This window comes from Caballeronia sp. GAWG1-5s-s (assembly GCF_023631445.1).
Taxonomy (GTDB): Bacteria; Pseudomonadota; Gammaproteobacteria; order Burkholderiales; family Burkholderiaceae; genus Caballeronia.
This window is the reverse complement of record NZ_JALQDC010000024.1, coordinates 1-115063: the sequence shown is the minus strand read 5'-3', so window position 1 is coordinate 115063 and position 115063 is coordinate 1. Positions and strand designations below refer to the sequence as shown.

The window sequence follows — 115063 nt, the reverse complement described above, 5'->3', positions numbered from 1 at the left end:
GAACGTCGGCATTCCAATGGCTTACCGCGCGCTGCAAATGCTGTGGAACGGCATCTCGCCCGATGGCTCGGCGCAAGGCGTGAGCGGCGCGGCTTCGCTGCGATGGGACTTCACGACCTATCACTGGTACGAAAGCTCCGGCGACATTCAATGCGGCGGCCGCTATCACGCGTGCGTCGACGTGCTGCAAGTGCTGAAAGACTCGTTCAATGTGCCTATCTGGCTCACGGAGTGGGGCTGGGCCGGCGCGAAGGACACGCCGCAGCAAGCCGCCGCCTATACCGGCCGTGCACTGGCGCAATATCGTTCGATCAAGGACAAGTACAACATTCAGTCCATCATGATGTACGCAGTGATCGATCCGGAGTTCGGTCTCATTCAGGACGACGGCGTGACGAGGAATCCGGCTTACTCGGTCTTCAAGGATTTCGTCGCGGCCAACCCCGTGTGACGCGTCCCGTTTTGCATCGGGAAACTAACTAATGCTGCCAGGCCGAATCCGAATAGAAATACTGTCCCAGCCCAACGGTGAACACCAGACAGCCATACAACGCATGTTCGAAGCAAGCGAGCGCGAGGGATCGGCGGTCTCGATACGTGGCGGCGAATAACGCGCCGCCGACAGCCGTCATCGCGGGCGCGACCCAGTTCAGGAAGATCAGATGCGCATAGCCGAAAGCCAAGGCGGACGCGGCGATATAGCCTCGATTCGCGCCGAATAGCGGCTTATAGCGGTGCAGCACGAAGCTCCGGAAGATCAACTCCTGGGGCCATACAGACAACACGGGGTAGAGCAGTATCACGAGCAGCCACATACCGGGATGTTCTCGCGGCAAAGACAGCAATGCATGTGGCTTGAAGTGCCACACGGCCAAAACGACGAGACAGGCAAGGACGGCGAAGCGCACCACTACGGCCCGTAATCCGGCCCGAAAGCCGCGCCAGTTCCAATCGTTTTCATAGACCGACGGTCTTCTACGTCGCTCAAAGTAGTGAATGAAAAGAAGCGCGAGCCAGATCACGGCGATAAGCACGGCGGTTCGTCGCGTGATCAGGATGAAGATGGGCAAGCCGGCATAAAGCGCGACGAATTCGGCCCACAAGGCGAGCGGCCTCGAAGCGGGCTTCTTATCGTCGGCGTGGCGATGCATGGGTGAGCGAGGGTCCGCTATAGGCGACGACTACCGCGCTCACCCACACTGAACTGACTCACGGCGTAGGCGGCGTGCCGAGATCCGCGGCGGTCTTGCGCTCCGCATCGAAGACGATACGCCGCGCTTCCCGATCGTACGCGCAGCGCACGCGCGCGCCTTCGACGATATCGCCCTTGAGCATCTCTTTCGCCAGTTCGTTTTCAATGAGTTGACGAATCTGCCGACGCAATTCCCGCGCGCCGAATTCCGGCCGGTATCCGGCTTCGCCAAGGTATTCGACGACCGATTCGTCGAACTCCAGGTCGATGTCCTGACTGTGCGCCATGCGCTTGACGTGCTCCAGTTGCAACTGCACGATCTGTCGGATTTCCTCGCGTCCGAGCGACTTGAACAAGATGATGTCGTCGATGCGATTCAGGAACTCGGGCCGGAAGTGCTGACGCAGTACGTTCATCACGCCGCTTCTCACGGAGTTGTCCGCATCGCTGTCCGAACTCGTGAAGCCGAGGGTCGCGCGCCTTTGTCCCGCGATCACGTCCGACGCGAGGTTGCTGGTCGCGATGATGAGCGTGTTGCTGAAATCGACCACCCGGCCTTTTCCGTCAGTGAGGCGTCCGTCGTCGAAGACTTGCAGCAGCACGTTGTACACATCGGCGTGCGCCTTCTCTATCTCGTCGAGAAGAATCACGCTATACGGGCGCCGGCGCACGCGCTCGGTCAGTTGCCCGCCTTCTTCATAGCCGACGTAGCCCGGCGGCGCGCCGATCAGCCGCGACACGGCATGACGTTCCATGTACTCGCTCATGTCGACACGTAGCATGGCGTCTTCATCGCCGAACACGACTTCGGCCAATGCCTTCGCGAGTTCGGTCTTGCCCACGCCCGTCGAGCCGAGAAAGAGGAAGACGGCAATGGGCCGGTTGCGTCCCTGAAGGCCCGTTCGCGCGCGGCGCACCGCATCGCTTACCGCGCGCACCGCTTCCTCCTGGCCGATCACGCGCTCGTGCAGGCGCGCCTCCATGTTCAGCAGCCGCTCGCGCTCCTGCTCGGTCAACTGAGTGACCGGAATGCCCGTGAGCGTCGCGACGATCTCGGCGATCTGCGTCACCGTCACATTCGACGTATTCGTGCCGATGCGCTTCTTCCATTCGTCCGTCGCATCGTTGAAGGCTTTCTGCTTGCCGGCGATCTCGGCATCGAGCGCGTGCGCCCGATCGTACTGCTTGCGCGACGCCGCGTAGTCCTGTTCGCGGCGCAGTTGCGCGAGTTCGGACTCGAGTTCGAGAATGGCCGCGGGCCGAGACGTGGCCGAGAGATTGACGCGCGCCGCCGCCTGATCGACGAGATCGATTGCCTTGTCCGGCAGAAAGCGCCCGCTGATATAGCGATCCGACAACTCAGCAGCGGCGACAATGGCGTCGTCCTGAATCGTCACCTTGTGATGCGCTTCGAGGCGGTCGCGCAAGCCGCGAAGAATGTTGATGGTTTGCGCGACGCTCGGCTCGGGAATCAGCACGGGTTGAAAGCGTCGTTCGAGCGCCGCGTCTTTCTCGATGTGCTTCTGATACTCAGCGAGCGTCGTCGCCCCGATCAGGTTCAGTTCGCCACGCGCCATCGCGGGCTTGAACACGTTGGCGATATCGAGTCCGCCTTCGCCGCCGCCTTGTCCCGCGCCGACGATCGTATGCACTTCGTCCACGAAAAGCAGCAGCGTCTCTCGGTTAGCCGTGATTTCGTCGATGACCTGCTTCACGCGCTCTTCGAACTCGCCGCGATACTTGGCGCCCGCGACCATCGAATTCACATTCAACTCGATCAGTCGCTTATCGCGCACCGACTCGGGTACGTCGCCGCCGATCATGCGTTGCGCGAGACCTTCGACGACCGCGGTCTTTCCGACGCCCGGCTCGCCGATCAACACTGGGTTGTTCTTGCGCCGACGCGCGAGAACTTCCACCATGGTTTCGATTTCGCTTGCCCTGCCGATCACGGGATCGAGATGACCTTCGCGTGCGAGCGCGGTCAGGTCGCGGCTGAACTTGTCGAGGTTCGGCGTGCGCGAAGGCGGGCCATCTCGGTTCGGCGGGCCGCCCGCGCCGACCGTTTGCGTGGTCAGCCGCCGCAGCGCCTGCGCGTCGACGCTCATCTTGCCGAGCAACTGCCCGGCGAAGCTATCCGGCACTTCGGACAGGCCGATCAACAAGTGTTCAGGCCCGATGTAGCTGTGCCGTAATTGGCGCGAGGCCACGAACGCGCGGTCCAGCGCGCTTTTCAAACGAGGCGACACGCCAATAGCGCCGCCTGCGGGCGGCGGCACGCCTTCGCGGCGTTGCACGTTCGCGTCGATGAATCGGCGCACTTCGTTCGCGTCGATGCCGATGTTTTTCAGCATCGATTGCACGACGGCGTTATCGGCAAGCTCGTATAGAAGGTGCTCGGTATCGACTTCCGGACGTCCGAATTGCACGGCGCGCTCGGCGGCCCGCATGAGCATCTCTTTCGCGCTGTCGCTGAGATAGCGCTCCAGGCCGACGCCTTCGGCACTCGTCTCGCGTTCGGGCGACAGGCGCTGCGCCGCCTCCGGTTGGCCGGGCGTGTCGCTCATGAAGAGCGCTTCGAAGGGAGATAGCGCGCGTTGATGTCGCGTCAACTGTGCATAGTGAAAGTCGCAGACATTCAGGACGTGCCGGCGACCATCGCGCAGGACCGCCAATCGAACGGTCGCCGGTCGGGCGCCGCATACATCGCACATATGAGGCATGGTTCGTTTCCCTGTCTCTGAACAAGTGAAGGACGCGCATGCGCGCAGACTCCGGGGGCGCGCAACGTTCGTACCCGCTGACAACGCGGTGATAGTGGCAACGCCAACGCGGTCCGTCGATTGCTCGACGAAGCAATTCATGCGGGAGTAGTCCGATGAAGCGTTTCAATGCTCGTTTTCTAAGGTTCGCTGGCGGCTTGTCGATCGCAGTGTCCATGACCGTCTTCGCGCAAACGTCGACTCAGCAAGTACCCATGACTCGCGCGCGTGCGCAGTGCGAGCTTCGGGAACTGGAGAGCGTCGGCTATCAGCCGTGGCAGGAAGACTTCTATTACCCGCGAAACTTGCAACTCGAGCAGGCGCGGCTTGCAGCGAAGAAGCGCGCGCAAGGTTTGGAAGGCGTAGACACATGCGCGGGTAGTGACGCTGCAAAGACGCATTAAGAGACTTACGCGAGAACGTGCGAGTGACCTATCGTGCGTCTCGCGCCGCTGCGACCGACTATGCCTGTCCCTGCTTATTGCTGCTGCCATCGCCGAGCGTGTTGCCGCTTCCGCTTCTATCCGACGCCCCGTCCACTTCGCTCTGCTGTCGTTCTTCGCGAGCCCGTTCGCGTTCCGTCTCGCTTGGCTGCTTTTTTTGCTCGCCAGAAGTTTGCTCGTTCATCGTCACGCTCCGTTGATTGAGAGTGATAACGCCGCATGCGGCATGCCCGTCGAAGCCGAGATCGCCGGAAGCTGGGCATAGGCTTTGCAAAGAATGCGGGTAGCCTGTGCGATACCACTTGAAATAGGAAGGAGGGCGCTTTGCCAGGCGGCGGCCCTGCCATCAACCAAACGGAGTCAGTCATGGCCAGACACGCGAATAGCCCGTCGGGACCCGGCAACCCGAGAGCCGTCGAGACGTCGGACATTAAAGAGGAAGAAGGGCTCGTCGAATTGTCCAGCGAGGAAGACACGATAGGCGGGACCGAAGGTGCCGGCGCGCAGCGTCGGGAAGGCGGCAGTAACGAAGACGGCGCGGCGTCCGTGAAAGGCGAATGACGCGTGTTAGAGCGCGTGTGGCCGCTCTTCGACGTGGTCACACGCACGCGAGCGCGACGCATTGCCGTCTAATTATGGATGCGCACCGCGCTCGCATCGCGCAATGTGTTGAAAGTCCGAAGCGAATTGCAAGCGATGCCCTTGTGTCGCGAAGCGCCCCAGTTCCACCGTTTCGCCCGCGCTCCGAACGAACAGTCGTACGCCTGCGCGGTTCTGCGCGACAAGCAACGTGACCCACTGCGTATTGAATTGATGCGTGCGCTTGCGCCTGCCATATATCGACTCGACGACGAGGACATCGTCCTGCAAGGTCACGAGTTCGCCATCCACGGCATGCCGCGCATAAACGAAGAAGCAGCACCAGATCGCGCAAGCGTGCACGAGCGCGGCAGCGTAAAAGAAGACGCAGCCGTTCAATGCATGCATGGTCGAAGCGAAGCCGACCGGAATGACAGAAAGGCCCGCGCATGCGATAGCGAACGACGCCGGGCTGCACGACGAACGGCGGTAAAGAAGCCATTGCCGCGGGGACTGGGTGTCGGCCATACGCGCTCCACGAGATGTCGGCATATCGGCGATTGAAAAGCAATCGGCAGTCCCATGCAGTGGAATAAATCGCGATGCAACGGCATGCCGAATGCTCGTTCTGAGCGCCACTGGAGAGCGCCATGACCGACATTCACCACTCGATAGCAGATCCCGCAGTTCCGCATGCCGACTCGCACCACGTCCCACATGGCCTGCGGCGATGGCTGTTCACGACGAATCACAAGGACATCGGCACGCTCTACCTCGCGTTCTCGTTCTTTATGTTTCTGGTGGGCGGAACCATGGCGCTCGCCATTCGCGCCGAGCTCTTTCAGCCCGGCTTGCAATTTTTCCGGCCCGAGTTCTTCAATCAGCTGGTCAGCTCGCACGGTCTCGTGATGATCTTCGGCGCGATCATGCCCGCGTTCGTCGGCTTCGCGAACTGGATGATTCCGCTCCAGATCGGCGCAAGCGACATGGCTTTCGCCCGCATGAACAACTTTTCGTTCTGGCTGCTGCCGGTGGCGGCGGTGCTGCTGATCGGGCAGTACTTTTTGCCGGGCGGCGCGATGCAGGCGGGATGGACCATGTATGCGCCCTTGTCGGTGCAACAGAGCGCGGGCATGGACCTGACCATCTTCGCGATTCACATCATGGGCGCGTCGTCGATCATGGGCGCGATCAACATCATCGTCACTATCCTGAACATGCGCGCGCCGGGCATGACGTTGATGAAGATGCCGCTTTTCGCATGGATGTGGCTCATCACTGCCTATCTGCTGATCGCGGTGATGCCGGTGCTCGCGGGCGTCATCACGATGGTGCTGTTCGACCGGCACTTCGGGACCACGTTCTTCAATGCAGCAGGCGGCGGCGATCCTGTCATGTACATCCACCTGTTCTGGTTCTTCGGGCATCCGGAGGTGTACATCATGATCTTGCCGGCCTTCGGCATCATCTCGCAAGTCGTGCCGGCGTTCTCGCGCAAGCCGCTCTTCGGCTATAGCTCGATGGTCTATGCGGGGTCGTCCATCGCGGTGTTGTCGTTTCTCGTCTGGGCGCATCACATGTTCACGACAGGCATGCCGGTGTCCGGTCAGCTGTTCTTCATGTACGCGACGATGATCATTGCGGTTCCAACAGGCGTGAAGGTGTTCAACTGGACCGCCACCATGTGGCGCGGCTCGCTTACGTTCGAGACGCCGATGCTCTTCGCCATCGGATTCATTTTCGTCTTTACGATTGGCGGATTCACCGGTGTGATTCTGTCCATGGCACCGCTCGACATTCCGCTGCACGGCACGTATTACGTCGTCGCGCACTTCCACTACGTATTGGTAGCGGGGTCGCTATTCGCGCTCTTTGCCGGCTGGTATTACTGGTCGAGCAAATGGACCGGCCGTCTTTACAACGAGACGCGCGGAAAGATTCACTTCTGGGTCACGATGATCTCGTTCAACGTGACCTTCTTCCCGATGCATTTTCTCGGATTGGCCGGCATGCCGCGTCGCTATGCCGATTATCCGGCGCAATTCACCGACTTCAATCAGATCGCGACCATCGGCGCGTTCACGTTCGGACTGGCGCAGGTGTACTTCCTGTTCTTCGTCGCGTTGCCGACCTATATGCGAAGCAGTAGTACCCGGCCCGTCGCGGAGTCGCCCTGGGATGGGGCGCAGGGCCTCGAATGGACGGTGCCGAGTCCCGCGCCGTATCACACGTTCGAGACGCCGCCCACCGTGGTGTGATGCGGGGCGCGAAAGCGCAGTTGTAAACGAAAGCGGCGAACCCATGAACCATCATGAGTTCGCCGCAATGACGTCAGAGGTAGATCAGACGATCTGTTCCAGCGCGCGGGCCACTCGGGCCACCGCAGCATCGACATCGTGCAGTTTGTCGAGCCCGAATAGCCCGATGCGGAAAGTCTTGAAATCGTCCGGCTCGTCGCACATGAGCGGAACGCCCGCCGCCACTTGCAAGCCGGCATCGGCGAACTTCTGGCCGGAGCGGATGCCGTCGTCGTCCGTGTAGCTGACGACGACCCCCGGAGCCTCGAAACCTTCCGGCGCCACGCTCTTGAAGCCCTTCTCGGCCAATAGCGCGCGCACGCGCTGGCCCAGTTCGAGTTGCTCCGCCCGTACTTTGTCGAAGCCGTACGACTCCGCTTCCTTCATCGCCTCGCGCAGCGTTTCGAGACTGTCCGTGGGCATCGTGGCGTGATAGGCGAAGCCACCTTTTTCGTACGCTTCCATGATCTGCAGCCACTTGCGCAGGTCGCAGGCGAAGCTGGTGCTCGTCGTCGCTTCGATCCTTTCGCGCGCGAGGGGACTGAGCATCACGAGCGCGCAGCACGGCGATGCGCTCCATCCTTTCTGCGGCGCGCTGAGCAGGACGTCGATGCCGCTTGCCTGCATATCGACCCACACGGTGCCGGAGGCGATGCAATCCAGCACGAACATGCCTCCGACCGCATGCACCGCGTCCGACACGGCGCGCAAGTAGCTGTCGGGAAGCATCACGCCCGATGCCGTTTCGACATGCGGCGCAAAGACCAGATCCGGCTTGTGCTCGGCGATCGCCGCGACGACTTCATCCACCGGAGGCGGTGCATAGGGGACCTGCCTGCCTTGCTGCACCGGACGCGCCTTCAGCACCACGGACTCGGACGGAATGCTGCCCATGTCGAATATCTGCGTCCAGCGGTAACTGAACCAGCCGTTGCGAATGACGAGACACTTTTTATTCGTCGCGAATTGACGCGCGACGGCTTCCATGCCGAACGTCCCGCTACCGGGAACCACGACGGCCGAATGCGCGTGATAGACCTGTTTGAGCAAGGCCGAGATGTCGCGCATGACGCCCTGAAAGCGCTGCGACATGTGATTGAGTGACCGGTCGGTGAAAACGACTGAATATTCGAGGAGTCCCTCGGGGTCCACATCGGGGAGTAAACCTGACACGCTTGCCTCCTGCACTGGCAGAAATAGGGGATTCAATTCATTCTAACGAAAGCCGCGTGCGTCATGCACGGCGGTTAATGGCGCTGCTCGCGGGCATGATCGCAAGACGGATGCCTCAGCGCAAAGCCGTAAGTTCGACCTGTCGAGCATACATCTATCGAAGACTTCGTTCAGGTTCCATGCGAGCGATCGACCGATCGCATATAGATAGACGTACTAACTATCAAGGAGGCGGACGACATTCCGCCCGGCACGATCCCTGCGACAAACCGCGACCGCCGCTAGAATGAATTCGGCTCTTACCCGACATGCGCGGCGATGAACTTTCGTCGCATGCTCGACTCTTCTGCTGTCGCCACGAACGCTTCCATCGAAACTTTCCATCTGAAAGGAGTCTGGACATGATGAACCGGGACAATCCCGTCTGGCTGATTACCGGCTGTTCAACGGGCTTCGGCCGCGAATTGGCGAACGCGGTGCTCGAACGCGGCTGGCGCGCGGTCGTGACGGCCCGCGATCCGTCGAAGGTGCAGGACATCGTCGAGGGACACGAAGATCGCGCGATCGTCCTGACGCTCGACGTACAGAACCGCGAACAGATCAAGAACGCCGTCGAGCAGACGATGCAACGCTTCGGCCGCATCGACGCTCTGGTAAATAACGCGGGTTACGGCTACCTTGCGGCGATCGAAGAAGGCGAAGACGACGTGGTGCGCGACATGTTCGAAACCAACGTGTTCGGTCTCGTCGATATGACCAAAGCGGTTCTGCCCGTCATGCGGGCGCAGAAGAGCGGCATCGTCATTAACGTATCGTCCATCGGCGGGCTCGCCAGCTTCGCCGCGACAGGCTACTACCACGGCACGAAGTACGCGGTGGAAGGCATATCCGAATCGCTCGCGACGGAACTGAAGCCGCTCGGCATCGACGTGATGATCGTCGAACCCGGCCCGTTCCGAACCAACTGGGCGGGGCCGTCGATCAAGTCCTCGGCGACCGAAATCGCCGACTATGCGGCGACCGCGGGCGAGCGCCGCAAGCAGACAGCGGCTCGTAGCGGCAATCAGGCGGGCGATCCGGTGCGCGCGGCGCACGCCATCATCGAAGCCGCGACTGCCGATACGCCGCCGCTGCGTCTGCTGCTCGGCAAGACCGCGCTGGAACTGGCGCGCAAGAAGCTCGACATGCTCAAGCGCGACTTCGATACGTGGGAAAAGACGACCGTGGGCGCGGATTTCCCCGAGAACGAAGCGTAACGAGCGCGAGCGCGTCAGTCGATGACGCGCAGCGCCTCCGCGAGATCCATGAGCGGCACCGGCTTCACGAAGTGACGCTCGAAGCCGGCGTCCGCCGAGCGCTTGCGGTCTTCTGGCTGGCCATAGCCTGTCAACGCGAAGAGCCGGGGCGCGTCAGCCCCATATTGACGTTGCAGCGCCCTGGCGAGCTCGTAGCCGTCCATGCCCGGCAAGCCGATATCGAGCACGGCGAACGCCGGGCGAAACTCCGCCGCGACTCGGAGTCCGGTCTCCGGCAGGCTCGCCGTCGCCACGTCGAATCCGAGTTCGGTGAGAAACGCTTCCATCGCGAGAAGACCGTCCTCGTTGTCGTCGACGAGCAGCACGCGCACGCCGTTGCCGTCGGGAAGCGAATGCCCATACGGCAACGCGTCCACCGGCGCGAGCGCATGCGGTGCGGTCGGTAGCGTCACGGTGAAAGTGGAACCCTTGCCCGGCCCTTCGCTCGTCGCGGTTACCGTGCCGCCGTGCAGCTCGACGAGATTCTTCACGAGCGCGAGGCCGATGCCCAACCCGCCTTTCGCGCGGTCGATGGTGGTTCGCCCCTGCTCGAAGATGGTGAAAAGGCGGGGCATCAGTTCGTCGCTGATGCCGGCGCCGTTATCGGAAACCGACACGACGATCTCCGTCGCGCGCGTCACGGCTTCGACGCGGATGGCGCCGCCCGCATCCGTGTATTTAGCCGCGTTGTTGAGCAGATTGGCGAAGACCTGCGTGAGCCGCGTGAGGTCCGCGGAGATCAATGCGCCGTCGTCCGTCACGGAGAGCGACAACGTTTGGCCGCGCTGCTCGATCAGCGGGCTCGCGGCCTCGATCGCCCGCGTCAGCACCGACCCGATTCGCACGGGTTCCAGATGCAGCTCGATGGACCCGCGCGTGATGCGGCTTACGTCCAGCAGATCCTCGACGAGCCGCGACAGATGCGATACCTGCCGCTCGATGATGTCGTGGTACTTGTCCGGCGTGCCGCCGCGATGTTTGCGGATGAGGCCGAGCGCGGTCGTGATCGGCGCGAGCGGATTGCGTAGCTCGTGGCCGAGCATGGCGAGGAATTCGTCTTTTGCGCGGCTTGCCGTCTCGCGTTCATGAGCGGCGCGCGCCGCCTGCAAACCCGTGGCCGCGAGCGAGGTCGCCGCGCGGAGAAACGCGAGGTCCGTCACGGAGGGAAACGACGGATCGGCCGAGCCGAACCAGACGCTGCCCTGCGCGGCCGTGTAGCCCATGCTCATGCGCACGAGCCGTTGCGGGCCCGCCGGCGTCGCCTGAAGCACGGCGCGCGGGCTGATGGGCATGCGCCGCCACGCTTCGATCGCGGGCTCCCAGGCAAGACGCGTATCGGCGGTGGCGTCGGCTTCGGACAGACGCAGGCTGTCGAAGGCAGGAGCGTCGGGCAGCAACGGCACGTGCGCGTAGCAAATGTCCAGACGCACGATTCGCTCGACGGCCTCCGTCATCAACTCGATGACCGTGCGGCCGTCGCGCCCGGCCCATAGCGCGGGCAGCGCCAGCAGGCCCATGAGATCGCGCAGGCTGCGCTCCGCGGCTTCCCGCGACAGCGCCTCGATAGCCGCGTCAGCGGTCATGCTCTTCGAGAGAGGCATCCGGACGGACGGGCCGCGCGGATTCGGCGGACCGACGCCGTGCGAGTTCGAGAATCATCTGCGACGGCGGCGTGAAGAAGGGATTCTCCTGCACCACGCCGTTGATGAGCGTCATCGGGTGCGTGCGCAGCAGGTCCATCAGCATCGCGCCGGAGAGCTTCGCCATGTCGTAGACGCAGATGGCGGGCTGGCGGTTGCGAGCGAGCACCTCGTTGACCTCGGCTTCGTATTCGATCAGCTTGGGCGCGGTTTCGATACCCGAGAATATCCAGTCCATGTTCCCCATGATGCGCAGACGCGAGAAGCCCGCGTCGCGGCCGGTCCCCGTCAGATGCTCGACGGCCGCCAGCATCTGGTCTTTGTCGAACACGCCTTCGTCATTCAGATACGCGTCGCCCCAGGGCACGAGTTCGAGCTGGCCGCATGCCTCGCAGTGCGCCACATCGATGCCCGATGCCGTGAGCCGCGCGCGATGGTCAGCGAACAAGGCGGGATCGATGATATGCATGACCTTCTCGCCATTTTCGACCGCCTCCTTGAAGAAGGGATTGAGCGTTGCGTACTCTTCGTCGCGGCTGTCGAAGAACGCGCAGACGTGATACGCGTCGAGCGGCGTACCGGCCAATGTTGGCGGATGCATGAAGTCCTTCTGGTGGGGAATAGGAGGGGGGCGCGGCAATGATACGCTAGACAAGCGGCACCAGTCCGGTTATTCGTCGCGCGCTTGCGACCGTTGTAACGGCGCAAACGCCGGCAATGACGCTTGCCATGCGCGGGTTTGCCCCTAGCGCGCGATAAACAAATGGAATCGGTTCCCGAGGAATTGTGATTGGATTTCTGACGGAGGCCGACTTATCGTGCCTCAGTCCAATGCCGCCTTGCGCGCGTCGGAATCGACACACGGCTTCGCCGACAAAACAAATATCCAGGAGACATACCCATGGAGCAATCCTCCACCGCGCCGCGCGTGCCGGAAACGGACGCGAGCGGCGCCCAGTACGTCGCGTCCGACGACCGCGCTTCGCCGCGAGTCCGGCGCATCCAGCGTACCGCGCTTGCCTTGCTCCTCTTGAGCGGCGTCATCAACTATATCGACCGCGCCACGCTGTCCATCGCGAATCCGTTGATCCGCCACGACCTCGGGCTGTCGGTCGCCGAAATGGGCCTGCTGCTTTCGGCGTTCCTGTGGGCGTATGCGTTCGCGCAACTGCCGGCCGGCGCGCTCGTCGACCGCTTCGGCGCGCGCATCATGCTGGCCGTCAGTCTCGCGACGTGGTCGGTGGCGCAAGCGTTCGGCGGCGTGGTGACGAGCTTCGGCCAGTTCTTCGCCGCGCGCATGGTGCTCGGCATCGGCGAGGCGCCGCAGTTTCCGACGAGCGCGAAGGTCGTGCGCGACTGGTTCGGCAAAAAGGAGCGGGGCGCGGCAACCGGCATCTGGAACAGTTCGTCCACGCTCGGCACCGCGATATCCGCGCCTTTGCTGACGGTGGTGATGTTGGCCGTGGGATGGCGCTGGATGTTCGGCATCATGGGCATTGCCGGACTCGTCGTGGCGCTGTGCTTCTTCCTCGTGCATCGCGATCCGCGTCAAGTCGAACTGACGCAACGCGAACGCGCCTACCTCACGGATGTCGATGGCGAAGTGCAGAGCCGTCCGACGTGGCGCGAATGGCGGCGCCTCTTCGAATTCGGCACGACGTGGGGCATGCTGCTCGGCTTCTTCGGCACGATCTACGTCTTGTGGCTCTACAACGCCTGGTTGCCGACGTATCTGCAGATGGAGTTCCATCTGACCATCTCGAAGTCCGGATGGGTGGCGGCGGTGCCGTATCTCTTCGGCGTGATCGGCTCGCTCTCCGGCGGCAAGATCTGCGACGTGCTCGCCCGGCGCGGCGTATCGGCGGTCAATAGCCGCAAATATCCGATGGCGGCTTCGCTCTTCGGCGTCGCCGTGTTCACGGTGCTGACCGGCCTCACGCACAGCGCGACGCTGGCGGTCGTGTTCATCTCCATCTCGATGCTGCTGCTGTACGTGTCGAGCAGCGCGGCCTGGGCGACGGCTTCGGTGGCCGCGCCTGCGAACTGCACGGCGTCGATCGGCGCGATGCAGAACTTCGGCGGCTACTTCGGCGGCGCGCTGGCGCCGGTGGTGACGGGTTTCATCGTGCAGCAGTCGCACTCGTTCCAGCCCGCGCTTTTCGTTGGAGCCGGCGTGGCGGCCGTCGCGGTGATCGGCTATTGGGTGCTGGTGCGCGGCCCGATTCCGCCGGCCGCGCTGGACGAGCTCGCGTAACGGCAAACCGACAGCAAACCGCCGCGACGCCCGCTCTCGTTGATTCGTTAGCCGGCGAGCGCGGCGGGAAACGCAATCTCATAGCGCCCGGCGCAGGCTTCCAGCGCCGGCGCGATGGTCGGATGCAGCACCACGCCGTCGCGCAACTGGTCGCGCTTCAGACTCAATCCGCGATCGCCCGGCATCCGCACGCTCGACGTTCCCGGGCGCGGCGGATTCTCCCGGCACGCGTCGCCGATCCAGTCCATTTGCCGCTCGAATGCGGCCGGACCGCCGAAAGCCGCGGGATCGTACAGCGAAAGAAACACGGTCGCGCCCCAGCCATCCGGCGGATCGGCCCGGCCGTGACCGGCGAGACCGCCCGTCAGCGCCTCGATCATGAGCGCCAGCCCGAAGCCCTTATGTCCCCACGTCATGCCGCCGACCGGCAGGATGGACCCCGGCGGCTCGGCTGAGAGCACGGCGGGATCGCGGCTCGGGTGTCCTTGCGCATCGAGAAAGCAGGCTTCGTCGAACAGTTCGCCTGCTTTATGGCGGCGCGCGGTCATGCCGTTCGTCACGGTGGATGCCGAAATGTCGATCAGAAACGGCGTGCCCGACGTGGGGATGCCCGCTGCGATCGGGTTCGGCGTGAAGACCGAGCGCGTGCCGCCGTGAGGCGCGACGCTCTGCACCGCCGGATCGGAACTCGCGAGCACGATCATGAATCCGTCCGCCGTGGCTTTCTCCAGATAGCTCGCAAGACAGGCGATGTGGTGGCTGCGCCGGATCACGAGCGTCGCGCCGCCATATTCCTTCGCTCTCGGCGCGAGCGTGTCGATGCCGCTCAGAACCAGCCACGGGCCGGGAAGACGCCGGCCATCCCACAACACGCTGGCGCCGCGGTCCGACACGACCTCCGGTTCGCCGGCGCAGGTCATCGCGCCGTTTTCGATCTCGCGGATATAGCCGGGCAGCAACGCGAGGCCGTGCGTGTCGTGTCCCATCAAGTCGCCGTCGACGAGCGTGCGGGCCACGGCCTGCGCTTTCACGTCTTCCATGCCGGCTTTCGTGAGGAGACGCCGGGCGAAGGCTTGCAGTTCATCTGCGGAGTATCGGACTGGTGTGTTCATCGTGATGGGTCGGGTAAGGGTAAGAGTTCGTGGACTGCGAAGAGCCTCGAATTTTCCGATGCGCTTTCGATAAGCGTCCAATCGCGAATTGAGTAGAATCAATTCCATTCGGTTATGAGTCGGCGCACGTTTACCCTATGTCGCAAGATTCCACGCTCTCCGCTGCCCAGGTGCTCACGAAGCTGCGCTTCCGGCATCTCCAGTTGCTCGAACTGCTAGGGCGCACGCGCAACCTGCGCATTGCGGCCGAACAGATGCACATCACGCAACCGGCGGCGACGAAGATCCTGAGCGACCTCGAAGCGATGTTCGATGCGCCGCTCTTCGAACGCCTGCCGCGCGAAATGCGGCCGACCGATCTCGGCACGCTCTCCGTGCGCTATGCCAGCACGACGCTCTCGAACCTCGGCAAGTTCTCGGGCGAGTTCGCGACGTTGAAGAACGGCGGCTATGGCCATCTCACGGTCGGGTTCATTCCGGCTTCGGCCGCGCAACTCGTCACCGCGGCGATCAAGGAGATCCAGCGCCGACGCCCGCGGCTCATCATCAAGCTGGTGGAGCAAAGCAGCGATCAGCTCGCGGCATGGCTCGAAGAAAGGCGCATCGATGTCATGGTCGGACGCCCCACCGAGGCGCGGCACGAAGCCCTGTTCCATGTGGTCGATCTATTGGCGGAACCGGTGCGCGCGGTCGTCGGGCAGCATCATCCGTTGTTGAAAGATCGGCGCGTGGAGATGACGAGCCTCGGCCAATGGCCGTGGATTCTGTATCCGCAAGGCACCGCGATGCGGCAGCTATTCGAGGAGACGTTCGCGGCGGCCGGCATGGTCGCGCCGGTGGGCATCGTGGAAACGCCTTCCATTTTTTCGACGCTGGAGTTGCTGCAAGCCACCGACATGATCTCGCTTCAGCCGCAGGCCGCGATGGACAAGTACGTGAAGCACGGCCTCCTTGGTTATCTCGATGTGCCGATACGGCGCACCATGTCGAACTACAGCGTCATCACGCGAAAAGACGAGACGACTTCGCAAGCGATGGACGAGTTCGTCGGCATCTTGCTGGGGATCGCCGCGCAGCACTCGCGTTGACATGCCGCGTCATGCGTCGCTTCGCGTCTGCATGGCGAGCCCCGGCTCGCGCTCGCGCACCTGCGCGCGCCAGTGCTCGATGCAGCGTCGAAGCGCATCCTGAAGCGTCGGCAGCACGGCGGCCCTTCGGCTTGCAAGCGCGCGATAAAGAGGCTGCGGCGCGGGCGGATGCATCGACTCGACGTTGCGCGCCTTGATGAGGCTCGTATCGAGACCGGCCAGGCTCGCTGCCTGAACCGCAAATTCGAAGCACGTCACGGCGCCGCGGCTGCTCAAATGCACGATGCCCGACTCGCGATCGATCAACAAATCGAGGCACGCGTGCACGAGGTCGGGCGCATAGGTCGGCGATATCGTCACGTCCTTTATGGCGACGAACGCGCGGTCTTCAGCGAGTGCGTGCAAGGTCGGGGCGAGAAAGTCTTCGCTGTCCCATAGACCGAAGATCGGACCCGTGCGAACGACGAGCGCCTCCGGAAAACGCCTCAACACCTCTCGTTCGGTCTCGACCATGCAACGGCCGAGACGGTCGAGCGGGCTCACGTCGTCCGTTTCGACGTACGGGTGCGTGGCGCGGCCGTCGAACACGCGATCGGACGAGAAGGCGAGATATTCGATTCCCGCCGCGGCGCAAGCGTCGGCCAGCGCGGCGGCTGTCGTCGTCATCGCGCGAAGACGATCGCCCGGACTGCCTCCGGCATCATCGGCATCGGGAGGATCGATTGCATTGACGACGGCCCAAGGCTCGAACGTGCCGATCGCATCGTTGCCGAGCACGTCGTCCGCTGACACGGCGGCGTATCGCAAGTCGCGTTGTGCGCACGTGGTGGCGAAAAGTTGCGCCAGCGCGCCGTCGCCGACGATGAGAATCGGCGCAGGCAAGTGCGTCAGATGACTTTGACGCGCCGGTGCGGCCAGCGTGCCGGATACGTCGAGCACGACCGGCTCGCAGAGAAAGCGGCCCGGACGGCGCCACCATCCTGTGCCATGCAGAACGGGATGATCGTGCGGACGGCCTGCGGCGAGATCGCGCATCAGCGCGGCAACGGCCGTTTCGCGCGGCTCGTGTCCGCGCACGTCGAATGCGCCCGATTCGTAGTAGCCGCGTTCTTCCGTGACGAGGCAGTTCCAGTCGTACGAGCCGAGCAGCGCCCACACCGTTACGGCGCGCACGTCAGCGCCTTCTTCGCGTGCTTCGCTCGCGGCGGTCCATATCTCGTGCAGCCAGCGCAACTGGTCCTGACGCGTCGAGTCGATATGCGCTTCCGTGACCGCGAGCGGCAAGCGATACCGCTGCCACGCTTCGTCGATCACCGTCCGTATGCCCTGCGGCGGATGCGCGAGCGCGCGCGCCGCTTCGATGTCGGCGAGGCGCTGGCCGTACCATTCGCACCGGTACGCCTGCGGATACTGATGCGTCCGGTGATCGAGCCAGCGCTCGCTCGTGATGTAGTAGTTGATGCCGACGATATCCGGTGGGCACGGATTGTCGACGAACCACAGCACGTCTTCTTCCGCGACGCCCGCATCCATGAAGTATCGCCACAGCGCATGTTGCGGCGTCACCTTGCCGCACAGCAGGTCCCACGAAAGCCAGCGCCGCTCGTTGTAAAAGTTGACGAGCCCGGCCATGGCCGGCGTGCCTTGCGTCTTGCCGAGATCGTCGGTTTGCACGAGCTTCGCGTGCGGGTTGACCTTGCGCACTTCGCGCATCGCATGCACCGTCGCCTTGCACTGATTGATCAGCGCCTCGAGATAGGTCCGGTCACTCGTGCCGTGCGGATGCCACACGCCGTACAGCCCGCTGAATCGCGCGGTGGTGTTGGGCTCGTTGACCGGCGTGTAGTACGAAAGCCACGGATAGCGCTCAGCGACCGCTCGTGCGAATTCTGCGAGTCTGCTCGCGAAGTGCGGGTCGAGCAATCCGCCGGGCAGCGGCCCGCTTCCATGATGCAGGAGGCCCGCTATCGGCTCGACGCCCAATGCGCGAAGCGTCGGCAAGCGAGCATCGAGCCATGACCAGTCGGCTTCGTCGATACTCGACGGCGCCGTTCTTTCCCACAGCACCGGATAGCGCAGCGCCCGTATGCCCAGCGACGCGAAGCGCTGGAGATCGTCTTCCCGCGTCGCATGTCCGTTACGGTCTAACTGGCTGAAGAACGTATCCCGCACCCGGTTGACCGTGCATTCCAGTCCTCCCCACAGCACCAGCCGATCATCCATGTCCAGCATCCTGAAAATTAGTACGACGTGAGAGCGTTCCACGACGCATTCAAGCACTCGGTATGCCGTCGCCCTGCGCGCTCAGTGTTTGCCCCGAGCACGCTCGCGCTGGAACAACGATTGCCGCTCATGTCACAGATTTGTCAGCAAGCGCGACGACACGCGCATGAGTGCCTTGCCGGACTCTGCGTGCGGGCCGCCGCGTGCGCGATGCGTAGCGTCACCCGGCTTCAACGCGAGGCGAAAACAGCCGAGCTTCGGATCTCACCGACGCAATGGATGAATGTCCGGGCGGATTTCCGTCCGGCAGTGACTATCGGAGGCGCTCCCTTGCGCGAGACCCAAGCCCGATCAGAACCCGCAGCCGCCAGCGCGGCCGGGTCCGCAGACAGTCCGTCGACGCAAGCTCGCCCGCGCATCTCCATCGCGCGCTCGGGCCTGCCGCGGACGTTTCTTTGCCTCTCGCACCTTCGCTGGAACTTCGTGTATCAGCGACCGCAGCACTTGCTCTCGCGCATCGCGAAGCAGGCGGAAGTGCTCTTCTTCGAAGAGCCTCGACGAACAGATACCGCCACGCCGTTCCTCGACGTTCGGACTACTGATGAAGGCATTCGCGTGCTGACGCCATGCCTTCCGTCCGGATTCACGCAGGAAGAGGACGAGCGCGCGCAACGCGCGCTGCTCGACGCGTATCTGGCGGACACGGGCACATGGGATCTCGGTCTCTGGTACTACTCGCCGATGACGCTCGCTTTTACCGATCATCTCGACGCGAGACTTATCGTCTATGACTGCATGGACGAGCTCTCGGCGTTCAAAAATGCGCCGCCGCAACTCACGGAGCGCGAAACGCGGCTCATGCGCAAGACCGATGTCGTCTTCACGGGTGGCCAGAGCCTCTATGAGTCGAAGCGGCGTTTTCACCATAACGTGCATGCGTTTCCGAGCAGTGTCGATGTCGCGCACTTCGAAAAGGCGCGCGCGCCGCTGTCCGAGCCTGATGACCAGATCCCGATACCGCGCCCGCGTCTCGGCTTCTATGGCGTGCTCGACGAGCGCTTCGACGCTGCGCTGATCGGCGCGCTCGCTGCTGCGAGACCGGACTGGCAGTTCGTCATGCTCGGTCCCGTGGCGAAGATCCAGCCCGCTGATCTACCGCAAGCACCGAACATTCACTATCTCGGCCAGAAGTCCTACGACGACCTGCCGCGCTATCTCGCCGGCTGGGACGTCGCGCTGATGCCTTTTGCGATCAACGAGGCCACGCGCTTTATCAGCCCGACGAAGACGCCGGAATATCTCGCGGCAGGCCGCCCCGTGGTGTCGACGCCGATTGCGGACGTGGTGTCGCGCTACGGCGAGAGCGGCGTGGTTCGCATCGCCGATGACGCGGTCTCGTTCGAGCGCGCGATCGAAAGCGCGCTCAAGGACGGACAGGACCGCGCAGCATTCATCGGCCGCGTCGAAGCGGTGCTGGCCGGAACTTCGTGGGACAACACGTGCGCCGCAATGGTCGCCGAGGTGAAAAAATGCGCATCGTAGAAACGACAGCAAACGGATCGTCAAACTCCGGATCGAGCGGTCATCCGTCACAGACCGATGCGCGCCCGCAGCAACGCAAAGGCTTCGATTATCTGATCGTCGGCGCGGGTTTCGCGGGCAGCGTGATGGCCGAGCGGCTCGCGAGCGAGTACGGCCAGCGCGTGCTGCTCATCGACCGGCGCCCGCATATCGCAGGCAATGCCTATGACGAGTACAACGCCGACGGCATTCTGATTCATCGTTACGGGCCGCATATCTTTCACACGAACGCACGGCGCGTACTGGATTATCTATCGCGATTCACGGCATGGCGCCCGTACCGGCATCGCGTGCTCGCGTCCGTCGACGGCATGCTCGTGCCGGTGCCGATCAACCTGACCACGCTCAATCGCCTCTATTCGCTCGACCTTTCGCCCCAGCAGGCCGAGGCGTTTCTCGCAGCGCGCGCGGAGCCGCTGGCAGAAATAAGGACATCTGAAGATGTGGTAGTGAGCAAGATCGGCCGCGAACTGTACGAGAAGTTTTTTCGCGGATACACCCGCAAGCAATGGGGCATGGACCCGTCGGAACTGGATCGATCGGTGACTTCGCGCGTGCCGGTGCGCACGACGGCCGACGACGGTTACTTCAACGACGAGTATCAGTGCATGCCTCTCGAAGGATATACACGGATGTTCCAGAAGATGCTGGCGCATCCGAACATCAAGGTCATGCTCAATACGGACTATCGCGAGGTCCGCGACGAGGTCTCTTATCGCAAGCTCGTTTATACGGGGCCTATTGACGAGTACTTCGATCATTGTCTCGGGAAACTGCCTTATCGTTCGCTCGCATTCCGGCATGAGACGCTCAATCAGGAGCACTTTCAGTCGCTCGCCGTGGTGAACTATCCGGCCGAGAAAGTGCCTTTCACGCGCATCACGGAGTACAAGTATCTGACGGGCCAACAGCACGCGAAAACGAGCATCACGTACGAGTACCCGAGCGACGAAGGCGACCCTTATTATCCGATTCCACGTCCCGCGAATGCGGAGTTGTTCAAGCGCTACGAGGCACTCGCGGAGGCGCATCCGGAAGTCATCTTCGCGGGCCGGCTCGGAAGCTACCGCTACTACAACATGGATCAGGTGGTGGCTCAGGCGTTGAGCCTCGTCGAGCGCATCGCGACGGCGGAAGGATTCCGGACTCGCGCCGAGGTCGCTACCGTCTGATTCTTGCACGCACTAGGAAGGTATGTTTTACCGTGGTTTTTAGGGTGGTTTTGTCTTGCAGGTAAGCGTCGATTAACACTACACTTTCGCCGCGATGGAATTTCCGGGTATGGCCATCGCGATGGAAGTGAAATCGGCATTCCTTACCGAGGACGATCGAATCGTCGCCTCGAACAGCGACGATGCACCGAGCATCACTGTCTGGCCCGGTGCCAGTCCCACACTGCAATGCGCGGTGCCGGGCATCGATCATTTAACGCAAGACCATGTCGAAGCACGAGCAGGAAATGCTCCTCTTTGTCTCCCTGCAAGGAGCAATCGGGACGCTGGCCGGTTTTATCGGCTATTTCGTCGTCGGGGTCGATGACACCGACGCCATGTTTCGTTTTACCGCCTACATGCTGTGCGACGCGAGCGGCGCAGCACTCTTCGTCTATTTGCTCGGCCCGCGCCTGGGACTCACCGGGCGGCGGCTGATGCGCCTGAGCTTTCTCGTGCCCGGAGCGCTTCTGCTCTGCGGCGGCGACTCCATTCCGGTAATGGCAGCCGTGTACGGCTTCTTTCTCGGACTCACGTGGAGCGCGCGCTACTGGCTCGAAATGAGCGTGCTGACCGACTCCGAACGCGATAGCTATGCCTCGCGCTCCGGCGCGCTCGCCGTTGCGGGCGGCATCATCGCGACGCTCATCGCCACGCTCTGCCTCGCGAAGACGGACAACAGCAGTCACGTGCTGTACGTGGCCTATGGCGTCGTGTGCGTGGTCGCGGGCCTTGCGCTCGGGCGTCACGTGTCCGAAGCGCCGATGGTCCCCGCGACGAATCCGCTCGGCGTCATCGCGCAACCGGAATTCCGCGCGTGTTTGCCGCTCTTTTTCGTCGAGTCGGGGCTGCTCGGCGTCGGCGGCGCGGTCGGGTCGGTCGGCGCGGCCATGTCGCTCGGTTCGGCGAGCGACCTCGGCTGGGTGTCCACCGTCGCGGGACTGGCGGGCGCGGTCGCGTTGTATATGACGCGCAAAAGCCGCGGCGTGCATAACCGCGCGGGCTGGCTCGGCTGGTCGTGCCTCGCCGTCGCCATTTCGTTCGTGCTGCTCGGGTTCAGCGCGTGGCTTCCGGCGCTGTTCGTCGCCCATTCGATCCTTCGCGCGGCTGCGGGGCCGTTCCTCAACGCGAGCGAGCATGTGCTCAATCAACGCGCGCTCGACATTCGCGGCGAACTCGTGGACCGCATCGTCGCGCGAGATCTCGTGATGCTCGTCATGCGCATGGGCTCGCTGCTCGCGTTCTGGTGGCTGTCGAGCGCGATGTCTCCGGCGCATCTGCTCGAACTCGGCTCGGCCGTGCTCGCGCTCGGCGCGATCGCCGAATACCGCGTCGGACAAACGTGGTTCGGCGCCGCCACGCGCGGCCGGACCGCCGGGGCGCTGGACGGCTCGCTCAATTAACGCGCCTTCACGCCTATTGCACGATGCGCGCCGCCAGCCGGTAGCGGTTCCTGCCTTCGCGCTTTGCGTCGTACATGGCGCTGTCGGCGGCGGCGAGCAGCGCATCGGGCGTCGTTCGCGCCCGCGCGTTGCAGACGACGACGCCCACGCTCGTCGCGATCCTCACCTCGATCCCTGCCAGCATGAACGGGCGGTTCATGGCGCTGCAAAGGGCATCGGCGATGCGCGCCGCGGTGGCTTCATCCGCCACGCCGTGACTGACGATCACGAACTCGTCGCCCGCCAGACGGCTCGTGAAATCGCTATGCCGTACCGTCTCCGTGAGCCGGGCGCCGACGAGCCGCAACAACTCGTCGCCCGCTTCGTGACCGTACGCGTCGTTCACCGGCTTGAACTCGTCGAGGTCGAGGAAGAACACCGCGAGCGCCTGCCGCGTGGCGCTGTCGGACGCGATGTTCTGCGAGAGATGCAGCAGCAGCGCGCGCCGGTTCGGCAGGCCGGTAAGCGCGTCGCGCATTGCCTGCGCGCGTAGCTTTCGCTCGGCCTGCCTGCGCGACGTCACGTCCTGCGCCATCATGTAGAAACCGATCACTTCGCGCCCGCGCATGTCGGGCACGAGCGACACGCTCCACGTGCGAGGATCGGCTTCCTGATCCTCCACGTCGTGTTGCAGCCGCTCGCCCGCGAGCGCGCGCTGAAACGAAGGCGCGAGCGTTCGATACATCGCAGCGGGCATCGCCGATTCGACCGGCATGCCGCGCATGGACGCGGTGTCGCGCCCGAGTAGCCGCCGGTAGCCGTCGTTGTTGAACTGATAGCGCAGATCCCGGTCGACGTATGCGATCAGCACGGGCAAGCTGTCCGTGACCTTCTGGATCGCTTCGCGGCTTTCGATAATCTCCGCCTCCACGCGCTTGCGCTCGCTGACGTCCGTGATGAATGCGAAGAGCGTCTCGCCGTCCGGCGTCGCGGCGGTCGAAATGCGCAGCTCGGCCGGGAAGGACTCTCCCGAGCGGCGCTGCGCGGTGACTTCCGTCGCTTTGGACAGGATCGTGGCCACGCCGGTGCGAATGAAGCGGCGCATGCCCGCGTCGTGCGCGGTGCGCCACGCGGGCGGAACGATGGTCTCGGCCATCGGCAGGCCCATGACCTCGTGGCGGCCCCAGCCGAACATGTGCTCGGCCGCGTCGTTCCACTCGGTGATGTTGCCTTCGCGGTCTATCGCGACATACGCGTCCTGCGCGTTGTCGATGACCGCCTGAAGATGCTCGTTCTGCGTGCGCAGCGTCGCTTCGATGGTCTCGCGCCGCGCCACTTCGCCGCGCAGCCGCATGTTGGTCGCGCGCAGTTCGGCCGTGCGCTCGTTCACTTGCTCTTCCAGTGCCGCGCGATGCTCGCGCTGCAGCCGCTCGTTTTGCTTGCGCGCCGCGATGTCCTCGACGATCGCGATGAAATGAAGCGGCTCGCCATTGGCCTGCCGCACGAGCGCGACGTGAAGCTGAACCCACAGGTGGGAGCCGTCGCTGCGCAGATACCGCTTTTCCATCGCGTACGTCGGAATGTGTCCTGCGAGCAGCTCACGCAGGTTCTGCAGATCGCTTTCGAGATCTTCGACGAACGTGATCTCTTGGAACGTCAGCGTCACGAGTTCGTCGGCGCTGTAGCCGAGCATGTCGCAGAGGCGCGCGTTCACTTCGACGAAGCGTCCATCGGGCGCGACGATCGCGGCGCCCGTCGGCGTCTGTTCGAAGATCGTGCGGAATCGCGTTTCCGAGAGGCGTATGGCCTGCGTGTCCGCGTGATGCAGCACGCGCGCCGAATACGTGCTTTCGCGCGACAGCAGTTCGCGCTCGACGATGGCAGCAAGGTCGCGCATGACCGCGGCATCTTCGGGCGACAGCGCGCGCGGCGCCGTATCGATTGCGCACAGCGTGCCGATGGCATGGCCGTCGCTCGAACGCAGCGGCACGCCCGCGTAAAAACGCACGGACGGCGGACCCGCGACGAACGGGTTGTCGGCGAAACGCGGATCGTTGCGCGCATCCTCTACGACCAACATGTCCACTTCGTGCAGCGCGTGCGAGCAGAAAGACACATCGCGCGATGTTTCGCACGCTTCGATGCCGAGCCGCGACTTGAACCATTGCCGATGCTCGTCGACGAGCGACACGAGCGCGATCGGCACGCCGAGCACGCGCGCCAGCACGCGCGTCACGCGATCGAATGCTTCTTCGGCGGGCGTGTCCAGAATGTGCAGACTGTGCAAAACGCGTACGCGTTCGTTTTCGTCGTCGGGCAGGGGAGCTACTTGCATGAAGGGCGCTTTTGAAGCATGAACGCGTACAGTACGGTTCATTCTAACGGGTGCTGCGGGGCGCGCTGTCCGGCCGAAGGACAGCCCAGGGACAGCCCAAGGACAGCACAGGCTGCCCGGGCCAACGGGAACCTTCACTCCTGCCGCTGCCGCGACGCGATTTCGCCAAGCAGCGAGAACAGCTTGCCCACGTCGAGCGGTTTGACGAAGTGGTGATCGAACCCGGCCGACAGCGCCTTTTCTCTGTCTTGCTGCAAGCCGTATCCGGTCACGGCCACGAGAACGGCATCTGCCGTGCGCGGCTGATTCCTCAATAGCGATGCCAGCTGATAGCCGTCCATGTCCGGCAAGCCGATATCGAGAAGACACACGTGCGGTATCCACTGCCCGGTTTCCTGCAAGGCGGTGATGCCGTTCGCGGCCACGCGCACCTCGTTGCCGAGCGTCTCCATCAACATGGCGAGCGTCTCCGAGGCGTCGACATTGTCGTCGACGATCAGCACTCGCAGCCGCGTCAGGAAGGGCGCTTCCCGCGTGTCGTCGGGTTCGATCTTTCTTAGCGTCGTCATCATCTCGGCATGAGGAATACACACGACGAACGTGCTGCCCTTGCCGGGTCCGGCGCTATACGCCCTGACCGTGCCGCCATGCAGCGCGACGAGGCTTCGGACCAGCGCGAGCCCTATGCCGAGTCCTCCTTGCGTGCGGTCGGAACTGCGCTCGGCTTGCGTGAAGAGATCGAACGCGTGCGCGGCAACGTCGGGCGTCATGCCGATGCCGTTGTCCGTGACCGTCACCTTGATGAACTTGCCTTCGATCGCGACGGAGAACTGGATGTCGCCCTTTTCGGGCGTATATTTCGCGGCGTTGTTGAGCAGGTTGACGAAGATCTGCGTCAGCCGCTTCTCGTCGGCGCGAACCAGCGCAGCGGAAGATAGCGTGAGCAGCGACAGCCGATGCCTTTTCCGATCGATGATCGGCCTCACCTGTTCGATGGCGTCGGCCGCTATGCGGTTGGCATCGAGCACTTCCATGTCGAGCTTGATGAGCCCCTGCGTCACGCGCGACACGTCGAGCAGATCGTCGATCAGGCCGGTCATGTGCTTCACTTGCCGCGAGATGATCTCGCACGATTTGCTGACGCGCCGCGCGTCGCTGGGCGCGGCGCGCATCAGTTGCGCGGCGCTTGCTATCGGCGAAAGCGGATTGCGCAGTTCATGCGACAGCATCGCGAGGAACTCATCCTTGCGCTTGTCTGCAAGGCGCAGTTCCTCTTCCGCCTTGATACGGTCCGTGATGTCGAGTTGAGCGACGACCGCGCCGACCACGGCGCCATGCTCGTCGCGGATCGGCGCGCCGGTGCTCAGTAGCGTGCGCCGATTCGGTGGATCATCGAAGCTCTCGATCGACACGATGTCCGTCGTCGGTCCGATGCCCTTGAGCACGCGCGCAATCGTCCAGTCGTGCGCGTTCAGCATCTGCCCGTGCTTGTCGGAATGATCGGCCCAGCGTCCTTTCCATTGCGCGAAATCGTCGATAGTCGCGGGACGCGGATGTGCTTCGCCCCATAGCTGCACGAAAGAGCGATTCACGCGCTCGATGCCGCCATGCTGATCGCATACGACGATGCCGATAGGCGCCGCTTCCAGCACGGCGTCGAGGCGGCGCGTCGCGTCCAGTGCCTCGCGCGCCGCGGCGCGCGCGCTTTGCTCGCTCGCGAGAAGACGCTCCTCGCTCTTGCGCTGCTCGGTGATATTGGAGAAGAGCACCCCGACCTGATTCGGCATCGACGCGTCGGGGCGGAACGCATAGATGTCGAACCAGCGGTCCAGCTTCGACGCCCTCACCTGAACGTGAATCGGCACGCCGTTCTTCGCAACCGAGCCGTAGATTTCGAAGAAATGCCGGTCGTGTCCGGGCACGAGTTCCGACATGTTCCTGCCCACGGCGTTCACCACGCTGGTCTGCGCTTCGAACGCGGGGTTCGTCGCGAGGAACCGGTAGTCGACGGGTTCGCCTCGATCATCGAATGCCATCTCCACGACGCAAAAGCCCTGATTGATCGCGTCGAACAGAGTGCGGAACCGTTGTTCGCTTGCGGCCAGCGCTCTTTGTGTCAGATGCGCGGCCGTGACATCCGTGGTCGTGTGCGAGACGCAGATCAGCGTGCCTTCCGCGTTGAAGATCGGCGTGTTGACCGCGCTCCAGAAGCGTTCCTCGTAGCGCATGCTGCCGTCTTCGGCGCTCACCCACAGCGGAAAGCGCTGTAGCGGCATGTGATCGGCGCGGCAGCTTTCTCTCGCCCGCGCGATGGATTGGCGCAACGCTTCGACACCCGTATCGTTCGGATCGGATTCGTTATGAGGAAAGATGTCGAAGAGACTCTTGCCCACCATGTCCTCGCGACGCAGCGTCGAGACCTTCAGGAAGGCATCGTTGACCGCGAGGACGATAGCCTCGGGCGTGGGAGAGAGCAGGTAGCTGCCGACAGGGGCGGTGTTGAATATTTCTTCGAATAATGATGGCGAAGCCATAGGCAGGGTGACGCACGATAGGCTGCGTCGTTTTTTGCTTGGACGAACCTTAGTCCTCGCAACGTCCGTGCCGGCCCCTGATATGCGCGGCCGCGGGCGGAGCGGCCGCGCATGCGATCAATGCTGCGGCGCGCCCTCCCATGCCGGCAGTGTCGCCCCGTGATACACGGCGAGAATGGTCGACGCGACATTCGCCTGCTGATAGCTCTCGACGAGCGTCTTGGCCCACGGCGCCTGAGCGTCCTTCGCATTCACCGCGATGAAGTTGCGATACGGATTGCCCGGCACTTTCTCCTGCGCAATGCGCTCCTTCGGAATCTGAATGCCCGCCTTGATCGCCCAGTCGGTGTTGACGACCGCGGCATCCAGATCGCCGATGGCGCGCCCGACGATGCCCGCATCGAGTTCCTTGATCTGTACGTGCTTCGGGTTGTCCGCAATGTCGCGAGCGGTCGGCAAGAGACCGACGTTATCGCGCAGCTTGATGACGCCGTTCGCCTGCAACAGCAGAAGCGCGCGGCCTTCGTTGCTCGGATCGTTGGGTACGCCGATCGCCGCGTTCTGCGGCAAGTCCGCGACTGACTTCACCTTGCGCGAATAGAGACCAATGGGCTGCACATACGTGAAACCGACAGGCACGATCGCATAGTGACGTGCCTGAATCTGCGCGTCGAGATACGGCTTGTGCTGGAATGAGTTGGCGTCGAGATCGTGTTGCGCGAGCGCCTCGTTGGGCTGCGTGTAGTCGGAGAAGGTCGTGACCTTCACCGTGATGCCGTGCTTCGCTGCGTTGGCCGCGACCGTGCGCCAGACATCCTCGTCCTCGCCCGACATGATGCCGACGCGGACCGTCTGGCCAGCAGCCTGAACCGGTTGCAAACCTGCCACGCCCCATGCGAGCAGAACCGAGAAGAGAGCGGATTTGAATGGCGTGAAAGTCTTCATATAAGCGACGTCGTCAGTGGAAAGAGACGTGATGCTAGGGGCGCGCATACGTCGCCGCAAACAATATCGAACGCTATGCATATTGCGCGCGCACGCTGCAATGCTTATCACGATTTCTCGCTTAGGCCGCGCGGCGAGCGTTGTTACGATGACCGGGAATGCGGCATCGACGATGCCATCGCTCATCGCCCGAGGAACCCCGAATGTCATATGAAAACGCGCCGCCGTCATCGACTCGCAGACGCGCGCTCGTCACGCTTGCCGCGCTGGGCGCGAGCGCGCTTGCACCAAATGCCGCCCGTGCCGACGATGCCGGCAAGACCCTGCGAATCGGCTATCAGAAATACGGCAACTTCGTCGTGCTTAGAGCGCGCGGCACGCTAGAAAAGCGCCTCGCGCCGCAAGGCGTCACGGTGCAATGGCTCGAGTTTCCGGCCGGGCCGCAACTGCTGGAAGGACTCAATGCCGGCGCCGTCGATATCGGCACGGTCGGCGAGACGCCGCCCATCTTCGCGCAGGCCGCAGGCGTCGATTTCGTCTATGTCGGCAGCGAGCCGCCCGCGCCGCGCGCCGAAGCTATCGTCGTGCCGAAAGATTCGAACATCCGCTCGGTCGCGCAAATGCGCGGCAAGAAAATCGCGCTGAACAAGGGCTCGAATGTGCATTACCTCTTCGTCGAGGCGCTCAAGAAAGCGGGGCTCTCATACGCGGACGTTCAGCCGGTCTATCTCGCGCCCGCCGATGCGCGCGCGGCCTTCGTGCAGGGCAGCGTCGATGCGTGGGTGATCTGGGACCCGTATCTCGCCGCTATCGAGCGCCAGGCGAACGCGCGGCAACTCGCAGACGGCACCGGGCTCGTGCGCAACATCCAGTACTACGTCGCGACGCGCAAGCTCGCCGCCGGCCAGCCGCAGATCGTGCGCGCAGTGCTGGAAGAACTCGATCATGTCGATCGCTGGGCGCGCGACAACGTACCGGCCGTCGCGGCGCAACTGTCGCCGCTTGTCGGGCTGGACGCAGCGACGATCGAGCACGCGTTGCAGCGCACGGCGTACGGCATCGAAGCCATATCGCCCGCCACGCTCGCGTATCAGCAGCAGATTGCCGATACGTTCACCAATCTTCGGCTGATCCCGAAGAAGCTCGACGTGACCGAGGCGCGCTGGAACGTCGCGTAATACGATTCGCGGTACTAACGAACCTCCAATACGAGAAACGCCCTAGCATGAATGTCTTCTGGTTCATTCCGACTCACGGCGACAGCCGCTATCTGGGCACGTCGCAAGGCGCGCGTGCCGCCGACTACGATTACTTCCGCCAGATCGCCGTCGCCGCCGACACGCTCGGCTACGAAGGCGTGCTGCTGCCGACGGGCCGCTCGTGCGAGGACGCGTGGGTGGTCGCATCGAGCCTCATTCCCGCGACGCGCCGCCTCAAGTTCCTGGTCGCGATCCGGCCGGGCCTCAGTTCACCGGGACTCTCCGCGCGCATGGCGTCCACGTTCGACCGGCTTTCGAACGGGCGCCTGCTCATCAACGTCGTCACAGGCGGCGATCCGAACGAACTCGCCGGCGACGGCGTCTTCGAAAGCCACGACACGCGCTATGAAATCACCGATGAGTTTCTGAGCATCTGGCGCGGCCTGCTGGAAAGCTCGCACGAGAAGGGCAGTTTCGACTTCGCGGGCAAGCATCTGCGCACGGAAGGCGGCAAGGTGCTGTATCCGCCTGTGCAGCGACCGCATCCGCCGTTGTGGTTCGGCGGATCGTCGGCGGCGGCGCACGAAATCGCGGCGAAGCATATCGACACGTATCTCACGTGGGGCGAACCGCCCGCCGAAGTCGAGAAGAAGCTCGCCGACATTCGCCGCCGCGCCGAGGCGCAGGGGCGCAGCATCCGCTTCGGCATTCGCCTGCATGTGATCGTGCGCGAAACGGAAGCCGAAGCCTGGGCCGATGCGGACAAGCTCATCAGCAAGCTCGACGACGAGACCATCCAGCGCGCGCAGGCGCAGTTCTCGAAGATGGACTCCGAAGGGCAGCGGCGCATGGCCGCGCTGCATGGCGGCAAGCGCGACAAGCTGGAGGTCTATCCGCATCTGTGGGCGGGCGTCGGGCTCGTGCGCGGCGGCGCGGGCACCGCGCTTGTCGGCAATCCGCAGCAGGTCGCCGGGCTGATGAAGCAATACGCCGAACTCGGGATCGAGACGTTCATCCTGTCCGGTTACCCGCATCTGGAGGAGTCGTATCGCTTCGCGGAGCTCGTGTTCCCGCTGCTGCCGCGCACGCAGAAGGCGTCCGCATCAGGGCCGCTGTCGGGGCCGTTCGGCGAAGTGATCGGCACGTCGGAGTTGCCGAAGGCCGCGCAGGGGTGAGGTCCGCAATGAAGCGAAACGAAACGCTGCGACGTGCCGGCGCGCGCGTCTTGCCCTGGATCGTCCCGTTGCTGATTCTGCTCGCGTGGGAGGCGGCCGCGCGCTCGGGCGGCCTGTCGGCGCGCGTGTTGCCCGAACCGCTCGCGGTCGCGAAGGCCGCGTGGTCGGTGTGGCAGTCGGGCGAATTGTGGGCCGACGTGAAAATCAGCGCGTGGCGCGCGTTCGCCGGCTTCGCGGTCGGCGGCGGCATCGGCTTCGTGCTCGGGCTCGCGACGGGCCTCTTTCGACCCGCCGAGATTCTGCTCGATTCGACCGTGCAAATGATCCGCAACATCCCCGCGCTCGCGATGATCCCGCTCCTGATTCTCTGGTTCGGCATCGGTGAAGAGGCGAAGCTCGTGCTCGTCGCGCTCGGCGTGTTTTTCCCGGTGTACGTGAACACGTATCACGGCATTCGTTCCGTGGACCGCGATCTGATCGAGATGTCTCGCAGCTATGGCCTCTCGGGCTTCGCGCTGTATCGACATGTGATTTTGCCCGGCGCGTTGCCGTCCATTCTCGTCGGCGTGCGCTTCGCGCTCGGCCTGATGTGGGTGATGCTGATCGTCGCGGAGACCATCTCGGCGCAATCGGGCATCGGCTACATGACGATGAACGCGCGCGAGTTCATGCAAACGGACGTGGTCGTGCTCGGCATTCTGCTGTACGCAGCGCTCGGCAAGCTCGCGGACATGGCCGCCCGCGCCATCGAACGCGCCAGCCTGCGCTGGCATCCCGCTTATCAACACGAGGCGCAGTCGTGACTCTGATTTCTCTCGATACCCTGGATCTTCAAAGGCCCGCATCGCGCGCCGCGGAGCCGCTCGCCCGAACGCCTGCGAGCCGCGATGTCGCCGTGTCGCTGCGCGGCGTCGAGAAGCGCTTCGGCGAGCGTCGCGTGCTGGCTGACCTCGACTTCTCGATCGAGCGCGGCAGTTTCGTGTCGATCGTCGGTCGGAGCGGCTGCGGCAAGTCCACCTTGCTGCGGCTCATTGCAGGGCTCGACGAAGCCTCGGGCGGCGTGGTCGAGCGCCATGCCGCGACGCCCGGCGGCGAGTTGCAGATTCGCATCATGTTTCAGGATGCGCGACTCTTGCCGTGGAAAAGCGTGCTCGACAACGTGATGATCGGCCTGCCGCGTGACAGACGCAATCGGCGCGAAGAAGCTCGCGCGACGCTCGCCGAAGTGGGTTTGTCCGAACGCGAGAAGGAGTGGCCGACGCGACTCTCGGGTGGTCAGCGGCAGCGGGTGGCGCTGGCGCGCGCGCTGGTGCATCGCCCGGATTTGCTGTTGCTCGATGAACCGCTCGGCGCGCTCGACGCGTTGACGCGCATCGAGATGCAGGGCTTGATCGAGCGGTTGCGGCGCGAGCACGGATTCACCGCGCTGCTCGTCACGCATGACGTGCAGGAAGCCGTCTCGCTCGGCGATCGCATCGTGCTGATCGAAGAGGGGCGTATCACGCTGGATACGCCAGTGTCGTTGCCGCGGCCGCGTTCGCGCACCGCGAAAGAGTTCGCCGAACTCGAAGAACGCGTGCTGTCGCGCGTGCTGCGTCCGACTTGAGTCCCATCGTGGCGCTAGCTCTGCGCCACCGCCACCTTGTTCTCCACGACATGCCACGCGTCCGGCCGATGCGCGCCGAACGCGTGCGCGAAACTCGCGGCCTGCTGACCGACCGTGCGAAGCTGCGCGACGACCTTCGGGTCCGAGCAGGTATCGGCCGACTCGAAGCGCGTCTCCAGCGTGTTGACCGCCGCGCCGAACGGCGTCGGCCAGCCGCGCAGCGCATGCACGATGGAGCGCAACGACGTCAGCACGGTGCCCGCGGCCTGCCAGCCATACGCGGTGACGATGCTGCCGACCGCGCGGCCGTCGAGATACGGACGCTCGTCGGAGCGCAGTTCTTCGAGCGTATCGAGCGCGTTCTTCACGAGACCCGAAATGCCGCCGTGATAGCCGGGCGTGGCGATGACGAGCGCATCGGCGGCGCGCACGGCTTCGATGAGTTCGTGCTGCTCGTCGGTGAGCACGCGCGATTCGGGCGCATAGTGCGGCAAGCTATGCAGGAACGCGCCGCCGAACAACTGCACGCTCGCGCCGGATTCTTGCGCGCCCTTGAGCGCGAAAGCGAGGGCGCGTTCTGTCGATGACGCAGGCCGCGTCGTGCCGCCGATTCCGACCACGAGCGGACGGCGCGATGTTTCGGTTCGGGTCAAGTTCGATGCTCCTTCAATGTGAACGGTGCGAACCGTCGGACCGATCATCATAGCCAGCGGTCGGGCGCTCTGGAACGCATCATTTTCGCTAAGGATATGCACGGTTGTGCGAGGCTTGGGGGCGCTGTTCCCGAGCGCTGGGCGAGCGGCTGCCGCGCGCGGGATGCGGGCTGCGCGGCGTAAGCGCGTAGACTGTACCGAATGGACGTAATGGTCGACGTCTCGTCGCAACCGCGACGGCCGCCGATCCTGTCACAGGGGACAACAATGGACGCGCGAATTCAGCGGGACATCGTGGTCATCGGGGCGTCCGCGGGTGGCGTGCCCGCGCTCGGCGGACTGCTCGCCCGTCTGCCGGCACAGTTGCCCGCGACGCTCCTCATCGTCATGCATCTGTCGCCCTACGGACCGAGCGCGCTGCACACCATTCTGGCGCGCACGACGAACCTTCGGGTCGTCGCGGCGACCGACAACGCGCCTCTCGCGCACGGCACCGTCTTCGTCGCGACCACGGACCGGCATCTCATGCTCTCGAAAGAGGGCGTGCGAATCACGCGCGGCCCGAAGGAGTGCCGCGCGCGCCCGGCCGTGGACGTGCTGTTCCGCTCGGCGGCGGTGACATACGGCGAGCGCGTGATCGGCGTGATACTGACCGGCGCGCTCGACGACGGCACCGCCGGGCTCTGGGCGGTCAAGGACCACGGCGGACTCGCGTTCGTGCAGGACCCGCTGACAGCCGACCATCCGTCGATGCCCGAAAGCGCGATCGCGCACGTCGAGGTGGATTTCGTCGGCGACCTCGACGCACTGGCGGACAAGATCCTGAGTACGGTGGTCACGCCCGCTGGCAGCCCGACGCATCGCGTGTCCGCGCGCGCGTACGCTGCCATCGAGAACAAAATTTCGGAGACCGGAGATGGCGGGGAGGCGAGTTTCATGAAGCTCGGCAACATTTCGCGATACACATGTCCGGACTGCAACGGCGTGCTCATGCAGATAGAAGAAGGTCCGATTGTCCGGTTCAGATGCCACACGGGCCACGCGTTCTCGATCCAGACGCTGATCGCGGAAATCGACGAGGCCATCGACGGCGGTTTATGGACCACGCTGCGCGCCATCGAAGAGAGAATCATGCTGCTGCGCCAGATGGCCGATCTCGCTGAACGGGCCGGCTCCGCGCTCGACGCCGCCGCGTATCGCGAGCAGGCCGACGAAGCCGAGAAGCGCCTCGCGCCGCTGCGTCAACTCGTGCTGGACCCCGATTCGCTCGGGCATGCGCCAGCCGGGTGATCGCGGCGGCTGTGCGCTTGCGTTCGGCCATCGCGGGATGCAGGTCACTCGGCTTGCTGCGGGTTCCTAAGGCAGTCCGCCCGGAACCAGATATCCACCTGACGCTGCGCCGCTTGCAGATCCTCCGGATAGTACGGGTCGTACCATCTCGACGGATCGTAGCCCGCTTGCCTCAACGCCGTCAGTTCGCTTGCGTTGCGCTGTCGGTTCGGAGGCGCATTGCTCCGAAGCGCGGCGAGGTCGCGGCATTGTGTCGGACTTAAGTGCGTTGCGTTAGTCGGCGGCCCGCTGGCGGCGCAGCCCGCGAGCAGGCAGGCCAGTGCCGGGAGCATCGGCCATTTTGGCGGCAGGAATTTCATGGCGGTCGTTCCTTGGTTGAGTGCGCTGACAGGCATGAGCAAGGCAGATGCCTCAAGTCAGCCATCGCGGCCATACGAGTGTCTGCGCGACCAATGGATGCCTTTCGGAAAATATAATTAGGACCTTTGACGAAGCGCGTAAGACCTCGACCGACATATGATGACAAGCACCGGCGCCGCGCAATCGACACACGCGAAATATCTCGCGTCCTGCGCACGGTGACCGGTGCATCTCAATCGAAAGAGGATAGCCAACATGTACACAATCGACCGCGACGCACTCGCTCGCGCACAGCTTGCCGGCGGCGCCGCAAAAACCACCGGCGGCAGCGGCGCAACCTGCCCGGCCGGCGGCTCGACGCTGCCGTCCGGCGGCACCAGCACGCAGACCGGCACGGCCACGTCCGTCATCACGGTGAACGGCCAGCAAGTCATCAATCAGACCGTCACGTTCTGATTGCACGAAGCACGAAGGCGCGCCGTGCGTTCGCCTTCGTGCTTTCACGGCGTTGCGGAGTCAGGATGGCTCCATCGCTTTGCCGGCGTTTCTCGCGCGCTTCTGCAATGCTTCGGTCGTTTCCCCTTCGCCGTCGGGACGCCAGCCGGGCGGGCGAAGCAGAAAGCCGATCGCCTGAGAGACGCTCTTCGCGTGAAACACGTCTTTCGCGAGGCTCACCCAGTGCTCCATCTGAACGACGACCGGATTGCGCGACGTGGTCGGCGTCGTGAGACCGTAGCGGCACGGCTCGTCGGCGCGTTCCTCGACATACGTGCCGAACAGCCGGTCGAAGATGACCAGCACGCCTCCGAAGTTCGCATCGAGATACGCCGCGTTCGATGCATGGTGCACGCGGTGCGCAGACGGCGTGTTGAACACGTACTCGAGCCAGCCGAGCTTCGGGATCCATGTCGCGTGCAGCCAGAACTGGTAGAGCAGGTTGATCGACAGCGCGGCGAGCACCACTTCGGGCTTGAGGCCGAACCACACGAGCGGCGTGAAGAACAGCGCCGCGCCGGTAATCTTCGAGGTCCAGCCGAGCCGATACGCCGATGAAAGCGTCAACTGGTTCGGCGAATGATGGACCGCATGCGTCGCCCAGAAAAAGCGCACCGTGTGCGACGCGCGGTGATACCAGTAATAGCAGAACTCCATGCCGATGAAGAGCAGGAAGACGGTCAGCGGCGTGTTGCTCGTGACCGTGTGAATGCGGTGCTCCCACGCGAACGCGAAGAACGGCGTGGCGAGCGACAGCGGCACGAAGGCGAGCAGCTTGCGGCCGACCAGATCCGCGAGCGAGATCCACACCTCGTGCCAGGCGAACGCCTTGTCGGTGCCCTTATGTTTGCGGCTCAGCCAGACTGCTTCGATCATCGACGCCGCGAGCACGATGACGAGCACATACACCGATAACTTTCCGATCGCTTCCATGATTTCCGCCGTGGGTGGTTAGGCATGTGCGCACTGTAGCGATGGACCTCGTTAAAAACCACGCGCAACTTGTGTCGCGGGATGTCATGCGCTGTCGTGACGTTGAAGGCTTGCCCGGCCAGCGCATCGCCGCTACAATTGCGAACAATTCCTATTTAGTCGCGCGCGAGCCATGCCCGAAACCGTACGCTCATCCGTTATCGAGGCGCCGTCCGCATGAGGCGCGCGCTCGTGCGGCTGCATCGCTGGTTCGGCGTGGCGACCGCGCTGTTTCTGTTCGTCTCGGGGTTGACCGGCGCCATCATCGCGTGGGATCACGAAATCGACGCTTGGCTCAACCCCGCCTTCTTCCATGCGCAGAGTCGGGCCGCGCCGCTTGCGCCGCTCGAACTGGCGCGGCGCGTCGAGGCCGCCGATCCGCGCATTCAGGTGACGTATCTGCCGCTCGGCGTCGAGCCCGGCCGCACGGCGCAATTGATGGTCGTGCCGCGCACGAATCCGTCGACCGCTGCGCCGTATGCCATCGACTTCAATCAGATCGCCGTCGATCCCGCGACGGGCGCAGTGCAAGGGCGACGGATGTGGGGCGCGGTGTCGCTGGCGCGCATCGACCTGATGCCGTTCCTCTACAAGCTGCACTACACGCTGCATTTGCCGGTCGTAGGCGGATTCGATATCGGCACGTGGCTGCTCGGCATCGTCGGCATCGTGTGGTTCTTCGATAGCGGCATTGCGCTCGTGCTGTCGTTTCCGAGCGTGAAGGCGTGGCGCAAGTCGCTCGCGTTTCGTTTCAGGCGCGGCGGATACGCGCTCACGTTCGACCTGCACCGCTCCGGCGGCGTGTGGATCTGGGCGCTGCTCGTGATGGTGGCGCTCACGTCCGTTTCGATGAATCTGAGCGATCCGGTCGTTCGTCCGGTGGTCTCGCTGTTCTCGACGCTCTCGCGGTCGTTCACCGACAATGCCGCGCTCGTGCGCGCGGGTCCGGCGGGGAGCGCCCCCGCGACGCGCGAGCAGATTCTGGCCGCCGCCGCGAGCGATGCGAAGCGCGAGCACATCGCCGCGCCGATGGGCGCGCTGTACTACGTGCCGACGCTCGAAGCGTACGGCGTCGGCTTCTTCGCGCCGGGACAGGACCACGGCGACGGCGGGCTCGGCAATGCCTGGCTCTACTACAACGGCCATACGGGCACGCTCGCGGGCTCGTCGATACCGGGGCGCGGCTCCGCAGGCGACATCTTCATGCAGGCGCAGTTTCCACTGCATTCGGGGCGCATCATCGGCGTCGCGGGACGCATCGCGATCAGCGCGGTCGGGATTGCGGTGGCGGTGTTGAGTGCCACGGGCCTCATCATCTGGATGCGCAAACGCGCGGCGCGCCGGCATTCGGCCGCAGCCAACGCGCGGGCAGGGCGCGGTCAGTCGGTCGCTTCTTGACAGCCGTTGCGGCGGGCAAGCCTCGTCCCGGCGGTTCCATGCCACCGCCGCGCGTCTGTGGACGGTATAAAATCAGAAGTACCCGCCTCGCGCGCATAGCAGCCTGTGAATCATGGAACCGACTTCGAGTAAGGAAGCGCCTCGCAGGCGCCTGTCAAAGCGATCGCTCAATGTGCTGTCTGCACTGGTCGGGATTGCCACGCTCGTGCTCGGCGTCGGCTGGCTGGTTTATAGCTGGACGGTGGATCTGGAAGTGCCGTACTTCGCGATTCCGCTCGTGCTCACGGTGCCCGTGATCGCCGCCGTGGCGTTCCGGAACATGTGGGACTAGCGTTTCGATTGACCGACGAATGATCAAACGAAGGGAGAAAACAAAAACGCCGCGATGAACGCGGCGTTTTCGTTTGATGCAGATGCGTTGGTAGGCTCGATTGGACTCGAACCAACGACCCCCACCATGTCAAGGTGGTGCTCTAACCAGCTGAGCTACGAGCCTGTGAAGCCGCGCATTATAGAGACCCTCGCCGCGATGCACAAGCCCGGGGCTTCGAATTCTTCTCGCGCCGCAAACGAGCGCGGCGCACCGCGCTAAAGCATTTTCGCGGCCAGACGTAAACAAGAGCTAAGTCCTCTCTATCGCGGCCTCGTCAGTCGCTCGTACATTCACGCCCTCGCTTCGTGACGCCAATGTCTCATCAAACTGCCCCTGGCTCCACCGGCGCGCCGCGAACGAACCGAGGTTCCGCGCAGAACCAGGGTTTCCTGTCGTTCTTCCTGCATGCCTGCGCGAAGCACGCGGGCGTCTCCTGGCGCGACGCCGTCACGCCTCTTCTTGCGGCCGTGGGCGCGTATGCGCTCGTGCATCTGGCGCTTGCGTCCGTTTCGGCGCTCGGCGCGATGTGCGGCGGCGCGGTGGCCGCCGTCGTCGTCGGCACGCTTGCCTTGCGCCGCGCGCTCGGTGCGACCGCGCGGCACGATGCGACTGTGGCGCTCGTCAAGGCGCTGCTCGATGCCAATCGCGAATGTCTGAAGCTGCTCGACACGAACGGCCGCCTGCTCCGCATCTCCGAGTACGGCGCCGAACTCATGCGCGCGGCCGGCCCGGATCAATTGGCCGGCGCCGATTGGCTCGACTTCTGGAGCGGCAGCGAGGCAATCGCCGCGCGCGACGCCTTCGACGGCGCGCTGCAAGGATCGCGGACATCGTTCACGGGAACGTGCCCGACGACCGCCGGCGAGCCGAAGGTCTGGCAATCGCGGCTCATACCGGTCGAAAAGAGCGGCGGCGGCATCTACGGCGTGCTGTGCGCGTCGCTCGACGTGACGAAGGAAGCCGAACTCGCCGCCGACTTGCGGGCAAAAGAAGCCCTCATGTCCGAAATGGAAGCGCATATCGGGCTCTGTTTCTACTCGTACAGCGCGGACTTCAGCTATTTCCATCACATCAGCGCGGGCTGCGCGTCCGTGTTCGGCCTCTCGGCGTCGACGCTGCGCGAGCGCCCGGAAGCCTGGATGGACGTCGTGCTGCCCGAGGACCGGCCGATCGTTCAGGCGGCGATGCAGCGGATTGCCGAGACATCGGTCGGTGGACGCACGCAGTACCGCATTCGCGCGAACGGCGGCGAGATCCGCTGGGTGCAGAGCACCGCCTATCCGATTCTCGACGCCGCCGGAAACGTCGCGCGCGTGATCGGCGTGACGGAGGACGTGACGGCGGAGCAGGAACGGCTCGTCGAACTGGACCGGCTCGCCTACACCGATTCGCTCACCGGGCTCGCCAACCGCGGCGCGCTGGTGCGCGGCATCGAGGAACGCTGCCGGCAGGACACGACGTTCGCGTTGATGTTCGTGGATCTCGACCGCTTCAAGGTGCTCAACGATACGCTCGGTCATACGGCGGCCGACCGGCTGCTCAAATCGCTGAGCGAGGACATTCAGGCGTCGCTGCCGCCGGGCGCTTTCCTCGCGCGGCTCGGCGGCGACGAGTTCGCCGTGCTGATCGACGACGCGCAGGACAAGGATCATCTCGCCAGCATCGCGAAAAGCATTCTCGGCGCGTTGCGTCAAACGGGCGAGCCGACGCCCGCGGGCACCTTCGTTACGGCATCCATCGGCATTTCGGTGTTCCCGGAGAACGGCGCGGACCACGAAACGCTGCTGACGAGCGCCGACATTGCGATGTATGCGGCCAAGAAAGCCGGGCGCAACGGTTTCCGGTTCGCCGATCAGGTCGCGACGGGGCGGATCGTCGATTTCAGGCTGGAGCGCGACGTGCCCGCTGCGCTTGCCGCCAAGCAGTTTGTGCTGCATTACCAGCCGATTTATCAGCCGCATTCGCTCGAAATGTGCAGCGTCGAGGCGCTGATCCGCTGGCGGCATCCCGCGCACGGGCTCGTGCCGCCCGACGTGTTCATCCCGATCCTCGAAGAAAGCGGCTTTATCAACGAGGTCGGCGCGTGGGTGATGGACGAGGCATTGCGGCAGCTTGCGCAGTGGCGGCAAAGCGGCGCGCAGGGGCTCGGCGTGTCGGTCAACGTGTCCGCGCGCCAGTTGCGCGACGCGGCGATCGTCGATGTCGTCAACACCGCGCTGCGACGGCACGGGCTGCCGGCGTCGAGTCTCCAGCTCGAACTGACCGAGAGCGCATTGATGGAGAATCCCGAGCTCGCGCAACGCACGCTGCGGGCGCTGAAGGAACTGGGCGTGCGCATCGCGATCGACGATTTCGGGACCGGCTATTCGAGCTTGCGTTACCTGGCGGATTTCTCGCCCGATACGCTCAAGATCGACCGCTCGTTCATCGCGCGGCTGGAGAGCGACTTCGCGATTCACAAGATCGTGCGCGGCATCATTCAGCTTTCGCATGCGCTCGGCCTGACCGCGACGGCCGAGGGCGTGGAGTATCCGCCGCAGCTGCGGCTGCTGCGCGACGCGCAATGCGACTTCGTGCAGGGCTATCTGTTGAGCAAGCCGGTCGCGCCCGAGCAGGTTTTCGGGCTCTCTATCGTGGGAAGCGGTGCGGAAGGGAATGCAGGATCGGTCGCCGCGCAACACGCCGGGCCGGTGCCGCATACGGCGTGAGCGGGCGGCTGCCGGCGGGTGCTGGCGGGTGCTGGCGTATCGCGTCAGCCGTTCAGTTCGTCGTGCAGCGCGACGTATTCCTGCGCGAGCTTGTGGCGCGGTTCGAGATAAATCATCGGCCGCGCGTGCTGATGGCTCTCGCGAATCTTCACCGACGACGAAATGTGCGACGCGAGCACGGGCAGGTCTTCGGCGCGCAGTTCATCGACGAGCTTTTGCGGCAGACTGGCGCGCGGCTGAAACTGGTTGATGACGATGCCTTCGACCTTCAGATCGGGATTGTGGTCGTGGCGGATTTCCTGCACGTTTTCCAGCACCGAATACAGCGCGCGACGCGAGAAGTCGTCGCAATCGAACGGAACGAGACAGCGTTCGACGGCAATCAGCGCCGAGCGCGTGAAGAAATTGAGCGCGGGCGGCGTATCGATATAAACGGCGTCGTAATTCGACAGACCCTTGAGCGCGTCACGGAGCTTGTAGATTTTGTAGCGCGATTCCAGCTTGCTTTGCAGCGTGTCGAGGCTGGGATGCGACGGCACGATATCCAGATTCTCGAATGGCGTCGCATGAATGAACGTGTCGAACGCGGGCTCGCGAAAGCTGTAACTCAGCGCCGATTCGAAGAAGCTCGCAAGGTTCGGATGCGCGTCGTGCGCAGCGGCGCCGAGCAGATACTGACTCGCGTTGCCTTGCGGATCCAGATCGACGACGAGCGTGCGCAAACCGCGCGACGCGCTGATCGCCGCCAGATTACAGACGATAGTGGACTTGCCTACGCCACCCTTTTGATTGAAGACGACACGTCGCATCGACTGGCTTCCCCTGAATGTGTACGGGCGTTCTGAAAGGACAGCATCGGGCGCTGCATGCGCGAGCGTGAGGCGCAACGTCATGCGCCACGCGTGATAGTAGCGCATCGCTCTTTTTGACTCGAAGTCACGGTCAGCCGATACCGCGTGTTCACGCATTTCAAAGCCATTCGCAGCCGAGTACACTTTATTTGCGGTGTCTTTACCGCAAAAGGAGGTCGCGATGAAATTCGTCGAACTGTTCAGGCGCGCCAGGCGGGGCGTCACGGTCGGTCACGCCGGAGACGCGGAGCCTCATCACGAGGATCATTCAGGCTCCGTGCAGAAGCAAGCCAGAAAGCTATGGGACGCGGTCGGCCGCAGGCGTCATAAGAACGCGAAGTGGCATTAGCGTCCATGCGCCGGTGTCGCCAGATTGCCTGGGGCGATGCCGGCGTTCGTTCATTCATCAGGCGATGCGGTCGTTCGACTGTAGACGCCGATTAACACGGCTGTGTCGGCTGCGCCGCAAGCGTCGCGCACTGTTCGCGATACGCGGATTCAAACCATAGAAACGGCGTCGTTCTCCGCAAGCGCCTCTTGGCATGCACGCGAATTCACGCCTATAACTAGCTTTCAAGCGAAACGAGGCAAGCGAGCCTATGAGCCGGCGCATCGCGGTCTTCACGCGATGTCGAGTGACAGGATCACCCCGCAATACTCTTTGTCGTTCTGCTGGCCGTATTTATCGTCTCGATCGCGTTGGGTGTATTCGTTCTTCGCCGCATTGCGCCGCTGCGCGATGATGAACGCGATGATTTCAATGTCGTACAGGGCGCGACGCTCACTTTATTGGCCTTGCTGATCGGTTTTAGCATGTCGATGGCGGTCAGCCGCTATGACCAGCGAAAGACGCTCGAAGAAGCGGAGGCGAATGCGATCGGCACTGAATACGTGCAGGCCGATTTAGCCGATCCGCATATCGGCGCCATGATGAAGGCTGCATTAATCCGTTATGCACGCTTGCGCCTGACCGAATTCCAGACGTGTGACCGGGACGCGCGAAGCCGCCTCAATGCCGAAACGGCGGCGGTTCAGTCCGAGTTGTGGCAACTGGCAGTGCAGGTGGCGAAGGCTCAGCCGACGCCGATTTGGTCGCTCGTGGTGGCGGGCATGAACGACGCGCTCAACTCGCAAGACTATTCGGAAGCCGCCAGAATCAATCATATTCCGCTAGGCGTATGGGTCTTGATGATCCTGATCGCGCTCCTCGGATGCGCCGTTCAGGGCTATGGCGCGAAAGGCAAGCGCCGCACGGTGCTGCTCATGACCATTCTTCCCGTGACCATTTCCTTGTCGCTCACGTTGATTGCCGACATCGACAGTCCTCGTGGCGGGATCATACGCATTCAGCCGCAGAACCTGACGCGGCTGCTTCACGCGTTAGAGAAGTGATAGTGAATCGCGCATAGCGAAGCGCGACGGCGGCGCCGTCGCGCTCGCTCACACTCACACTTGCGCCTGTCCGCCGTCGACGAAGAGTTCGGCGCCGTTGACGAAGCTCGCGTCGTCCGACGCGAGGAAGAGCGCAGCGGCAGCGATTTCGTCCGGATCGCCGACGCGGCCCATCGGGATGCGCGACGCCAGATAGTCCAGCAAGCCTTGCTGCTGCGTGGCATCCGGGCCCGCGAGGTCGACGAGGCCGGGCGTCTTCGTCGCGCCGGGGCTGATGGTGTTCACGCGGATGCCGCGGTCCTTCAGGTCGAGAATCCAGCTGCGGGCGAAGTTGCGGATCGCCGCCTTCGACGCCGAATACACGCTGAATGCCGCCGTGCCTTCGGTGCCTGCGGTCGAGCCGGTCAGAATCACCGATGCGCCCTTCGACAACAACGGCAGCGCCTTCTGCACCGTGAAGAGCGTGCCCTTCACGTTGCGGTCGAACGTGTCGTGATAGTGCTCCTCGGTGATCTCGCCGAGCGGCACCATCGAGCCGCCGCCTGCGTTGGCGAACAGCACGTCGAGCCGGCCTTTTTCGCCGCGAATCTGCTCATACAGCGCGTCGAGTTGGTCGAGCTTCGAGGAATCGACGCGAACGCCCGTGGCGTTGTCGATCGAGGCCACTGCCGCGTCGAGCTCGCCCTGACGGCGGCCGGTGATATAGACGTGAGCGCCTTCGGCGGCAAAGCGTTTGGCGGTGGCGAGGCCGATGCCGCTGGTTGCGCCGGTAACGAGAGCGATCTTTCCTTCGAGCTTGCGTGCCATGATTCTTTCCCTATCCATTTTCGTTGAACGATGTGAGGAGAATATCGACGCCCGCGTCGTTTCGAAATAGACTGGCCTGCAAACCATCATTGCAGGAATGAAATGACGAAGCTCCCCGATTTCGAAGGGCTGGCGATGTTCGCAAAGGTGGCCGAGGAGGGCTCGTTCGCGGCGGCGGCGCGGACGATGGGCGTGTCCGTCGCGACGGTCTCGCGCGGCGTGGCGAGGCTCGAGGAGCGGCTCGGCGCGCGGCTTTTCAACCGAACGTCGCGCCAACTCGCGCTGACGGAATTCGGCGCCACCATCGCGGAGAAGGCGGGCGACATTTATCGGCAAGCCGAGGAGGCCGAGAACGCCGCGAGAGAGATGTCGGTGCAGCCGCGCGGGCTCATTCGCGTGGCCGTGCCCATGTCGTTCGGCGTGCGCTGGCTCGCGCCGTTGCTGCCCGAGTTCCTGCGCGCCTTTCCGGACATATCGCTGGACCTGCATTTGTCGGATGCGACGGTCGATATCGTCGCGCAGGGCTTCGATGCGGCGCTCAGAATCGCCGCGTTGCCCGATTCCTCGCTCGTGGCAAGGCGGCTGTGCGCGGTCTCGCAGTTGCTCGTCGCTTCGCCGGCCTATCTCGAACGATTCGGCCGGCCGACGCATCCGCGCGACCTGATCGGCCGGCCGTGCCTCTCGTATGCCTACCGCGCGGGCACCGAAGTCTGGCGCTTCGTGAACGACGCCGGCGACGAGGAACCGGTGACGCCGGTCGGCCCCTTGCGCGTCACGAATTCGGATGCGCTACTGCCCACTTTGCTCGATGGACTCGCCATTGCGGAACTGCCCGAGTTCATCGCGGGCGAATACCTCGCCGACGGGCGGCTGGAAGCGATTCTGACCGACTGGCACCTGACTCGAGGCGGGCTTTACTTCGTCACGCCATCGGCGCGGGCGCGTCCGGCGAGAGTGACGGCGCTGGCCGATTTTCTGGCTGCGCATCTCGCGGAACCGGCCTGGCATTCGCCGCATGCCAAGGCGGCTGCGCGCGGCAAGCGGCGCGCCTAGTGGAGCGCCGACGCCGATGCAGCGTGCCGTCGTTGCGTCAACCGCTAGCTGCTTCTCAACTCGCGCCGGATGAGCTTTCCGGTCGATGTCATCGGGAGCGATTCACGATATTCGATCAAGCGCGGATATTCGTGCGCCGCGAGACGCGTGCGCACATGGTCCTGCAGTTCGCGAGTCAGTTCGTCGCTGGGCGAGAAGCCGTCGCTCAGAACGACGCACGCTTTGACGATCTCGGTGCGCTCGGCATCCGGCACGCCGACGACCGCCACCAGCCGAACGGCGGGATGCCCGAGCAAGCAATCTTCGATAGGTCCCGGCCCGATGCGATAGCCTGCGCTCGTGATGACGTCGTCGTTGCGGCCCACATAGTGGATGAAGCCGTCGCTGTCCATGCGGCCCAGATCGCCCGTGAGCAGGTAATCGCCCGCGAACTTCTCGGCTGTCGCCGCCGGATTGTTCCAGTAGCCCAGGAACATGACGGGGTCCGGCGCTTTGATCGCGATGTTGCCGATCTCATCCACCGGCTGCACGACGCCGTGGTCGTTCACCACGCGCACGTCGTGCCCCGGCGCCGCGCGTCCGATTGCGCCAGGCCGGGCCGGAAACCAGTTGCCGCATGAGGAGACGACCATGTTGCATTCGGTCTGACCGTAGAACTCGTTGATGGTGATGCCAAGTGCTTCACGCCCCCAGGTCAGAAGCTCGGTGCCTAAGGATTCGCCTCCGCTTGCGACGGAGCGCAGCCGCAGATTCCATCGCTCGCGCGGCGACTTTTCGGTGCGCAGCATCTTGAGGGCCGTCGGCGGCAGAAAGACGTGCGTCACGTTGTGGCGGCTCATCAGATCGAACGCCGCGCTTGCACTGAACTTGTCGAAGCGATGCGAGACAACGGTCGCGCCGTGGTGCAGCGCGGGCAGCAGAACATCGAGCAGGCCGCCGATCCAAGCCCAGTCCGCGGGCGTCCAGAACGTGTCGGTCTGGCTGATCGACCCGCCATGCGACATCTCCACCCCCGGCAAATGGCCGAGCAGCACGCGCTGCGCGTGCAACGCGCCCTTCGGCTTGCCGGTGGTGCCGGACGTGTAGATGATGACGGCGGGGTCATCGGCTCTTGTCGCCACAGGCTCGAAGGTGTCGATCTGCGCGGCGAGCGCCGTGTCGAAGTTCTCGACTGCGCTGCTCGCTTCAGGCTGCGCGCCTGTCACGAAGACCGTGCGCAGCGCGGGCAACCGGTCACGGATGCCTGCGATCTTTCGCGCGCCCGCGGCATCGGTCACGAGCACGCTGGCTCCGCTGTCGCGCAAGCGAAACTCCAGCGCTTCCTCGCCGAAGAGCGCAAAGAGCGGCACCGAGATCGCGCCGAGTTTGAACGCGGCGATATGCGCGATGGCCGTCTGCGGCGATTGCGCGATCAGGATCGCAACCCGGCTGCCTTGCACGATGCCATGCGCCCGAAAGCAGTTGGCGGCCCGGTTGCTCTGGCTTCGCAACTCCGCGAAGGTCATCCGTTCGATGCTGCCGTCGCGATGTTCGTGGATCAACGCGGTGTCGTCGGGACGGGAGGCTGCCCACTTGTCGCAGACGTCCACGCCGATGTTGTAATGCTCGGGAATGGCCCAGCGAAAGCTATCGACCGCGGCTTCGTAACTGGTTTGTTTCGACAGCATCGTCTCGCTCCTTTGTAGTCTCGTCGATTGTGCCAGCGTATCGCGAATTTCTTGGTATGCCGCGACGATTCCGCAGGACGATGAGCGTCGAAACAAATCCGCGCCTCGCATTGATGCCCCTCGCCACTAGCGATATGCTTGAACCGTCGCGATGGTCGAATGCAAGTCAACCGGAGACAACGGCTTGGTCAAGCGCGCATGGATCTACCCCTGCTTGTTCGCCTTGAGCGCGGTGCTGGGCGGATGCAACAAGAGCGGCTCGCAGAACGCCAGTCAGGAGCCGGGCGCGGCCGCGAGTCAGGCGCCGGCACAGGCCAGCGCGGCGAGCGGCATAGCGGCCGCATCGGGCGCGCAAGAGCGCGGTGCGTTGCCATCTGTCGGCCGGGCGCAACTGCCGGGCGAAGCTGCCGACACGCTGCGTCTGATCAAGGCGGGCGGCCCGTTCCCGTATCGGGACGACGGCGTGGTGTTTCGTAATAGCGCCGCGTTGCTGCCCCAGCAGCCTCGCGGGTATTACCACACTTACACTGTCCGCACGCCGGGTTCGACGGATCGCGGGCAACGCCGCATCGTATGCGGCGGCGCGCGCAGACAGACCAGCGAGTGTTATTACACCGACGATTATTACGCGAGCTTTAGGCGTATTGCGGAGTGATGCAAGGAAGTTGCAAGAGCCTTGTTGTTACTAACACTGGTTCAGCGTATGCAAAGCCGTGTACACGTCGTGGGAACAAGGCCGTGTGATGATGCGTGCTCGACTGATCGTCTTCGATGCGTACGCGCTCAGCTTCATGCCGGCCTTCTGAAGCGAAGCGCGTGAGGCTCAAGCGAGCGGAATGCGCGCGTCACCGAGCGGCCGCAGCTTACCCGGATGCACGGCACGGCAGAGCGCCTCGACGAAGAAGAAATCGCCAAACATGGTCGCGCCATCCACGCCGATGTTATGGGGCTTCGAATAGCACGAGTTGTGTAGCAAGCCGTGTTGGCCGTCCTTCGTGAATTCTTTGCGACATAATGCTTCGAGCATCGCGGTGCCGTGGCGATGCCACTTTGCGCCGACCTGCGTATCCGGATGCACACGCGCCATTTCTAGCAACGCCGATGCAACCACCGCAGCGGCCGCCGTGTCCTTGATTTCGGCATTGCGGCCTTTGGCGTCGAAGTCCCACGGCGGCACCTGACGCCCTTCCAGGCGACGCAGATAGTAGTCGGCAAGACGTTCGGCGAGGTCGAGGTACTTGCGCTTGCCGGTTTCGCGCGCAGAGTTGACGTAACCGTAAATCGCCCATGCCTGACCACGGCTCCACGCGGATTCGTCGAACGCGCCCTGAAACGTATAGCCGCGTTTGCGCGTGCCGCTTTCCACGTCGTATTCGACGGCGTGGTATGTCGAGTCGTCATCGCGCACGAAGGCGCGCGCAGTCATCTCGGCGTGGGCATCGGCCGCTTGCCGGTAGCTGCCGTCGTCGGAATGATTCGCGGCCCAGTAGAGCAGCGACAAATTCGCCATTGTGTCGATTGCGGATGCGCTTCGGCCACGCGGATCCGACAGCGGTCCCCATGACGCGAGATAAGCGCCGTCGCGAGTCGTCACGAGGCGCGCGCGCAGTTTGTCGGCGGCTTCGAGCGCCAAGTCCGCGAACCATTCGTCGCCGGTGATGTGATGCCCCGGCACGGCGCTGCTATCGAAAATGAAGCCGATGTCGTGCGTATTCGGGTCTTGCGCTCGCTGCCCGACGAGCAGCATCCGGGCACGCGCCCATTCGAGGAACCGCACCTCGCCGGTATGCAGATACGACGTCAGCAGAAGCCCGACCCAGAAGCCGCAGAACCAGTTGCCGTGGCTCCACGCGTCACCGTCATAGCCGGCGGAAAGCGAGGCGGGCAGACGCACCCATTGGCCGTCGGGACCGGTCACTTGCGGAAATTCGACGCCGAACGTGAGTTCGTCGGCGGCCACTTTCTTTGCAGTCTTATCTAGCGTTTCGCGAAACAGCCTGATCTGTTCTTCGGATAGCGCCATCGGATTCGTTGCGTTCGACACGGTGTCTCCTTGAGTTCGTCATGCGCAGGATGATTCTAAAAAGAGCCTGCGCGATGACGTTAGGATGAAACGCGTGAACTGTTGGACATTTCCGCACTCAGGCGGCGCATGACGAATCAGATATGCAGCTTGTCGAGGCTGCGCCGGTAGTCTATCGGTGAGCGGCCTGTGTGCTTGCGAAAACAGCGGCTGAAATAGGCGGGATCGTCGAAAGACAGCATGGAGGCGATCTCTGCCACATTTACTTCGGAATGAAGCAGCAAACGCTTGGCCTCGAGCATCACGCGTTCCCGAATGAGTTTGGGCGCGGTGCTCCCTAATGCTTGCCGCGTTGCCTCGTTGAGAGCCCGTTCGGTCACGTTCAGAAGGCGCGCATAGTCGGACGCTTCGTTCACCGAACGAAAATGCTTCTCTAGCAAACTCTTGAAGCGGCGCGAGAGCAACACGCTGCGCGACGCGGCGGCGTCGCGCATGGCGGCGGCGTCGCACATGCGCGCCACCTTGATCAGGAACACATGCAGCCAGGCCCATATCGCGTCGGTGTAGCCGACTTGCTCATCGCGGTACTCTTCGCGGATTCCGTCCATCACGCGCGAGAGTTCGCGGACCTGCGCATCATTCAGATGCAGGCACGCCCCGAGCTGTTCGAAGTTGTAGACAGGTACCTCGGTCTCGGTGTGGCGGTTCTGTACGCGAAACGCGAAAAACTCGGACGAGAAGCTGATCGAATAACCGAGCGTATCCGCGGAGAGATCCAGATCGTGAATCTGGCCCGGCGTCATGAAGTACAGCGTATTGGGACGGACTTCGTAGCGCACGGAATCGATCACGTGCGAGCCACTGCCGGCGATTACCCACATCACGTGATAGAAGTCGTGGCGATGCGGATAGACGAGCGTCGATTTCAGCGCCTCGATTGGCGCGAGGTGAAAGTCCGGCGTCTTGACGTGCGCGCCGTATTCGTAGTCCTCGATCCTAATGACCGGAACGTGACAACAACAAGCGGTATCCAACTGTCTCCTCCCTGTTGGCGGCGCTATGTCTCGCGCCTGCCAGCCTGCCCGAGAATCGCGGGCCACTGCACGAAGTGTAGCGGTGCAGTGACCGTCGACGTTACTGGCATTTACACCATGCAAGGTGCGCTGCGGAGGTCATGCGGCGAGATTGCGGGCCATCAGCGCCTGGTCGAAGCGCAGTTCTTTCAGCGCGGATAGCCCGCTCAGCACGACACGTCCTTGCTGGTTTCGAACGGTCGTATCCATAACGAGGATACGCTTTGCCGGCTTCTTCTCGACGACGCACACGTTGATCGTCACCGTGTCGCCGATATAAACCGGCCCGAGAAAGCGCAGCTCCTGCCCGACATAAGCGAAGCCTGGGCCCGTGAGTTCCGTGTGGGCTGCCGACACGAGCGCGGCCGTCAAAAGCCCATGCACCACGCGCCGTCCGAAGGGCGAGCACTCGGCGAACGCATCTTCCATGTGCAGCGGGTTCAGGTCGCCGGACAGACGTCCGAATGCGTTCACTTCAGCTTCTGTCACCGTATGCACGATCACCTGCGTGCGGCCGATGTCGACATCCTCGAAGCGCAGGAGCGCCGGCCAGTTGTTCGGTTGTGCGCTCATGCTTCTCTCCTCGATGTCAACGCAATACCGCCCTCGACATAGGCGTCGATCTCTTGCGGTGTGTAACCCAGTTCCGCGAGCACTTCGCGGGTATGTTGTCCCTGTTTCGGCGGATGACGGCGCAAGGGCGGCGTCTCGCCGTCATAGCGGACAGGATGCGCGAGCACGCGCACGGGCCCCGCCTGCTCATGCTCGAACGATACGATCATCTGATTATGCAAAACCTGCGGGTCGTGCTCGACCTGTTCGTAGTCGTTGACGGGCGCGAACCAGATGTCGTGTTCCTCGAAGGTATGCATCCACTCTGCCGTAGTGCGCGTCTTGAGCGTGTCGTAGACAAGGCGATTGATTTCCTCGCGGCGCCGGACGTTATCCTTCGGATGCGTGAACTCCGCAAGGGCGGGACACGCCAACGCGCCCGCGAGTTTCTGTACAGGCGTGAGCGACATCGCGATGTAGCCGTCGCGCGTCTGATACACGCCATAGGGCGCGGGATGAAACCGGCTGCCGGTCGGCGGATGCGTGCGCGCCCAGAGCGGCCCCTTGTTCATGTAGTACGTGAAGGGCTCGATTTGCAGATCGAGCGCGGCGTTGAGCAGATTGCTCTCCACTCGCGTGCCCACGCCGGTACGCTCGCGCGCCTGCAAAGCGGCCACCACGCCGAATGCGGCCAGCGCGGCGGCATGCTGATCGACGATCGCCGAGCCGACCGGCGTCGGTGGCGACTCCGCATCGCCGGAGAGCATGGTCATGCCGCTCATCGCCTGAAGCAGCAAGTCCTGCCCCGGACGCTTCAGATACGGGCCGGACGAACCATATCCCGTGCATGAGCAGTAGACGAGGCGAGGATTGACCTCATGCACCTGTGCATAGCCGAAGCCCATCTTGTCCAGCACGCCGGGCCGATAGTTTTCGATGAGCACGTCCGCTTCGCGGATCAGACGCCACACGATCTCGCGTGCGGATTCCTCCCGCAGATCGAGCGAGATGCTCCGTTGATTGCGGTTGCCGAGCAGAAAGAACACGCTCACGCCTTCGACGAAGGCATCCGCGCCGGTCCAGCCGCGTTCGAATGCGCCGCCCGGCGGCTCGATCTTGATGACATCCGCGCCCACGTCGGCCAGCATCTGCACGGCGGCGGGCCCTTGCAAGAAGTGCGTGAAGCTCAGTACCTTGATGCCTTCCAGCATAACGTTCCCCTCGGTTCGGAAGCGCGTTCACGCGAGCAGCGTGCGCGCGATGATCATGCGTTGTATTTCCGATGTGCCTTCCACGATCTCTAGCACCTTGGCATCGCCGAATGCGCGGGCGACCGCGAACTCGGCCATCACGCCGTATCCGCCATGAATCTGCACCGCCTGATGCGCGGCCTTCATCGCGTGTTCGGTGGCGAAGAGCTTGGCCTGCGAAGCCTGTGCGTCGAACGGCAAGCCGGCATCCTTGAGCGCCGCGGCGTCGTAGAGCATGAGACGCGCGGCATGGGCATCGGTGGCCATGTCGGCAACCTTGAACTGAAGCCCTTGAAACTCGGCGATGGCGCGCCCGAACGCGCGCCGCTCTTTCATGTACGCCGTCGAACGTTCCAGCGACCCTTGCAAGATGCCGAGTGCAAGCGCGCCGATGAGAATGCGCCCGGTGCTAATCTGCGCCAATGTCTGACGCAGCCCCGCGCCGCGTTCGCCTAGAAGCTGATTCGCCGGAATGGCGCAGCGGTCGAAGAACAGTTCATGCGTGATGGATGCGCGCCAGCCGATCTTGCGCAGCTTGCGTCCCTTGCTGAAGCCCGGCGTCCCCTGAGGCACGATGAAATTGGAGATCTCCTTGCGGCCGTCGGGTCGCGTGCCCGTCGCGGCCGCGATCACCGTCGGCCCGCCTATCTCCGTGCCCGAATTGCTGATGAAGGTCTTCGCCCCGTCGATGATCCACTGCTCGCCGTCGAAGACCGCCCGCGTGCCGATGTTCGCCGCATCGGAACCTGCGTCCGGCTCGGAAAGACCGATGGAACCGATCTGCGTGCCGTCGAGAATGGGCCGCAAATAGCGGGCTTTCTGTTCGGTCGTGCCGTAGTTGTTCAGCAGGCTCGCGACCGTCGAATTCGCCATCAGCGCATTGGCGACGGCGCAATCCACGCGGGCGAGTTCTTCGAGCACGATCACGAAGGAGAGCCAGTCGCCACCGCCGCCGCCGTACGCTTCCGGGTACGGCAAACCGGTGAAGCCGAGTTCGCATGCATGTCGCCAGAGCGCATACGGAAACGCCTCGTGCTCCCAGAGCGATTCCGATTGCGGTGCGACTTCGTTTTCCGCGAAGCGTCGCACGGCTTCGCGAATCATCGTGTGCTGTTCGCCGAGCCAGTGAGGTTGATTGAGCGTTGTCGTCATGGCGTGACCGGTGCAAGTTGGGTTCGGGCCGTGCGTCGCGCGGACTGGCGTTCCAGGAATTGCCGCAGCCCAGCCCGCGCGCCTTCGCTCGAAAAGTTCACCGCGTATTGCGCGGCTTCGAAATCGAGCCCCGCCGACAAGGGCAACTCGTTCGCGCGGTTCAGGGCCCGCTTGGACATTTCGACCGCGAACGGATCGTAGGCAGCGAGCGTCGCCGCCAAAGACTGCACCGCATCGAAGAGCTCGTCAGGAGCCGCTAGCCCGTGAATGAAGCCGAACGGCTCGCATTCCTGCGCGGAGAAGCGTCTGCCGCTCATGACGAAGCGTTTGGCGCACGCGAGCCCCATCTTGGCGACGGCGAGTTGCGTGCCGCCCCAGCCGGGCATCGTGTTGAGCGTGATTTCCGGGAACGCGAAGCTCGCGTTCGTCGAGGCCACGATGAAGTCGCACGCAAGCGCGAGTTCGAAGCCGCCGCCGAGCGCATAGCCGTTGACCATCGCGATGGTCGGCTTCGCGCAATCGTGCAGGCGCAGAAGAGCGCGCTGGCCGGCCACCATGTCGCGATAGGCGGCGACGCCATCAAGAGAGACGAGGCGCTCGATATCGTTGCCCGCGGCGAAGGCTTTGGCGCCGCTGCCTGTGATCGCGATAACGCGCGTCGCTTCGTCGGCGAGGGCTTCTTCGATGCTGGCAGAAAGCGACTCCAGCATCTCGGGCGTGAATGCGTTGAGCTTGTCGGCGCGGTTGAGTGTCAAAAGACGCAGGCTGCCGTGCTGCGTGGTAAGGACGGGAAGCGGGCTTTTCTGCATGGTTTCACAGCACTTTGAGATAGGTCTTGCCGGATGCCACGACGACGCCGTCCTGGCGTGTCACATCGGCGGCGAACACACAGACGTTGCGTTCCTCGTCCTTCTCTTCGAGCGTCAGACGAGCAGTCACGGTATCGCCAATGAATACCGGTGCATTGAACGTGATGTCATAGCGATACGACACCGCGCCGGGGCTAGGCGCCTTTTGCGCCATATGGCCCATGACGGTCGAGAGGAACCCGACGGACAAGCAGCCTTGCGCGATGCGCCGCTCGAAGCGCGTGCCTTTCGCATATTCCTCGTTCAGATGCACGGCGTAAAAGTCGCCGACGATGCCGGCAAAGCCGTAGATGTCGTATTCGGAAACGGTTTTCGCAAAATCGGCTGTGTCGCCGATTGCATAGCAATCCATATGAGGACGTTTGGCCATGTCGTGAGTTGTCTTGATGGGTCGTGGTCGGTTGCGTGAATACGGTGCGATGCGTTCTGACACCGTGCCTTTAGCGAGGAACCCACTTTAATGAGAGCCCGCCTGCGACCGGTAGGACGGTTCGCGCGATCTTTTGGACTTTTTTGCAGCGCGCGGGATCACGCAGGACGGCACCGTAAAAAAGTCCAAGAAATTCGAAAACCGGTCCTAACGCACCATCGCTGCGATCACAAATACTTGCGACAACCCGCTGGCCTACAGGCATGTCGCAAGACGGCAATCTGCCGATGCGAGGCATGGGCCGGGCGGTGTCCATATCGAGCAAGGAGACAACATGAGTTCGCTTTCCAGAGCGCAGAGCATGCTGCGCGTGGCGATGAGCGCGGTGCTTGCCGCAGTGTGCGTATCTGCATCGACGGGCGCTATCGCGCAAGACAAGGTCGTGATGAAACTGGGCCACACGCTTGCGCCCGACAATCACTATCAACTCACGGCGCAGGTGTTCGCCAAGGAAGTCGTGGCGCGCACGCATGGCCATGTCGAAATACAACTGTTCCCGCAATCACAGCTGGGCGGCGAAGTACAGATGACACAGGCGCTGCGCACCGGTACGCAAGACCTGATGATTTCCGCGCAGGCGCCCATCGACAACACGATCAAGCAGTGGCAGATATTCGACATGCCGTACCTCTTCTCCAGCATGGACGAAGCGAACGCCGTGCTGCAAGGTCCGGTCGGCCGCAAGTACCTCGACATGATGAAGCCCGTGAACATGATCGGCCTCACGTGGCTCGCGGTGGGCGAACGCAATCTGTTCACCACCAAGCGCCCCGTCAATTCGCTTGCGGACATGAAGGACCTCAAGGTGCGGGTGATGCAGAGCCCCGGCTATATCGCGGGCTACAAGGCGCTCGGCGCCAATCCGACACCGCTCGCCTACAACCAGTTGTTCCTCGCGCTTTCGCAGGGTCTCGTCGATGGCGCCGACACTTCACCGGAACAGTTCGTACAAGACAAGTTCTCGGATGTCGCCAAGCATTTCTATGTGACGCACGTGAACTATCTGCCGGTCGTGCTGGCGATGAGCAAGGCCTCATGGGACAAGCTCTCGCCCGCGGATCAAAAGGCGTTTCAGGAGTCCGCGAAGATCGCGGCCGACTACGACTTGAAGGAATACAAGCGCGAATACGACGCCGCTATCGCCGCGATGAAGTCCAAGGGCATTCAGGTCACGACGGTCGACACGGCACCGTGGGCGCAAGCGACGAAGTCTGCGCGCGAAGAACTGATCGGGAAGATTCCGGACGGCCCGGCGCTGTATCAGGAAATCAATACGGCCAAGCAAGCGTCGGCGGTCGCGTCGAAATGAAGGATGCGAACGACGCCCGTGGTTCCAACCCGGCATCGGAGGTGACACGCATGGAAAAGCTCGCTCGCGGCTTGATGTTCGTCGACGACATCGTGCTCAAGATCAATCTGTTTGTCTGTAGCTGCCTGCTGCTCGCGGCGGTGATCGTTGCCGGACTCGGGGTGTTCTTTCGCTTCGTGCTGCACGATTCACTGTCGTGGTCGGACGAAGTGTCGGCTTATCTTTTCGTGTGGCTGACGTGTCTGGGCGCCGCAGCCGGAGTGAAGTTGCGCGCGCATCCGGAAGTGCGCGTGCTGGCGGACCGCATGCCTGCTGCCATCGCGCCGCTGCTGAAGGACTTCACGGACTGCGCGATTCTCGCACTCGGCGCGGTGTTCGTGCTGTACGGCACCGACATGCTCGCGCTGATGGGCACCGAAACCGCCGCGTCCATTCCGATTTCGATGGTGTATCCGTATCTTTCGATCCCCGTGTGCGGCGCGCTGCTCGCGTTTCACTCGCTCGTGCGCATCGTCGTATCGCATCTCGCGCCGCAGGCGCAGACCGATGCCGCGCTGATCGAAGGCGTGTCCGAACATCTCTAGGATAAACATCATGTGGGCAATCGCTTTTGGAGCAGGGCTGCTGGGGTTGGGCGTGCCGGTGGCCATCTGCATCGGCATAGCGGCGACCATCGCGCTGTCGATCAACGGCACGCCGCTGCTCGTCATTCCGCAGCAACTGTTCTCGAACCTCAACAACGTGGGTCTGCTCGCCATACCGTTCTTCATGTTGACGGGTGCGATCATGGACGCGGGTGGCGTGTCGAAGCGCATCATCGAGTTCTCGCAAGCGCTCGTGGGCTTCATGCGCGGCGGCATCGGTCAGGTAACGATCGTCGCGAGCATGTTCTTCGCGGACTTGTCCGGCTCGGCGACGGCGGACACTGCCGCGATCGGCTCCGTGATGATTCCCGGCATGGTCAAGAAGGGCTATAACCGTGCATTCGCGGTGGCGCTGCAATCGGCGGCGGGATCGCTCGGGCTGCTGTCGCCCGTGTCGATGAGCATGCTGGTCTATGCGTACACGGCGAACGTTTCGGTGGGCACCATGTTCATCGCGGGCATCTTGCCGATGCTGCTCGTGGTCGCGTCGTTCATGATCGTCAATTACGTGACGGCCGTTAAGCATGACTACAGCGCGGTCGAGCCGTTCGATGCGCGCAAGCTCTGGACGACGTTCCGCGAGGCATTCTGGGCGCTGCTCACGCCGGTCATCATTCTGGGCGGCATCCTCGGCGGCATTTTGACGCCGGTCGAGGCGGGAGTCGTCGCAGCGGTCTATGTGACGTTGGTAAGCGCGTTCATTTTCCGTACGCTCAAGCTCTCGCATTTCAAGGACATACTCGTTCGCACTTCGGTGAACACCACGCGCGTATCGTTCCTGCTCGGGCTTGCATTCGTGCTCGGGCGATATCTGATCGAAGCGCAGATTCCGCTGCACGTGGCGAACAGTTTCCTCGCGATCACCACGAGCGCCATCGTGCTGCTGATCCTGATCAACCTGTTCCTCATTGCGGCGCATACCGTGCTTGAAACCATTTCGAGCATCGCGGTCGTGATTCCGGTATTCTTGCCGCTCGTCGTGCAGATGCATATCGATCCGATCGTGTTCGGCGTGATCGTGCTCATCAACTCGGCCATCGGCATCAATCTGCCGCCGATCGGTTTCTGCCTGTTCACGGCGGCGTCCATAGGCGGCGTGTCGGTGGAGAAGGCGACGCGCGCGATTCTCCCGTTTATCTTCGCGCTGGTCGTCGACCTTCTGCTGATCATCTTCTTTCCGCATATCCCGCAGTTCCTTCCGCATCTGCTGGGCGCGAAGTGAACGTATGGAGATGGCGTCCGCTTCGCAGCAATAAGGCGTGAGCGAGGCTTACCTCGGCGGGGGTAAGCCTCTTCGGCTCTGAGTCCGGCGCTGCGCTGGCGAAGTGCCGGTCGTGGTGTTCGTCGTGGGCGTCGTCAGCCGAGGCAGCGCTGGTATGATGCGCGCTCAGGCTGAGGACAACAATCGATGAGCGACGCTAACCAACGGCCGGAGCCCCCGCTGATGCCTTCCGACTTGCCCAACGTCACACTGCCCTTACTCGACACGCCGGACCTCGACAAGCTCGCGCCGCGCGTCGTCTCGACGCACGCGCCGCGCATCTTGTTGCTCTATGGCTCGCTGCGTCCCACGTCGTACAGCCGCTTGTTGACGCTCGAAGCTGAGCGCATTCTCCGGCACTTCGGCGCCGAAACGAAGGTCTTCGATCCGCATGACCTGCCGATCGCCGACAGCGTTCCGGCCGATCATCCGAAGGTCGTCGAGCTTCGCAAGCTGTCGGAGTGGTCGGAGGGACAAGTCTGGTGCAGCCCCGAGCGCCACGGCACGCTGACCGCCGTGTTCAAGAATCAGATCGACTGGCTGCCGCTCGAACTCGGCGGCGTTCGTCCGACGCAGGGCCGCAAGCTCGCCGTGATGCAGGTCTGCGGGGGATCGCAGTCGTTCAATGCGGTCAACGCGCTGCGCGTGCTGGGCCGCTGGATGCGCATGGTGACGATCCCGAACCAGTCGTCGGTGGCGAAGGCGTATCAGGAATTCGATGCGAACGGGCGCATGAAGCCGTCGTCGTACTATGACCGCGTCGTGGATGTCATGGAGGAGTTGTACAAGTTCACGCTGCTCGTGCGCGACCGCTCCGATTACCTGACGGACCGCTATAGCGAGCGGAAGGAAAAAGCGCCGGCCGTGGCGGCGACGCTCGCGAACGCTGCGATGAGCCATGAGCGCGATGCGAAGACCGCGGACAGCGACGACGGGGAAGTGGAATAGCGGGGCGGGCAGCACCCGCGTCAACCGCTCTCCCGCGCGTCGCTGCAACCCCTCAATTCGCCAGCGACAAATACGGCGAACTGAACGCCTGCGGCGGAAACACTGCCTGCACGCCGCCCTGACGCGTGAAGCTATAGCGCACATACACGGCGGCGAGCCATTCGCGATACTGATACGCGTTGCCGAACGATGCCGTCGCGCCGAACGCGAGCTGCGGCGCGAGCTGGTATTCGCCGGTCGCGTTGAGCGAGTACGAAACGCCCGTCTTGCTCGACCCCGGGTAGACCGCGCCCGCGTCCGGACTGAGCGGGGAACTCGCGGCTGCGGACTGACGCGTGCTGTCGGTCGGGAAGTAGTTCGACGCATCCTGCCGGTAATGCTGCACGCCGATCGATCCCTTCACGTCGTAGCTGAACATTCCGAGCCGTCCCATGTATTCGACCGGAAAATTCAGGATCACGTACTGCTGCGGGCTGAAGTAACCGCCCTGGCCGTACGTGAAGTACGAGAGGTTCTTGTCGTAGTGCATCAGCGTGGTGTTCGCGCCCACGGTGAGCGTCTGGTCCGCATCCTTGATGAGACGCGTATAGATGCCGCCGCCGCCCTTCACCGCGCTGTTCGTCGCGACGTGCTTGCCGTCGAGGAACTGGTATGCCGCGTTCACGTAGACGCCGTTCGTGCTGTCGTCCCAGCCGAGCGCGGCGCGCGCGCCGCTCGAAGTGACGCCGCCCCATTCGAGACCCGCGCCTGCATCGCGCGCGCCGGCGTAGGAGAGGAGGCTGTCGGTGACGGCGCGTCGCGCGACGGCGAGCGAGTACGACACCTTGTCCGTGATGGCGTTCTGATATTGCAGTCCGCCGACGACGTTGGTTTCGCGAAAGCCGAGCGGCGTCGTGCCGACATCGGCCTGGATGTTGCGGTTTTCATAGCCGACGGACAGGCCGACGCCCGTCGCCGTCTGCGAGCCGAAGTCGTTGGTCAGATTGACGATGTTCGTCGTCGTGCTCGGATTGTTGCTCGCGCCCGCGCCGAATCGCGCGAGCGTGTTGTTGCTGCCGCTCGCGGTGCCGGCATCGAGCGTGACGGGCGTGGCGCGCAGCACGATATGGCCGTTGCCCGCCTTGATGCGGCCTTCGATCGGCGCTTCGATGTCGGTCAGGTTGGACAGGCCGTTCTCGCCATCGCGATTGCGGAACAGCACGCCACCCGTGATGGTGCTGGCCTGCTCGCGGTTGATCGCCGCCAGTTCTTCCGCGACGCCCACGGTTTGAGGATTCGCGGCCGGCACGGGCAAGCCCGATGCACTCATCGATGCCGCCGTCGCCGCGCGCTGCGCGCCTTGTGGCTGCGCCGGGTAGTACGGCTGCGCATAGCCGGCGGGCGGCTGCGGGATATACGTCTGCTGGGCGTAAGGCTGCGGCGCGTATTGTTGTTGCGGATACGGCTGCTGCGGATACGGCTGCTGCGGATACGGCTGCTGCGGATACGGCTGCTGCGGATACGGCTGCTGCGCGTACGCTTGCTGCGGATACGACTGCTGCTGGTAGGGCTGCTGATAAGCCTGCTGCCCGTACGCGTACGAACTAGTCGCACGCGCCTTCTGCGCCGTGCTCTTGCGCGTCGCCGACCCTTTGCCGGCCGGCACGCTCGCCGCGGGTTGCGGTGCGTAGGCGTTGGCTTGAGCATCGCGGGCGGCGGGCGACATCGGCCAGGGCGAGCTGTCGTAACCATCGGACGCCGGCGGATAAGCCGGAGCCTGCTGCGCATACGGCTGCTGTTGCGGATACGCCTGATAGCCCTGCGCGGGATAACCGTTCACATCCTGTCCGGGATACGGATGAAGCGGCGCGCCCGATTGCGCCGCGCCGTAAGTGTCCGGACCGTAGCCGCTGGCGTAAGCCGGTGCCGGCGGCGGGGCATAAGCGCCGCGTTGCGCCGGACGGTAGCGGTCCGATCCGTAGCTATAGGCACGAGCCGGCGCGGAGTAAGCGGCGGATGGCGCTGCGCCATCGGCTCGTGCCGGCAGCTCGCCATAAGCGCCCGCTTGCGCCGACCCATAACCATCGCCGCCATAATCGCCGAACTCGCGCCGACCACCCGCTTGCCCGGTTGCATCGGCAGCGCCGCCATAACCGCCCGACTGCGCCGACCCAAAACCATCGCCACCATAGCCGCCAAGTTCGCGTCGACTGCCTGATTGCTCCTTGCCGTCCGAAGCGCCGCCGTAGCCGCCCGTCTGCACCGATTCATAAGCATCGGGACGAAAGCCGCCGCGCACAGCGCGACCGCCCGCTTGCGCCGTCCCATCCGCTGCACCGCCATAGCCGCCGCTTGCGGCCGCGCGCGGTGTCATCGAGGGAGCGGAATAAGGCACGGAATAAGGCGCTGCACCAGGCAGACTAGGTGGCGGATAGGACGGCACGGCTTGCTGATTGTTCGGTAGGGTGACGGGCCGATACGCGCCCGCGTTATTCGCGCTCGACGACGAAAGCGACGCCGCGGCCGTATCGACCGCAGTCTTGCCTTCGAACGGATTGGTGCCCGGCAGCGGCATCGAAGCGATCCGTTGCATGGCGGTCTGCCAGTCGCGCGGCACGCGGTTGCTTTGCCCGGACGCGTTCGCCATCGCAGGCGTATTCGCGGCGACGAGCGAGCGTTGCAGGAACTGCGCGGCGAGGTCCAGCTTGCCTTCTGCGCGATACATCCGGCCGATGCCCGCGAGCACGCCCGGATCGTTCGGCGCGGCCTCGTAGGCCTGCTTCGCAAGCGATTCGGCCAGCTTGAAATCGCGCACGCCGCTCGCCGCCGACATCGCCGCCGTCTGCAAGCCCACGTCGTCGGGACGGCGCGAGAGCGCCGCGCGGTAACACGACAGCGCGTTGCGGTCATCGCCCGCCGAGGTATACATGCGGCCGAGCGCTGCTTGCAGGTCGGCGTTGTCGGGCATCGCGGCGAGCCACGGCGAGATCACGTCGTAAGCGGCGGCGAGGTCGCCCTGCTTGCGCACCACATCCGCCTGCGCGATCACGATTCCCACGTTCAGATTGTCGAAGTCGCGACGCTGCTGCGTGGTGAGCTGCGTCGAGGAAAGACGCCGCATGACCGAGCCGAGTTCGGCCTCCTGATGCGTCGCGGAGAGAATGTCCGCGTATTGCAGTTGCAAGCCGACATCGTTCGGCGCATTGGCGACCGCGCCGCGAATCAGCGACAGCGCGCGCGCCGGATCGCCCGCGTTCACATACGCCGAGGCGATCGCGCCCATGAGTTCCGCGTTGCCCGCCGCGACCGGTTCGGCGCGGCGCAGGATCGCGAACGCCTGCGGGTTCTGGCCGGCAGCGGCGGCGCGCGTCGCGAGTTCCGCCTGCTGATGCACCCACAAGCGATGCTGCAACGCCGTCATCGCGGACGTGCGCTTCGCCTGGGCAACGCGGTCCAGTTGCGCGAGACCGGCCGACCAGTCCTGCGTCTCGGCGGAAAGGAGCGCGCTCGCGTAGAGCGCGTCGGTCATGTCGGGGTGCGTGGCGAGCAGTCCGTCCATCATGCTGCGCGCATTGCCGACCGCGCCCTGACGGACGTAGATGCGCGCGAGGTCCAGCCGCAGCCACGGATCGTCCGGCATGTTGAGCAGCGCGTCTTCGAAAAGACTGCGCGCCGCGCCGAGATCGCCCCGCGCTTCGGCGGCGCGCCCCTGCGCGGCCTGCGCCTGGCCGCGCAGCGTGTTGATGCCGCCGGCTTTCGCCTGCTGTTCCGCGTTGAGCTTGTTGGCGAAGGCGAGCGCCTCGTCGCCGCGGCCCTGCGCGGCCAGCGCGCCGACGAGCCCGCGAATCGCATCGGGATTGTCGGCCTGACGGCGCAGCGCCATGCGATACGCGGCTTCCGCGCCGCGCGGATCGCCGTTTGCAAGCAGCATTTCGCCGAGCAGCACTTGCGCCGTGACATCGGACGGATCGATCGCGATGGCGCGCTCGAAAAGCGCCTTGGCCTGCGCGATCTGGCCGTTGCTGCGCGCGCCGATGGCATCGCTCGTATAAGTCCAGTACGTCGCGCTCGTGAGCGCGTCTTTCCAGCGCGCCGGGTTGCCGGCCCGCGACGCGCGTTCGAGATACGTGCGGGCCTCCGCGAAACGCTCCTGCTTCAGCGCCGCGACGCCCATGCCGCCGAGCGCATCGGCGTCGTTAGGATTGCTCGCGAGCACCGACGAAAAGCGCGCGCGCGCCGCCGCGAGATCGCCGTGATCCAGCGCGGCGAAACCTTCCGCGACGGTGCGGCCGCGCGCATCGACGGCGGCGTCGGCCTGCGAGCGCTCGCGCGCGGCCTTGTCCTGCTGCACCATTGAATCGAAGCGGGCCTTCACGGCGGCGTCGTCCGGCGAGGCTTGCAGATACGCCTGATAAAGCGGCGCATCCGACGCCCGCGCGCCGAGCCACAAGAGCGCCTGCCGCCAGCTTTTCTTCGCGTCCGCGCCGACCGCGCTGTCGCCCGACAGCTTCGCGAGCCGCGCGATGCCGTCGCGCCGCGTGGCATCGCGATACGTCAGATGCTGCGCATACGCGAGCTGATAGCGCGGATCGTCCGGATTCTGACGCGCCAGTTGTTCGAGGCCGCGGCGCGCTTCGTCCCAGCCTTGCGGCGTGGCGGCGAGCGCCTGGTAGTACTCGAGTTGCAACGCGGGCGTCGCGGGCTTGCCGTCGATCGCGCGCTTGTATTCCTGCACCGCCGACGCGCTCTGTCCGCTTTGCGCGAGACGCCGCGCGTCGTTCACGGTCTGATCGCGCGAACTGGTTTCGCCGAGACGCCGGCCGAGTTCGTCGATATTCGGATAGTTCGGCGCGACCTGACGCAGCTGCGCGAGATACTGCTGCGCGCCGCTGCCGTCCTTGCGATCGGCGAGCACCATGCCCATGCCGAAGAGCGCGTCCGGCTGCTTGGGATTCACGCGCAGCACTTTCTGCCACGCCTGTTCCGCGAGGTCGCCGCGCCGGTGCGACTGCCAGTACTTGCCCTGATCGATGAGCACCGTGAGCGGATCGGTCGTCGCGGCCTGCGCCCAGGCCATCGCCGGCGCGGCGCACAAGAGCGCCGCGATCACGCGTTTGCGAGTCGGGATCAGCATGCGCTTCTCCACGTCGGCACGAGGCGGCCCGAGTCATCGAAGCGATAACGCCCGTCGATGAAACCGCCGCCGAAAAGTCCGAGCACGCGGTCGTAGTAGACCGGCTCGCGGCCCGCGACCGGCGGCGCGGCCAGCGCTTCGAGACGGGCGCGCGCGAGCCCGAGGCCGCGTTCGTCGTTCAGCGCCTTGAAGTACGGCGCGAGCGCGCCCCAGTACGAGAGCGGGCCTTCGCCGCTCGCCGAGCCGCTCATGGTCGATACTTTCTCGGGCGGAAATCCCGTTTGCGCGACGCTCGCGCGCATGCCGCCGAGCGCGTCGAGCCACGGACGCGCGAGCGGGTCGCCCGGCGACGCCATGCCGGCCCACAAGTAGACGCGAATCGCGTCGTAGCTGCCGACATCGCCGTTCTTCGGATCGACGACGAACTGGCCGTTGGCGCTTGCCTGATAGGCGGCCCAATCGGGCGCGTAGCCGCGCGGCGACGTGATCCTGATCATCTTCGCGGCGTTCTGCGCGAGCTTCGTCCACGGGCCGTCCGGCATTTCCTGCGCGAGGCCGCGCAAGACCGGCAACGGCAGATAGCTCGGATTCAGACGCGTGACATTGCCGGTGCGAAAGCCTTGCGGACCGGGCAGCAGCATCGGACCGAGTCCCGGCAGATCGGCGACTTCCTGCTTCACGATCTGCGTCGCGAGCGCGTAGGCGAGCTTCGTGTACGCCGGCTCTTTCCAGAGACGCCCCGCCTGAAACAAGTCGTAGGCGATCCACACATCGGAGTCCGAAGCCGAGTTCGCGTCCATCACGCCGAACGATCCGTCCTGCCGCTTGCCCCATAGCCACGCGGGCAGGCGCAGGCTTGCCGCGTCGAACTGATTGGCCGAGAGATTCGTGCGCGTCCAGTTGAGCACGCGGTCGAAGGTCGCGCGGTCGTTCGCGACGAGCGCGAAGAACATCGCATAGGACTGGCCTTCGGACGTGGTTTGCTGCGTCTCGGTCGAGCGGTCGATCACGCGGCCGTCGGCCTGCAGGACACGCTCGACGAAAAGGCGATACGCGGGCCAGTCGCATTGCTGGGCGGCGTGCGCGCCCGGGGCGGCCGCCGCGAGCATCGCGCCGGCGAAGAGTGTGGCGGTCGATAGCCGCATGTCAGTCCCTCAGACGCCGCGCGGCGATCGAACGCAGCGCGCGATAGAACAGGGCAGCGATGATGAGCGAGGCGAGCACGCCCGCGATCACCAGCAGGAACGGGTGCGACGACAGCGCCCAGCGCATGTAGTGCATCGGCGAGAGATGGCCGACGTAATACGCTTCGCCGTTCGACGTGACCGTCACCGTGCGGCCGTGGATCACGGCCATCGCGCCTTGAATCGACGGCAGCAGATCGTTGTCGAGCAGGGCGGCGGACAGATCGGCGTCCGACTGCCCCGCCGCGCTGATGAGCGCGACCGCGCTGCGTCCGCTCTTGAGCGGCGACTCGAAGCCGGTCAGGAGCGCATCGCCGCTCGAACTCACGAGCGAAAGGTCCGCGCGCGCAGGCGAGCGTTCCGGACCTTGCTCGCCATGCCACCAGTCGACGAGCTTGAACGCCACATCGGAAAGCTGGAAGGTGCGGGCGTCGCCATCGCCGGAAAAAGGCATCTGCTTCGCCCAGCGTTGCAGCAAGGGCTGACGTCCCGGCGAGCCGAGAATCAGCAGGTCCTTGTCGGCGAAGCGGTCCACGTCGTTCGCGCTCGTCACGGTCACGCCCGTCACCGGATAACCCGTCGATGCGCCCATGCGGCCCATTTCCAGCAGATACAGGCTGTAGTCGGCCGAATTCGGCTCGTTCGGCAGCACGACCGCCGTCTGCGAAAGGTCCGCCATGCGCGTGAACGGAAAGCCGCCGTTCGCGAACGCGGCCAGATCGGGCAGCGCCATGTAGTGCGGGAAGCTGGATAGGTCGATGGTCGAATTCGGATCCACCGCGCCGACGACGTTGTCCAGCACGCGGCCCTGACATTCCCCGGTCTTCGGAATGTCGTAGTAGAAGTGCAGGCGCAGTTGCGCGCGCGGCGTGATGAGGAGCGGCGGCAGATAAATCTCGCGGCGCGCGGCGACCGTCTTGTCCGGCAACACGCGGCTGAAGTACGTGCCGAGATCGAACGTCGACGTGGACACGGCCGGAATGCGCAGCGACTGCACGAAGCCGTTGTTCACGCTGATATTGAGCGACGAACGGTCGGGCGCCGGGCGCACCGTGTAGCGATAGCGCAGGTCCACCGGCACGCCCTTCGTCTGCCACATGAAGAGATCGGGCGGCACGCGCAGGTTCACGCGCACCGCGTCGGCGTCGTAGCCGTGCGCGGTCAGGTCCTGCGCTTCGGCCAGTTCGCCGAAGCGCACGGGGCGGTCGGCCGGCAGCCAGTTCGGCGCGTCATAGGGGCGGCGTGGTTGCAGGTCGTTGAACTGCGTGATGGTCGCGCTCGTTCCCGACAGCGCGTTGCGGCCGACGCCCAGCGCCTTCGCGGCGGTCTTCAGTTCGTTGTCGTCGCGGCCCAGCACGAGCAACAGACGCCCGCGCGCGTTCGCGTCGCGTTCGACGAGCGCGATCGTCGGACCGGACACCGGCGGAATAGCGACGCCCGCGACTTTCGCATCGCCGACGGCGAACACCACGGCATTGCCCGACAGCGGCACGTTGTCGGTCTGCGCCGGGAAGATCGCGCCACGATAGCCCGCGAGCGAGCCGAAATACGACGCGACGGTGCCGGCCGCTTCCAGCGCGGCGAGGCTCGGCTTACCCGCGAACACGAACGGCAGTTCGAGGCGGCGCACGTCGCGGCGGTCGAAGAAGGGCAGCGGCAGCGCGGCGAGGTCGGGCTTGCTCGCAATCGACGCATACGTGAGGTCGAGCGAACTCGCGTTGCTGACGGTCGCCCACAGCGTCGAATTGGACGGGTCCTCGCACTGCTGCGTGTAATGCCCGATCAACTGCACGTTGAGGTGGTTGAACTCGGTGATGAAGCGCGGATCGATCGCCACGTCGCGGGCGACGAGCGTGCCGGCCTGATCGCGCGGCACGGGCAGCGTCGCGGCGACTTCGCCGTTGATGAGCACCTTCAGTTGCGAAATGGACGGCAACAGCGACGGCGAATAGCTGTAGATGAGATGCAGCACCGCGCCGGTCACGACTTCGTCGCCGCGCACCGAGAACGCAATGCCGTTCTGGCCGTCGGTGCCGCGCAGTTGCAGCGGATCGAGCGCGCCGTAATCGGCGAAGGTCAGCGTCTGGCGGCGGCCGCCGGGCACCAGCGTGCCGGGATCGGCGGTCGTCGGAATGCGCGAGGTGAGCGGCCTGTCCGGCTTGCCGGAGAAGGCGGGAACCGGCATCGCGAGCGCCGGCTGCTGGATCGCGGCGGGGTTGTAGACGACGGCCGGACCCGGCGCGGGCACGGCGCCCACGCCCGTGGCCTGCTGCGTGCCATTCGCCGCTGGCGTGCTCTCCGCCGCCGCCGCGATGGACGCGAACGGCGCGGCGAACGCGGTCTGCAAGGCCACGAAGACGGCCAATGCGCGCGCCAAAGGTCGTTCGCAAAAACGCGGCGCGCGCTCGCCCGTGTGTTGTTCAACGCGCAACTTCGACATACCCATGCCCATTATCGGTCTTTGGTTTTCAGCTTGTTCACATCGACCGGGCGCTTGTTCATCCAGGTACGAAGGTCACTGTACAAATGCTCGAACAATCCCGCGATGCCGCGCGTGCCGACCAGCAGCACGTGCGACAGGCCGCGCAGCGGCGTATCCGGGCGGCGTCCTTCTGACCAGCCGGTCCAGGCATCGGCGCGGGCGAACGTCGTCTTCACGAAGTCGTATTCCTGCTCGCGCGTGAGCTCGGAGAAGCGCAGGCCGACGCGGCCCGGCTCGGTATAGCCGACGGTCGCGGGGAACGCGTATTCCTCGTCGCCGCGAAAGAGCGAGACGGTGACGCGCTCGTGCATCGGCACGGCGATCTTGCCCGGCAGCGCGACGCCCACGCCGCCTTCCGAATAGTCGATGGTCTCGCAGGCGAGCGTGCGCCCGGTCGAGAACTTGAGCATGACGGGCATCTTCATCGACACGCGATGCGTCGCGCGCACCTGCTTGCGCTCGCTCGCCGCCGCCACCGACGCGCCGAGAATCAGCATGTTGTAGACCGTCCAGCACAGGTTGAGCAGCGTCGTGTTCACTTCGCTGCGCACGTGCCAGTACATGCCGATATGCACGATGCCCGCGACGAAGCCGAGCAGGTTCAGAAGCAGCAGGAACAGATACGGCCGCGAGATGGTCCAGTCGAAGTAGTCCTTCGCGATCTGGCCGCCTTTGGCCGTCACGTTGAACTTGCCGAGCTTCGGGTTGATGACCGCGAGCAGCGTCGGCGCGGTGATGTACGACGCGAGCACCGACTCGTACACTTCGGCCCAGAACGAATGGCGGAAGCTGCGCTGCATGCGCGAATTGGTGATGCTCGCGTGCATCATGTGCGGCAGCGCGAAGATGGCGATGGTGCTCGCCGCCGCTTCGATCACATGCGCGCCGAAGAAGAGATACGAGAGCGGCGCGGTGAGAAACACGAGACGCGGCACGCCATAGAAGAAGTGCAGCATGCCGTTGAGATAACAAAGCCGCTGGCCGATCTTCAGGCCCTTGCCGGTGAGCGGATTGTCGATGCGGAAAATCTGCGTCATGCCACGCGCCCAGCGGATGCGCTGCCCGATATGGCTCGACAGGCTTTCGGTGGCGAGACCGGCCGCCTGCGGGATCGCGAGATACGCGGTCGTATAGCCGAGCCGATGCAGCTTGAGCGCCGTATGCGCGTCTTCAGTGACGGTCTCCACCGCGATGCCGCCGATCTCTTCGACCATCGACCGGCGCAGCACCGCGCACGAGCCGCAGAAGAACGTCGCGTTCCAGAGATCGTTGCCGTCCTGCACGAGGCCGTAGAACAGTTCGCCTTCGTTCGGGACCTTGCGGAACGTGCCGAGATTGCGCTCGAACGGATCGGGCGAAAAGAAATGGTGCGGCGTTTGCAGCATCGAAAGCAGCTTGTCGCGCAGAAACCAGCCGAGGCAGACCTGCAGGAACGAGCGCGTCGGAATGTGATCGCAGTCGAAGATCGCGAGGTATTCGCCCGTCGTGACCTTCAGCGCCTCGTTGATGTTGCCCGCCTTCGCGTGGCGGTTATGCGTGCGGATCGTCCAGTTGACGCCGACTTCCTCGCAGAACGCCTTGAACTCGGGACGGCGGCCGTCGTCGAGCACGTGAATGGCGAGCTTGTCAGTCGGATAGTCGAGCGCGAGCGCGGCGTAGATGGTCGGCTTCACAACCGAGAGCGGCTCGTTGTAGGTCGGAATGAAGACATCCACGGTCGGCCACTGGCTGCGGTCCGCGGGCAGCGGCAACGGCTTGCGCTTGAGCGGCCACGCGGTCTGGAAGTAGCCGAGCAGCAGCACGAGCGCCGCGTAGACTTCGGCCGCGACGAGCAAAAGGCCCCACGCGGCGTCGAGCGGGCGTTCCCAGTACGTGGTTTCGGTGAGCCGCCAGAACATGTAGCGGCCCGACGCGACGATTGAGAGCATGATCATCACGAGCGTCGCGTATTGTCCTTGCAGACGCCGGAATCCGAGCGCGCAGACGAAGCAGATGCTCGCGAACGCAAGCTGCTGGCCGAACGCGAGCGGCACCGTGACGACGAAGTACAGCGCGAACGCGGCGAACATCGTGAGGAGAACGACGACGATGCGGCTGCCCCAGATGCCGGCATCGACGAAACGTTCGAGGCGCGAGGTCGCGACGCTGACCTCCGTCTCGGGCGACGGGATCTTGGCCGAACTCATGCGAGCTTCCTCGACGAAGCGGCCATCGCATCGATGGCGGCGAGGAGCCAGTCGCCGCACGCGCGCAGATCGGCGGCGGCTTGCGAGAGCGGATCGTAGTGAATGAGCGTGGTGTCGCACGCGAGCGATTCGGAGACGCCTTCGTCCTGATGGATCACGCCCGGAAACAGCTTCGCGCCGAGCATGTTGCGCAGCACCTTGAGCACGTCCTTGCTCAACTGGCGCGACTGATCCACCTGATTCACGACGTAGCCCTGGCCCGCGAAGTCCTGTCGCGGCGCGGCGTAGGCATCCACCATGCGCTCCATGCCGGGAATCGCGGCGTAAGAGGCGGCGTCGGCCAGGACCACGTTCAGCGCGAAGTTCGCGGCCGTCAGCGCGGTGCGCGTGTAGACGGACGAGCCCGGCGGCGTGTCGACGATCACGATGTCGTTCGCATCCAGCGCGAGCGCGTCGAGCGAGCGCGCGAGCCACGACGGATCGCTGTCGACGAGCGCCTCGAAGCGGCGGCGGTCGTCCTCGGTCACGGCGCCGTAGGGCAGCACGGTGACGCCATCGACGCCGTCGAACATCACCGACTGCCACGGCTCGCGGCTCAGCGTCGCGCGCGAGATGCCGTCGATGCTGTCGAGCGGAATGCCGAAATGCAGGCGCAGCGCGTTCTGCGGATCGAGATCGAGCACGATCACGCGGCGGTTGCGCGCGGCCAGCACCGAGGCCAGATTGGCGGCGAGCGTCGTCTTGCCGACGCCGCCCTTCGCGGAAACTACCGTGATGACTCTCATAAGCGGGGAAGGCGGCCGGCGCGCGTGTTCGTGGGTTCGCTCTCCGGGCGGCCGGCGTGCCGCAGACGTTCGAACAGGACGTTGAGTGAATCCGCGGGTGCATTCGTCGCCGGCTGCGCTTGCGGCTTGAAGAGCTTGCCGAGGATGGACTGGGGCGCAGGCGCGCTCTCGGGCACTTGAGCAGGCACGCGGCCCGCCGGTTCCGGCTTCGGCGCTGCGGCCGCGTTGGCGACCGGCGGAAGCGATGCAGCGGCGGGAACGGCGGCAACGTGCGAATCCGGAATCGTTCCGGTCTCCTGCGACGCCGATTCGCCCGTCGCCGAAAAACGCAATGCGCTCAGCGATTCCGCGGCGGGCGGAGTGACCGGCGGAATCGCCCGGCGATGCGCGCGCATGAAAAGCTGGCGCTTGCCGCGATTGATCGGCATGCCCGTGGGCTGCGCGTCGGACGGCTCGTTCGAATGCATCGGCGCTTCGCGGCGCGGCGCGATGTCGGGGATGGCGGGCTGCGCGAAGTCGAGCGTCGCCAGCAACGGCCAGCGCGTGCGCGCCGACTGCGCCTCGTTCTCCCGGCCGATTTCCTGGTAATCGCCTGCATTGCCGCCGAAATGGTCGAACAGCTTCTGGATATCGCGCGAAGTACTCATGATGCCGCTTCCTCGTCGTGCCTTACGTTGATGCGTGGCCGGTACTGCTCGTTGTGGTCCGCCGAACCCGGCGGTCGATGCCGCCGCGTCGAGGCGACGGTCACCGGTATTCAAAATGCCGAGTTCAGGCTGCGGCGCGCGCGAGCCTGAACTCGATGGCGGCGTCGCCGCCGAATTCGCTTGCCTGCCGGACAGCGAGCCCTTGCGCGCCCAGGCCGGCGAGCCACTGCTGATATGCGCCTTCTAGAAACGCAGGCGTCCACGCGAGGGCGCTTTCGCCGAAGGCCGGCAACGGCGCGCAGTAATGCACGATGCTCAGGTGGTCGCGCTCGTCGGACAGTTCGACGAAGCCCCAGTCGGTGTCTCGCCACAGCGCGTTGAGCGCGTCCGCGAGCGCGGACGTCGAATCGCAGGGCGGCAGCGCATGCGCCTTCGCGAAACGGCTGCCCACGCGATGCATCAGCTCGCGCAGCTCGCCATGTCCGATCTGCGCGTCGAACTCATCCGCGAGCGCGGCCAGCATGCCGCGCCATTGCCTGGATATTTGACTGTCCAACAGATAATCGAAGATAGCGGCCATGTTTTTGTTAGGCAGGCGTGACGCACGATGCGTGGTTGCTCGATCTGGTTCTCGTCCTCGCGGGAGATTTCTTTAGCGTGCGAGCACCGATCCGGACGTTTGTCGAGGCGCTATTACCCGCCAGAACTTACTTCAATGCGTTTATTTTCGCCAGTGGAAAGACTAGCTGTTGTTTCTGTCAGTTCGGCGAATAAGGCTTCGCGGCTTGCTGACTTTGGGATCTCGCGGGTGGGCGCTGAACGTAAGCTGGACAAGCCCGCTTGCGGGCTCCGATAGCGCACACCGGCCTTCGCGGCGGCGGCGGCAGTGTACCACTTCGTTAACGCGCCCGAACCATGCGTGTCGGGTCTTATTTCATCCCGATCGACCCTAGGCGGAACTAATTACTTGAGCGTCCGCATTGGATGATTCATGCGCTTGCACGTGCTCTTAAAAGCGCGTCTAGCGTCCCACATCAGCCAGCGCACGACGGCACACCGATTGCGCTCGCATCGACGCCGTTTATCGGCCTCATGCGAAGGAGCCGCGATGAAAGTGGATTTGCACGTCAACGGGGCAGTGCTCGTGCTCGATCTCGACGCACGCGTCACGCTTCTGGATGCGCTGCGCGAACATGCCGGACTGACCGGCGCGAAAAAGGGCTGCGATCAGGGGCAATGCGGCGCGTGCACCGTGCTGATCGACGGACGCCGCGTGCTCTCGTGTCTCACGCTCGCCGCCACGGCGCGCGGCAAGATCACGACCATCGAAGGTCTCGCCGACGGCCACGCGCTGCATCCGATGCAGGAGGCCTTCGTCGCGTGCGACGCCTTGCAGTGCGGCTACTGCACGCCCGGGCAGATCATGAGCGCCATCGCGTGTATCGAAGAAGGCCATGCGAATACGCGCGATGAAATTCGCGAGTACATGAGCGGCAATCTGTGCCGCTGCGCCGCGTATCCGAAGATCGTCGACGCTATCGAACAGGTGCGCGACGCCACGCACGCGGAGCGCGGATAATGCGGCCCTTCCAGCTACTGAGCGTCGAGCAGGCGGGCGACGTGGCCCAGTGCGCGCCGTTCGACGACAACAGCGAACTCACGGTGCAGTCGCCCGTGCAGTTTCTCGCCGGCGGCACGAACCTACTCGACCTGATGAAGCTCGGCGTCATGACGCCCGAGCGCCTCGTCGACATCAATCCGCTCGCTGCCGTGCATTCGGCTATCGAAGCGACCGAAGACAGCCTGAAGCTCGGCGCGTTCGCGCGCATGGCCGATGCCGCCGATCATCCGGTTCTGCGGCGCGACTATCCCGTCATCGCGCAATCGTTGTGGAAAGCGGCGAGCCCGCAACTTCGCAACATGGCGACGCTCGGCGGCAACGTCCTGCAACGCACGCGCTGCCTTTATTTCAGGGACACGAGCTGGCACGCGTGCAACAAGCGCGCGCCGGGCAGCGGCTGCGCGGCGAAGGAGGGCGTGAACCGGCGGCTCGCGGTGCTCGGCGTGAGCGAGCATTGCATCGCGAACTATCCGGGCGATTTCGCCATCGCGCTCGTCGCGCTCGGCGCGCAAGTCGAGATCCTCGGAACGGACGGGCAGACGCGGCGCTTGCCGTTCGAGGAACTGCATCGCCTGCCGGGCGACACGCCGCATGTCGAGACCCATCTGCGCCCGGGCGATCTCATCGTCGCGTTCCACGTGCCCGCGGGCGCCTGGACGCGCCGCTCGCTGTATCTCAAGATCCGTGATCGCGCGTCGTACGATTTCGCGCTCGCGTCCGCAGCCGTGGCGCTCGAGCTCGACGCGCAGGGCGTCGTGCGAGAGGCGCGCATCGGTATCGGCGGAAGCGTTGCGAAGCCGTGGCGCGCGCACGAGGCGGAGGCCGCGCTCGTGGGCAAGACGATCGACGAGCATAGCGCGCGCGAAGCGGCGGAGGCTGCCTTCGCGAGTGCTCTCGTCAGCGGGGAGAATGCGTTCAAGCCTGAACTCGGGCGCCGCACGCTGGTGCGCGCGCTACTGGAAGTCGCCGCTTTGCCGGAGATGCCATGAGCCACGACGATTCACTCGCCTCTCATCAGCCGGCGTTCGGCGTGCCGCATGTCCGCATCGACGGCGAAGCGAAAGTCACGGGCCGGGCGTGTTATGCGTCCGACGAGCCGGTGGAGAACGCGGCGTACGCGTTCCTGTTGACGAGCACGATCGCCAATGGCCGCGTGCGGCGCATTCATGCCGACGATGCCTTGTCCCTCGACGGCGTGCTCGACGTGCTGACGCACGAGAACGTCGGCAGCGAGGCGAAGCCGCCGGAGCAGCAGGCGGGCGGCGCGACGACCAGCACGCTGGAAAGCGATCGCGTGTGGCATGACGGGCAGATCATCGGCGTGGTGGTGGCGACGAGCTATGAGATCGCGCGGGATGCGGCACAGCGCACGCGCATCGAATACGACGAAGCGCCGGCATCGGCCACGTTCGGCAGCGCGGGCGTCGCGGGCGAACGGCGCGAGCCGGGCGAGCACGAGGACTACCGCATCGGCGATTTCGAGCGGGCGTTCGCGGGCGCCGAATGCCGTGTCGAAGCCATCTACGCCACGCCGACGCAGCACCACAATCCGATCGAGCTCTACACGACCACCTGCGCATGGCAAGGCGACAGGCTGACCATCTGGGAGCCGAGCCAGTTCGTCTACGGTCTGCGCGGCAACGTTGCGCAGCAGCTCGGCATCTCGCGCGAACAGGTGCATGTGATCTCGCGCTTCGTCGGCGGCGCGTTCGGCGGCAAGGGCAATGCGACGGCGCGCACCGCATGGATCGCCATCGCCGCGCGGCGCGTGGGACGGCCGGTGAAGCTCGTGGCGACACGGGACCAGAGCTACACCATCGCGACGTATCGCGCGGAGACGCGCCATCATGTGCAGTTGGGCGCGACGGGCGACGGCAAGCTGGTTGCGTTGCGGCACGAAGGCTGGGAACTCACGAGCCGACCCAGCATGTATAACGTTTCGGGCACCGAAACAACGGCGCGCGTCTACGCGTGTCCGAATATCGAAACCGTGGTGAACGTCGTGCACGCCGACCGCAATACGCCCGGTTTCATGCGCGCGCCGCCGGAAACGCCGTATATGTTCGCGCTGGAAACGGCGATGGATGAACTGGCCGCGCAGTTGTCGATGGACCCGGTCGAACTGCGCCGCCGCAACGACACCGCGCAGGACCCGGTCACGGGCAAGCCGTTCACGAGCCGCCGGCTCGTCGCGTGTCTCGATGCGGGCGCCGAACGCTTCGGCTGGCACGAACGCAACGCGCAGCCCGGCTCGATGTCCGACGGCGACTGGCTCATCGGCTGGGGCTGCGCGAGCGCGGCGTATCCGTCGAACATTGCCGCGACGGCCGCACGCGTGAGCCTGCATGCCGATGGCCGGGCGCGCGTCGATATGGCAGCGCACGACATCGGCACCGGCGCGTACATCGTCATCGCGCTGACGGCGGCGCATTGTCTCGGCATCGATCTCGAACAGGTCGAGGTGCACATCGGCGACACGGACTATCCGCCCGCCGCGCTGGCGGCGGGATCGAGCCATACCGCGACTGTCACGCACGCGGTCGCCTCCGCGTGCGAGGCGCTGCGCGACAAGCTCGCGCGGGCCGCGTCGCTGGCGGGGCCGCTCATGGGCCGCCATCCGCAGGCAATGCATTTCGCGTCCGGCCGCCTGAGTGCCGGCGACGTCTCCGAGCCGTTGCACGATGCCGTCCTGCGCACGGGCGGCGAGATCGTCATCGCAGAAAGCGAGCATATTCCGCGCGGACTCAAGGCCGAAGCCATGGACACACTGCGCGCGGGCAAGCTGCCGATCATGCGCGGTCATCAGCGTGACGACGCCACCGCGTATGCGTTTGGCGCGCACTTCGTGGAAGTGCGCGTGCATCGCCTGACGCGCGAGATTCGCGTCTCGCGCATGGTCGGCGCGTTCGCGTCCGGCACCATCGTCAATCCGCTCACGGCGCACAGTCAGTACATGGGCGGCATGATCTGGGGCTTCGGCGCGGCCTTGCTCGAAGCCACCGAGATCGACGCCCGGCATGCCCGGTACATGAACGACAACATCAGCGAATACCTGATCGCGGCGAATGCCGATGTCGGCGAGATCGACGTCATCATGCTGCCGGAAACGGATACGCAAGTGAACCCGCTGGGCGTGAAAGGGCTGGGCGAAATCGGTATCGTGGGGGTGAACGCGGCCATTGCCAACGCGGTATGGCACGCGACGGGCCGGCGCGTGCGCGAATTGCCTATCCGTATCGAGAACCTGTTGTGAGCCGCGATGTCGCGATCACATCAGGCGGCCCCATTCATAATCGACGCTGTCAGGCGTCAACGGGAAAAGACCCGCGCCGGGCGTGAACGTCAGTTCACCGAAATAAATATGATCGTCCACGTTATACAGGTCGACGCGCACGAAGTCGAAATCGCTTGCCAGGGTGCGCGCTACCCATAAAATTTCATCGAGGTTGTGTGGACGGGGAGCGGGCTTGTCGCTGCGCGTGTAATGCCCCATCTTGATGTCGAGCCGGTTCCAATGCGCGTCGTAGATATCCCCGCGTGGATGCCCGCCGAAGCGATCCGAAATCACGAGAATGAAGATCTGCGGATCGTCGGCGTTCCGGTTGAAGACATGGATCTTGATATCGGGCGGCACCTTGTTGTCCGGCCCAAGAAGGAGCTTCTCGAACAGGATGCGTCGCTCGATCGCCTGATAATGCCGTTCCCTCGCCACCGTGAAGAAGTTCGTCGACAACCAGCGCTGCGCCAGCGTATTCAGCGCCTCGAACGAGGTCTCGCGCTTGTCTCTGACGAGCTTCACGAACCCGCAGCCGTGATTCGCTTTCATCACGAAGGTAGAAGGAAGCGCGTCGAAGTCGCGCTGGCTGAAAGAGGACGGCGCGGCAAACAACGGAATCAGATACTTTTCGCCGATCTTGTCCGCGACATAGGCGCGGACCTTCAGCTTGTCGGAGAGATCAGAATAACGCGGGTCGGGCGCGAGGCACCGTTGCAAGACTTTCTCGTTGAACGTGGCGGGATGGCGCAGATTCGGAAAGCGCCCGATCCTGCGACGATGGTAGAGGCTCAATAACACTTTGTCGGGCAAGCAATACTTGATGCCGTGAATGAGCATTTGTCTGGCGGTCATTCGTTTGCCTCCATCGTCAGCGGTCGATTCAAACGCTCGCTCAGTTAGGATCGGAAAGCACAGTGACGAGATTCGGATGCTGGACGCGACGCGGCTCGACGAGGAGCCCGACGCCGGAATAGTCAAGCGAGCGTGCAGGCGCTAGCTGGGTGGACGGTTGCAACCGACTGCTACCTCGTCGCCATGATATGCGTGGTCTTCCGCGCCTGCGGGAGCAGCGTATCCGAACGTTCGAACGAGCAGTCTCTCCAGATCCGCATCGAGCGTCTGGCCGTTGAACTCGTTCTCCACCTTGCGACGGGCGTTCTTGCGGATCGCCTCGACGTCGACCTTGCCCTCCACGATTGCGGACAGCGCATCGGCGATGCCGCTTGCCGACCGTTCCTCGACGAGCAGGCCGGTCAAGCCGTGCGTCACGAGTTCCGGTATTCCGCTATGCCGGGTCGCGACGACCAGCACGCCGGTCGCCATGGCTTCCATGATCGAGACCGGAATGCCTTCCATGTCGCCGTTGCTGGCCACGACGGAGGGCAGCAGGAACACGTCTGCGCTCTTCAGTTCTTCGAATACGCGCTCGTGCGCGCACTTGCCGAGAAAGTTGATCTCGTTCGTGCTGGACGACGCAGCGCGGCGCAGCGCGTCTTCGAGCGGTCCGAAACCGATGAGGTTGAGTTGCACCGGATGCCGGCAACTGCGCACGCCTTCGATCGCGTACGCCAGTCCCTTTTTCTCGGTGAATCGGGCCACGCTCAGCACCTTGAGCGGTCGATGCAGCGGGCGGTTGCTCGCCTGCGGAGTCAGCCGGTGCGTCTCGACGCCCACATGGTGAACCTTCGTTCGCGATTCGGGCGCGCCCCATTCGATGAGCCGGTTGCGCCAGAGATTGCTGATCGGAAGGAGCAGCGGGCTCAGGCGAAAGAGGCGTCGATAATGCGGCAGCCATCGTTCGACGACTGCCTGATCGCTCATGTCGGCGCCATGAAAGACGGTGACGATGGGCCCGGTCAGCAGTCCGGCTTCCTTCAGATACATGGCGCGCACGCCGATGGGGCCGAAGTGCGCGATCACCACGTCGAAGTCGATGCCTTCCGTGTCGCCGCCCGACACGATGTCGATGAACGCAGAACGGCAACCGGTCGCCGCCGCGCGGAGGGCGACGGACAGGCGCTTGCGCCGCTTGTCGTCGATGCAGGCGAGCGCGCCCAGCTTCGCGCACGACATGGAGTGGCGCAGCATGCTGACGTCCTGTCGAAAGACGCGCAATTGCACGCGTCCCCGCGTGGGATCCACCGCAGAGTCGTCGTACTTCGCGGCCAGGGCGAACACCTCGTGACCGCGCTCTGCGAAGCCTTTCATCTGACGGAGAACGAACGTTTCGGAAGGAACCGGCAACTTGTCGACGATGAATGCAATTCGCATCGGCTACCCTCGGTGAAATGGTCGCGTCAAGGGCCGATGGTAGACCATCGAAAATGGAAATGCACTCGCTGCGTGGCCGCCGCGATGGATTCATTCGTCGCACGAATCGACGCGTAGCGTCGTCATTCCCGGAGCAGTATGCGGCGAAGCGGTAGAACGATTCGTTCACCGAACGAATGTTCTACGCTTGGCGGTTGAGGCTCAGCGCGCGTTCACGCAGCGAAAGCCTGCATAGACGTACTGATAGTGCCCCTGAAACCAGTTGCGAAAGCTCGGGCGCAGCATGCATGCAGCCGTGCGCGGAGAACCGCCTTTGATGACGAAGTGCTTGCCGTCGAAGAAATTGGCGGAATAGCCGAGATAGAAAGGAAACGGCTCGAAGCCTTCGAGCGGGCCGAAGGTCGTCGAGGTCCATTCCCAGCCGTTGCCGTATTGCCCTTCCACGCCGAAGTCGCTGCGGTTATCCGGATGCGCCTGCACGGGCGTCGGGTCCCAGCGGCGGAAGTCGAAGTTGCCTTCCGCGACATGCGGCGCGCCGATGGCCGCGCGCTGCCACTCCGCTTCCGTCGGCAGGCGCTTGCCGGCCCAGCGGGCATACGCGTTTGCTTCGGCATAACTCACGTAGACCGGCCAGTCGAGCGGCAGCGCGATCTCCTCGAACATCGTGCGCAGCTTCCAGCCCGAGTCCGTTGGGCGCTGGCTGTCGGCGCCTTCGTCGCCGCGCACCCAGAACGCGGGATGCGCGATGCGCTGCGCCTCTTTCCACGCCCAGTCGGCGTCGTTCCACAGTTCGCGATTCCAGTATCCGCCCGCGTCGATGAAGCGCATATAGTCGCCGTTCGTCACCATGTAGCGGTCGATCTCGAATGCAGGCACGTCCACGCGCATTTCGCCGAATTCATTGTCCCAGCCGAAGCGCTGGCTCTCGCGCGAGAGACCGAGCGTCACGCTGCCGGCCGGCACGTGCACGGTCTCATGCGATAGGACGCGGTCCGACGTGCGCTCGGACGCGGCATCGGCCGGTGCTTTTTTCCTGTCGACCGGTAATTGATGCAACATGTACGCGAGCGTTTCCGCGTGCATGAGCCGATGCTCGATCGCGACTTCCAGCAGTTTCGCGGGCGAGTCGTCGGTGGAAACGGGGTGCGCGACGAGCGTGATGGGATCGAAGCGTGCGTCGATGTCCGCGCGCACTCGCGCACGGTACGCGTGCACTTCGTCGAGCGAGGGCCAGTCGCCGGGCTCGTCGGTCGGCAGGCCGCCATCCACCGGGTCGATGCCGAACGCGAAGAGCTGGTCGTAGGCAGGCTGGGCGTTCGGCAGATGGAACAAGCGCTGGTCGAAGAGATTGCGGTCGAACGCCTCGAGATGGCCGATGTAAAACACGATACGGTGCCGCTCGGCGATCGGCCGGTCGTACAGATGCTCGCGCTTGACGATATCGAAGAGTTCGTCCGTGACGCGGCGCGCTTCGGCGAGCCGGTCGAGCAGCGGATGACGCAGGGATGGTTCGCGATTCATGTCGCTCGGTCTCCGTGGCAGGCCAAGGCTGTGCCCTGGAAATCACAAAAGACTAATGCGAAGCGAGGCGCGTGCCAAGCCGATAATGGCCGGCGTTTGTTCGGGCGTGGCGAAGAATCCGGCGCGAAGCCACGCCGGGCGGGGCGGCAGGCAGATTGTCAGATACTGCGCAGGCGCTCGAAGTCGCGGATGCGGATGGATTTGCCGTGCGCCTCGATGAGCCCGAGCTTGTCGAAGCGCGACAGCGTGCGGCTCACGGTTTCGAGCGTCATGCCGAGATAACTGCCGATGTCGTCGCGCGTCATGCGCATGGTGAACTCCGTCGCGGCATACCCGCGCCGCGCGAGCCGCGCCGACATGTCGAGCAGAAGGCGCGCGACGCGTTCGTCGGCGCGCAGCATGCCGAGTCGCACGACATGGTCCGATTCGCGGTTGATCGCCTGGCTCATCATGCGGTGCATGCGCCGCTGAAGCGCGTCCGTTTCGCGGCACATGCGCTCGAAAAGCGCGTACGGCACGACGCAGACCGTGCTGTCTTCCAGCGCCACCGCGTCGCACGTGTGCCGCCCGTCGCCGATGCCGTCAAGGCCCAGCGCGTCGCCCGCGAGCAGCAGCCCGGTGACGCGCTCGCGGCCGCCGTCGCGGCTGCCGTCATGCGTGACGAGCGTCTTCAGCGAGCCCGAGCGCACGGCGTAGAGCGAATCGAACGGGTCGCCCGTGCGGAACAGCGCCTCGCCGCGCCGTATCTTGCGCGTGACCGAGATGATGTTCTCCAGCCGCGAGACATCGTTCGCGCACAGCCCTTCGGGCATGCACAGATGGCGCATGGCGCAGCTCGAACAATGCGCGGCCCGGCGCCGCAGGGAAGTCGAATCGGACATGGCGGACTTCGTTTCTTGATAAATGACAAAACGATTGTCCCATAGCAGACGTTGCCGACACCGCGAAAAAATGCCGCGCCCCGGCGCCTTGCCGGATGCTTACATCATGGGTTATCCGCGGCGTCCGGAACGTTTGAAACGCCTGCCGCCGACGGAATCAACAGCACCGGCAGCGTGGCCTGCCGCAGACAACGCTCGGCCACGCTGCCGAGAATCAGCCGTTGCATGCCCTTGCGTCCGTGCGTGCCCATCACGAGCAGGTCGGCACTGAACGTGCTGGCAGCCGAGAGAATCAGCGAGGCGACGTCGTCGCTCGCGGTGGCGTCGGCGGTCACGACGCTGCCCGGAATGCCGCGCGCTTTCATCGCGTCGCCGGCCTCGCGGGCGAGCGTCGCGCCTTGCTCGGCGAGCCCGGCCTGCAACGGCGACGGATCGTAGCCGGGCACGTCCATGTAGAGCGGCCCGCTTTCGACGACGTAGAAGGGCTGCATGACGGCCTCGTGCTTGACCGCGAGATCGAGCGCCGTCTGGAAGGCGCGTTGCGAGGTGCGGCTGCCGTCGATGGCGACGAGGATGCGTTTGAACATGGCGTGTGCTCCCTGGATCGATGTCGAATGCGAGACGGCGTCTCGCCGCCGCCGGCCGCGTGGGCGCGGCCGAACGCACGGGCAGGATAGCGCGCGCATTCCGCATGCGGCTCGCGCATTTCTGAGATGAGTCGATCCGCCGCATGCAACGCCGTACAATTCGTCTTTCCACCGACTAAGCGCCCGCTTAACACCCGACCGCATGACCGACGCCCGCACGACCGACGCCCCTCCGCACGCACTTGCGTTCCGCACGGCTCTTTACGCGATGCTCGGCATCGGCCTCGTCAACATGCTGGTCGCGCTGGATCAGACCGTGGTCAGCACGGCGCTGCCGTCCATCGTCGCGGAACTGCACGGCTTCGAGTATTACGCGTGGATCGCGAGCGCCTATCTGCTTGCTTCCGTCGTCACGGTGCCCGTGTTCGGGCGGCTCGGCGACTATTTCGGGCGCAAGCGCTTCGTCATCGCGGCGGTGATCACGTTCACCGTGGCGTCCGTGCTGTGTGGGCTCGCGCCGAACATGCTGTTTCTCGCGCTGGCTCGCGGGCTGCAAGGCGTCGGCGGCGGCATGATGGTCGGCACCGCGTTCGCCGCGATTCCCGATCTGTTCCCCGATCCGCGCACGCGCGTGCGCTGGCAAGTGGTGCTCGCGGCGGCCTACGGCATCGGCACGGCGGCGGGGCCGTCGCTCGGCGGCTGGATGAGCCAGCACTGGGGCTGGCGTTCGACCTTCCTCGTCAATTTGCCGGTCGGCGCGGCGGCGCTGTACTTCATCTGGGCGCATCTGCCGAATCTGCACCGGCCGCGCGAAGGCGCCGTGAAGATCGACTGGCTCGGCGCGGCGCTCGTCGCGCTCGTGCTCGGCGGGTTTCAGTCGCTGATCGAGTCCGTGCCGAAAAGCGGCCTCTCGGGCGGCAACATCGCGCTCGGCTGCGTGGTCGTGGCGGGCGCGGCGGCGCTCCTGGTCTGCGAACGGCGCGCGACGCATCCGATCCTGCCACTCGACATCTTCCGCGATCCGCATCTGGTCACGCTGTTCACCCTGTCGTTTCTCGCGGGCTTCGTGATGTTCTCGCTGATCTTCTTCGCGCCGCTGCTGTTGCAGGGCGGCTTCGGCCTTTCGCCGCAGGAGGCCGGTCTGCTCGCGACGCCGATTGCCGCGTGCATCGCCATCGGCAGCTTCGTGAACACGCGCATCGTGATCCATCTGCGCAAGCCGACGAAGATTCTGACCATCGGCTTTTTGCTCTTGCTGGTGGCGTCCATTGCGCTGGCGTTTGCGCGCGCCACGACGCCGCACGTGTGGATCGAGTTGCCGATGGCCGCGGTCGGCATCGGCCTCGGCTTCGTCCTGAACAACATGAACGTGTTCGGCCAGGAGATCGCGGGCCGCGAGCGCTTCGGCATCACGACGGCGCTGCTGCAATCGACGCGCATGGTGGGCGGCATGCTCGGCACGAGCATCGTGGGGACGATCGTCGCGCATCACTACGCGAGCGTCGTGACGCGCACGATCAGCGTGCTCGGCGCGGGCGCGGCGGCGCAGTGGCAGCCGCGTTTCGCGGACCCGCGTATTCTCGTCGACGAAGCATTGCGCGACACCGTGCTGCGCGAACTGACGGCGGCGGGGCTGGACGCGCCCGCGCTCTTCGACGCCGCCCGCGATGCGCTCGTGCAGTCGGTGCACATCGGCGTCATGCTGACGGGCGTGGCCGCGCTGGTCGCCGCGCTGCTCGTGCGGCGCATCGGGCATATCACGTTCCGGCGGGCGGGCAAGGGCTGAGCGGCACGCGTAATGCGTGCGCGGCACGTTCACACTCGTTGGCGCCCGCGACGGGCGGCAGCACCAGCACGGAGAAATCACCATGATGATCACCGGAGAAATGCTCATCGGCGCGACGGCCGTGCGGGGCACGGACGCCACGCTGCGCGCCTTCGACCCGGCGCGCAACGTCGATCTCGAACCCGTGTTCGGCGGCGGCGGGGCGGCGGAAGTCGCGCGCGCGTGCGAACTGGCCGACGCCGCGTTCGATCCGTACCGCCAGGCGCCGCTGGAGACGCGCGCGCAACTGCTGGAAGCGATCGCGGACAACATCCTCGGAATGGGCGATGCGCTCATCGAGCGCGCGCAGGCCGAGTCGGCTCTGGCGAAGGCGCGGCTCGAAGGCGAACGCGCGCGCACCGTCGCGCAGTTGCGGCTCTTTGCGTCGCTCGTGCGCGAAGGGCGCTGGCTCGCCGCGACGCTCGATTCCGCGCAGCCGGAGCGCAAGCCCGCGCCCCGCCCGGACCTGCGCTTGCAGAAGATTCCGGTCGGACCGGTCGCCGTGTTCGGCGCGAGCAATTTCCCGCTGGCGTTCTCCGTGGCGGGCGGCGACACGGCGGCGGCGCTGGCGGCGGGCTGTCCGGTCGTCGTGAAGTCGCATCCGGCGCATCTCGGCACCTCCGAGATGGTCGGGCGCGCGGTGCAGAAGGCCGTCGCGGAAACGGGCCTGCACGAAGGCGTGTTCTCGCTCGTCGTCGGCGCGGGCAATGCCATCGGCGAGGCGCTCGTCGCGCATCCGGCGATCAAGGCGGTCGGTTTCACGGGGTCGCGGCGCGGCGGGCTGGCGCTGATGGAGATCGCAGCGAAGCGCCCGGAGCCGATCCTGGTCTTCGCCGAAATGAGCAGCGTCAACCCGATGTTCGCGCTGCCGGGCGCGCTCGCCACGCGCGGCGAGTCGCTTGCGGCGGGTTACATCGACTCAGTGACGCTCGGCGTCGGACAGTTCTGCACGAACCCGGGCCTCGTGTTCGCGCTCGCGGACGCCAAGCTCGACGCTTTCGTGGATCACGCGACAGCCGCGCTCGAAAAGAAGGACGCGCAGACCATGCTCACCGCGGGCATCGCGGCGGCGTACGAGGACGGCATCCGGCATCGCGACGATTCGGGCGCGCAGCGCATCGCGACGGGAAAGGAGACGGAGGCGGCGAGCGGCGCGCTGCCGGCGCTGTATCGCGTGAGCGCGGAGCAGTTTCTCGCGACGCCGCATCTCGCCGACGAGATTTTCGGGCCGACGTCCGTGATCGTCGCGTGCGAGGACGAGGACCAGATGATCGCCGTGGCGCGTCAGCTCGAAGGCCAGCTGACGGCGACGCTGCTGATGGATAACGACGATATCGACTTCGCGCGGCGTTTGTTGCCGGTGCTCGAACGCAAGGCCGGGCGGATTCTGGCGAACGGCTTTCCGACAGGCGTCGAGGTGTCGTACGCGATGGTTCACGGCGGCCCGTATCCGGCGACATCCGATGGCCGCTCGACATCGGTCGGCGCGATGGCGATCGAGCGTTTTCTGCGGCCGGTCTGCTATCAGGACTTGCCGGCGGCGCTCTTGCCCGAGGCGCTTGCCGACGAAAACCCGCTGAATCTCTGGCGCCTGCGCGATGGCGAACTCGGGCCGAACTGACCACGCCGTGTTCTCTTGCGGTATTTCGTCCAACCTTCAATAAAAGCCAAACCGATGACCCTTTCCGACCGCCGCTATCCCGACCCCGCCATCCGCGTGCTCGATCCGCGTTTCAACGCGCTGCGCATTGCATCGGCGTCGGTCGAGTGTCTCTATCAGGGCGCGCGCTGGTCGGAAGGCCCGGTGTGGTTCGGCGACGGGCGGTATCTCTTGTGGAGCGACATACCGAACAACCGCATCCTGCGCTGGGACGAGGAAAGCGGGCAGGTCGGCGTGTTCCGCAAGCCGTCGAACAACGCGAACGGCAACACGCGCGACCGGGAAGGCCGGCTCGTGACCTGCGAGCATCTCACGCGGCGCGTGACGCGCACCGAGTACGACGGCTCCATCACCGTGCTCGCGGATCGCTATGACGGCAAGCCGCTCAATTCGCCGAACGATGTCGTCGTGAAGTCGGACGGCTCCATCTGGTTCAGCGATCCGACCTTCGGCATCGACGGCTTCTACGAAGGCGAGAAGCAGCCCTCGGAACTGAAGCCGTGCGTGTATCGCGTCGACGGCCAGAGCGGCGAGATCACCGTGATGATCGACGACTTCATCGGGCCGAACGGCCTCGCGTTTTCGCCGGACGAATCGGTGCTGTACGTGGTCGAGTCACGTTCGACGCCGCGCAAGATCATCGCGTTCGACGTGCTCGACGGCGGCCGCGCGCTCGGCAAGCGGCGCGAAGTCATCGACGCGGGTCCCGGCACGCCCGATGGCTTTCGCGTCGATATTCACGGCAATCTGTGGTGCGGCTGGGGCATGGGCGATGCCGAGCTCGACGGCGTGCGCGTCTTCACGCCGCAAGGCGAGGCGATCGGCCACATCGACTTGCCCGAGCGATGCGCGAACGTCTGCTTCGGCGGACGGCATCGCAACCGGCTCTTCATGGCGGCGAGCCACGGGCTTTATTCGCTTTATGTGAACACGCAAGGGGCGAAGGGCGGTTAAGCCTTCGCGATCTTCTCCATGATCCGCTCCGGATGCGCGCTCGCGCGAAAGCCGAAGTGCTCATAGAGGCCATGCGCGTCGGACGTGACGAGCATCATGCGGCGCAAGCCCTGCAAGTCGGGATGCGCCATCACGCATTCGATCATCCACTTGCCGAGGCCCGCGCCCTGACGCTCGGGCAGCACGAAAACGTCTGCCAGATAGGCGAAGGTCGCGGTATCGGTAATCATGCGTGCATAGCCGATCTGCCGCGCGCCTTCGAAAAGGCCGAACGCGAGCGAATGACGCGCCGCGCGCTCGACCGTTTCCCGCGCGACGCCCGGCGACCAGTACGCCACTTCGCTCAGATAGCGGTGAATTACGTCGAAGTCGAACGAAGCGATGTCCGTCGTCACGCGCCATTCGCCACGAGTCCATTCCATCGCGTTGCTCCTTTCTACAGAAGCGATGAGCTTAAGCGAGCGACGCGCTCAATGCACGGCATACACGCGGCCGGTTTCCGCGCCTTCCACGCTGCGGCTATAGGCCAATGCCACGCGCGCGCCGCTCGCCGCTTCGAAGCCGCGAAAATACGGCCCGAAGCTCTCGCGCGCTTCTTCCAGCATGGTCGGACTCACGGCGTTGATGCGCAGGCCGCGCGGCAGTTCGATCGCGGCGCCGCGCACGAAGCCTTCGATCGCGCCGTTCACCGCTGCCGCGCTCGCGCCTTGCCGGATCGGCTCAGCGCCGACGATGCCGCTCGTCAGCGTGAAGGAGCCGCCGTCGTTGAGATAGTCGCGCGCCGTGAGCACGAGGTTGACCTGGCCCATGAGCTTGTCGTCGAGGCCGAGTCTAAACTGCGCGGGCGTCATCTTGACGAGCTCGCCGAAGTGGACATGACCGGCCGTGGCGACGATCGCATCGACCCGACCGATGGCATCGAAAAGACGCTTGATGCTGTCCAGATCGAGCAGATCGACGCGATGCGCGCCACGCGTCGCGCCGATCTCGATGACTTCGTGACGCGGTTGGAATTCGGCGCAGACGGCCCGGCCGACCGTGCCGGTCGCGCCGATGACAGCGATTTTCATGAGCAGCCTCGCAAGCGTTGCAGTGGAAGAACGGCAACGCATTGTGCCCGCGCGAAGGCTGGATGAAAAGCCGCGGCAGGGGAGAGTGTCAGGCGGCCCGGCGCGCAGGCATCGGCGAGAGCAGGAACAGCGACGCGGCGAGACGGCACGCGAGCGTCAGCCCCGAAACGACGGCCGCTGCGGGGAACACGTGCCATTGCAGCGCGAGCGTCGGCGCGACCAGCACGACCGTGACGAAGCCAAGCGCGACGGTCAGCCAGCGCGCCCATTGCAAGCGAGAGGCGACGCACACATACAGCAAGCCGACGAGCACGCGCGACACGATCGACGCGGCGACCGGATGGCTCGCCGCATCGCCCGGAAAGCCCATGGCGAGCGCGAGCCCGAGTTCCGCCCACGACAGCGCATACGCCGCCCCGAGGCACGCGAGCGCCGACTTGAAGCGTTGTTGCGCCGCGCTGCGCTCGGGTGCGGCGGGACGCGCTTCGCGCAGTGCGTCGTCGTTGCCGGTCTCATCCGTGGCGTTCAGGCCGTCGTAGGTCTGACTCGTGGTCATCGCCTTCCCCTTTATTCGAATGTATGCGGTCCCGGATTCTTGTCTTTCGTTTTTGCTCGTATCAGAGCAGAAGGCATAGCGCAATCGTTGTGCCTGCCTCGCGCCGGCTTCGGAATGATCTTTGCTGCGGTGCTATCGACGTCACGACAAAAGGAGCCGACGATGAGCAACACGAAAGAGCAGAATCCGACTTCCGAGCGCGATGAAGACACGGTCGACAAGGCCGTGGAAGACACGTTTCCGGCCAGCGATCCGCCTGCAACGGGCGGCGTGACCCGCATCGAGACGGACGACGAGAAGGACGAAAAGAAGTAAGCGCAGCGAGGGCGGCCGCGCGCTCGGCCGCCCGACTAACTTTTGAGGCCGGTCAGGACCGTTCGATCACGATCAGCCGCGACGGCCGCAAGTGGTTCAGCGCATAGTGCGTGCGCCCCTCCAGCGTGTGGCCGTGCGCATCGCGCGCGACGAAGCGCAGATGTTCCTCGACGTCCGGCACCGCGGGCGCGACCATTCCCCGATCGATGACGCGATACCCGTTCGCCACCGCGAGCGCGAACCCCTTTTGCCCCGGACGGCTATCGAAACCGGCCAGGACGCCGCTCGCCTCCGGCACATGATTCGATAGCGTGGCATTCGAAAAGATCACGGCATCGGGTTCGCGGGCGAGCATTTCCGCTTCGCGTTTCGCGTGAATGTTCTTCGCGTCGGTATCGACGGTGTCGTCGAGCGTGTCGTCGTTGAGCACATCGACGCCACGGGGGCGGCGCTGCGCGGCATCCGTCGCCGCTGCCGTTGCCGGCACGCCTTGCGCACTTTGCGGGCGCGCGTCGCGGCCGGACTCCGCCGCTTTCGCATCGCTCATGCGGATGTGCGCCGTCTCGGTCGACGGCGTCTTGATTGGACTGTCGGCCGCACGGCCGGTTTGCTTATCTTGCGGCTCGTTGGATTCGGCGTTGTTCATCGCGCGTTCCTCCTGCAAACAAAGAAGGGCCTCGGCAAGAGTCGTTCCGGTTATTTAGCGACGGAACGGCCGCCCTCATCCGATGGACATGGTCCCGGCCGCCCAAAATTTCGCGGGCGATTTTCGAGACTAAGGGCTTTCACTACCAGTATTATTTGTAGCTTGTCGCCGGCAAAGCGCAATAGGCGCAACGCGAGCAATTCAGGAGGGCGCGTTCAGGACACCTGCCGGCGTGACAGCAATGCCATTCGAACGAGCAGGGCACTTTAAGACGGGTGACTCATGCAACACGATGCCGCCTTTTCGCATAGAGGCTATCTGCTGAACTGCGCGCCCGCACGGACGGCAGAAGGCACGTACCAGCCTTACGTGGTGATCTCGCGATCGAGTGACGGCGAACTGGTCGCGAACCGCTTCTTTCCCGCGGACCTGCGCTTTCGCAGCGAGGACGAGGCCATCGCGCACGCGCGTGACTGGGCCGTGCGCTGGATCGACGCGAGCCACGTCACGGTCTAGCGCCCGGAAGACGCGCCATGGCTTGCAAACGATTGCGCGCAACGTATGCTGGATGTGCGGCGCGCGCGTTGCGGCACGGTCGGTCGAAACCGGGTACTCTTGGCGTTCGTCCGCCGCGCCGGCCACGGCGCTTGTCACCATCGCTCAGAGATTGATACGCAGAACATGGCTTCGCCCAGCAGATCCGTGCCGCCCGGCACTTCGCCCAAATCATCCGGCGCCGTCACCGCTCCCGCACCGCGCGAATGGGGCTTGTCGCGCATCGTGGCGGAGTTGCGCGAGTCGCGCGAGCAACTGCATCGCACGCGGCATCCGCTCGGCATCCGCGAACTGCCGTCGCGCGACGCCATCGTGAAGATCGTCAACGGGCTGCGCTCCGCGCTCTTTCCGACGCATTACGGCACGCCCGATCTCACCGACGAAAGCGTGGATTACTACGTCGGCCAGACGCTCGAAACCACGTTGCGCCTGCTGCACGAGCAGATTCGCCGCGCCTTGCGCTTTCTGCCGGAACATCGAGAGACGAGCGACGCCGAACTGAGCGCGAAGGCGTTCGAAACCGCGCGCGAATTCGGCGCGCAACTGCCCGCAATCCGGGCGCTGCTGGTGTCGGACATTCTGGCCGCGTTCTCGGGCGATCCGGCCGCGCAGCACATCACCGAGATTCTGCTGTGCTATCCCGGCGTGTGGGCCATGATGCATCATCGGCTCGCGCATGCGCTGCACCGTCTGGGCGTGCCGCTGCTTGCGCGCTTCATCAACGAGATCGCGCATTCGCTGACGGGCATCGACATTCACCCGGGCGCGACCATCGGCCCCAGCTTCTTCATCGATCACGGCACGGGCGTGGTGATCGGCGAGACGGCGATCATCGGCGAGCGCGTGCGCGTCTATCAGGCCGTGACGCTCGGCGCAAAGAGCTTTCCCGCCGGTGGTGACGGCATGCTGGTGAAGGGCAATGCGCGCCATCCTATCGTCGAGGACGACGTCGTGATCTATGCGGGCGCGACCATTCTCGGGCGCGTCACTATCGGCAAGGGTTCGGTGATCGGCGGCAACGTCTGGTTGACGCATAGCGTTCCGCCGGGCAGCAACGTGTCGCAAGGCAAGGTGCGCGAAGGCACGGGCGCCGATGCGCCGCGCAATGGCTTCGGCGCATGAAACGCAATAGGGCCGCATCGCGGCCCTTTGCGTTTTCATTAGCCTCTTCAGGTATTCGACACGCTGAAGCCGGACTGCTGTCCGACGATGGCGAGAAACTCGCGCCGCGTGGAAGGGTCGTCGCGGAACGAGCCGAGCATGCGCGAAGTCACCATCGAGACGCCCGCCTTATGCACGCCGCGCGTGGACATGCACTGATGCGCGGCTTCGAGAATCACGCCGACGCCGAGCGGTTGCAGCACTTCTTCGAGCGTGTCGGCGATCTGCGCGGTCATCTTCTCCTGGATCTGCAGGCGCTTGGCGAAAGCATCGACGAGACGCGCGAGCTTGGAGATGCCGACGACGCGCTTATTCGGCAAATAGGCGACGTGCGCCCGGCCGATGATCGGCACCATGTGATGCTCGCAATAGCTCTCGAAGCGAATGTCCTTGAGCACGATCATCTCGTCGTAGCCCTGCACCTCGGAGAACGTGCGCGCGAGAATCTCGTGCGGATTCTCGGCGTAGCCTGCGAAGAACTCCTCGTAGGAACGGACGACGCGCGCCGGCGTGTCGAGAAGACCTTCGCGGCGCGGATCGTCGCCGGCCCAGCGCAGGAGCACGCGCACGGCGGCTTCGGCTTCCTCGCGCGTCGGACGATCGGCTGATTCAGCGGGCATGTCCGAGCCGGTGAGATGATGGGTGTGCGGGGCGCTCATGAAAGCTCCTGTCGGTCTGTGTTCGGATATCAGCCGACATTGTTCCACGTTTTCGAATGCCCTTATGCGCGTCAGGTGTTTCAGGCTGTTACGCCCCGCATCTTGCGCCGACCATCACGCGGGCTGGTGCTCCACGCCGCCCAAGATCATCCACGACACGCCGAACATGTCCTGAACCATGCCGAAGCGTTTCGCGAAGAAGGTCTGCGTCATCGGCATCTGAACCTGCCCGCCCTTGGCGAGCGCATTGAAGTACTTCTCGGCCTGTTGCTCGTCGTTTGCCGTGAGCGAGAGGGAAACGCCCTGAAAATTCGGCTTGCCGCTGCACATGCCGTCGGACGCCATCACCGTGGAATCGCCGATGGTGAACGCGGTATGCATGATCTTGTCTTCTGAGCCGGGCGGCATGCTGCAGCCACTCGCCGCTTCGCTGCCGCCTTGCTTGCCCGCATCGGGATTGTCCCGGTAACGCATGGTCATCAGCACCTGCGCGCCCAGATGCTCGCGATAAAACGACACCGCTTCTTCGCAGCGGCCTTCGAAAAACAGATACGGTTGCACTGTCATGTCTGCTCCTTGGGTGAGGACGGTCAGGATGCTTCGTCGGGGTCCATGTCCATCATGAGCGGCACGGACGCGTGTTCGTGCACTACGCGCCAGTCGCCGTCGATCTTCCGGAAACACACGGTCGCGCGCACGATGTCGTCGCGTCCGCCCGCCGCCACGCGGTTGAGCGAGTGCGCATACGCCAGCTCGCCGCTGACCGCGATACGCATGTCCACGATGTCGAACGCGAGCGGGCCGCTGATGCTGTCGAACCAGCGTTGCCAGTTCTCGCGATAACGCTCTACGCCGGTCATCGAAGCGGGCGGCACGACGTCGAACACCACGACATCGGGCGCGTAGTGCGCGACGAGCGCCGCTGCGTCTTTAGCCAGCACGGCTTGCCGCCAGGCTTCCGTCAGTTCGCGAATACGCGCTTCGTCACGCGCACGATCGTTCTCGTCGTTCATGTTCGCTCCCTTCGGCGGACGAATTCGACTTGTGTACAGCGTCCACAAAAAATAGCAGAGATAATGGACAGTGTCCACATACGACCGTCACCGTCGAGATAACAAGCAATCCAATGACAAAAACCAAGCCGCGAAACACTTACAGACACGGCGACCTTCGGCGCGCGCTCATCGACGCGGGCATTCAGCTCGCCCGCGAAGGCGGCCCCGATGCGATCGTCTTGCGCGAAGCAACGCGCCGTGCGGGCGTCGTGCCGAACGCGGCGTACCGGCACTTCGAGAACAGGGACGCGCTGTTGTCCGCGGTGCGCTCGGCGGCGCTGTCGTCGGTGGCCGAAGCGATGGAAGAAGAACTGGCCGCTCGCCCGAAGAAGCGCCGTCGCGCCGATGCCGCGCGTGCCGGACTGCGCGCGATCGGCGCGGGCTATTTGCGCTTCGCTCAGGCGGAAACGGGCTTGTTCCGCACGGCATTCGCTGCGGCGCAGGCGGAGTGGAGAGAGCACGATGAACCGTACGGAACGGGACCGAGCGGTCTGGACCCGTTCCAGCTCTTGAGCCGCGCGCTCGATGAGATGGTGGAAGCGGGCGCGCTCGATGCGCGGCGTCGGCCGGACGCGGAATATCTCGCGTGGAGCGCGGTGCACGGCTTTGCGCTGCTGCTGATCGAAGGACCGCTGCAAGGGCTGGGCACGGAGTCGGTCGAGCCGCTTGCCGCACGGCTCTTGTCGATGGTGGAGAACGGCTTGTGACGGGACTGCGCGAGTCATCACGGCGCCAGCATTTTTTCGCATAAGGAAGAGGGCGCGCAATTCGCCGATAATGTCGCCTCGTCGCCGCTTGCTCCCTAAGCCGTCAACCATTCAGCAATCCAGCTCGTCACGCGCCCGATGTTCGCCAACCTGCTCGTTCAACTCGTCAATGGCCTGGCCGATGCCTGCGCGCTCTTTCTCGTCGCCTCGGGACTGTCGCTCATTTTCGGCGTCACGCGCATCGTCAACTTCGCGCACGGCTCGCTGTACATGGTGGGCGTCTATGTCGCCTATAGCCTGACGAGCCGATTCGGGGCGAGCGTCATGGGGTTCTGGGCGTCGATTGCCGGCGCGGCGCTGATCGTCGGCGCACTGGGCGCGATCATCGAAGTCAGCGTGCTGAGACGCATCTATCGCGCGCCCGAGCTGTTCCATCTACTCGCGACCTTCGCGCTCGTACTGATATTGCGCGACGCCGCGCTTTATCTATGGGGACCGGACGATCTGTTCGGACCACGCGCGCCGCATCTCGCGGGCGCCGTGCCATTGCTCGGACATGCGTTGCCCGTCTATGACCTGGTGCTGATCGTTGCCGGTCCGCTCGTGCTGGGCGTGCTCTGGTACGCGCTCACTCGAACGCGCTGGGGCACGCTAGTGCGGGCCGCGAGTGCCGATCGCGAAATGCTCGGCGCGCTCGGCGTGAATCAGGCGTGGCTCTTCACCAGTGTCTTCTTCGCGGGCGCATGCCTCGCCGGCCTTGGCGGCGCGCTGCAAATACCAAGGATGCCGGCGAATCTTTCGCTCGATATCGACACCATCGGCAATGCGTTCGTGGTCGTCGTAGTCGGCGGCATGGGCTCGATCCCGGGCGCGTTCGTCGCGGCTTTGCTGATCGCGGAGATCAAGGCGCTGTGCATCGGCATCGGGCAAGTATCGGTCTTCGGTATCGCGTTCTCGCTGTCGAAGTTCACGCTCGTCGCCGAATTCGCGTTGATGGCCGTCGTATTGGTGTTTCGTCCGTGGGGCTTGTTCGGGCGCGCGCAGAGCGTTGCGCGAACCGCCGCGCCCGCGGACAGGCCGCTTTCTCCCGCAACGCGCCGCGTCAAACTCGGCTGGGCCGTCGTGGTCTTGCTGCTCGCGCTCGCGCCTTTGGCAGCCGGCGCGTTTCCGTATCTGCCCGTGTTGCTCGTCGAAATCCTGATCGCCGTTCTGTTCGCCGCGAGCCTGCATTTCATCATGGGACCGGGCGGCATGCATTCGTTCGGACATGCGGCTTATTTCGGACTGGGCGCTTATGGCGCGGCGCTTTTTCTCAAGGCGCTGGCCTTGCCGATGGAAGCGGCGCTCGCGCTCGGGCCGCTCGTCGCGGGCATCGGTGCGATCGTCTTTGGATGGTTCTGCGTGCGGTTATCCGGCGTTTATCTTGCGATGCTGACGCTCGCGTTCGCGCAGATCGTGTGGTCGATCGTCTATCAATGGGACGCGGTCACAGGCGGCAGCAACGGCCTTCTTGGCATGTGGCCGTCGCCGTGGCTGTCATCGCCCGTTGCGTTCTACTACCTCACGCTCTTTGCCGCGATAGCTGGCGTATGGCTCTTGCGACGACTGCTCTTTGCGCCGCTCGGATTCGCGATGCGCGCGGGACGCGATTCGCCGTTGCGCGCGGAAGCCATCGGCGTCGACGTCGCCCGCGTGCAATGGATCGCCTTCGTCGCGGCTGCGCTCGTATGCGGGCTGGCTGGCTCGCTATACGCGTTCTCCAAAGGCAACATCTCGCCCGAAGCCATTAGCGTCGGTCGCTCCGTGGACGGTCTCGTGATGGTGCTGCTCGGCGGCATTCAGACGCTCGCGGGCCCCATCGTCGGCGCGGCCGTGTTCACGTGGTTGCAAGACACGGTGGCGCGGCAGACCGACTATTGGCAAGCGTTGCTCGGGGCGGCCATTCTCGTGCTCGTCGTGGCGTTTCCGCAAGGCATCGCAGGCTTCGTGCGTGACCGGTTCACGGAGGCGCAATGACGCTCCTGCGCATCGACAACCTGTCCAAGTCCTTCGACGGCGTGAAGGCCGTCGACGACGTGTCCTTCTCCGTCGAAGCAGGGCAACTCCTCGCGTTGATCGGCCCTAACGGTGCCGGCAAGTCGACGTGCTTCAATATGATCAACGGGCAACTCAAGCCCACGTCGGGCACCATCTATCTGGACGGCCACGACATCACAGGAAGACGTCCGCGCGATATCTGGCGGCAGGGCGTCGGCAGGACGTTTCAGGTGGCCGCTACGTTCAACTCGATGACGGTGCTCGAAAACATGCAGATGGCGTTGCTCTCGCACGAGCGGCGCGCGTTCGGCTTCTTCTCGCGCGTGGCGTCATCGAATGAAGACGAAGCCATGGCCTTACTCGATCTCGTCGGCATGGCGGCGCACGCGCGGCGCAGTTGTGCGGTGCTCGCTTACGGCGACGTCAAGCGCGTGGAACTAGCGATGGCGCTATCCAACCGCCCGAAGCTGCTGCTGATGGACGAGCCCACGGCGGGCATGGCGCCCGAGGAACGCAACGCGCTCATGGCGCTCACCGCGCGTCTTGCCAAAGAGCGCAACATGGGCGTGCTCTTCACCGAACACAGCATGGACGTGGTGTTCGAACATGCCGATACGCTCGTCGTGCTGGCGCGAGGCCAGTTGATCGCGGAAGGCGACGCCGATGCGATCCGCAACGACGCCCGCGTGCGCGAGGTCTATCTGGGCACGGGGGCATCGTATGCGCCGCGCGCTGTTTCGATCGACGGAGCCGCGCGATGACGCTCTTGCGTATCGATGCGCTGAATGCGTTCTATGGCCGCGCGCAGATTCTGTTCGACGTCGCGTTCGAAGTCGGACAGGGCGAGGTCGTCGCGTTGATGGGCCGCAACGGCGCGGGCAAATCCACGACCATGAAAGCCATCATGGGCTTGCTGCCGCGCGTGACCGGCACGGTCATGTTCATGGGCGAGGACATATCCGGAATGGCGCCGTATCGCATCGCGCGTCGCGGGCTCGGTTACGTGCCGGAAGATCGCCGCATCTTCGGCGACCTGACCGTCATGGAGAATCTGGAGACGGGCCGCCAGCCGCCGCGCGAAGGCGCGCCGCGATGGACGCCGGACACGCTCTTTCGCGTGTTTCCGAATCTCGGCGAAATGCGCGAGCGCCGCGCGAGCCGCATGAGCGGCGGCGAGCAACAGATGCTGACCGTGGCGCGCACGCTGATGGGCAATCCGCGTGTCGTGTTGCTCGACGAGCCATCGGAAGGCGTGGCGCCGGTCATCGTCGAGCAGATGGCCGATATGATTCTGCAACTGAAGCGCGAAGGGCTCGCTGTGCTGTTATCGGAGCAGAACCTGCACTTCGCCGAACTCGTCAGCGACCGCGTGGTCGTGCTGGAAAAAGGCCAGGTTCGCCATGCCGGAGCGATGCAGGCGTTCGTTCGCGACGATGCCGCTCGCCGCGCTTATCTGGGCGTTTGAGCCCGAAGCATATCGTTAGAGGAGAAGCATCGATGATTCATCAAGCAGGAAGAGTGCTGCGCGCGAGCGTGGCAGCGCTTGCGGCCGTCACGGCGTGCGCCGCGCACGCGGACAGCATCAAGATCGGCGAGATCAATAGCTACAAGGCGCAACCCGCGTTTCTCATGCCCTACAGGAACGGCTGGAATCTCGCGCTCGAACAGATCAACGCGGCAGGCGGCATAAACGGCGACAAGCTCGAAGTCGTTTCACGCGACGACAACGGCAATCCCGGCGATACCGTGCGTGTCGCGCAGGAACTCGTCTCGCGCGAACAGGTGAAGCTCCTGTTCGGCGGCTATCTGTCGAACACGGGCCTCGCGCTTGCGGACTACGCGAAGCAGCGCCGCATTTTCTTCCTCGCCGCCGAGCCGCTCACCGACAAGATCGTCTGGCAGGATGGCAACAAATACACGTATCGCCTGCGGCCGTCGACGTATATGCAGGTCGCCATGCTCGTCCCCGAAGCGGCCAAGCTCAAGAAGAAGCGTTGGGCGCTCGTCTATCCGAACTACGAGTACGGTCAGTCGGCTGTGGCGACATTCAAGCGCTTGCTGAAGGCCGCGCAGCCCGATGTCGAGTTCGTCGCGGAACAGGCGACGCCGCTCGGCAATGTCGATGCAGGCGCCGTCACGCAGGCGCTCGCCGATGCGAAGCCCGACGCCATCTTTAATGTGCTCTTCAGCGCGGACCTCGGCAAGTTCGTTCGCGAAGGCAATACGCGCGGGCTTTTCAAGGATCGCGCGGTGGTGTCGCTGCTGACCGGCGAGCCCGACTATCTCGATCCGCTCGGGGCGGAAGCGCCGGTCGGCTGGATCGTCACGGGCTACCCGTGGTATGCCATCGACACCCCGGCTAACAAGCAGTTTGTCGCCGCTTATCAAGCGAAGTATCACGACTATCCGCGCCTGGGCTCGGTTGTCGGATATACGGCGATGATGTCGCTCGCCAATGGCCTCAGGAAAGCGGGCAGCACGGACGCGGACAAGCTCGCCGCCGCGTTTAAGGGCTTGCCGGTGAACACGCCGTTCGGTCCGATCGTCTATCGCAAGCAGGACAACCAATCGACGATGGGCGCTTATGTCGGCGTCACGGCGCAGAAGGACGGCAAGGGCGTGATGACGTCGTTCCGCTATATCGACGGCGCGAGCGTCCAGCCCTCGGACGAAGAAGTGCGAAAGCTGCGCCCGGCGGACTGATCACGCCTTGGGAAAGGGCTTGCTGACGAACTTCGATCCGGCAAGCCCGAAGCGCCACGGCACATCCATCGCCTTGCTGATGCCGATGCGCGGACCCGTGACGACATCGCATGCCTCGTCGGGCGGCTGAATGTCGAACGGCGCTTCGAGCAGCGACGCGCCGTTGTCCTTGTGCGTGATGCCGAGCGCCTGCGCGAGCCGCCCAGGCCCCGAACACAGCAGCTTGACCGGTTCGACGCCGCGCCGCTGGCGCATGACGTCGATGCCGGTCAGCGGCTCGATCGCGCGGATCAGGACGCCCGCGCCGTGGCCTGCTTCGCGGCACACGAAGTTCAGGCACCAGTGGATGCCGTACGACCGATAGACGTAAGCATGCGCGGGCGGCCCGAACATGGACGCGTTGCGCGGCGTGGGGCCGGAGAACGTGTGCGAGGCGGGATCTTCGCGGTCATAGGCTTCGGTCTCGACGATGCGCCCGCCGACGCCGTCCACGGTGAAGATGGCGCCGATCAGGCGGCGCGCGACTTCTTCCGATGCGGCGGAGAAGTCGATGGAGGGATGTTTGATTTTGGGGCTCACAGGCATCATTCTAATCAACGACGCTCACAGGAGACGCGCGATGAAAAGGTCTTGGTTCCTCAGATTCTCCAATGCGCTATCGCAAATCACGGGCCGGGCGTCGACGTTCGTCATCGCGGTGGTGCTGGTCATCGCGTGGGCGGTCTCCGGGCCGCTCTTTCACTTCAGCGATACGTGGCAGCTCGTCATCAATACCTCGACGACTATCGTCACGTTTCTGATGGTCTTTCTGATTCAGAACACGCAGAACCGCGACACGGCGGCCATGCAGATCAAGCTCGATGAACTCATACGCGCGACGGAGCGTGCGCATAATGCGTTGCTGGATCTGGAGGAGTTGGATGAGAAGGACCTCACGCGTTTCCGCAAGCGTTATGAAAAACTGGCGGAAAGAGCGCGCGGTGAATTGCGCTCGACAGACGGTGGACAAGACATCGACTTGTCGGACTTCGATCGGGAAGACGACAAAAAGCATACGCTGACATAACACTCGCGAATCCAAGCGCGATCGACGTCGAAGCAAAGCGACGATGCATCTCGCCGGTGGCAGCCTTTGCACATTGAATCGGCGGCACTACGTATTAATTTCCGACTCGCCAGTACTTGGAATGAATATGTGCAGTGCTTTGGTCTCTTTCCTTTCGCCGCGCTGAATTAGCGCAAACGTTAAACCTTTCTACGCGCCGCGCAATGCGGCTCGCGTCGCACGGCGCCGTACAAACGCGTTTCCAGACGTCCGAGTACGAAATCGCCGGTTGCCCCCCACTGAATTCCACGACGAATCTAAAGTTTCCCGCCTCCGGGCCGTTAGCGAAGGAACACACGTCCGCTAAAGCCTCGAATTGAGGGTTGTTCAGGCCTCTGAACGACGAAGTCGAAGCATCGAGGTGTAGCTAGGATGTGTCGTGTCCGGCGCCTCTCTCACCGGAAAACCACACGTAACTTCAACTCGTATCAAGGGAATAAAAATGCTCAAGTTTGCGAAAGCTTTTACGCGTGATGAGCGTGGCGTCAGCGCCATGGAATACGCAATCCTCGCCGGCATCATCGTCGTGGCGCTGACCGCTTCGATGACCACGTTCAAGAGCGCGTTCACGGGTCTGTGGACGACGATCACGAACGACGTGAAGGCGGCAGGCAAGTAATAGCCGTACCTCCGGAGGCCCGGATGTTTCTCGTCCGGTTCTCCGCTCCATTCTTAACTCACCTCGCGGCTTCATCGTGCTCACCTTGTCCATCGCCATTCGTCTCGTCGTGTTCTGCGCGCTCGTTTTGCTCGCGGTCATCGACATTCGTTCACGGCGACTGCCGACGAACATCGTCCTCGTGATTGGAGGACTGTTCTTCGTGGACGCGGTTCTGCGCCACATGCCGCTCGACACGATGATCGCCCACCTCGTGGTCGCCATCGGCGTGTTCCTGGTCTGCGCGCTGCTGTTCGCGGCACGGATGCTGGGCGGCGGCGACGCCAAGCTCGCGGCGGTGATCTTTCTCTGGGCGGGCGTCGGTCTTTCGCTGCCGGCACTCAGCCTCATTTCGGTGACCGGCATGTTCGTGTCGCTGATCAGCCTCGCCACGCGAAACATGAATCCCGATCGCCACGCGATGCCCATGCGCGCGCTGGCGTTGTTCTCCGGAGCGCGCGGCGTGCCTTACGGCGTCGCGCTCGCCTGTGGCGGCATCGCTGTCATCGTGCTGCCCGTTGTGCTTCCCTTGATCTTGACGCGATAGGACGGCGTCGCTATGTCCAACATCATCAAATTCGCCGTACTGCTCGTCGGCGCACTTCTCATCGCGCTCATCGTGCGCGTCGTTGTCGCCAGCTCGTCCAAACCGAGCGAAGTCAAGATCACCACCGCCAAGGTGCAGGTGAGCGCGGCGGATCTGCCGCAGGGACTTCTGCTGCGCGACGAAGACATCGGCTGGAAAGCGATCCCCGCCACCGAGGTGCCGGCCAACGCCATCGTGCAGGGCGCGCCGGGCTCGGCCGACCTGAAGGGCGCGCTGCTGCGCCATCCGGTGACGAGCGGCACGATTCTCACCGGCGACGACGTCATTCTGCCGAGCGCGCCGGGTTTTCTCGCGGCCACGCTGAAGCCGGAAATGCGCGCCGTGTCGGTCGCCGTGGACGATGTCTCCGGCAACGCCGGCCTGATTCAGCCGGGCGATTACGTCGATCTCTTGCTGACACAGCAAATGGACCGGCGCACGGATTCGCCGGACCTCGCAGTATCGAGCGAAACGGTGGTGGAGCACGTCCGCGTGCTCGCGGTCGGTTCCGAAATCAAGCGTCCGAAGAACAACGGCGTGGCGCCCGAAACGGTCACGCCCGCCCGCACGGTCACGCTGGAAGTCACGCCGCGCATGGGCGAAGTCGTCGCGGTCGCCGCGCGTCTGGGCAGTCTGTCGCTCGCGCTGCGCAGTTTCGCGACGGTCACGCGCGACCCGGCGGCATCCGCGGCTATCCCGGTTTCGTCGGCGGAACGCGCGCCGATCTGGGCCGGCGACATTTCCCGCGCGGTGCGCGCGCTGCCCCATGCCCGCGTCGCCGAGGCGAGCACGGGCGGTCCGTACGCGCCGCCGCTCCCGCATACGGTGACGGTCTATCGCGGTTCGGAGAAGACGGACAACGCGGCAGGTGGGGCGGGGAGCGCGACCACGTCGGTTGCGGCAAATTCCGTCTCTGGCGCGCCTCCTCTCCCTACAGTCCCCGCGCGTTGATGCCGTAAGCACGGGTACAGAGTGAATCGCCAGGTATACAGTCATGAATAAGCAGTCGAGTTCGGTTCTTGTCGATGCAAACGTTGCGGCGAAAGCCGTGGCGTGCGCGGGCGCGCTGTCCGCAGCACTTGCCGCGACGCTGCCCGCAACGTCGAACGCCGCCGAACCGCCGCCCACCGCGCAGCAGGCCTATCAGGCACAGGCGCGCGTCGCGAACCGGCAGGCTCTGCCGGTCGCGGCCGACGCGACGGCGGCAGCCGATAGTTACGCTCCCCTCAACATCGACGCAGGCAAGGGCACGCTGCTGCGCCTGAACGAAGAAGCGTCGTCCGTGTTCGTCGCCGATCCGACGGTCGCCGATGTGCACGTTCCGTCGCCGAAAGCGGTGTTCGTGCTCGGCAAGAAGTCGGGCACGACGACGCTCTACGCGCTCGGCGCGAACAACAAGCCGATCCTGCAACGCACGATCGTCGTCGCGCGCGACATGGTGCTCCTGCGCAGCACCATCGCCAGCCGCTTCCCGGACCTCAACGTCCAGATCGGCACGACGCTCGGTTCGCTCGTCCTGACCGGTCAGGTTCATACCTCGCTCGAAGCGGATGCCGTCGTGCAAGCCGTCACGCCGTTCCTCGCGGACAAGGAAGTGCTGGTCAACCGCATGACGGTGGATCGTCCGCAGCAGGTTCAGTTGCGCGTGCGGATCACCGAAGTGGACCGCAACATCACGCAGCAGCTTGGCATCAACTGGCAGTCGATCGGCAATGCGGCGGGCAATTTCTTCGGCGGCATCTACAGCGGCCGCTCGATCTACAACCTGACGCAGCCGCTCACCAACGCGGCCGGTCAGACGACCTATCCCGTTAACCTGCCGAGCAACAACGCGTATTCGCTGTTCGGCGCGTTCCGCACGAACAACGTCGACATCCGCGCGATGATCGATGCGCTGAATCAGGAAGGCTTGCTGACCGTGCTCGCGGAGCCGAATCTCGTTGCGCTGTCCGGTCAGACGGCGAGCTTCCTCGCGGGCGGCGAATTTCCGATTCCGGTCTCGCAAGTCAACGGCGCGATCTCGGTCGAATTCAAGCAGTTCGGCGTGAAGCTGGATTTCACGCCGACCGTGCTCGACGAGCATCGCATCAGCCTGAAAGTGCGGCCAGAAGTCAGCCAGATCGATACCTCGGTGAGCGTGACGACCAACGGCATTACGGTGCCGGGCCTCTCCGTGCGCCGCGCCGATACCACCGTGGAACTCGGCAGCGGCCAGAGCTTCGCGATCGGCGGCCTGTTGCAAAGCAATGCGCAGGACATCGTTTCCCAGGTTCCGGGTATCGGTTCCCTGCCGGTGCTGGGCAAGCTGTTCTCGTCGACGAACTACCAGAACAACAAGACCGAACTCGTGATCATGGTGACGCCTTATATCGTCGAGCCGACCGATCCCGCGAAGCTGCGCTCGCCGCTCGATTCGCTGATCTCGCCGAGCTCTGACGTGGAGTACGGCTTCCAGCGCCGCACGGGCACCGACGCGCCTTCGGCCGGCGAACCGCGTCTCGTCGGCGCGGCCGGATATGTCTATTGAGCGCATTGCCATGAAACACGCACGCATTCTCACGCTTTCTCTTTCCTGCGCGATCGCGCTCGGCGCAGCGGGCTGCTTCAAGCCGCCGCGCAACATGCCCAACGAAACGGTCATCGGTTACGACGGCCGCTCCGCGACGCCGCCCGATTGCGACAGCCTGGCGCGCCCCTCACTGCTGACGGATGCCGGCATTCACCGCCCGAGCATGCAGTGGGGTTGCGCGACGTACACGAATCTCGCGGCCCAGCTGGCGCATCCGGAAGACATCGTTCATCCGCGCACGCTCGGCCCCGCCGATGCAGCCGTTGCCGCGAGCGCCGCGCATCGTTACCAGACCGACCACGTGATTCCGCTCGACAAGAGCACGTCGCGCGACGCCAAGTGATGCATGCCATCTCACGAGCACGACCATGAGCACGACAGACCTTCCTTTCCTGAAGAGCAAGAACAAGACGGCGGCGCGCGCCGCGGACTTCATCGCGTTCGTCTCGGACCGCACGACTGAGCAGGTGCTCAAGAGCTTCGTGCTGGAACAGGCGATGCCGCACGTCCATATCGCGGTCGGCACCGTCGACGACGCCATTGCGTATCTGGAGAGGATCGAGCGCTCGCCGCTCTTTCTGATGATCGACCTGCAGGACTCGGTGATGCCGCTGTCCGATCTGGGACGTCTGGCCGAAGTCTGCGAGCCGTCGGTGCAGGTCGTGGCGCTCGGCGAGCGTAACGACGTCGGCCTGTTCCGCAGCCTCTTGAAGCTCGGCGTGCGCGATTATTTGGTCAAACCGCTGACGGTCGAACTGCTCAAGCGCACGGTCAACGTGGCCGGCGGCAAGGTGAGCGATGTCGTCATGTCGCGCGCCGGCAAGACCATTGCGTTCGTCGGCTCGCGTGGCGGCGTGGGCGTGACCACGCTGGCGCTGAACGTCGCGCGCTATCTCTCCGACGAGACGCATCGCCGGGTGGCCTACGTCGACTTGAATCTGCACGGCAGCGCCGCCAACGTGATGCTCGGCCTGCAAAGCAACAACGGTCTCTCCGACGTGCTGGAGAATCAGCATCGGCTGGACCCGCAATACGTGGACCGCACGCTCGTCGCCAAGGGCACGCGTCTTTTCATGCTGACGGCGGAGCGTCCGTTCCGCGCGGCGCCGGCCTTCGAACCCGGATCGCTCGCGCGCGTGCTGCAAGTGCTGTGCGACAGCTTCCACTACGTCATCATCGACATTCCCGGCCCCGCCGATGCGCTCGCGCAGGAAGCGTTCGATCACGCGTCGCGTTGCTATATCGTCGCGGACCGCTCGGTGCATTCGGCGCGCGAAACGATCAAACTGCTGCGCCACATCGAGGATCGCGACAACAATCCGCCGACTTCGTTGCTGCTCAACAACCCGAATGCCGCGACGGCCGGAAAGGTGCAGCCGGCGGATTTCGTCGGCGCCATCGGCCGCGCCGTGCTGCACGAAATCCCGTTCGAATCCAAGGCCGTGGCGGTCGCCGAAAATCTCGGCGAGAAGCCCAAGGACAAATCGCAGAACGGCTTCACTCAGAGCGTGGTGCGAATCGCCGCTGATCTGACCGGTCAGCACACGATGGTGGAGCGTTCGTTCCTGCAGAAGTTCAAGCTGAGGAGAGGCTGATGTTCGGGCAGAAGCAAATTGCGAAGCCGAGCGTCAATCCGGTCGACAACGCCGCGGGCGTGGCGGTCGCCGAACACGCGCCGGCTGCGGTCCCCACGCCGGCGCCCGCGCCGACGCGCGCGCGTCCCGGCATGCCTGAAGGCAACGAAGTGCTGGTGCGCTCTGATCTCTTCAAGGTGATCCGGACCGGCGTTTTCGGCGCGATGAACGCCTCGGCGGCGGTCGGCAAGACGCGCGAGCAGATGAAGCCGGGCGTCGAAGCGCTCGTGCTCGAAATCGCGGAGCGCGAACGGCTCAACATCACGATCGCGGAGCAGGCGCAGATCGTCGGCGAACTGCTGAACGACATGTTCGGCCTCGGCCCGATCGAACCGCTGCTGGCCGACGAAACCATCACCGACGTGCTGGTGAACGGTCCCGACCAGGTATTCGTGGAACGGCACGGCCGTCTCGAACTCACGCCCTACAAGTTTCGCGACAACGCGCACGTGGTCAACGTCGCGCAGCGGATCGCGGCGGGCGTGGGGCGGCGCGTCGACGAAAGCAGTCCGATGGTCGATGCCCGTCTCGCCGATGGCAGCCGGGTCAACGTCGTATTGCCGCCGCTCGCGATCCACGGCACGTCGATCTCGATCCGTAAGTTTTCCAAGCGCAACATCACGCTGCATCGCATGGCGCAGCAGGGCAACATGTCCGCCGAGATGGCGACGGTGCTCAAGCTCGCGAGCACGTGCCGGCTGAATATCATCGTGTCCGGCGGCACGGGCTCCGGCAAGACGACGCTGCTCAACGCGCTGTCGCATTTCATCGGGCTCGGCGAGCGCACCATCACCATCGAAGACGCGGCGGAATTGCAGCTCGTGCAGCCGCATGTGGTGAGCCTCGAAACGCGCCCCGAAAACGCCGAAGGACTCGGCGCGGTCACGCAGCGCGATCTCGTGCGAAACGCGCTGCGGATGCGTCCGGACCGCATCATCCTCGGTGAAACGCGCGGCCCCGAAGCCTTCGACGTGTTGCAGGCCATGAACACCGGCCACGACGGCTCGATGACCACCATCCACGCGAACACGCCGCGCGACGGCATCACGCGTCTGGAAAGCATGGTCATGATGGCGAACGGCAACCTGCCGCTCATGTCCATCCGGCGTCAGATCGCGAGCGCAGTGCACATGATCGTGCAGATCGAGCGGATGCGCGACGGCATGCGGCGCGTGACGCGCATCACCGAACTGGTGGGCATGGAAGGCGACGTCATCATCACACAGGATCTGTTCACGTTCCGCTATGACGCCAGCGCTTACAGCGAGGAAGTGAAGGGCGTGTATGAGTCGTCCGCGGTGCGCCCGGCGTTTTCGGCGCGCGCGGCGTACTACGGCCTGGAAGACGCGCTGCTGGAGGCGATGCGCATATGAACACCGCCGATCTCTTCACCGGGTGCGCATTTATCGTCACCTTGCTGCTCGGCGTGATGGCGCTGGTGGTGCAGGACATGCGCAAACAGCGGCCCGATGCGCGCATCAAGTCGCGCATGGCCGAGGCGTTCTTCGTCGAGGGACGCAAGACGCTCAAGCTGGACACAGACTTGTTCAAGGTCGAGCGCGAACAGAACGCGCTGATGCGCTGGCTCAGTCCGAAGATCGCGCGCTTGCGCACGGTCGCGGGCGCGAACGGCATTCGTATCGTCGTGGCCGTCGCCGTCTTCGGAGAGATCGTCGCGGTGTTGATGTCCGACTATGCGCCGCTGCCGTCGTTCGTGCCGCCGCTTTTGATCGTCGGCCTGCCGGCGTTTCTGGTCGTGCGCACCTACAACTTTCTGGTCAACCGGTTCCGCCAGCGTTTCCTCGATGGCTTTCCGGACCTCATCGACCTGATCGTGCGCGCGGTGCGCGCGGGCGTGCCGGTGACGCATGTGATCCATTCGGCGGCGAGCGAAGTGCCGGAACCGCTGCGCAGCGAGTTCAAGATCATGGGCGATTCGCTGCAAGTCGGCCTCGATCTCGAGGAAGTGCTTTCGGTCGCGGTCGCGCGCATCGGCATTGCGGACTTCTCCTTCTTCTGCGTGTGTTTGCTGTTGCAGCGCGAGACCGGCGGTCAACTCGGCGAAACGCTCGAAAACCTGTCGGGCATCGTGCGCACGCGCCGCGAAATTCGTCAGAAGACCAAAGCGCTCACCGGCGAGGCGCGCATCACGACGAAAATCCTCGCGGCTATTCCGGTCATCATTCTGCTCAGCACTTATCTGTTGAACAGGGAATACCTGATGGTGCTGTTCGACACGCAGGCAGGCCAGAAATGCCTGACGTTCGCGGCGATTTCGCTCGTGATCGGCATTTCGATCGTCAACAAGATGTCCAAGATGGATACCTCGCGATGAGCCAGGAAAACTTCGATGCCATCGTCAACCTGTCGATGTTGCTCGCGCTCGTCGCGGGCATCGCGATCTGGTATGCGACGAAATTCGGCGGCCTGCGCGGCCGCATCGCGGAGCGCGTGCGCAACGTGGCGATCACACAGCCGGTCAGTGGCGCCGACGTCACGGAAGTGCTCGACACCAGCATCCGCAGCCGCGCGGTCGCGCTGTTCGCGCGCATCGGCGACCGCCTTCCGCTGTTCGACGCGAAGTACCGCATGAAGCTGCAAAAGGAAATGGTTCGCGGCGGCTATCGCAGCAAGATGGCGGTGTCGATCCTGCTCGCCGCGAAGTTCCTCACGGGTCTGGTGTGCGCGACGGCCATGGTCATGCTCGGTTCGAACATCCCGGTTGTCGGCGGCTATCCTGCCGTGCGCGGCATGCTGATGCTCGGCGTGTTCGTGGCGGGCATGATCGTCCCTGAATACATCCTGGCGTTTCTCTCGATGCGCCGCCGCAAGGCCATCGAGAGTTGCCTGCCCGATGCGCTCGATCTGCTCGTGATCTGCACGAACGCGGGTAACAGCCTGGGCGTGAGCATCCGCCGCGTGGCGGACGAAATGAAGCTGATCTGCCCGCCGCTCTCCGACGAACTCTCGCTGACGGCGGACGAGCTGACGCTCTCCGGCGACAACATGCGCTCGTTGCAGGCGCTGGGCGAACGGATCGATCTGCCGTCGGTGCGCGCGCTCATCTCCACGCTCAATCAGTCGATGAAGTACGGCACGCCGATCACGCAGGCGTTGCGCACGCTCTCGCGAACCGAGCGCCTCGCGCACATGGTTTCGCTCGAAGAGAAAGCGGCCAAGCTCGCCCCGAAGATGGTCGTGCCGATGATGATCTTCATTCTTCCCGCGGTCATGGTGATTTCAGCCGGGCCGTCAATCATTCAGCTCATGGACGCGTTGGCCAAGCAATGAAAGCAGCTCATATTCTCTCCGTGGCGCGCGCCCACGAACTCAGCCGCGCGGTGATCACCGTATGCGCGATCGCGCTGGCCGGCGCGTTGTCCGCCTGCACGACGACCTCCAAGGTACATCAGACGGCGGAGGCGCGGCCCGTCACGCAGAACACGTCGCCCAGCGCGATGAGCGAACTGCGCCTCGCCGATACGGCCATCGAATCCGGCAACGTCGAACTGGCGACGACGCTCTACGACCGCATCGTGAAGGCCGATCCGCGTTCGGTGCCCGGCCTCACCGGACTGGGCAACACGCTCTACGCCGTGGGCGACTACACGCGCGCGGGCGTCTACTACGACAAGGCGAGCGCCATCGATCCGACCGCGGGAATGCCGCTGATCGGCTCCGCGCGCGTGGCGATTCATCAACGCCGCTTCGACGACGCAATCGCCACTTACCGCCGCGTGCTCGCGATGAAAGCGGGCGATGCGCTCGCGTCCGCCGGGCTGGGCGCCGCGCTCGACCTGAAGGGCGACCACGCGGGCGCGCAAGCCGTGCTGCGCGAAGCCCTGAAGGCCAATCCTGGCGACCCGATGCTTTCCGTGAATCTCGGCATGTCGCTGATTCTCGGCGGCGATCCGCGCGCGGGCGCGAACGTGCTGCTCGACGTGACCCGCTACCCGCAAGCGCCGTCGCAGGCTCGTCAGGATCTCGCGCTCGCGTATGGCCTGCTTGGCAATACGGAAGCGGCGTCCGAGATTCTCTCGCGCGATCTGCCGAAGGCGTCGGTGCAGGACAACCTTCGCTACTACGAGATCCAGCGCGCGCGCCTCGCGCAGCCGTCGGAGGGGCGGGCCGCAGCCGCCGCGACCGTCGGCGTCGTGCAGGATGCGACCGTGCAGTCCGCGAGCTTGCGATGACCGCGCCGCGCGTTGCGCCATCGCGCGAGCGGGGCGACCTGGCCGCCGCTCGTATCGGCGCGCGGTTGCTGCGTGACGACAGCGGTGTGGCCGCCATCGAAATGGCGTTCCTGATGATGTTCGCCATTTTCATCGTGCTCGGCACGATCGAACTGGCGCTCGACATGATCGTGGACGCTACCGTGCAGATCGCCGCGCAGCAGGCGTCGCGCGTCGGCCTGACGACGAGCGCGCCGAGCAACGGCAACACGCGCGCGCAGCAGGCGCAGGCGCAGATTCTGGGCGTGCTCAAGCCCTGGACCAACATGGGCGGCAAAGTGACGGTCACTACGCTGAACTACGGTACTTACAACAACGTGGGGACGAGCAGTTCGCAGGCGAACATGGGCGGTTACGGCGATGTCGTGTCCTACAACATCACCTTGACGATGAACAGCTTCACGGGCATCCCCAGACTGCTCGGTCAGAGCAGCACGTTCACGTATTCACGCAATTACCTCGTGCAGAACGAAAAATGAAGAGCGCGTCGAGATTTTCTTCGCGGAACCGGGCCGGGCGGACGCCTCGCCGCGCGATGGGCCGGTTCTTCAGCCGCGTGTTGCGGTCGCAGCGCGGAGCGGCGTCGATCGAATTCGTCATTGTCGCGCCCATGATGATCATGATGATGCTCGGGTTCGCCGAGGTCTATATGTACATTCGCGCCGTGAGCGTGGTCGAGCATACGGCGTTCACGCTGGCGGATTCGATCGGTCAGATGCAGACCGTCATCAACAATGCGAGCACCTCGAACTCCAACAATCTCGGCTCGATCTTCAACGCCGCAACGCTGCTCGCGCAGCCGTACGATCTGAAAGGCAAAGGCATGGTGGTGGTCAGCTCGATCTGCGACAACAGCAGCGGTTGCACGCCCGTCTCCGCGCCGACGATGGCGGCCGGCACGCCGAAACTTCTGTGGCAGGCGAAAGCGCCGTGGTCGGGCAGCACGATGGCCTCGCAGAACCCGGCGGTCACGCAGACCAACGCGTTGCCGTCGGGCTGGCCGTTCCGCAACGGCGATTCCGCGATCGTGGTCGAGGTCTATCTGGCGTACAACCCGTTCACGATGACGGCCAACTTCTGGTCCGATGCGCCCGGCACGCAGATCATCTCGCGGCGCGTCTACGTCCGTCCGCGCTTGCCGCAGCCTTTGACTCTGGCGGCATCATGATGACCAGCAGAATGTTCCGCGCCGGACCGGCCGACGCTCTGCGTGCGCGCGCCGCTGCGCTGTTCAGCGGCGACCGTGGCGCGATCGGCGTGTTCTTCGCGATGTGCTCCAGCGTGATGGCCGGCGCGATGTGCATGTCGCTCGGCATGATCCAGTACGAATTGATGCAGGCGCACATGCAGATGGCGCTCGACGTCGCCACGCTTTCGGCCGCGGCGAACATCCGCCATTACGCGCAGCCGAATATGCAGGACGTCGCGCAATGGCAGAGAGACGCGCGCGCCTATTACGACGCCAACATGCCGACCGGCTACGAAGGTCTCGTGATGCCGGATACGGGCTTCACGGCCAACATTTCCGGCGACGCGAGCGCCGGTTTCACGGTCAAGCTGTCCGCCTCGGGCACGCTGCCCTTGCTGGCGTCGAATATCTTCGGCGCGCTGATTTCGGGCACGAATGCGGCCGGCGCGGGTCCGCAGGACACGATGACCATTTCCGCGAACAATACGGCGATCTACTCGCCCAAAACCACGCTCGAACTCGTGATGGTGCTGGACAACACCGGTTCGATGGCCGACCCCGCGAGCACCGACTCGTCGCAAGGCAGCAAGATTCAGGGCTTGAGGGCCGCGTCGCAGCATCTCGTGACGAGCATCTTCAATCAGCCCAACGGCGATTCCTACATTGGTCTGGTGCCGTTCACGACGGTCGTCAATCTGACGGGCGCGCTTTCGGGCAGTTCCAGCTGGATGACGCCCAGGTTCGCTTACAACCCGACGAACATGTCGATGGCGCCGAATCCGAGCATCACGCAATCGGGTTGGCAGGGCTGCGCCGTCGAGCCGCGGGACGCGAGCGGCAATCTCTATCCGAAGGCGTATGCCCCGAAAGATACGCCGGGATTCACGCCGTTCTATTACAACGTGCCGCCGACCGGTTTCAAGATCACGACATATAACCAGAGCGATTGCACCAGCGTCGTATCGACCAAGACGGTGATGGGCGTGCCGCTGACGCGCCAGACCAACGGCACTTCGACGCAGTGCGGCAGCGGATCGGCCACCGGCATCTGGAGCCAGTGGTTCCAGCCGAATACGACGAGCGGCACCACGACGATCTATCAGAACGGCAACACGAACGCCTCGGGCGCGAGCAACGGCCCGTGCGGCATTCAACCGGCCATCTTCCTGACGAAGAATCAGACTGCGCTCACGAATTCGATCAACGCGATGAAGGCGAACGGCTCCACGATCATCCCGACCGGCTTGCTGTGGGGCTGGCGGATGCTGTCGTCGGATTGGTCCAACGATGTCTCGAAAGGCAACGGCTGGATCTCGACGGACAGTTCGCTGCCGCGTCCGGAGACGAACGAGGGCCTGCTGCGTGTGGCGATTCTGCTGACTGACGGCGAAAACGATCCGGGGAGCACCGACGGGCTCATGCCGCTGACCGCGTTCAACGGCTTGTCGGGCGTGGCGAACGGCACGCTTCGGGCGCCGACCGTCACGCGTTCGAACGGAACGGCGCTCACGGACGGAAAGATGAGCTCGGTCACGGACATCAACGCGTTCCAGTTGGGCGTATGCAGCGCGATGAAGGCGCAAGGCATCATCATTTACGGGATCACGTTCGGCACGGGCGCGACCAGCAGCGCGGCGGTGAAGACGATGCAGTCGTGCGCGTCGCCGGGCAATTACTATCATGCTCCGTCGAACGCGGACCTCGACACCATCTTCCAGGAAATCGCGACCGGGCTGGGCATCCTGCGGCTTACACAATAACGGCTGCCAAGACGTAGGCGAATGAAGCGGGCACATCCGTTGCTCGCTCGATCGGCATCTCCACGCCACAAGGAGCACCGACATGCCCGAGAAGAAAACCCTCGAACGCGCCGAGAAAGCCAAGCGCGCAGGGAAGTCGCCGAGCACGCAGGCGGGCGCGTTCGTGAAGGAGCAGATCGACCACGTACGCGAAGGCAAGCACGGCGCGAAGTCGGCCAAGCAGGCCATTGCGATCGGCTTGTCGGAGGCGCGGCGCGCGGGTGTCAAGCTCAAGACGCCGAAGAAGGGCGAAGCCTCCGAAGGCACGCGCAAGAAAGCCGCGCAGGATACCAAGGCCGCGCATCGCAAGACGAAGAGCCCGAGCACCGAGTCGAAGGCGAAGCGATCCGCCACGTCCACGCGCGTGCTCAAGCGCGAAAGCTCGAAGGCCGCGTCGCACAAGTCGCTGTCGAAGCAGGCGCACGCGAGTGCAAGCCGCCGCTCGGCCGCCGACCGTTCCGCCGCCGCCAAGAAGGGCTGGGCCACGCGACGCGCGAACGCTGCGGGCAAGAAGTCGCATTCGGCTTCGCGTCACGCATCGCGTTGAAGCGGCGTTTGCGCGGGTGCCAGCCTGCCTGCTGAATCAGGCATGCAGCGCTAGCCCCAGTGGTTCGAGCGCGAGATAATCTGTGCGCGCGATGCAGTGCATCGCGCGAACACGGCCTCGGTCGTCGCGGTAATCCAACGCGACTCCGAGCGAATGCAATCGATACGAACCACTCACTATGCGCATTGAACGCACGCCGCTCGTCACGACGACGCTCGGCACCACGCGCGAACTGGTCGGCTTTCACTTCGGCGTACCGCATGCCCACGAAAAGGTCTACGTGCAAGCATCGCTTCACGCAGACGAGACGCCCGCCATGCTCGCGGCCTGGCGGCTGAAGCAGCGTCTCAAGCAACTCGAAGCGAGCGGGCGCGTGCGCGGCGAAGTCGTGCTCGTGCCGGTGGCTAATCCCATCGGCTTAGCGCAGCATGTGTTCGGTCAATTCCTCGGGCGCTTCGAGAGCGACAGCGGGCACAACTTCAACCGCAACTTTCCGATGCCGCCTGCGAGCGCATTGGTCGAACGCATTCGTCCACGCTTGTCGGCCACGGATGCCACGCACAACACGCGGCTTCTGCGCGCGACGGTGCGCGAGATGCTCGGCGAAATGACCGCCGCGAACAAATTCGAATCGTTGCGGCTCGCGTTGCTCAGGCACGCATCGGACGCGGACATCGTGCTCGATCTGCATTGCTCGCGGGAAGCGACGATGCATCTCTACACCAGTCCCGCAAGCTGGCCCGCCATCGAGCCGCTTGGCCGCTATCTCGGCGCGAACGGCGTGCTGCTCGCGACCGATTCCGGCGGTCAGTCGTTCGACGAGATTCACGCGTTGCTGTGGAACGAAGTGCGTGCGTTGCTGGGCGAAGGCACGCCGCTCGGTGCGCCGAACATCGCGGCGACGCTGGAGCATCGCGGCCAGCGGGACGTGAACTATGAACACGCAGAGCGCGATGCAGAAGCCATCGTCGACTTCCTGATCGCGCGCGGCGTGATGGAAGGGAAAGCGCGCGAACTGCCGCCGCTCGCGCAAGCCGCGACGCCGCTTGCAGGCAGCGAGCAACTGACGGCGCCGGTGAGCGGCATCGTCGTGTATCGGGCGGCAATCGGCGCGATGCTGAAGGCGGGCGATGCGGTGCTCGACATCATCGATCCGCTGACGGATGCCGTGACCACCGTCACCACGAAGAACGATGGCGTCTTCTACATGCGACGCGCCATTCGCTTCGTGCACGCAGGCGCGCCGATCGGACGAATCACCGGTGCAACGGCTATCAGAACCGGCGTGCTGATCGGCGCGTGACGCGGCGTGAATGCCGCAGCACGCGCCTGGTTCTTACCGCGCGTCGGTGATGGTCTGATTCAACGTCTTCCCTGCGATCACCGTATTGTTGAGCACGATGTCATGCACGTTGTACGCGTAGATCGGTCCGGGCGTCGTCGCCGTGGCCGGTCCCGCTGCGACAGGCGTGCCGAAATCGCAATTGGTGATCGTGACGCCGGCAATGGCGGGAATCGCGGGCGTCGGCGCGGGTCCGTTGTAGTCGAACGCAACGGGGCCTTGCGCGACGATCGCCTGGAAACATGAGCCGGTGACGCCGTTCAGCGTGACGTTGCTGGCCTTCACGTTCGAGATGTTGACGTTCTGCACCAGCGCCGGGCGCGTGCGGATGGCGTCCTTCGACGGCTGATAGTCGCAATCGAACGTGATGATGCCGCCTTGCGCCGCCGACGGATTCGCCGCGCTCGCCGTGACCACGCCGAGCGGCACCGTCGCGTTGATCGGGCTGCCCGCGAGCAGGCTGCTGCCGTAGCCCGACGGCGTCAGACTCACGCCATTGGGCAGCGTCACGTTATCGACGTAGAAGTTCTTCACGAAGCCGCCGCGATTCATGTTGGTCTTCACGCGAATCGCGATATTGAGCGAGTTCGTCGCCCAGAACTTGTTCAGCATCTGAAGGTTGCGCGCATAGATGTTCTGCACGCCGCCGCCCATCTCGCTGCCGAGCGTGATGCCGCCGTGGCCGCTGTTCATCGTGCAGTTCTGGATGACGTGATTCTGCGCGGGGCCGTATTGCGTATCGAGGTCCTTTCCCGACTTGATCGCGATGCAGTCGTCGCCGGTGTTGAACGTGACGCTGTCGCACAGCACCATGTCGCAGGCGTCGGGATCGAAGCCGTCGTTGTTCGGCCCGATGCTGTCCACCGTCACGCCGGTGATGACCACATTCTTGCAATCGGTCGGATGATGCTGCCAGAACGGCGTATTGATGGTGCGGTAGCCTTGCATCAGAACATTAGTACACCCGATGAATTCCACCATGCTCGGCCGCAGATAATGTCCGATGCCGAAGATGCGCTTCTCGATCGCCACGCCGGCTTCCGACAGCGCGGGCAGATAGTTCTGGTCCTGTTGCCATGGCGTGGCGGGGTCGGTGAGCTTGGCGTAGAGCGCATCCGAAATGCCGGGCACGGCGGTCTTCAGATCGACGTTGTTCGGATTCGCGAAGGCCTGCGAGGGCGTCGACGAGCCTGCGTAGCCGTAGGCGCCGCTGTTGCCTTTCCACGTCCACCAGCACGTCGACGTATTGCCGCTGCCGGCGAACGGCGTCATGGCCTGACCGTTCAGGACCGATGTATCGCCTTCGCCGGTAATCGCGATGTTCGTCTGATTGCGCGCGTAGACGGGCGGGCCGTAGTTCAGGCAGTCGTTGGCCTGCCATCGGCTGTAGTAGAGCTTGCCGTTCGCGCCGCAGTCGATCGGGCCGTCCTTCGCATAGTCCGCCGGATTCGGGCTGAAGAAGATCTCGCAATTCGCGCTCAGGTGAAAGTCGACGTTGGATTGCAGGATGATCGGCCCCGCGCAATACCAGTTGCCGGCCGGGACGACCACGCGCCCGCCGCCCGCCGCGCTGCACGCCGCGATGGCCGCGAGGAACGCGGGGCGCGAGTCGAAGGAGCCGGGCGCCTGCGTCTGGTCCGCGCCGGTGCTGAGCGGCGACTTCGACGGATCGGTGTACGGGCTCGTCGCGGCGATCACGGTGCACGGCTTCGCGCCGTAGTCGGTAACGAGGAACTGGCGGCTCGGCACCATCGACGTCGACACGTTCTTCAGCGCGTTGATGATCTGCGTCGCGGCACCGGACGGGCCCCAGATCGGGTCCTCGGGCGTCGTCGGGGTGCCCGAATCGTGATGGCCGCCTCCGCAGCCGGCGAGCACGCTCAGACTGCCGAGGCCGCCGATGAGCGGCGCGCTCGCCGACGCGCCGGCGAATTTCAGCAGCGAGCGGCGGCGGGCAGAAGCGGGAGCGGTGGGGCGCTGTTTCATGCTTGTCTCCATTCCGGTATGCACCGGTTTTGCTGTGGCGCTTCGAACGACGTCGTATGACAGTCGCAAGGGTAAGCGCCCATGTAAGAAACCGTTTTCCTGTCGTGACAATAGCGACGCCGCGGGCCGTGCGTCAAGGCATGCATATCAGCGTCACGCTCGGGACTTTCCCGTAAGGAAGCGATTACCCGCGCAGCGCATCTCATACGACATCATGTGTCACTATTGCCGCTGCCGTTGGGCGGGGAATCGCACGCGGTTCTAGAATTGACGCTTCGCTTCCCGAATGGAGGAGCCATGCTGACCTTCGAACTGCACGCAGAAACGCCGACGCTCGATATCGCCTACGCTGACGCCGGCCCGGCCGATGGACCGCCCGTCATCCTGCTGCACGGCTGGCCGGACGCCGCGCGCGCCTGGTCGAACGTCGCGGCGCGGCTCAACGCGGCGGGCTACCGCACCATCGTTCCGGAATTGCGCGGCGCGGGCGGCACGCGCTTCCTGCGCGCGGGCACCATCCGCGACGGCTCGGGCGTCGCGCTGGCGCAAGACGCAATCGATCTTGCGGATGCGCTCGGCATCGCTCGTTTCGATGTGGTCGGTCACGACTGGGGCGCGCGCGCCGCCTACACGCTCGCCGCGCTGTTCCCCGAGCGCGTGCGGCGCATGGCTGCCATCGCGCTGGCGTTTCAGCCGCGCGGCAAGTTCACGTTGCCGCGGAATTTCGCGCAGGCGCGGCGCTTCTGGTACCAGTGGTTCATGTCGCTCGATGACGCGCCGGACGTGATCGCCGCCGATCCGAAAGGCTTCGCGCGCATCCAGTGGAACACATGGTCGCCGCCCGGCTGGTTCGACGAAGCGGAGTTCGCCGCCACCGCGCGCGCCTTCGAGAATCCGGACTGGGTGCCGATCACGCTGAACGCGTATCGCCGCCGCTGGCGCAGCGATGAGCCGTCGGACCCGGCGCTCGAACCGTTGTACGAACGGCTTGCGACGATCGAGCGCATCGGCGTGCCGGCGCTGATGATTCAGGGCGGCTCGGATTTCTGCGACGACGTCTCGATGTCCGAAGGGCAGGAAGGCTGCTTCACGGCGGGCTATCGGCGCGTCGTGATCGACGGCGCGGGGCATTTTCCGCCGCGCGAAGCGCCCGATGCCGTCGCGGATGCGCTCATCGCTCACTTGCGCTGACGTCGAGCGGGCGAGCTACTTGCAAGTGCCGGGCGAACGCTTCGCCCGCTTTTTGCGACCGGTACTGTATGGGTGTACAGTACCGGTCGCGGGGGGGGGGGGCGCCCGCCCCCCCCCCCCCCCCCCCCCCCCCCCCCCCCCCCCCCCCCCCCCCCCCATAAAACCCGTGTACAAATTATCTCTAACAAACCAAAAAGACACACCCGCGCCG

103 protein-coding genes and 1 tRNA gene (1 of these 104 cut by a window edge) are annotated in these 115063 nt (G+C 64.4%); 57 read left to right on the top strand and 47 right to left on the bottom strand.

Going from position 1 to position 115063, the window contains the following annotated elements; genetic code table 11:
* Positions 1-451: the end of a glycosyl hydrolase gene (locus NCR34_RS18340; RefSeq protein WP_250500826.1), read on the top strand. It extends 491 nt beyond the left edge of the window; only the last 451 of its 942 coding nucleotides appear in the window; the start codon falls outside the window, past its left edge; its stop codon occupies positions 449-451.
* Positions 452-479: 28 nt separating this feature from the next.
* Here NCR34_RS18340 and NCR34_RS18335 read toward each other — a convergent pair whose 3' ends face one another.
* Entirely contained in the window at positions 480-1103 is a 624-nt protein-coding gene (locus NCR34_RS18335; protein WP_250500825.1) for a CPBP family intramembrane glutamic endopeptidase, read from the bottom strand.
* 106 nt (positions 1104-1209) lie between these two features.
* Positions 1210-3915 (bottom strand): ATP-dependent Clp protease ATP-binding subunit, encoded by a 2706-nt coding sequence (locus NCR34_RS18330; protein WP_250500824.1) that lies wholly within the window; start codon positions 3913-3915, stop codon positions 1210-1212.
* A 254-nt stretch (positions 3916-4169) separates the two neighbouring features.
* Here NCR34_RS18330 and NCR34_RS18325 point away from each other — a divergent pair, with 254 nt between their 5' ends.
* Positions 4170-4358: a hypothetical protein gene (locus NCR34_RS18325; protein ID WP_250500823.1), complete on the top strand. Its 189-nt coding sequence runs from the start codon at positions 4170-4172 to the stop codon at positions 4356-4358.
* Between the two features lie 405 nt (positions 4359-4763).
* On the top strand, positions 4764-4958 hold the full coding sequence (locus NCR34_RS18320) for a hypothetical protein (RefSeq protein WP_250500822.1): 195 nt from the start codon (positions 4764-4766) through the stop codon (positions 4956-4958).
* A 72-nt stretch (positions 4959-5030) separates the two neighbouring features.
* On the opposite strand, the gene NCR34_RS18315 is transcribed toward NCR34_RS18320, so the two are convergent.
* A complete protein-coding gene (locus NCR34_RS18315; protein ID WP_248323059.1) occupies positions 5031-5504 on the bottom strand; it encodes a DUF2244 domain-containing protein in 474 nt (157 codons plus the stop codon).
* Between the two features lie 122 nt (positions 5505-5626).
* Here NCR34_RS18315 and ctaD point away from each other — a divergent pair, with 122 nt between their 5' ends.
* Entirely contained in the window at positions 5627-7234 is a 1608-nt protein-coding gene (gene ctaD, locus NCR34_RS18310; RefSeq protein ID WP_250500821.1) for a cytochrome c oxidase subunit I, read from the top strand.
* Between the two features lie 84 nt (positions 7235-7318).
* Here ctaD and NCR34_RS18305 read toward each other — a convergent pair whose 3' ends face one another.
* Positions 7319-8446, bottom strand: coding sequence for an aminotransferase class V-fold PLP-dependent enzyme (locus NCR34_RS18305; RefSeq protein ID WP_250500820.1), 1128 nt, complete (start codon positions 8444-8446; stop codon positions 7319-7321).
* Between the two features lie 401 nt (positions 8447-8847).
* Here NCR34_RS18305 and NCR34_RS18300 point away from each other — a divergent pair, with 401 nt between their 5' ends.
* Positions 8848-9702, top strand: a complete 855-nt coding sequence (locus NCR34_RS18300) for an oxidoreductase (protein WP_250500819.1) — start codon at positions 8848-8850, stop codon at positions 9700-9702.
* A 14-nt stretch (positions 9703-9716) separates the two neighbouring features.
* Here the strand turns inward: NCR34_RS18300 and NCR34_RS18295 are convergent, their stop codons facing one another.
* Both NCR34_RS18295 and NCR34_RS18290 read right to left on the bottom strand, forming a co-directional pair.
* The gene (locus tag NCR34_RS18295) at positions 9717-11324 is read right to left on the bottom strand and encodes a hybrid sensor histidine kinase/response regulator (protein ID WP_250500818.1); all 1608 of its coding nucleotides are present in this window, start codon (positions 11322-11324) and stop codon (positions 9717-9719) included.
* Complete coding sequence (locus tag NCR34_RS18290; RefSeq protein WP_250500817.1) at positions 11314-11982, bottom strand: MEDS domain-containing protein; 669 nt, start codon at positions 11980-11982, stop codon at positions 11314-11316. Before NCR34_RS18290 ends, NCR34_RS18295 begins: the two co-directional genes overlap by 11 nt.
* A 300-nt stretch (positions 11983-12282) precedes the next feature.
* Between NCR34_RS18290 and NCR34_RS18285 the strand changes: the two genes are divergently transcribed.
* Positions 12283-13635, top strand: coding sequence for an MFS transporter (locus NCR34_RS18285; protein ID WP_250500816.1), 1353 nt, complete (start codon positions 12283-12285; stop codon positions 13633-13635).
* A gap of 47 nt (positions 13636-13682) precedes the next feature.
* On the opposite strand, the gene NCR34_RS18280 is transcribed toward NCR34_RS18285, so the two are convergent.
* Positions 13683-14747 (bottom strand): Ldh family oxidoreductase, encoded by a 1065-nt coding sequence (locus tag NCR34_RS18280; protein WP_250500815.1) that lies wholly within the window; start codon positions 14745-14747, stop codon positions 13683-13685.
* A 137-nt stretch (positions 14748-14884) separates the two neighbouring features.
* On the opposite strand from NCR34_RS18280, the gene NCR34_RS18275 reads away from it, so the two are divergent.
* Complete coding sequence (locus NCR34_RS18275) at positions 14885-15835, top strand: LysR family transcriptional regulator (protein ID WP_250500814.1); 951 nt, start codon at positions 14885-14887, stop codon at positions 15833-15835.
* A 9-nt stretch (positions 15836-15844) separates the two neighbouring features.
* On the opposite strand, the gene NCR34_RS18270 is transcribed toward NCR34_RS18275, so the two are convergent.
* Complete coding sequence (locus NCR34_RS18270; RefSeq protein WP_250500813.1) at positions 15845-18058, bottom strand: family 1 glycosylhydrolase; 2214 nt, start codon at positions 18056-18058, stop codon at positions 15845-15847.
* A 483-nt stretch (positions 18059-18541) separates the two neighbouring features.
* Between NCR34_RS18270 and NCR34_RS28220 the strand changes: the two genes are divergently transcribed.
* The 3 genes from NCR34_RS28220 (at position 18542) to NCR34_RS18255 (ending at position 22253) form a co-directional block, all read left to right on the top strand.
* On the top strand, positions 18542-19600 hold the full coding sequence (locus NCR34_RS28220; RefSeq protein ID WP_250500812.1) for a glycosyltransferase family 1 protein: 1059 nt from the start codon (positions 18542-18544) through the stop codon (positions 19598-19600).
* Positions 19588-20811, top strand: a complete 1224-nt coding sequence (gene glf, locus NCR34_RS18260; RefSeq protein WP_284506605.1) for a UDP-galactopyranose mutase — start codon at positions 19588-19590, stop codon at positions 20809-20811. The genes NCR34_RS28220 and glf overlap by 13 nt, the downstream gene beginning before the upstream one ends.
* Positions 20812-21077: 266 nt before the next feature.
* A complete protein-coding gene (locus NCR34_RS18255; RefSeq protein ID WP_250500811.1) occupies positions 21078-22253 on the top strand; it encodes a hypothetical protein in 1176 nt (391 codons plus the stop codon).
* Positions 22254-22266: 13 nt separating this feature from the next.
* Here the strand turns inward: NCR34_RS18255 and NCR34_RS18250 are convergent, their stop codons facing one another.
* From NCR34_RS18250 to NCR34_RS18240, 3 genes are all read right to left on the bottom strand, one after another.
* Positions 22267-24567, bottom strand: a complete 2301-nt coding sequence (locus tag NCR34_RS18250) for a PAS domain S-box protein (RefSeq protein WP_250500810.1) — start codon at positions 24565-24567, stop codon at positions 22267-22269.
* A gap of 134 nt (positions 24568-24701) precedes the next feature.
* Positions 24702-27101 carry a hybrid sensor histidine kinase/response regulator gene (locus NCR34_RS18245; protein WP_250500809.1) on the bottom strand — a complete coding sequence of 800 codons (2400 nt, stop codon included), beginning with the start codon at positions 27099-27101 and terminating at the stop codon, positions 24702-24704.
* A 117-nt stretch (positions 27102-27218) separates the two neighbouring features.
* Complete coding sequence (locus NCR34_RS18240) at positions 27219-28046, bottom strand: MetQ/NlpA family lipoprotein (RefSeq protein WP_250500808.1); 828 nt, start codon at positions 28044-28046, stop codon at positions 27219-27221.
* A gap of 203 nt (positions 28047-28249) precedes the next feature.
* On the opposite strand from NCR34_RS18240, the gene NCR34_RS18235 reads away from it, so the two are divergent.
* The 4 genes from NCR34_RS18235 to NCR34_RS18220 are packed head-to-tail and all read left to right on the top strand — an operon-like array spanning position 28250 to position 32026.
* A complete protein-coding gene (locus NCR34_RS18235; RefSeq protein WP_250500807.1) occupies positions 28250-29224 on the top strand; it encodes a sulfonate ABC transporter substrate-binding protein in 975 nt (324 codons plus the stop codon).
* Positions 29225-29271: 47 nt separating this feature from the next.
* Positions 29272-30420, top strand: coding sequence for an FMNH2-dependent alkanesulfonate monooxygenase (ssuD, locus tag NCR34_RS18230; protein ID WP_250500806.1), 1149 nt, complete (start codon positions 29272-29274; stop codon positions 30418-30420).
* A gap of 8 nt (positions 30421-30428) precedes the next feature.
* On the top strand, positions 30429-31223 hold the full coding sequence (gene ssuC / locus NCR34_RS18225) for an aliphatic sulfonate ABC transporter permease SsuC (protein WP_250500805.1): 795 nt from the start codon (positions 30429-30431) through the stop codon (positions 31221-31223).
* Positions 31220-32026 (top strand): ATP-binding cassette domain-containing protein, encoded by an 807-nt coding sequence (locus NCR34_RS18220; RefSeq protein ID WP_502800104.1) that lies wholly within the window; start codon positions 31220-31222, stop codon positions 32024-32026. Before ssuC ends, NCR34_RS18220 begins: the two co-directional genes overlap by 4 nt.
* 14 nt (positions 32027-32040) lie before the next feature.
* On the opposite strand, the gene NCR34_RS18215 is transcribed toward NCR34_RS18220, so the two are convergent.
* Positions 32041-32727 (bottom strand): NADPH-dependent FMN reductase, encoded by a 687-nt coding sequence (locus NCR34_RS18215; RefSeq protein ID WP_370650736.1) that lies wholly within the window; start codon positions 32725-32727, stop codon positions 32041-32043.
* A gap of 219 nt (positions 32728-32946) precedes the next feature.
* On the opposite strand from NCR34_RS18215, the gene NCR34_RS18210 reads away from it, so the two are divergent.
* On the top strand, positions 32947-33969 hold the full coding sequence (locus tag NCR34_RS18210; RefSeq protein ID WP_250500804.1) for a chemotaxis protein CheB: 1023 nt from the start codon (positions 32947-32949) through the stop codon (positions 33967-33969).
* A gap of 44 nt (positions 33970-34013) precedes the next feature.
* Here the strand turns inward: NCR34_RS18210 and NCR34_RS18205 are convergent, their stop codons facing one another.
* Positions 34014-34328, bottom strand: a complete 315-nt coding sequence (locus NCR34_RS18205; RefSeq protein ID WP_250500803.1) for a DUF4148 domain-containing protein — start codon at positions 34326-34328, stop codon at positions 34014-34016.
* 256 nt (positions 34329-34584) lie between these two features.
* On the opposite strand from NCR34_RS18205, the gene NCR34_RS18200 reads away from it, so the two are divergent.
* On the top strand, positions 34585-34785 hold the full coding sequence (locus tag NCR34_RS18200; RefSeq protein ID WP_248323078.1) for a hypothetical protein: 201 nt from the start codon (positions 34585-34587) through the stop codon (positions 34783-34785).
* 60 nt (positions 34786-34845) lie between these two features.
* On the opposite strand, the gene NCR34_RS18195 is transcribed toward NCR34_RS18200, so the two are convergent.
* Positions 34846-35757, bottom strand: coding sequence for a sterol desaturase family protein (locus NCR34_RS18195; protein ID WP_250500802.1), 912 nt, complete (start codon positions 35755-35757; stop codon positions 34846-34848).
* Between the two features lie 216 nt (positions 35758-35973).
* On the opposite strand from NCR34_RS18195, the gene NCR34_RS18190 reads away from it, so the two are divergent.
* Positions 35974-37194 (top strand): PepSY-associated TM helix domain-containing protein, encoded by a 1221-nt coding sequence (locus NCR34_RS18190; RefSeq protein WP_250500801.1) that lies wholly within the window; start codon positions 35974-35976, stop codon positions 37192-37194.
* A gap of 172 nt (positions 37195-37366) precedes the next feature.
* Positions 37367-37525: a hypothetical protein gene (locus NCR34_RS18185; RefSeq protein ID WP_347879160.1), complete on the top strand. Its 159-nt coding sequence runs from the start codon at positions 37367-37369 to the stop codon at positions 37523-37525.
* Positions 37526-37613: 88 nt separating this feature from the next.
* Here the strand turns inward: NCR34_RS18185 and NCR34_RS18180 are convergent.
* Positions 37614-37690, bottom strand: a tRNA-Val gene (locus NCR34_RS18180).
* 191 nt (positions 37691-37881) lie between these two features.
* Here NCR34_RS18180 and NCR34_RS18175 point away from each other — a divergent pair.
* Positions 37882-40275 (top strand): putative bifunctional diguanylate cyclase/phosphodiesterase, encoded by a 2394-nt coding sequence (locus NCR34_RS18175; protein ID WP_250500800.1) that lies wholly within the window; start codon positions 37882-37884, stop codon positions 40273-40275.
* Positions 40276-40319: 44 nt separating this feature from the next.
* Here the strand turns inward: NCR34_RS18175 and NCR34_RS18170 are convergent, their stop codons facing one another.
* Positions 40320-41084 carry a ParA family protein gene (locus tag NCR34_RS18170; protein ID WP_250500897.1) on the bottom strand — a complete coding sequence of 255 codons (765 nt, stop codon included), beginning with the start codon at positions 41082-41084 and terminating at the stop codon, positions 40320-40322.
* A 696-nt stretch (positions 41085-41780) separates the two neighbouring features.
* On the opposite strand from NCR34_RS18170, the gene NCR34_RS18165 reads away from it, so the two are divergent.
* Positions 41781-42518 carry a bestrophin-like domain gene (locus tag NCR34_RS18165; protein WP_250500896.1) on the top strand — a complete coding sequence of 246 codons (738 nt, stop codon included), beginning with the start codon at positions 41781-41783 and terminating at the stop codon, positions 42516-42518.
* Between the two features lie 54 nt (positions 42519-42572).
* Here the strand turns inward: NCR34_RS18165 and NCR34_RS18160 are convergent, their stop codons facing one another.
* Positions 42573-43325: an SDR family NAD(P)-dependent oxidoreductase gene (locus tag NCR34_RS18160; protein WP_250500799.1), complete on the bottom strand. Its 753-nt coding sequence runs from the start codon at positions 43323-43325 to the stop codon at positions 42573-42575.
* Between the two features lie 102 nt (positions 43326-43427).
* Here NCR34_RS18160 and NCR34_RS18155 point away from each other — a divergent pair, with 102 nt between their 5' ends.
* The gene (locus NCR34_RS18155; RefSeq protein WP_250500798.1) at positions 43428-44378 is read left to right on the top strand and encodes a LysR family transcriptional regulator; all 951 of its coding nucleotides are present in this window, start codon (positions 43428-43430) and stop codon (positions 44376-44378) included.
* 44 nt (positions 44379-44422) lie between these two features.
* Here NCR34_RS18155 and NCR34_RS18150 read toward each other — a convergent pair whose 3' ends face one another.
* On the bottom strand, positions 44423-46045 hold the full coding sequence (locus NCR34_RS18150; protein WP_250500797.1) for an acyl-CoA synthetase: 1623 nt from the start codon (positions 46043-46045) through the stop codon (positions 44423-44425).
* Between the two features lie 151 nt (positions 46046-46196).
* On the opposite strand from NCR34_RS18150, the gene NCR34_RS18145 reads away from it, so the two are divergent.
* On the top strand, positions 46197-46700 hold the full coding sequence (locus NCR34_RS18145) for a ribonuclease (protein ID WP_250500796.1): 504 nt from the start codon (positions 46197-46199) through the stop codon (positions 46698-46700).
* A gap of 168 nt (positions 46701-46868) precedes the next feature.
* Here the strand turns inward: NCR34_RS18145 and NCR34_RS18140 are convergent, their stop codons facing one another.
* The 7 genes from NCR34_RS18140 to NCR34_RS18110 form a co-directional block, all read right to left on the bottom strand.
* A complete protein-coding gene (locus tag NCR34_RS18140; protein ID WP_250500795.1) occupies positions 46869-48089 on the bottom strand; it encodes a glycoside hydrolase family 88 protein in 1221 nt (406 codons plus the stop codon).
* A gap of 116 nt (positions 48090-48205) precedes the next feature.
* Complete coding sequence (locus NCR34_RS18135; protein ID WP_248323088.1) at positions 48206-49102, bottom strand: helix-turn-helix domain-containing protein; 897 nt, start codon at positions 49100-49102, stop codon at positions 48206-48208.
* Positions 49103-49240: 138 nt separating this feature from the next.
* Complete coding sequence (locus tag NCR34_RS18130; protein ID WP_248323089.1) at positions 49241-49714, bottom strand: MaoC family dehydratase; 474 nt, start codon at positions 49712-49714, stop codon at positions 49241-49243.
* Positions 49711-50904 carry a CaiB/BaiF CoA transferase family protein gene (locus tag NCR34_RS18125; protein WP_250500794.1) on the bottom strand — a complete coding sequence of 398 codons (1194 nt, stop codon included), beginning with the start codon at positions 50902-50904 and terminating at the stop codon, positions 49711-49713. The genes NCR34_RS18130 and NCR34_RS18125 overlap by 4 nt, the downstream gene beginning before the upstream one ends.
* Before the next feature lie 27 nt (positions 50905-50931).
* Complete coding sequence (locus NCR34_RS18120; protein ID WP_250500793.1) at positions 50932-52095, bottom strand: acyl-CoA dehydrogenase family protein; 1164 nt, start codon at positions 52093-52095, stop codon at positions 50932-50934.
* Positions 52092-52904: an enoyl-CoA hydratase/isomerase family protein gene (locus NCR34_RS18115; protein WP_250500792.1), complete on the bottom strand. Its 813-nt coding sequence runs from the start codon at positions 52902-52904 to the stop codon at positions 52092-52094. Before NCR34_RS18115 ends, NCR34_RS18120 begins: the two co-directional genes overlap by 4 nt.
* A 4-nt stretch (positions 52905-52908) precedes the next feature.
* Entirely contained in the window at positions 52909-53397 is a 489-nt protein-coding gene (locus NCR34_RS18110; RefSeq protein WP_250500791.1) for a MaoC family dehydratase, read from the bottom strand.
* Positions 53398-53668: 271 nt separating this feature from the next.
* Here NCR34_RS18110 and NCR34_RS18105 point away from each other — a divergent pair, with 271 nt between their 5' ends.
* From NCR34_RS18105 to arsH, 4 genes are all read left to right on the top strand, one after another.
* Positions 53669-54703, top strand: coding sequence for a TRAP transporter substrate-binding protein (locus NCR34_RS18105; protein ID WP_250500790.1), 1035 nt, complete (start codon positions 53669-53671; stop codon positions 54701-54703).
* 50 nt (positions 54704-54753) lie between these two features.
* Positions 54754-55287 carry a TRAP transporter small permease gene (locus NCR34_RS18100; protein ID WP_248323095.1) on the top strand — a complete coding sequence of 178 codons (534 nt, stop codon included), beginning with the start codon at positions 54754-54756 and terminating at the stop codon, positions 55285-55287.
* Between the two features lie 10 nt (positions 55288-55297).
* A complete protein-coding gene (locus NCR34_RS18095; RefSeq protein ID WP_250500789.1) occupies positions 55298-56569 on the top strand; it encodes a TRAP transporter large permease in 1272 nt (423 codons plus the stop codon).
* A 222-nt stretch (positions 56570-56791) separates the two neighbouring features.
* On the top strand, positions 56792-57556 hold the full coding sequence (arsH, locus tag NCR34_RS18090; protein ID WP_250500895.1) for an arsenical resistance protein ArsH: 765 nt from the start codon (positions 56792-56794) through the stop codon (positions 57554-57556).
* A gap of 52 nt (positions 57557-57608) precedes the next feature.
* On the opposite strand, the gene NCR34_RS18085 is transcribed toward arsH, so the two are convergent.
* The 7 genes from NCR34_RS18085 to bcsD all read right to left on the bottom strand — a co-directional run bounded on the left by NCR34_RS18085 (position 57609) and on the right by bcsD (position 70533).
* Positions 57609-62669 carry a cellulose synthase subunit BcsC-related outer membrane protein gene (locus tag NCR34_RS18085; RefSeq protein ID WP_502800103.1) on the bottom strand — a complete coding sequence of 1687 codons (5061 nt, stop codon included), beginning with the start codon at positions 62667-62669 and terminating at the stop codon, positions 57609-57611.
* The gene (bcsZ, locus tag NCR34_RS18080) at positions 62663-63814 is read right to left on the bottom strand and encodes a cellulose synthase complex periplasmic endoglucanase BcsZ (RefSeq protein ID WP_250500788.1); all 1152 of its coding nucleotides are present in this window, start codon (positions 63812-63814) and stop codon (positions 62663-62665) included. The genes NCR34_RS18085 and bcsZ overlap by 7 nt, the downstream gene beginning before the upstream one ends.
* A 1-nt stretch (position 63815) precedes the next feature.
* On the bottom strand, positions 63816-66305 hold the full coding sequence (gene bcsB, locus NCR34_RS18075) for a cellulose biosynthesis cyclic di-GMP-binding regulatory protein BcsB (protein WP_250500787.1): 2490 nt from the start codon (positions 66303-66305) through the stop codon (positions 63816-63818).
* A complete protein-coding gene (bcsA, locus tag NCR34_RS18070) occupies positions 66305-68521 on the bottom strand; it encodes a UDP-forming cellulose synthase catalytic subunit (RefSeq protein WP_250500786.1) in 2217 nt (738 codons plus the stop codon). The genes bcsB and bcsA overlap by 1 nt, the downstream gene beginning before the upstream one ends.
* Positions 68518-69306 (bottom strand): cellulose biosynthesis protein BcsQ, encoded by a 789-nt coding sequence (gene bcsQ, locus NCR34_RS18065; protein ID WP_250474057.1) that lies wholly within the window; start codon positions 69304-69306, stop codon positions 68518-68520. The genes bcsA and bcsQ overlap by 4 nt, the downstream gene beginning before the upstream one ends.
* Positions 69303-69953: a cellulose biosynthesis protein BcsP gene (gene bcsP, locus NCR34_RS18060; RefSeq protein WP_250500785.1), complete on the bottom strand. Its 651-nt coding sequence runs from the start codon at positions 69951-69953 to the stop codon at positions 69303-69305. Before bcsP ends, bcsQ begins: the two co-directional genes overlap by 4 nt.
* 124 nt (positions 69954-70077) lie before the next feature.
* Positions 70078-70533, bottom strand: a complete 456-nt coding sequence (bcsD, locus tag NCR34_RS18055) for a cellulose biosynthesis protein BcsD (protein ID WP_250500784.1) — start codon at positions 70531-70533, stop codon at positions 70078-70080.
* A 528-nt stretch (positions 70534-71061) separates the two neighbouring features.
* Here bcsD and NCR34_RS18050 point away from each other — a divergent pair.
* From NCR34_RS18050 to NCR34_RS18040, 3 genes are read left to right on the top strand one after another with little or no spacing between them, the layout of a single operon-like run.
* On the top strand, positions 71062-71532 hold the full coding sequence (locus NCR34_RS18050; RefSeq protein WP_250500783.1) for a (2Fe-2S)-binding protein: 471 nt from the start codon (positions 71062-71064) through the stop codon (positions 71530-71532).
* Positions 71532-72563, top strand: a complete 1032-nt coding sequence (locus NCR34_RS18045) for an FAD binding domain-containing protein (protein ID WP_250500782.1) — start codon at positions 71532-71534, stop codon at positions 72561-72563. Before NCR34_RS18050 ends, NCR34_RS18045 begins: the two co-directional genes overlap by 1 nt.
* Positions 72560-74827: a xanthine dehydrogenase family protein molybdopterin-binding subunit gene (locus tag NCR34_RS18040; protein ID WP_250500781.1), complete on the top strand. Its 2268-nt coding sequence runs from the start codon at positions 72560-72562 to the stop codon at positions 74825-74827. The genes NCR34_RS18045 and NCR34_RS18040 overlap by 4 nt, the downstream gene beginning before the upstream one ends.
* Before the next feature lie 15 nt (positions 74828-74842).
* On the opposite strand, the gene NCR34_RS18035 is transcribed toward NCR34_RS18040, so the two are convergent.
* The 5 genes from NCR34_RS18035 to NCR34_RS18015 form a co-directional block, all read right to left on the bottom strand.
* Positions 74843-75703, bottom strand: a complete 861-nt coding sequence (locus NCR34_RS18035; RefSeq protein ID WP_250500780.1) for an ATP-grasp fold amidoligase family protein — start codon at positions 75701-75703, stop codon at positions 74843-74845.
* A gap of 141 nt (positions 75704-75844) precedes the next feature.
* A complete protein-coding gene (locus tag NCR34_RS18030; RefSeq protein ID WP_250500779.1) occupies positions 75845-77122 on the bottom strand; it encodes a glycosyltransferase in 1278 nt (425 codons plus the stop codon).
* A 201-nt stretch (positions 77123-77323) separates the two neighbouring features.
* Positions 77324-78643, bottom strand: coding sequence for an SUMF1/EgtB/PvdO family nonheme iron enzyme (locus NCR34_RS18025; RefSeq protein ID WP_250500778.1), 1320 nt, complete (start codon positions 78641-78643; stop codon positions 77324-77326).
* 158 nt (positions 78644-78801) lie between these two features.
* Positions 78802-79524: a helix-turn-helix domain-containing protein gene (locus NCR34_RS18020; protein WP_248323110.1), complete on the bottom strand. Its 723-nt coding sequence runs from the start codon at positions 79522-79524 to the stop codon at positions 78802-78804.
* Between the two features lie 104 nt (positions 79525-79628).
* Positions 79629-80111, bottom strand: coding sequence for a universal stress protein (locus NCR34_RS18015; RefSeq protein ID WP_250500777.1), 483 nt, complete (start codon positions 80109-80111; stop codon positions 79629-79631).
* 268 nt (positions 80112-80379) lie between these two features.
* On the opposite strand from NCR34_RS18015, the gene NCR34_RS18010 reads away from it, so the two are divergent.
* From NCR34_RS18010 to NCR34_RS18000, 3 genes are all read left to right on the top strand, one after another.
* Complete coding sequence (locus NCR34_RS18010; RefSeq protein ID WP_250500893.1) at positions 80380-81897, top strand: MFS transporter; 1518 nt, start codon at positions 80380-80382, stop codon at positions 81895-81897.
* An 82-nt stretch (positions 81898-81979) separates the two neighbouring features.
* Positions 81980-83557, top strand: a complete 1578-nt coding sequence (locus tag NCR34_RS18005) for an aldehyde dehydrogenase (NADP(+)) (RefSeq protein ID WP_250500776.1) — start codon at positions 81980-81982, stop codon at positions 83555-83557.
* 54 nt (positions 83558-83611) lie between these two features.
* Positions 83612-84550: an SMP-30/gluconolactonase/LRE family protein gene (locus tag NCR34_RS18000; RefSeq protein ID WP_250500775.1), complete on the top strand. Its 939-nt coding sequence runs from the start codon at positions 83612-83614 to the stop codon at positions 84548-84550.
* Here NCR34_RS18000 and NCR34_RS17995 read toward each other — a convergent pair.
* The 3 genes from NCR34_RS17995 to NCR34_RS17985 form a co-directional block, all read right to left on the bottom strand.
* Entirely contained in the window at positions 84547-84972 is a 426-nt protein-coding gene (locus NCR34_RS17995) for a GNAT family N-acetyltransferase (RefSeq protein WP_250500774.1), read from the bottom strand. The two genes, NCR34_RS18000 and NCR34_RS17995, sit on opposite strands and share 4 nt — an antisense overlap.
* Positions 84973-85020: 48 nt before the next feature.
* On the bottom strand, positions 85021-85620 hold the full coding sequence (locus tag NCR34_RS17990; RefSeq protein ID WP_248323115.1) for a short chain dehydrogenase: 600 nt from the start codon (positions 85618-85620) through the stop codon (positions 85021-85023).
* Between the two features lie 88 nt (positions 85621-85708).
* Positions 85709-86176: a hypothetical protein gene (locus tag NCR34_RS17985; RefSeq protein ID WP_250500773.1), complete on the bottom strand. Its 468-nt coding sequence runs from the start codon at positions 86174-86176 to the stop codon at positions 85709-85711.
* 162 nt (positions 86177-86338) lie between these two features.
* Here NCR34_RS17985 and NCR34_RS17980 point away from each other — a divergent pair, with 162 nt between their 5' ends.
* Complete coding sequence (locus NCR34_RS17980; RefSeq protein ID WP_248323117.1) at positions 86339-86491, top strand: hypothetical protein; 153 nt, start codon at positions 86339-86341, stop codon at positions 86489-86491.
* A 52-nt stretch (positions 86492-86543) separates the two neighbouring features.
* Here the strand turns inward: NCR34_RS17980 and NCR34_RS17975 are convergent, their stop codons facing one another.
* Entirely contained in the window at positions 86544-87137 is a 594-nt protein-coding gene (locus NCR34_RS17975; protein WP_250500772.1) for a DUF3005 domain-containing protein, read from the bottom strand.
* Positions 87138-87419: 282 nt separating this feature from the next.
* Here NCR34_RS17975 and NCR34_RS17970 point away from each other — a divergent pair, with 282 nt between their 5' ends.
* Together NCR34_RS17970 and epsC are read left to right on the top strand one after the other, a co-directional pair.
* Complete coding sequence (locus NCR34_RS17970; protein ID WP_175942044.1) at positions 87420-87653, top strand: DUF6566 family protein; 234 nt, start codon at positions 87420-87422, stop codon at positions 87651-87653.
* A gap of 165 nt (positions 87654-87818) precedes the next feature.
* Complete coding sequence (epsC, locus tag NCR34_RS17965) at positions 87819-88814, top strand: serine O-acetyltransferase EpsC (RefSeq protein ID WP_250500771.1); 996 nt, start codon at positions 87819-87821, stop codon at positions 88812-88814.
* Positions 88815-88861: 47 nt separating this feature from the next.
* On the opposite strand, the gene folE is transcribed toward epsC, so the two are convergent.
* The 3 genes from folE to NCR34_RS17950 all read right to left on the bottom strand — a co-directional run bounded on the left by folE (position 88862) and on the right by NCR34_RS17950 (position 90525).
* Positions 88862-89512 (bottom strand): GTP cyclohydrolase I FolE, encoded by a 651-nt coding sequence (gene folE / locus NCR34_RS17960; protein ID WP_206468616.1) that lies wholly within the window; start codon positions 89510-89512, stop codon positions 88862-88864.
* Positions 89513-89626: 114 nt separating this feature from the next.
* The gene (locus NCR34_RS17955) at positions 89627-90079 is read right to left on the bottom strand and encodes a VOC family protein (RefSeq protein ID WP_250500770.1); all 453 of its coding nucleotides are present in this window, start codon (positions 90077-90079) and stop codon (positions 89627-89629) included.
* Between the two features lie 23 nt (positions 90080-90102).
* Positions 90103-90525: a YybH family protein gene (locus NCR34_RS17950; protein ID WP_250500769.1), complete on the bottom strand. Its 423-nt coding sequence runs from the start codon at positions 90523-90525 to the stop codon at positions 90103-90105.
* A gap of 113 nt (positions 90526-90638) precedes the next feature.
* Between NCR34_RS17950 and NCR34_RS17945 the strand changes: the two genes are divergently transcribed.
* The 5 genes from NCR34_RS17945 to NCR34_RS17925 all read left to right on the top strand — a co-directional run bounded on the left by NCR34_RS17945 (position 90639) and on the right by NCR34_RS17925 (position 96014).
* Complete coding sequence (locus NCR34_RS17945; protein WP_250500768.1) at positions 90639-91274, top strand: TetR/AcrR family transcriptional regulator; 636 nt, start codon at positions 90639-90641, stop codon at positions 91272-91274.
* 138 nt (positions 91275-91412) lie between these two features.
* Complete coding sequence (locus tag NCR34_RS17940; protein WP_250500767.1) at positions 91413-93290, top strand: ABC transporter permease; 1878 nt, start codon at positions 91413-91415, stop codon at positions 93288-93290.
* On the top strand, positions 93287-94072 hold the full coding sequence (locus NCR34_RS17935) for an ABC transporter ATP-binding protein (RefSeq protein WP_250500766.1): 786 nt from the start codon (positions 93287-93289) through the stop codon (positions 94070-94072). The genes NCR34_RS17940 and NCR34_RS17935 overlap by 4 nt, the downstream gene beginning before the upstream one ends.
* On the top strand, positions 94069-94776 hold the full coding sequence (locus tag NCR34_RS17930) for an ABC transporter ATP-binding protein (protein WP_250500765.1): 708 nt from the start codon (positions 94069-94071) through the stop codon (positions 94774-94776). The genes NCR34_RS17935 and NCR34_RS17930 overlap by 4 nt, the downstream gene beginning before the upstream one ends.
* A gap of 32 nt (positions 94777-94808) precedes the next feature.
* The gene (locus NCR34_RS17925) at positions 94809-96014 is read left to right on the top strand and encodes an ABC transporter substrate-binding protein (protein ID WP_250500764.1); all 1206 of its coding nucleotides are present in this window, start codon (positions 94809-94811) and stop codon (positions 96012-96014) included.
* Here NCR34_RS17925 and NCR34_RS17920 read toward each other — a convergent pair whose 3' ends face one another.
* Positions 96015-96599, bottom strand: coding sequence for a DNA-3-methyladenine glycosylase (locus NCR34_RS17920; RefSeq protein ID WP_250500763.1), 585 nt, complete (start codon positions 96597-96599; stop codon positions 96015-96017). It abuts the gene before it with no gap.
* A 34-nt stretch (positions 96600-96633) separates the two neighbouring features.
* Between NCR34_RS17920 and NCR34_RS17915 the strand changes: the two genes are divergently transcribed.
* The 12 genes from NCR34_RS17915 to NCR34_RS17860 all read left to right on the top strand — a co-directional run bounded on the left by NCR34_RS17915 (position 96634) and on the right by NCR34_RS17860 (position 107277).
* On the top strand, positions 96634-97080 hold the full coding sequence (locus NCR34_RS17915; protein WP_250500762.1) for a low affinity iron permease family protein: 447 nt from the start codon (positions 96634-96636) through the stop codon (positions 97078-97080).
* 481 nt (positions 97081-97561) lie between these two features.
* Positions 97562-97738 carry a Flp family type IVb pilin gene (locus tag NCR34_RS17910; RefSeq protein WP_250500892.1) on the top strand — a complete coding sequence of 59 codons (177 nt, stop codon included), beginning with the start codon at positions 97562-97564 and terminating at the stop codon, positions 97736-97738.
* A 76-nt stretch (positions 97739-97814) separates the two neighbouring features.
* The gene (locus NCR34_RS17905; protein WP_350029441.1) at positions 97815-98324 is read left to right on the top strand and encodes an A24 family peptidase; all 510 of its coding nucleotides are present in this window, start codon (positions 97815-97817) and stop codon (positions 98322-98324) included.
* 12 nt (positions 98325-98336) lie between these two features.
* Positions 98337-99314 carry a Flp pilus assembly protein CpaB gene (gene cpaB, locus NCR34_RS17900; protein WP_250500760.1) on the top strand — a complete coding sequence of 326 codons (978 nt, stop codon included), beginning with the start codon at positions 98337-98339 and terminating at the stop codon, positions 99312-99314.
* A 43-nt stretch (positions 99315-99357) separates the two neighbouring features.
* On the top strand, positions 99358-100890 hold the full coding sequence (locus tag NCR34_RS17895; RefSeq protein WP_250500759.1) for a type II and III secretion system protein family protein: 1533 nt from the start codon (positions 99358-99360) through the stop codon (positions 100888-100890).
* A 10-nt stretch (positions 100891-100900) separates the two neighbouring features.
* Positions 100901-101275, top strand: coding sequence for a CpaD family pilus assembly lipoprotein (locus NCR34_RS17890; RefSeq protein WP_250500758.1), 375 nt, complete (start codon positions 100901-100903; stop codon positions 101273-101275).
* 25 nt (positions 101276-101300) lie between these two features.
* Positions 101301-102527 carry a CpaE/TadZ family protein gene (locus tag NCR34_RS17885; RefSeq protein ID WP_250500757.1) on the top strand — a complete coding sequence of 409 codons (1227 nt, stop codon included), beginning with the start codon at positions 101301-101303 and terminating at the stop codon, positions 102525-102527.
* The gene (locus tag NCR34_RS17880) at positions 102527-103939 is read left to right on the top strand and encodes a TadA family conjugal transfer-associated ATPase (RefSeq protein ID WP_248323134.1); all 1413 of its coding nucleotides are present in this window, start codon (positions 102527-102529) and stop codon (positions 103937-103939) included. Before NCR34_RS17885 ends, NCR34_RS17880 begins: the two co-directional genes overlap by 1 nt.
* Positions 103936-104901 carry a type II secretion system F family protein gene (locus tag NCR34_RS17875; protein ID WP_248323135.1) on the top strand — a complete coding sequence of 322 codons (966 nt, stop codon included), beginning with the start codon at positions 103936-103938 and terminating at the stop codon, positions 104899-104901. Before NCR34_RS17880 ends, NCR34_RS17875 begins: the two co-directional genes overlap by 4 nt.
* Positions 104898-105857 carry a type II secretion system F family protein gene (locus tag NCR34_RS17870; protein WP_250500756.1) on the top strand — a complete coding sequence of 320 codons (960 nt, stop codon included), beginning with the start codon at positions 104898-104900 and terminating at the stop codon, positions 105855-105857. Before NCR34_RS17875 ends, NCR34_RS17870 begins: the two co-directional genes overlap by 4 nt.
* On the top strand, positions 105854-106759 hold the full coding sequence (locus tag NCR34_RS17865) for a tetratricopeptide repeat protein (protein WP_250500755.1): 906 nt from the start codon (positions 105854-105856) through the stop codon (positions 106757-106759). Before NCR34_RS17870 ends, NCR34_RS17865 begins: the two co-directional genes overlap by 4 nt.
* The gene (locus NCR34_RS17860; protein WP_250500754.1) at positions 106756-107277 is read left to right on the top strand and encodes a TadE/TadG family type IV pilus assembly protein; all 522 of its coding nucleotides are present in this window, start codon (positions 106756-106758) and stop codon (positions 107275-107277) included. The genes NCR34_RS17865 and NCR34_RS17860 overlap by 4 nt, the downstream gene beginning before the upstream one ends.
* Here NCR34_RS17860 and NCR34_RS17855 read toward each other — a convergent pair.
* Positions 107237-107419 (bottom strand): hypothetical protein, encoded by a 183-nt coding sequence (locus NCR34_RS17855; protein WP_250500753.1) that lies wholly within the window; start codon positions 107417-107419, stop codon positions 107237-107239. The genes NCR34_RS17860 and NCR34_RS17855 overlap by 41 nt on opposite strands.
* Here NCR34_RS17855 and NCR34_RS17850 point away from each other — a divergent pair.
* The 4 genes from NCR34_RS17850 (at position 107409) to NCR34_RS17835 (ending at position 111636) form a co-directional block, all read left to right on the top strand.
* Positions 107409-107966 carry a pilus assembly protein gene (locus NCR34_RS17850; protein WP_248323140.1) on the top strand — a complete coding sequence of 186 codons (558 nt, stop codon included), beginning with the start codon at positions 107409-107411 and terminating at the stop codon, positions 107964-107966. The genes NCR34_RS17855 and NCR34_RS17850 overlap by 11 nt on opposite strands.
* Positions 107963-109747 carry a vWA domain-containing protein gene (locus NCR34_RS17845; protein WP_250500752.1) on the top strand — a complete coding sequence of 595 codons (1785 nt, stop codon included), beginning with the start codon at positions 107963-107965 and terminating at the stop codon, positions 109745-109747. Before NCR34_RS17850 ends, NCR34_RS17845 begins: the two co-directional genes overlap by 4 nt.
* An 82-nt stretch (positions 109748-109829) precedes the next feature.
* A complete protein-coding gene (locus NCR34_RS17840; RefSeq protein WP_175942015.1) occupies positions 109830-110333 on the top strand; it encodes a DUF6496 domain-containing protein in 504 nt (167 codons plus the stop codon).
* Positions 110334-110511: 178 nt separating this feature from the next.
* A complete protein-coding gene (locus NCR34_RS17835; RefSeq protein ID WP_250500751.1) occupies positions 110512-111636 on the top strand; it encodes a succinylglutamate desuccinylase/aspartoacylase family protein in 1125 nt (374 codons plus the stop codon).
* Between the two features lie 33 nt (positions 111637-111669).
* Here the strand turns inward: NCR34_RS17835 and NCR34_RS17830 are convergent, their stop codons facing one another.
* Complete coding sequence (locus NCR34_RS17830; protein ID WP_250500750.1) at positions 111670-113661, bottom strand: glycoside hydrolase family 28 protein; 1992 nt, start codon at positions 113659-113661, stop codon at positions 111670-111672.
* A 297-nt stretch (positions 113662-113958) separates the two neighbouring features.
* On the opposite strand from NCR34_RS17830, the gene NCR34_RS17825 reads away from it, so the two are divergent.
* Entirely contained in the window at positions 113959-114852 is an 894-nt protein-coding gene (locus tag NCR34_RS17825) for an alpha/beta fold hydrolase (protein ID WP_250500749.1), read from the top strand.
* Positions 114853-115063 lie beyond the last annotated feature (211 nt).

Coding starts and splice junctions, on each gene's coding strand:
- NCR34_RS17885 (WP_250500757.1), top strand. CDS start 101,301: ATGAGCACGACAGACCTTCCTTTCCTGAAGAGCAAGAACAAGACGGCG.
- NCR34_RS18115 (WP_250500792.1), bottom strand. CDS start 52,904: ATGCAGAAAAGCCCGCTTCCCGTCCTTACCACGCAGCACGGCAGCCTG.
- NCR34_RS18300 (WP_250500819.1), top strand. CDS start 8,848: ATGATGAACCGGGACAATCCCGTCTGGCTGATTACCGGCTGTTCAACG.
- NCR34_RS17875 (WP_248323135.1), top strand. CDS start 103,936: ATGAACACCGCCGATCTCTTCACCGGGTGCGCATTTATCGTCACCTTG.
- NCR34_RS17890 (WP_250500758.1), top strand. CDS start 100,901: ATGAAACACGCACGCATTCTCACGCTTTCTCTTTCCTGCGCGATCGCG.
- NCR34_RS18325 (WP_250500823.1), top strand. CDS start 4,170: ATGACTCGCGCGCGTGCGCAGTGCGAGCTTCGGGAACTGGAGAGCGTC.
- NCR34_RS17935 (WP_250500766.1), top strand. CDS start 93,287: ATGACGCTCCTGCGCATCGACAACCTGTCCAAGTCCTTCGACGGCGTG.
- NCR34_RS17920 (WP_250500763.1), bottom strand. CDS start 96,599: ATGCCTGTGAGCCCCAAAATCAAACATCCCTCCATCGACTTCTCCGCC.
- NCR34_RS17825 (WP_250500749.1), top strand. CDS start 113,959: ATGCTGACCTTCGAACTGCACGCAGAAACGCCGACGCTCGATATCGCC.
- bcsA (WP_250500786.1), bottom strand. CDS start 68,521: ATGAGTTCGGCCAAGATCCCGTCGCCCGAGACGGAGGTCAGCGTCGCG.
- NCR34_RS18100 (WP_248323095.1), top strand. CDS start 54,754: ATGGAAAAGCTCGCTCGCGGCTTGATGTTCGTCGACGACATCGTGCTC.
- NCR34_RS17835 (WP_250500751.1), top strand. CDS start 110,512: ATGCGCATTGAACGCACGCCGCTCGTCACGACGACGCTCGGCACCACG.
- ssuD (WP_250500806.1), top strand. CDS start 29,272: ATGAATGTCTTCTGGTTCATTCCGACTCACGGCGACAGCCGCTATCTG.
- NCR34_RS18190 (WP_250500801.1), top strand. CDS start 35,974: ATGAGGCGCGCGCTCGTGCGGCTGCATCGCTGGTTCGGCGTGGCGACC.
- NCR34_RS18175 (WP_250500800.1), top strand. CDS start 37,882: ATGTCTCATCAAACTGCCCCTGGCTCCACCGGCGCGCCGCGAACGAAC.
- NCR34_RS18200 (WP_248323078.1), top strand. CDS start 34,585: ATGTACACAATCGACCGCGACGCACTCGCTCGCGCACAGCTTGCCGGC.
- NCR34_RS17925 (WP_250500764.1), top strand. CDS start 94,809: ATGATTCATCAAGCAGGAAGAGTGCTGCGCGCGAGCGTGGCAGCGCTT.
- NCR34_RS18170 (WP_250500897.1), bottom strand. CDS start 41,084: ATGCGACGTGTCGTCTTCAATCAAAAGGGTGGCGTAGGCAAGTCCACT.
- NCR34_RS18320 (WP_250500822.1), top strand. CDS start 4,764: ATGGCCAGACACGCGAATAGCCCGTCGGGACCCGGCAACCCGAGAGCC.
- epsC (WP_250500771.1), top strand. CDS start 87,819: ATGGCTTCGCCCAGCAGATCCGTGCCGCCCGGCACTTCGCCCAAATCA.
- NCR34_RS18025 (WP_250500778.1), bottom strand. CDS start 78,643: ATGAATCGCGAACCATCCCTGCGTCATCCGCTGCTCGACCGGCTCGCC.
- NCR34_RS18010 (WP_250500893.1), top strand. CDS start 80,380: ATGCTCGGCATCGGCCTCGTCAACATGCTGGTCGCGCTGGATCAGACC.
- NCR34_RS18145 (WP_250500796.1), top strand. CDS start 46,197: ATGGTCGAATGCAAGTCAACCGGAGACAACGGCTTGGTCAAGCGCGCA.
- NCR34_RS17950 (WP_250500769.1), bottom strand. CDS start 90,525: ATGAACGACGAGAACGATCGTGCGCGTGACGAAGCGCGTATTCGCGAA.
- NCR34_RS17880 (WP_248323134.1), top strand. CDS start 102,527: ATGTTCGGGCAGAAGCAAATTGCGAAGCCGAGCGTCAATCCGGTCGAC.
- NCR34_RS17840 (WP_175942015.1), top strand. CDS start 109,830: ATGCCCGAGAAGAAAACCCTCGAACGCGCCGAGAAAGCCAAGCGCGCA.
- NCR34_RS17955 (WP_250500770.1), bottom strand. CDS start 90,079: ATGACAGTGCAACCGTATCTGTTTTTCGAAGGCCGCTGCGAAGAAGCG.
- NCR34_RS18150 (WP_250500797.1), bottom strand. CDS start 46,045: ATGCTGTCGAAACAAACCAGTTACGAAGCCGCGGTCGATAGCTTTCGC.
- NCR34_RS17980 (WP_248323117.1), top strand. CDS start 86,339: ATGAGCAACACGAAAGAGCAGAATCCGACTTCCGAGCGCGATGAAGAC.
- NCR34_RS17850 (WP_248323140.1), top strand. CDS start 107,409: ATGATGATCATGATGATGCTCGGGTTCGCCGAGGTCTATATGTACATT.
- arsH (WP_250500895.1), top strand. CDS start 56,792: ATGCCTTCCGACTTGCCCAACGTCACACTGCCCTTACTCGACACGCCG.
- NCR34_RS18045 (WP_250500782.1), top strand. CDS start 71,532: ATGCGGCCCTTCCAGCTACTGAGCGTCGAGCAGGCGGGCGACGTGGCC.
- ssuC (WP_250500805.1), top strand. CDS start 30,429: ATGAAGCGAAACGAAACGCTGCGACGTGCCGGCGCGCGCGTCTTGCCC.
- NCR34_RS18275 (WP_250500814.1), top strand. CDS start 14,885: ATGTCGCAAGATTCCACGCTCTCCGCTGCCCAGGTGCTCACGAAGCTG.
- NCR34_RS17910 (WP_250500892.1), top strand. CDS start 97,562: ATGCTCAAGTTTGCGAAAGCTTTTACGCGTGATGAGCGTGGCGTCAGC.
- NCR34_RS17845 (WP_250500752.1), top strand. CDS start 107,963: ATGATGACCAGCAGAATGTTCCGCGCCGGACCGGCCGACGCTCTGCGT.
- bcsP (WP_250500785.1), bottom strand. CDS start 69,953: ATGAGTACTTCGCGCGATATCCAGAAGCTGTTCGACCATTTCGGCGGC.
- NCR34_RS17990 (WP_248323115.1), bottom strand. CDS start 85,620: ATGAAAATCGCTGTCATCGGCGCGACCGGCACGGTCGGCCGGGCCGTC.
- NCR34_RS17970 (WP_175942044.1), top strand. CDS start 87,420: ATGCAACACGATGCCGCCTTTTCGCATAGAGGCTATCTGCTGAACTGC.
- ctaD (WP_250500821.1), top strand. CDS start 5,627: ATGACCGACATTCACCACTCGATAGCAGATCCCGCAGTTCCGCATGCC.
- folE (WP_206468616.1), bottom strand. CDS start 89,512: ATGAGCGCCCCGCACACCCATCATCTCACCGGCTCGGACATGCCCGCT.
- NCR34_RS18285 (WP_250500816.1), top strand. CDS start 12,283: ATGGAGCAATCCTCCACCGCGCCGCGCGTGCCGGAAACGGACGCGAGC.
- NCR34_RS17915 (WP_250500762.1), top strand. CDS start 96,634: ATGAAAAGGTCTTGGTTCCTCAGATTCTCCAATGCGCTATCGCAAATC.
- NCR34_RS17930 (WP_250500765.1), top strand. CDS start 94,069: ATGACGCTCTTGCGTATCGATGCGCTGAATGCGTTCTATGGCCGCGCG.
- NCR34_RS18270 (WP_250500813.1), bottom strand. CDS start 18,058: ATGGATGATCGGCTGGTGCTGTGGGGAGGACTGGAATGCACGGTCAAC.
- NCR34_RS18295 (WP_250500818.1), bottom strand. CDS start 11,324: ATGACCGCTGACGCGGCTATCGAGGCGCTGTCGCGGGAAGCCGCGGAG.
- NCR34_RS17995 (WP_250500774.1), bottom strand. CDS start 84,972: ATGGAATGGACTCGTGGCGAATGGCGCGTGACGACGGACATCGCTTCG.
- NCR34_RS18155 (WP_250500798.1), top strand. CDS start 43,428: ATGACGAAGCTCCCCGATTTCGAAGGGCTGGCGATGTTCGCAAAGGTG.
- NCR34_RS17860 (WP_250500754.1), top strand. CDS start 106,756: ATGACCGCGCCGCGCGTTGCGCCATCGCGCGAGCGGGGCGACCTGGCC.
- NCR34_RS17975 (WP_250500772.1), bottom strand. CDS start 87,137: ATGAACAACGCCGAATCCAACGAGCCGCAAGATAAGCAAACCGGCCGT.
- NCR34_RS18195 (WP_250500802.1), bottom strand. CDS start 35,757: ATGGAAGCGATCGGAAAGTTATCGGTGTATGTGCTCGTCATCGTGCTC.
- NCR34_RS17855 (WP_250500753.1), bottom strand. CDS start 107,419: ATGATCATCATGGGCGCGACAATGACGAATTCGATCGACGCCGCTCCG.
- NCR34_RS18160 (WP_250500799.1), bottom strand. CDS start 43,325: ATGGCACGCAAGCTCGAAGGAAAGATCGCTCTCGTTACCGGCGCAACC.
- NCR34_RS17865 (WP_250500755.1), top strand. CDS start 105,854: ATGAAAGCAGCTCATATTCTCTCCGTGGCGCGCGCCCACGAACTCAGC.
- NCR34_RS18215 (WP_370650736.1), bottom strand. CDS start 32,727: ATGATCGGTCCGACGGTTCGCACCGTTCACATTGAAGGAGCATCGAAC.
- NCR34_RS17870 (WP_250500756.1), top strand. CDS start 104,898: ATGAGCCAGGAAAACTTCGATGCCATCGTCAACCTGTCGATGTTGCTC.
- NCR34_RS18105 (WP_250500790.1), top strand. CDS start 53,669: ATGAGTTCGCTTTCCAGAGCGCAGAGCATGCTGCGCGTGGCGATGAGC.
- NCR34_RS18205 (WP_250500803.1), bottom strand. CDS start 34,328: ATGAAATTCCTGCCGCCAAAATGGCCGATGCTCCCGGCACTGGCCTGC.
- NCR34_RS18315 (WP_248323059.1), bottom strand. CDS start 5,504: ATGGCCGACACCCAGTCCCCGCGGCAATGGCTTCTTTACCGCCGTTCG.
- NCR34_RS17940 (WP_250500767.1), top strand. CDS start 91,413: ATGTTCGCCAACCTGCTCGTTCAACTCGTCAATGGCCTGGCCGATGCC.
- NCR34_RS18330 (WP_250500824.1), bottom strand. CDS start 3,915: ATGCCTCATATGTGCGATGTATGCGGCGCCCGACCGGCGACCGTTCGA.
- NCR34_RS18095 (WP_250500789.1), top strand. CDS start 55,298: ATGTGGGCAATCGCTTTTGGAGCAGGGCTGCTGGGGTTGGGCGTGCCG.
- NCR34_RS18250 (WP_250500810.1), bottom strand. CDS start 24,567: ATGCAAGTAGCTCCCCTGCCCGACGACGAAAACGAACGCGTACGCGTT.
- NCR34_RS18240 (WP_250500808.1), bottom strand. CDS start 28,046: ATGAAGACTTTCACGCCATTCAAATCCGCTCTCTTCTCGGTTCTGCTC.
- NCR34_RS17945 (WP_250500768.1), top strand. CDS start 90,639: ATGACAAAAACCAAGCCGCGAAACACTTACAGACACGGCGACCTTCGG.
- cpaB (WP_250500760.1), top strand. CDS start 98,337: ATGTCCAACATCATCAAATTCGCCGTACTGCTCGTCGGCGCACTTCTC.
- NCR34_RS18290 (WP_250500817.1), bottom strand. CDS start 11,982: ATGCATCCGCCAACATTGGCCGGTACGCCGCTCGACGCGTATCACGTC.
- bcsQ (WP_250474057.1), bottom strand. CDS start 69,306: ATGAGAGTCATCACGGTAGTTTCCGCGAAGGGCGGCGTCGGCAAGACG.
- NCR34_RS17985 (WP_250500773.1), bottom strand. CDS start 86,176: ATGACCACGAGTCAGACCTACGACGGCCTGAACGCCACGGATGAGACC.
- NCR34_RS18040 (WP_250500781.1), top strand. CDS start 72,560: ATGAGCCACGACGATTCACTCGCCTCTCATCAGCCGGCGTTCGGCGTG.
- bcsD (WP_250500784.1), bottom strand. CDS start 70,533: ATGGCCGCTATCTTCGATTATCTGTTGGACAGTCAAATATCCAGGCAA.
- NCR34_RS18255 (WP_250500811.1), top strand. CDS start 21,078: ATGTCGAAGCACGAGCAGGAAATGCTCCTCTTTGTCTCCCTGCAAGGA.
- NCR34_RS18235 (WP_250500807.1), top strand. CDS start 28,250: ATGTCATATGAAAACGCGCCGCCGTCATCGACTCGCAGACGCGCGCTC.
- NCR34_RS18120 (WP_250500793.1), bottom strand. CDS start 52,095: ATGACGACAACGCTCAATCAACCTCACTGGCTCGGCGAACAGCACACG.
- NCR34_RS18085 (WP_502800103.1), bottom strand. CDS start 62,669: ATGCTGATCCCGACTCGCAAACGCGTGATCGCGGCGCTCTTGTGCGCC.
- NCR34_RS18000 (WP_250500775.1), top strand. CDS start 83,612: ATGACCCTTTCCGACCGCCGCTATCCCGACCCCGCCATCCGCGTGCTC.
- NCR34_RS18280 (WP_250500815.1), bottom strand. CDS start 14,747: ATGAACACACCAGTCCGATACTCCGCAGATGAACTGCAAGCCTTCGCC.
- NCR34_RS18210 (WP_250500804.1), top strand. CDS start 32,947: ATGGACGCGCGAATTCAGCGGGACATCGTGGTCATCGGGGCGTCCGCG.
- bcsZ (WP_250500788.1), bottom strand. CDS start 63,814: ATGCGGCTATCGACCGCCACACTCTTCGCCGGCGCGATGCTCGCGGCG.
- NCR34_RS18035 (WP_250500780.1), bottom strand. CDS start 75,703: ATGACCGCCAGACAAATGCTCATTCACGGCATCAAGTATTGCTTGCCC.
- NCR34_RS18130 (WP_248323089.1), bottom strand. CDS start 49,714: ATGAGCGCACAACCGAACAACTGGCCGGCGCTCCTGCGCTTCGAGGAT.
- NCR34_RS18005 (WP_250500776.1), top strand. CDS start 81,980: ATGATGATCACCGGAGAAATGCTCATCGGCGCGACGGCCGTGCGGGGC.
- NCR34_RS18020 (WP_248323110.1), bottom strand. CDS start 79,524: ATGTCCGATTCGACTTCCCTGCGGCGCCGGGCCGCGCATTGTTCGAGC.
- bcsB (WP_250500787.1), bottom strand. CDS start 66,305: ATGGGCATGGGTATGTCGAAGTTGCGCGTTGAACAACACACGGGCGAG.
- NCR34_RS18015 (WP_250500777.1), bottom strand. CDS start 80,111: ATGTTCAAACGCATCCTCGTCGCCATCGACGGCAGCCGCACCTCGCAA.
- NCR34_RS18125 (WP_250500794.1), bottom strand. CDS start 50,904: ATGCTGGAAGGCATCAAGGTACTGAGCTTCACGCACTTCTTGCAAGGG.
- NCR34_RS17895 (WP_250500759.1), top strand. CDS start 99,358: ATGAATAAGCAGTCGAGTTCGGTTCTTGTCGATGCAAACGTTGCGGCG.
- NCR34_RS18050 (WP_250500783.1), top strand. CDS start 71,062: ATGAAAGTGGATTTGCACGTCAACGGGGCAGTGCTCGTGCTCGATCTC.
- NCR34_RS18245 (WP_250500809.1), bottom strand. CDS start 27,101: ATGGCTTCGCCATCATTATTCGAAGAAATATTCAACACCGCCCCTGTC.
- NCR34_RS17830 (WP_250500750.1), bottom strand. CDS start 113,661: ATGAAACAGCGCCCCACCGCTCCCGCTTCTGCCCGCCGCCGCTCGCTG.
- glf (WP_284506605.1), top strand. CDS start 19,588: ATGCGCATCGTAGAAACGACAGCAAACGGATCGTCAAACTCCGGATCG.
- NCR34_RS18030 (WP_250500779.1), bottom strand. CDS start 77,122: ATGCGAATTGCATTCATCGTCGACAAGTTGCCGGTTCCTTCCGAAACG.